Genomic DNA, 112,350 nt, shown 5'->3' on the forward strand with positions numbered 1-112,350 from the left:
GTCAAAACCGTGTGAACGGGGCGTGGCAATCACTATCGCTGTGTGGCAAGTATCTGTCGCACGCGTGTCCGCGCTCCCCGGAACTCGCGACCGCGGGCGCCGAGGAGCGCGGGAACCGGTGTCAGGAGGCGTCGGCGCGCCGCGCCGGGAACCCGGCCGAGCGGGCGTACACCACGACCGCGAGGACCGGGGCGAGCAGCCCGAGCAGCGTCCAGGGGAAGGAGTCGCTCCCGGCCGTGTCGAGGAGCACGCCGCCGATCACGCCGCCCGCCGCCATGGCCACGTTCCACAGCGTCACGAGCATCGCCTGGGCGCCGTCGGCGTGCTCACCGCCCGCCTCGCCCGCGGCCGTCTGCAGCAGCGTCGGCACGCCGCCCCAGCCGAGTCCCCACAGCACCGCCGCCACGTAGACGAAGGCCGTGTGGTCGGAGAGGACGCCCAGGAGCGCGGCGGCGACCGCCACCAACAGGGTGGAGGCGACCGTCAGTTGACGGAGCTGGCGGTGGATGCGGGCGCCGACGATCCAGATGCTCGCCAGCGACGCCGCGCCGAAGACGAGCAGGACCAGATCCGTGTCGTCGCCCAGGCCCAGGTCGTCGAGGTACGTGGCCACATACGCGTACAGGATGGTGTGCGCCAGGACGAAGACCAGCGTCACGAAGAGTACGGGCGACACGCCGGGCACCTTCAACGCCCGCAGTATGCCCGGGCGTTCGCCGTTCCGCTGGCCCGGGTAGTCCGGCACGGCGGCGACGATCCACAGCAGCAGGACGAGGGTGAGGCCGGTCATCGCCAGGAACGCGACCCGCCAGTCGGTCACCTTGCCCAGGAACGTCCCGGCGGGCACGCCGAGCGACAGCGCGACCGGGATACCGGCCATGGCGATGGCGATGGCGCGGCCCTGGAGATGCGCGGGGGCCATCCGGCGCGCGTACCCCGCGAGGAGCGCCCAGGCGAGACCGGCCGCGACGCCCGCGACGAAGCGCGCGACCATCGTCAGGCCGTACACCGACGAGACGGCGGTGACGCTGTTGGCGACGGCGAACCCGGCCATGGCCGCGAGCAGCAGGCGCTTGCGGTGCCAGCCGGAGGTCGCCGCGGTCAGCGGGATCGCCGTCAGCGCGGTGCCGAGCGCGTAGATGGTCACGGTCTGGCCGGTGGCGGACTCGCTGACACCCAGGTCGCCGCTCATCGCGGGCAGCAGTCCCGCGGGGAGTGTCTCGGTGAGGCTGGTGATGAAGACGGCGGTGGCCAGCGCGAGGAGCGCGAACAGTGGCAGCTTCTGGGGGTCGCCGGGCCGCGGGGTGTCCGGCCGCGCGGGTGCGCTGGCCGCGGTGTCCGGGGCGGTGCTCATGGTGTGTGCTCCTGGGGTGTCGGGGTGTGAGGGGCTCGGGATTCGGGGGTGTGCGGGGTGTCGGGTGCCAGGTGTTGTGTGTGTGCGGCTCTCGTCGTGGTTGCTCGCGCCGTTCCCCGCGCCCCTGAGATGCGCACTTCGTGCGCCATCTCAAGGGGCGTGGGGCGGGGCCGCCGGGCCCAGGCCGCCGTCCACCGGGAGGCGGGCCCCGGTGGTGAAGGTCGCGTCCGTGGCCAGGAAGAGGGCGGCGCGTGCCACCTCCTCCGCGGCGCCCAGCCGTCCGAGCGGTGGCAGCGGTGCCGGGGGTCCGTGCGGGGCCTCGATACAGGCGGGGACCACGGCGTTGACGCGGATTGCCCGGGCCGCGAGGGCCGCCGCGAGCGTGCGTGGCTCCGCGCCGGACGGGTCCGCGGCGGTGAGCACCACGGCGGCGCCCGGTGCGAGCCGGGGCAGCAGCGGACGGGCGAGCGCGGCCGTCGCGGCGAACAGCCAGTCCACAGCCGGTTCGGGCCCCTCCGCGTCCAGGAACGCGTCAAGCGCGTCCGGGGCCACGACATCGGCGGCGGAGCCCAGTTCGGTGCCGAGCCGGGCGCGCTCGGAGACCGGCGCGACGACCACGACGCGTGCCCCACCCTCCACGAGCCGCTTCGCGATCGCCAGACCGGTCTGCGGCGGGCCTCCCACGACCACGGCCCTACGGCCTCCGTACCTGGTCATGCGCCCGCCACCTTCCGTACTCCGTCCCGGTGCACCGACTGTGCGCACCCGCGCTTCGGAAATCCTTCGGATCCGCTTCGGGGCACCCGCCGCCACGCGGCCGTACGGGCCCGCGGCCCGCCGGATAAGGTGATCGCCATGCGTTTCGGGGTGCTCGGACCACTCGTGGTCCGCAATGACGACGGGGAAGAGGTCACGGTCCCCGAGGCCAAGGTCCGCGCACTGCTCGCGATGCTGCTCGCCCAGGACGGGGAGACCGTCCCCACGGACCGGCTCATCGACGCCCTGTGGGAGACCCGGCCGCCCGCCAACCCGGCCGGCGCCCTCCAGGCACGTGTCTCACAACTGCGCCGCGTCCTCGGCAAGACCCGTGTCGTGCACCGTCCCCCCGGCTACCACCTGGACCTCCGCGCGGACGACGTCGACGCGGCGCGGTTCCGGGAGCTGACGGTCCGGGCCGCCGCCGAGCAGGCCCCCGCGGAGCGCAGCGCGCTGCTCACCCAGGCCCTCGGCCTGTGGCGCGGACCCGCGTACGCGGACTTCGCCGACGCCGGGTTCGCCCGCCCCGCCGCCGCCCGCCTCGCCGAGGAGCGGCTCACCGCCCTGGAGGAGCGGGCCGCCGCCCGCCTGGACCTCGGCGACCACGCGGCGCTCGTCGGGGAGTTGGCCGAACTCGTCGACGCGCACCCCCTGCGGGAACGCCTGCGCGCCCTGCACCTGCGCGCCCTGTACGCCGCCGGACGCCAGAGCGAGGCCCTCGCCGCCTACGAGGAACTGCGCGCCCGGCTCGCCGAGGACCTGGGCGTCGACCCGGGGCCCGAACTGACCGAACTCCACACGGCGCTCCTCCGTCAGGACCCCCGTCTGTCCCCACAGGCAGGCGCGCGGGCCTGGCCCCCGGCCGCTCAGGGCGGGGGAGCGGCCCTGCACCCCGCCCCCGTCGAGGCGCCCGCCCCGTCCGGGAATCTCCCCACCCCGCTGACCGCGCTCATCGGCCGCGACGCCATGCTCACCCAGGTACGCCAACTCCTCGGCAGCGCGCGGTTGGTGACGCTCACCGGCCCCGGTGGCGTCGGCAAGACCCGGCTCGCGATCGCCGCCGCCACGGGCTCCCGGGACAGCTGGCTCGTCGAACTGTCCGGGATGCGTTCCGGCACGGTCGCCGACCTCGCCGACGTCGTCGCCACCGTGCTCGGCGTGCGCGACGACACCCGCACCGCGCACGGCGACAGCGGTCCTCTCCCCGCCCAGTTCCTCGTCGCCGCGCTCCGCGACCGGCAGGCCCTGCTCGTCCTGGACAACTGCGAGCACGTGGTGGACGCCGCCGCCGAACTGGCCGGGCTCCTCTTGTCGGCCGCCCCCGGGCTGCGGGTGCTCACCACCAGCCAGGAGCCGCTCGGGCTGACCGGCGAGGCCGTCCTGCTGGTCGAACCGCTGGCCTGCGAGGACGCCGTCCGCCTCTTCACCGAGCGGGCCGCAGCCTCCGCGCCCGGCTTCCCCGCCGACCCGGACGCCGCCGGACCCGCCGAACGCGCCGCCGTCGCCGAGATCTGCCGCCGCCTCGACGGCATCCCGCTCGCCCTCGAACTGGCCGCGACCCGCGTCCGCGCCCTCGGAGTCCAGGCGCTCGCCGCCCGCCTGGAGGACCGCTTCCAGGTCCTCACCACCGGGCGGCGCGACGCACCGGCCCGTCAGCAGACCCTGCGCGCCGTCATCGACTGGAGCTGGGAGCTGCTCAGCGCCCCCGAGCGCATCGTGCTGCGTCGCCTCGCCGTGTTCAGCGACGGCTGCGACCTGGCGGCGGCGGAGGCCGTCACCGCGGGCGACGGGGTGACCAGGACCGAGGTCCTCGACCTGATCACCCGGCTCGTCGACCGCTCCCTGGTGGTTGTGGCGAGCAACCCGGGCGGCCCGCGCTACCAGCTCCTGGAGTCGGTCGCCGCGTACGCCGTCGAGCGGATGCACGAGATGCAGGACCTCGCCGCGACCCGCGAACGGCACCTGACGTACTACCTGGACCTGGCCGAACACGCCGAGCCCGGCCTGCGCGGCCCCGACCAGCGCCACCGGCTCGACCGCCTGGACGCCGAGGCGGGCAACCTGCGCGCCGCCCTGGACACGGCCACCCGCCTCGCCGCCGACGGTGACAGCGCCGCCGCCGAGCGGCTGACCGGCGCCCTCGCCTGGTGGTGGCTGCGCGGCCGCCTCACCGAAGCCCGGCGCGCACTGAGCGCCGTCCTGGCACACATCCCGCCCGGCGCGGCCGGGCAGCCCACCGAACTCCTGCTTCTACGGCGGGCGTTCGCGCTCCTCACCGAGGGGCGCGGCACCGCCCCCTCCGTCGCCACGACCGACGGCTGCGTGCCCGACGCCCCCGACCCGGCCCGCCGCGCCCGCGCGCTGTGGCTGTGCGCGTACGGCCTTTTCAGCGCGGGCGCGGCCGACGACGCCGACGCGCTCAACACCCGTGCGCTGCACCTCTTCGAGACCCTCGACGACACCTGGGGCACGGCCGCCGCGCTCGGCCTGCGGGCCCGGCTCGCCCTCGACCGGGGCGACCTCGCGGGCCTCGACCGCGACGGCCACCGCGGCGCCCGCCTCTTCCGCGACCTCGGCGACCGCTGGGGCGAGGTGCAGACCGTCCCGCCGCTCGCCACGCTGGCCGAGATCCGAGGCGCGTACGACGAAGCCGAACGGCTGCAGCGGGACGGCCTGCGCATCGCCCGCGACCTGGGCCTCGCCGCCGAGGTCCCCGCCCGCCTCTCCGGGCTCGGACGGCTCGCCCTGCTCGGCCGGGACTGGGACCGCGCCCGCACCCTGCACCAGGAGGCCCGCCGGATCGCCGCCGAGCAGGGGTACACGTACGTCGAGATCCACGCCGAGATGGGCCTGGCCCTCGGCGCGCGGCGCTCCGGGGACCTCGCCGCCGCGCAAGGCCATCTGGAGCGGCTGCGCGACAGGTTCGCCCAGGCGTCGTCGCCCGCGGGCGAGCATCTGCGCCTGGCCGAGCTCGGATTCCTCGCCGAGCTGGACTCCCGCCCCGACGACGCGCTCGCCTTCCACCTGCGGGGCCTCGCCGTCGCCCGCGCCCTCGCCGAACCCCGCGCCCTCGCCCTGTCCCTGGAGGGGCTCGCGGGCGCCCTTTCGTCCCGCGCCCCCGTCGCCGCGGCGGCGCTCCTCGGCGCGGCGGAGTCCGAACGCCTCGGCGTCGGCGCACCGTTGCCGCCCGCCGAGCGCGGGGACGTGGACCGGATCACCGCCGCGCTGCGGGCCGCCCTGGGGGCGGCGGAGTTCCGGCGCGCCTTCGAGCGCGGCGCGACGGACGGCGGCGAGCGCACCCTCGACCGGCTGGACGAACAACTCGCTCCGGCCTGAAACGGCCCGTCCAACCGGTGGTCGCAGCCGGGTTGTGACACGCGCATGGCGGCGCCATGACCGGGCCGTTGCAGTCTCGTGCCGTTCAACTGGCCTGCGTTGACCGGCACTTGGCGCCTGACTAACTTCGGCCACATGTCGATCACCACGACCGTCGCCCCCTTCGAGATCGTCCGCACCGGACCGCGCTTCGGCGCGGAGATCACCGGCATCGACCTGACCGCCCCCGTCGACGACGCCACCGCCGACGCCCTGCGGCAGGCCTTCCTCGACCACAAAGTGCTCGTCTTCCGCGACCAGCACCTCACCCCCGACCAGCACGTCGCCGCCGTACGCGTCTTCGCCGAGCCCTTCGACCACCCGACCGCCACCAAGGACCCGGCGAACCCGCTCGTCTACCCGTACAACGTGAGCCAGACCGGCAAGGCCAGCACCTGGCACATCGGCGGCCTGTGGCGCGAGCCGGTCTTCGCGATCGAGTCCCTGACCTACGAGGTGGTGCCCGACCTCGGCGGCCACACGCTGTGGGCGGACCTGCAGGCCGCGTACGACGACCTGTCGGAGCCGTTCAAGGAGCTGCTCGCCTCCGTGAGCGCCGTCTACGACGGCAACGCGGAGAACTACGCGCAGGGCAGCAAGAAGACCGCGAGCGGGCCGACGACCGAGCACCCGGTCGTCCTCACGCACCCGGACACCGGCCGCAAGGGCCTGTTCATCAGCACCTCGGCGACCGGCCTCACCGGCGTGACCCCCGCCGAGGGCAAGATCCTCCTCGACCACCTCCTGCGCCACGCCTCCTCGCCGGACTACACGATCCGCTTCGGCTGGCGGCCCGGTGACTTCGTCCTCTGGGACAACCGCGCCACCTGGCACTACGCCATCGACGACTACGGTGACGGCGCCCGGGTCTACCGCAAGGTCATCGGCGTGGAGCCGACGCCGGGTGCTGCGGAGGCGCGTTCCTGAATGCTCCCGGGCGAGGACCGCGCCGCCCGGCGCACCGTGCTCGTCTGCTTCGCCTCCTCGCGGGGACGGTGGCCGCGACCGGGCGCGGGCCCGGCACGCCGATCGCCGCGCGGCGGCATCCTGCAGATGGCTCGGCGCATCGCGGCGGCGGTCCTGGTCCCGGCGCCAGATCAAGTGTGGCCAGTTTTTGACCGAGTGCGAGCAACTGTAAAGGTTTTGTTCCCAGTTGGGGGAGAGTGCGTGATGATGCTGGTGACGCCGTAGGGACGGGCGTTGCCGTCGTCGCCGACCGCCGACGACGGGGTGCGCGACCGCGCCGCCGCCGGTCCTCGGGTCGCTCCGGCCCGCCGTCGCGGCGCGGGCCCGACGGGGCCCGATGGAGAGGGAGACACTTGGCTGCTGTGCCCGCGAGACGACTGGCCGCTGGACCCGCACGACCTCGACGGCCGCTTTCCGGACGGGGGCGAGGCCGGACCTGGGGGCGAGGCCGGACCTGGGGGCAAGGCCTGGCACGGGGGCGACGCCTGGCACGGGGGCGAGGGCTGACCTCGTTCGCCGCGGCCGGCGCTCTGGCGCTGTCCGGGCTGGCCGCGCTCACGACACCCGCCCACGCCGCAGAGGGCCCGTCGGCGTACGTGGCCAACTTCCACGGCGACGCCCTCACGGTGATCGACACCGGCACGAACGAGGTGGCCCGCACCATCGGCGTCGGCAACAGCCCGGTCGGTGTGGCGGTCGACCCTGCCCAGACTCGCGCCTACGTCACCAACTACGACGACAAGACCGTCTCGGTGATCGACACGAGGACCGACGCCGTCACCGCGACCGTGCCGGTCGGCAGCAACCCGCTCAGCGTCGCGTTCGCCCCGTCCGGGGCCCGCGCCTACGTGGCCAACAGCGGCGACGAGACGGTGTCCGTCATCGACACCACGACCAACGCGGTCACCGCGACCGTCCCCGTCGGGGGCTCCCCGAACGGTGTGGCGATGACCCCGTCGGGCGCCACCGCGTACGTGTCCAACAACGGCACGAACACGGTCTCGGTGATCGACACCGCGACGAACACCGTGACCGCCACCGTCGCCGTCGGCACCGCCCCCTCGGGCGTGGCGGTGAGCCCCTCCGGGGACGTCGCCTACGTCGCGAACAACAGCAGCGACGACTCCGTCTCCGTCATCGACACGGCGACCAACACGGTGACCACGGAGATCGGGGTCGGCAACGGCCCCCACGGCGTCTCGTTCGACTCCTCCGGCGCGCGGGCCTACGTCACCGATCGGGGCAGTGACGACGTGAAGGTCATCGACACGTCGACGCACACCGTGATCGCGACCGTCCCGGTCGGCGCGGGGCCCGTCAAGGTGGAGCTCAACCCCGCCGGTACGGCCGCGTACGCCACCAACGTGGACGACGGCACCGTCTCCGTCATCGACACCTCGACCAACACGGTCAGCACCACCATCACCGGCCTGGACGGTCCCTACGGCATCGCGTTCGTCCCCGAGCCGTCGTCGGCGGCGACGGCCGACATCGACGTCAAGCTCACCGCCCAGCCCCGGCTCGGGCTCCTGGTGCCCTACGTGAGCTACACCCTCAGCGCCCGCAACACGGGCCCCGAAGCGGTGACTTCGGCGACGCTCACCGTCAGACTCCCGCGCGGCACCTCCGCCACCGGCCTCGCCTCCGGCTGCACCGCCGCGGGCACCACGGTGACCTGTTCCTACGGCGCCATCGCCGACGACGCGAGCGCGCAGAAGACCTTCCGCGTTCCGCTGCACCTGCTCACCCTCGGCCAGGTCAAGGTCACGGCGCAGCGCACCGCGTCCGCGCCGACCGACCCCGACGCCGGCAACGACAGCGCGTCGGCCTCCTGCACCGCCGTGTCCGTCGTCCTCGTCACCTGCTGACCCGACGCGCCCGGCGCACGAGCGCGGCGCCGGGCGCACTCACAACACCTGGGCCATCTCCCACACATGGCCCGCCGGATCCGTGAACGCCGCGGTGCGCCGCCCCCACGGGCGGTCCACGGGCCCGTTCAACAACCGCACACCGTGCTCCGCGAGCTGGGCGCAGACGGCATCGGCATCGTCCACCTCGATGGTGAACAGGGCGCGCGGCCCGCCCTCCGAGTCCCCGACGGACAGGGGCGCGACCACCGCGGGAGCGTTGGCCGCGACCAGCACATTGATCATGAGGTTGTCGAGCTTGACGACGGCGGAGTCCTCATCCTCGTACACCACCTCCAGGCCGAACACATCGGTGTAGAAGGCCTTGGCGGCGGCCAGATCCTCGGCGAACACGGTGACGACGGCGAGCCTGCTCAGCCCTTTGATCATGTCTGACTCCTTGCGGGTCGGTAAAACGGGCGGACGACTTGCGACGACCCTACGGATCGGCACTGACAGCGAGAGGAAAATCGACGCACCGTTCGCCGGACGTCAGGATCGCCCCTCCCTCCGCTGACGCGGTCACGCCAGCTTTGTAGTGCTGTCCGGCGCCTGTGCCGCTCGGCCGACCTTCACAAAGGTGCGTCCAGCAAGGCGCGGGCCGCCTCGACGATGTCGCTCCGCACCTCCCGCGGAACGACGCTTCCAGGGTCCTCCCGGGTGTGTATCCATCGCGCGATGTCGACGATCTCCCGCAACGCCGGAGGATCGCCGAGTTCGGCCGCTGCGTCCAGCCAGATGAGGCTCGCCCCGTCGACCGGGTCGAGCCGGCCGGACGCCGTCTCCTCGGCCCAGAAGCGTGCCGCGATCCAGCGGGCGCGGTGGAGGTCGTCTGGCAGCAGCGGAAGCAGTCCCAGCTCCTCGACCGCGAGGTCGAACAGCTCGGCGGCCTGGTCGCGCTCCTTACGGGCGAGCCCGGCCAGCAATGCGAGTGAAGGGCTGTCGAGCCCCGCCAGGAGCGCGTCGAGGCCCAGCTCCACCAATCGCGCCGGCGACGGCCGCTGCCAGGGCGCCAGAGACCGGTCGGCGGCGGCCATCCGCAACAAGCTCAGCGCTACTTCCTGGTCCACCTGCGCCTCGTTTCCTCCCCAGCGGCACGGTCGGGATCGACCACGTCACCAATATATCGCAGCGCTGTTATATTAGCGCTGTGACATTCACTGACGATCCCACCACCCACCCCGACCCCTGGCACACCCTGCACGAGTTGCTCGCCGCCATGGACGCCGAGATCGAGCAGGTCTACGTGGAGCGCGGCATCGAGGGGGTGCGGCCTCGGTTCGCCTATCCGTTGATTCGGCTTGCCCATACCGGACCGCTCACCATTCGCGAGCTTGCGAAGTCCCTGGACCGCTCGCACTCCGCGATCAGTCAGACCGTCGCCGCGATGCGCAAGGAGGGGCTTGTGACCTCCGAGCCGGGGCCCGACGCCCGTACACGGCGCATCGATCTGACCGAGCGCGGGCGGTCGTTGGTGCCGTTTCTCGAAGCGGAGTGGCGGGCCACCCACGCGACCGTCGCCGAGCTGGACGGCGAGATCCCGCACGCGATGACGGACGTCGTCGAGGAAGTGCGGCAGGCGCTGGAGCGCAGGTCGATGCGGCAGCGCATCCTGCACCACCTCGTCGAGCCGCCGCGATGAGCGGGCGGGCCCGCGCGCATCTGCTCGACATCCGGCCGCTGCGCGGCAGCCGTCCGTTCCGCGACCTGTGGATCGGCACCGCCGCCGCCCAACTCGGCGGCCAAATGGCCAACGTGGCGGTGCTCGCCCAGGTCTGGGACCTGACCGGCAGCCCGGTCGGAACCGGCGCCATCGGCCTCGCCACCGGAGGGCCGATGGTGCTGTTCGGACTCCTCGGCGGCACCCTGGCAGACACCTTCGACCGGCGCACGGTCGTACGCGCCACCACCGCGGGCCAACTCCTGTCCGCCGCGGGACTGTGCGCCCAGGCCCTCACGGACAACCGCAGCGTGCTGTACCTGCTTGCCCTGGTCGCCCTCGGCACGAGCTGCGGTGCTCTCGGCGCCCCCGCCCGCCGCACCTTCCCCGTCCGGCTGCTCCCCGGCGACCAGGTCGCGGCCGGTCTCGCCCTGACCAACGTCTCGTTCCAGGCGGCCATGCTGGCCGGGCCCGCGCTGGCAGGACTTGTCATCGCCCAGTGGGGCTTCTCCGCCGCGTACGCCGTCCAGGGCGCGGCCACGGCGGTCTCGATGCTCGCGGTGATCCGCCTGCCCGCCCTGCGGCCCGACGGAACGGCGGACGCGGCGCGCGGAAAGCGCCGGCCGGAACGGGGCGGCTGGCGGATCATCGTGCGCCGCCCGACGCTGTGGGGCTCGATGGCCACCGACCTGTCCGCGACGCTGCTCGCCATGCCCATCGCGCTCTTCCCGCTCGTCAACGAGGACCGCTTCGGAGGCAATCCGCGGACATTGGGCCTGTTCCTCTCGGCCGTCGCCGTCGGCGGCATCACAGCCGGTCTGCTCTCCGGCACGGTGACGCGGTGGCGCCGCAGCGGCCTGGTCCAGCTGTCCGCGGGCGTCGTCTGGGGCATCGCACTCGCCTGTTTCGGCCTGACCGGACCGTTGTGGCTCGCGCTCGGCTGCCTGGCCGTCGCGGGCGCCGCCGACACCGTGTCCGTCGTGACGCGCAGCGCGCTGGTGCAACTGGAGACGCCGGACGCCTACCGGGGCCGGGTCTCCTCCGTGGAGCACGTCATCGGCGTCGCGGGCCCCGAACTCGGCAACTTCCGCGGCGGCCTTCTTGCGTCCGCCACCTCCGCCTCCTTCTCCCTCGTCCTCGGCGGACTGTCCGCGGCCCTGGCGGTCGCCGCCGTGGCCGTCGCCGCCAAGCCGCTGCGCGCCTACAGCGCACCGGCCGCGCAGGAGCGGCCCGCGACGCCTTCCGAGGTGCCCTCCGACGCCGCCCGACCATGATCCGGCCGCGCGACGTGCCTCCAGGACACATGCCTCGTTGTCCGGATATGAACAACATCATCAGCCGAGCGCTCAGCGCCGCCGCCATCGCCGGAACCGCCGCCCTTCTGGCAGCAGGGCCCGCTGTCGCGGACGTCTCACCGCCAGGGATCGACCTCAACACGGGCAAGTCCCCGCTGCAGTCCGTCACCGACTCCAAGCCCATCAAGATGATCAAGAATGCGAAGGTGCTGGAGGACTCGCTCAAGATGAACTGAGCCGCGACGTCGACGACTTCGCCGGGCAGCGACGGGGGCCCACGCCCCGTGATCGCTGTCCGGCGGAGGGCCGTCCGGCCTGAAAGGCGCCGACGCCAACGCCGACGCTAAGCTCCCGTCCCATGCCCGACACGCGTCTGAACGATGCCCGGATCCGGGCCGCCCGACAGGTGATCGACCCCGTCTTCCTGGACTCCCCGCTGTACCGCTGCGAACCGCTCGGCTCCGTCCTCGGATGCGAGGTGAGCATCAAGCTGGAGACGGCGAACCCGGTCGGCAGTTTCAAGGCCCGCGGCACCGAACTGGTCGCGAGCATCCTCGCCGAACAGGGGCCGCGCGCCGTGGTGTGTGCGAGCGCGGGCAACCTCGGCCAGGCCCTCGCGTGGTCCGGCCGCGCCCGGGGCCTGGACGTCACCGTCGTGGCGTCCCGCTCCGCCACACGGGTCAAACTCGACCGCATCCGCGCGATGGGTGCCCGCCTGGAACTGGTCGACGGCGACCACGAGGTGGCGCGGGCGCGGGCGGTGTCGATCGCACGGCGCGACGGGGCCCGGCTGCTCGAGGACAGCCTGGACATCGAGACCTGCGAGGGCGCCGCGACCATCGGCCTGGAGCTGTTGGGCGCGGCGCCGACCGTCGACACCGTACTGATCGCCCTGGGCGGCGGCGCGCTGGCCAGCGGCGTCGGTCACGTGCTCAAGACACACGCCCCCGAGGTCGAGGTGGTCTGCGTCCAGCCGCTCGGCGCACCGGCGATGACACACTCATGGCACCGGCGGAGCGTCGTCACCACGGAAGCCACCGACACGATCGCCGACGGCGTCGCGGGGCGGTGCCCCATCCCGGCCGTACTGGACGACCTGCTGCTGGTCGCCGACGATGCCGTCCTGGTCCGGGAGGAGTCGATCATCGCCGGTATGCGGCTGCTGCTCGACCGGGCCGGACTCGTGGCCGAACCGTCGGCCGCGCTCGGGATCGCCGCGGTCCTGGAGGACCGTGCCCGGTTCGCCGGCCGTCATGTGGTCACGATCGTGTGCGGCGGCAATGTCGACGCCGACACGTATCAGCGCTGGACCGGGTCCGGACCGTCGTCCGCCCGAAGCGCCTGCTGAAGCCCTTACGAGATCGGCCCCGCATACGAGGTGACGTCGTCGACGGTCGCGTTGCCGCCGCAGACCACCAGGCCCAGCCGGGTCTGCGTACCGGTCTTGGCGAGGACGCGCCGGGCGGCCGGGAGGAGGCAGGCGGCGGCCGGTTCCGTCCACACCTTGGCGTGCTCCGCCATCTCGCGGACGCCCGCGAAAGCCTCTTCCTCCGGCAGCACGAGCACCTCGTCGACGAGGTCGCGCACCATCTCGTAGGTCAGCAGGGACACGGTGGGCGCGCCGAGCGTGGTGATGCGCGAGTCCACGTCGACCGGCACCGGGCCGCCGTGCGCCAGCGCCTGCGTCATCGCGTCGGCGCCGGTCGTCTCCACACCCCACACACGCACATCCGGCCGCAGCGCCCGCAGCGCCGCCGCCACACCGGCGATGAGACCACCTCCGCCGATGGACACGAGGACGTCCGTCAACGGGCCCGCGTCCGCCGCGAGTTCGAGGCCCACGGTGCCCTGCCCGGCGATCACCACCGGGTCGGCGAACGGATGCAGCAGCGTGAGCCCCTCGGCCTCCAGGCGCTCCATCAGCGCGAACGCCTCCGCCATGGTGGGCGCGAGCCGCACCTCCGCACCGGCGGCCCGCGCGATCGCGACGGACCGCGCCGGTGCGGTCCGCGGCATGACCACCGTGGCCCGCACCCCGAGAGCGGCCGACATCTCCGCCACCGCGACGCCGTGATTGCCGCCCGACACCGCGACCACACCGGCCGCGCGCTGCTCGTCGGTCAGCGTCAGCAGCTTCGCCACCGCGCCCCGCGCCTTGAACGAGCCGCTGCGCTGCAGCAGTTCCAGCTTGAGGGTGACCGGCACGCCGAGCAGCGCGGTCAGCCCCGGGCTGGGCAGTGTGGGTGTGCGCACCACGTGCTCCGCGATCAGCGCCGCGGTGGTCTCCAGCTCCTCGACACCGATCACGGTGTGCCCCCCAGGTGTGTCGTCGTAGGTCGTGTCGTACGTCGTGCCGTCGCACTGCACGATACGTGGCGGACGCAGGGGAGCAGCCCGGGGCCGGTGGCGTCGGAGCTGAGGGCCGCCGCCGGGCAACTGGGAGGGGGCCCCGGTCAGGCCGTCGGGACGGCCGCGAGGAGGTCGGCGGGGACGCCGCCCTTGTCGGGGGCGTAGTAGTTCTTGATCTCCGCCTCCCACACGTCGACCCGGATCCGGTCGTCCGCATCGGGCCCGAACGCCTGGAACAGGGCCTCGATGTTGGGGCGTTCGAAGCCGACGCCTCTCATCATGCCGATGAAGACGGGCCGGGTCACTGTGCCGCTGCCGTCCACGTCACCGAAGCGCGCGAAACCGGCCGCGAACGCGTCGACGGCCCCGCTGAAGCGTTCCGGCGACAGGACGCACGCCTGGAACTCGTCGTACGTGATCCGGCCGTCGCGGTCGGTGTCGAGCTCCCGGGCCAGCGTCTCCCAGTAGCGCTGGAAACCGGCGCGCATGGCCCGGGTGCGCGGCTCGTCGGCGTCGGGGACCGCCGAGGCGACGCGGTCGCTCATGAGCGCGAAGTCGTCGGCTTCCAGGACCCCGTTGCCGTCGGCGTCGAACAGGGTGAAGACCAATTTCACACGTGTGACTGCTTCGGTACGCATGTGTGTATCTGCCTTTCTCGGATCCAGGAGACGGCCGTGTGTGCCGGCCGAGCAGCAACTATGCGAGCCACCGTCGCCCGGGGTCAGGAGAAGACCGGCTGGTCAACAGAAAGAGTGAAGATGCTGTCGCTCCGGCATGAACGGGATGTGGAGGCGGTTGCACCGGCGCGCACGGCGCACTTGTCCCAGAGGTGGCACCTCCCTCGGTGTCCGTGCGCCCTACCGGGGGTCGCGGGGGGCCGCTGATGATGAACGGACCGCAACAGACGACAGCGCGTTCGCACACCCCTGCCTGCCTCCGTGTCAGGTGACGTGTGCGGAGAGGAGCACACGTTGTTACTTCTGATCTCCCCGGACAGCGTCGAGGAAGCCGTCGAGTGTGCGAAGGCGGCGGAACACCTCGACATCGTGGACGTGAAGAGACCCGACGAGGGCTCGCTGGGCGCGAACTTCCCGTGGGTCATCAAAGAGATCAGGGAGGCGGTCCCCGCCGGTACACCCCTCTCCGCCACGGTGGGGGATGTGCCGTACAAGCCGGGGACCGTGGCGCAGGCGGCGCTCGGCGCGGCCGTCTCCGGAGCCACCTACATCAAGGCCGGGCTCTACGGCTGCACGACACCCGATCAGGCGATCGAGGTCATGCGCGGCGTCGTACGGGCGGTGAAGGAGTACCGGCCGGACGCCTTCGTCGTCGCCTCGGGGTATGCCGACGCCCACCGGATCGGCTGCGTCAACCCGCTCGCGCTGCCCGACATCGCCGTGCGCTCGGGCGCCGACGCGGCCATGCTCGACACCGCGATCAAGGACGGCTCACGGCTGTTCGACCACGTGCCCGCGGAAATCTGCGCCGAGTTCGTGCGCCGCGCCCACGAGGCCGAACTCCTCGCCGCTCTCGCGGGCAGCGTGAAGGTGGGTGACCTCGGCGCGCTGACCCGCATCGGCACGGACATCGTGGGGGTGCGGGGCGCGGTCTGCGAGGGAGGCGACCGCAACGCCGGGCGCATCAGGCCCGAGTTGATCGCCGCCTTCCGGGCGGAGATGGACCGGCACGCCCGGGAACACGCGGCGGCCGCTGTCGCCGCGGGCTGACCGCCGGCATGTCGAGAAAGTTCGACGCGGCGGTCCTGCGCTCCCCCGAGAGCCGGTTCACCGTCGAGAAGGTGCTGCTGCACTCGGGGCCGTCGGAGGACGAGGTGCTGGTACGGATCGCCGGCTGCGGGATGTGCCGTACCGATCTCGCGGTCCGGTGGTCGGGGGGCCGCTCGCCGCTGCCGGCGGTGCTCGGCCACGAGGGGGCCGGGACCGTGGTCGAGACCGGCGGGCCGCACACCGGCCTCAGCACCGGTGATCATGTCGTCCTCAGCTTCGACTCGTGCGGCCACTGCCGGAACTGTCTGCACGCCGCCCCCGCCTACTGCGACTCCTTCGCCTCGCTCAACCTGTTCGGAGGGCGCGCGGAGAACGCCGCCAGGTTCACGGACGCGGCGGGGGAGGCGCTGGCCCCGCGCTGGTTCGGCCAGTCCTCGTTCGCCCAGTACGCGGTGGTCCCGGCCCGCAACGCCGTACGGGTCGATCCCTCGTTGCCCGTCGAGCTGCTCGGCCCGCTCGGGTGCGGGTTCCTCACCGGCGCCGGAGCGGTCCTCAACTCCTTCGGCGCCGGGCCCGGCGAGACCGTCGTCGTCCTCGGCGCGGGAGCGGTGGGCCTCGCGGCGGTCATGGCCGCCACCGCCTCCGGGGCGGTGACCGTGGCCGTCGACCAGTACCCCGAACGGCTCGTCCTCGCCGAACGGTTCGGCGCGATCCCGCTGCCCGCCGCCACCTCCGGCCTGCCCGCCCGCATCCGGCGGCTGACCGGCGGCGGCGCCCACTACGCGCTGGACACCACGGCCGCGCCCGCCCTGATCAACGACGCGCTCACGTCCTTGCGCCCGAGGGGGCAACTCGGCCTGGTGGCACGCCTGCACACCCCTCTGCCGATCGAACCGGGAGCACTGGACCGGGGCAGGCGCCTCTCCCACATCTGCGAGGGGGACGCGGTCCCGGGCCTGCTGATCCCACGCCTGATCGGCCTGTGGCGGGCGGGCCGCTTCCCCTTCGACGAGCTGATCCGCACGTATCCGCTCGCCGACATCAACGAAGCCGAACGCGACTGCGAAGCGGGGCGCGTCGTCAAACCCGTCGTGCTGCCGCAGGAGGGGAACCGATGAGCACACATGTCGATGTCGACGGAGGAAACATGTCCGGGACCACACATCGCGTCAAAGACACCGGCGTCGCGAGGGGTGTGGGGACGACCGCGCTCCTGGTCGCCGCCGCACGGGCCATCGAGACCCACCGGCACGACAGCCTCGCCCAGGATGTCTTCGCGGAACACTTCGTGCTCGCCGCCCCCGCGTCCGCCGGGTGGCCGACCCACCTGCGGCAGGTGCCGGACGGGGACGCGAACCCTCTCTGGGGCCGCTTCGCACGCTACTTCGGCCTGCGGACACGCGTCCTCGACGACTACCTCCTCCAATCGGTGCAGGCGACGGGCGCCCGTCAGATCGTCCTCCTCGGCGCGGGCCTCGACACACGTGCCCTCCGGCTCGACTGGCCGCCCGGCAGCGTCGTCTACGAGATCGACAGGGCGGAGGTCCTGGCCTTCAAGCACGAGGTGCTCGACGGGCTCCCGGCCACCGCGCGGGCGGCGCGAGTACCGGTTCCGGCCGATCTCCGCGACGACTGGGTCACCCCGCTCACCGACGCCGGTCTCGACCCGGCCGCACCGACCGCCTGGCTGGCCGAAGGCCTGCTGTTCTACCTCCCCGCCGCCGCCGAGACCTCTCTCATCAACACGGTCGACCGGCTGAGCGCGAGCGGCAGCGCGCTGGCCTACGAGGTCAAACTCGAACCGGACCTCCTGACCTACCGCGACAGCCCCCTCTACCTCTCGACGACCGCCCAGATCGGCATCGACCTCCTGGCCCTGTTCGCGAAGGAGCCCCGCCCGGACTCCGCGCAGGCCCTCACGGCCAAGGGCTGGTCCACCTCCACTCACACCCCCTACGACTTCACGCGTCACCACGGCCGCGGCCCCCTCCCGGAGGAGAACGACGCCCTGGCGGGCAACCGCTGGGTGTTCGCGAACAAGGCTTGAGCGCATGACGCAGGCCGGACCGCCGACTGTCGTGGTCGGCGGTTACGGTCATCCGCTATGACTGAGCCCTTGCCCGACTTCCCCTATCACCCCGACCCCGTCGCCACCGGCGTGCTCGTGCCCTCCCGCGCGGCCTGCGTCTGCTGCGGGCGCGAGCGCGGCTACGTCTACACAGGGCCCGTGTACGCCGACGAGGAGCTCGACGCCCGACTGTGTCCATGGTGCATCGCGGACGGCAGCGCAGCCGAGCGGTACGACGCCCACTTCACCGGAGGAACGAGCCTGGGCGAGGGCGTGCCCCGCGAGGTCTTCGCTGCCGTCGACCGGCGCACCCCGGGCTTCGTCGCCTGGCAGGAGCCGGTGTGGTACTTCCACTGCGGTGACGGCGCCGCGTTCCTCGGCTCGCTGGACAGGGACGGGGACGCGACCGAGTACCTCTTCCGGTGCCGGGTGTGCGCGACGGAACTCGCGTACGTCGACCACTCCTAAGCCCCGGAGCAACGGGCCCGCGTGGGCCAAGATTGCAGAACCTGCATTTTTGCGTACCATGCAAGATGTGGATGTGAAGGGTGCCCCGGAAGGGGGTTGGCGGGAGCGGAAGAAGCGGGCCACTCGCGCCGCTCTCGTGGAGGCGGCGGTGCGGCTGGCCGCCGAGCACGGGGTGGAGCATGTGACCGTCGACGCGATCAGCGAGGCGGCGGGTGTGTCCCCGCGCACCTTCTTCAACTACTTCGACTCCCGCGACGAGGTCTTCGTCATGGTGGGCGCCGAGTCGAGCGCCCGCGTGCGCCGCGCCGTGCTCGACGCGCCGCCCGGACACACCGCGCTCGAGGCGCTGCGTGACGCCATGGCCCTGGAGCTGGCGGAGGTCGAGCAGCAGCAGGAGTTGTGGCAGCTCCACGCCGACGTGCTGCGCCGCTCCCCGGAGCTCCTCTCCCGCAGCCTCGGCGCCCACCTGGCCGACGAGGTCGTCCTGGCCGAGGCCATCGCCGTACGGATCGGAGCGGGCTCCCCGCTGTTCACCGACGACCGGCGCACGAGCACGCCCGCCGAGGACGAGCGGCGGCGCCGGGCCCTCGGCCTGTACCCCCGGCTGCTGGCCGCCGTCGGCGCGACGGCCTGCCGCGTCGCCGTCGAGCACTGGTGCGTACGGCAGGACGAGACCACGTTCAGCGACGTGTTCCGCGAGGTGTTCGCGCACCTGGCCGCAGGGCTGCCCGAACCCCCGGCCGCGTCCGGCGCCTCCGCCGCAGCCGCCGACTGATCAAGACGTTCCACCTGTCGCCCGGCGACGCGCGCTCGCCGCGCCCCGCCGGGCGAACCCCGCACGCGCGGACGTGACGTACGTCCGCCGTCAAATTTCGAAAGAGACGAAGTGACTGCAACAGCGGTGCCTGAAGAGGCGCCACCGACCTCCATGACCAACCGGCAGATACTCCAGGCGATGTCCGGGCTGATGGCGGGCATGTTCGTGGCCATCCTGGCCGGAACCGTCGTCGCCAACGCGCTGCCCAGGATCATCGCCGACCTCGGCGCGAGCCAGTCCTCCTACACCTGGGTCGTCACGGCGGAACTCCTCGCCATGACCGCGACCGTGCCGTTGTGGGGCAAGCTCTCCGACCTCTTCAACAAGAAGCTGCTGCTCCAGCTGTCGCTCGGCATGTTCGTGGTCGGCTCACTGCTCGCCGGTTTCTCGCACGACGTCGGCCTGCTCATCTTCAGCCGTGTCGCGCAGGGCATCGGCGCGGGCGGTCTCACGGCGCTGGCGCAGGTCGTCATGGCCGCGATCATCCCGCCGCGCCGCCTCGGCAAGTACGCGGGCATCTTCGGCGCCGTGTTCGCCGTCGGCACCGTCGCGGGCCCGCTCATCGGCGGCGTCCTGGTCGACACGTCGTGGCTGGGCTGGCGCTGGTGCTTCTTCATCGGCGTACCGTTCGCGCTGCTCGCCATCGTGCTCCTCCAGCTCACCCTGAAGCTGCCCACGGTCCGCCGCGAGGTGAAGATCGACTTCCTGGGCGCCTTCCTCATCGTCGCCGGTGTCTGCGCGCTCCTGATCTGGGTCTCCCTCGCGGGCAACCAGTTCGACTGGGCCTCGTGGCAGACCGCCGCGCTGACCGGTGGCGGAGTGCTGCTCCTCGCCGTCGCCGTCTTCGTCGAGGCGCAGGTGGCCGAGCCGGTCATCCCGCTCGGCATCTTCCGCAACCGCACGGTGTCGCTGACGACGGTGGCCAGCCTCCTCGTCGGTCTGGCCATGTTCGGCGGCACGGTGTTCCTGTCGCAGTACTTCCAGGTGGCCCTGGGCAAGTCCCCGACCGTCGCGGGCCTCATGAGCCTGCCGATGATCCTCGGCCTGCTCGTCTCCTCCACGGTCGCGGGGCAGATCATCAGCGCCACCGGCCGCTGGAAGCGGTACCTCATCGCCGGTGCCATCGCCATGACCGTCGGCCTGGCCCTCCTCTCCACCATCGACGCCGACACCCACTTCGGCCTGCTCAGCCTCTACATGGCGATTCTGGGGATCGGCGTCGGCATGCTGATGCAGAACCTCGTCCTGGCCGCGCAGAACGACGTCCCCGCGACCGAACTCGGCGCCGCCACCTCGGTGCTGTCGTTCTTCCGCAGCATGGGCGGCACCATCGGCACCAGTGTCCTCGGCGCGATCCTCGCCAACCGGGTCGCCACCGAGATGACCAAGGGCCTGGCCGCCTCCGGTGTCCCGGCCGGTGCCACGGAGGGCGGTGGCCACAGCGTCCCGGACATGACGAAGCTGCCGGCCCCGATGCGGGAGATCGTGGAGCACGCCTACGGAATCGCCACCGGTGACCTCTTCCTCGTGGCCACGCCCTTCGCGCTGCTCGCCCTGATCGCCGTGGTCTTCATCAAGGAGAAGCCGCTGAAGGACACGAGCGGCATGGAGCGCTTGGCCGAAGAGGCCGACACCACCACACCGGCAGCTCCGGTCGCCTGATCACACAGAGCCCCGGACCGGCACAGCCCCGGGGGCGGACGGTTCGCCGTCCGTCCCCGGGGCACTCTCGTGCGCGGGCCGCTGCGTGTCATCCCTCTCGCCCTCACCGTCGGAGACCACGGCGAAGATCATCCGGACCAGCGACTTCACGCTCCTCAAGGGGCACAGCGCCGACCTCGAACAGGGCATGGCAGGAGTCTCGGTGAAGAACCCCGACATGGCCTGGAACGGCGGCGACGCGTTCGCGGCCATGAAGGGGCGCGGCGCCGACATCCGGAAGGGGGCGTCGCCGAAGACCTGCGCGAAAGCGCTCGAGAACCCGCGGTCGACGCGTCGGATGGTCTACGGCCTGGAGGGGAGCTGGTTCTCCAGGCCGGCCGGCGCAAACCATCTGCCGGCCGTCGAGTGGCTGTGTCTCGGGAACGGCGGGAACCGGAACCGCTACCCCTACATCGTCCGGGTCACGGCCGCTCCCGCTGACGGCCAGTCGGCCGTACACACATAGCCGGCCCCACCCGCGCAACGCGGCAGGGATGCGCACGGCGTGGTTGTGCGGTGGACTGCGGGGGGAGGTGTGCCGGGCGCGGCGCTCCTCCCGGGACCGGTACCGAGGCCCGACGGGGAGTGACAACTGTGCCTGGTGAGCTCGCAGGGCTTGATGCGCTGCTGAAAGCCGCGGAGGACGCCGCGCCCGTCGAGTCGGTGGACGTGGTCGCCCGCATCCTGGGGCGGCGGTTCGGTGCGGACGAGGTGTCGTTCCTGTTCCTGGACGTGGTCGGCCAGGAAGTGGTGCGGCTGCCACGGGCCGGCACGGCGACGCAGCCGCGCGGCGAGGCGGAGCGGATGAGGCTGCCGGGCAGCCGGTACGAGCACGTGCTGCGCACCCAGGAACTGCTCCAGGAGGACGAGGAGCGGGAGCGGGGCGAGGGCGGGCAGCGGTACCGGCTCGTGGCGCCGGTGACGAACCGCGGCGACTGCATCGGCGTCCTGGAACTGATCGTGCCGCGCGTGGACGACGTCGTGCGGGACGCGGTGGCTCAGGCCGCGCACGCGCTCGCGTACGTCGTGGTGACCGACCGGCGCTTCACCGACCTGTACCACTGGGGCGGCCGCACGTCGGGCATGAGTCTGGCCGCCGAGATCCAGCACCAGCTGCTGCCGACGGCGGCCACCTGCGAGGCGGCCCAGTTCACCCTGGCCTGCGGTCTCGCACCGGCCGACGACGTGGGCGGCGACACCTACGATTACAGCCTCGACCAGGGCAGCCTGCACCTGTCCATCACCGACGCGATGGGCCACGACACCGGTTCCGCGCTCCTCGCCACGCTCACCGTCAACGCCTTGCGGCAGTCCCGGCGCTCGGACGGCGGCGTACTGGAGCAGGCGTACGCCGCGCACGAGGCGCTCACGGAGCACGCCCGCGGCATGACGACAGGACAGCTGTTCTGCGTGTCGCTGCAGACAGGTGAGTGCCACATCGTCAACGCCGGTCATCCGTGGCCGCTGCTGCTGCGCGACGGCCGGGTCCAGGAGTTGCCGCTCACGGTCAACCTGCCGTTCGGCGTCCCTGCTCCGGTCAGCTACGAGGTGCAGCGGTTCCAGTTCGAGCCGGGTGACCGTCTCGTCCTGCTCACGGACGGGATGCGTGAGCGGGAGAGCGCCGACATCGACCTGCCCGGCATCCTGCTGGCCACGGCGGACGACCATGCGCGGGAGGCGGTACGGGCGCTGATCGACGCGGTGCACGAGGTGTGCCGCACGGGGCTGCCCGACGACGCCACCGTCATGGTCCTGGACTGGCAGGGCAGCCGCTCGGGCCGCCGTGACACCGACGCGGGGTCGGACGCGTGAGGCGGCCCGCGCTCAGGACGTACCGCGCGCACGTGCCGCGGGACACACGGGACCGGGCGCTGGTGCGCTTAAGTGCGCGCTGACATGGGGCGGTTGAGCGGCCGCACCGCCCGGTACCAGGTGGACATCGAGAGGGAGGCCGGGTGGCGGGCGGGCCATGGCGCTGCCGGTCCCGCTGGAGTGCTGTGAGGTCGGTGTCGCTGTTCGGTGCGGCTGATCGATGCCGTTGTTCACAACGCTGCGTCAAGTGAGCGTTGCCGTATGTGTTTTGTGCGGGTCGAGTGCAGAAATGGCCGATATTTTTCAGCTCAAACTTTGAAACAGTCACAGGAAGGTCACTAAGGTCGGGCTCGGGCCTCCTCAAGATCACGTGCACGAGGTGCGTGGCGGGGGAGGACACCGTCCGTGAGAGGTTCCGCGGGCGGCAGGAAAGAAGGAGCTCGCCTCCGTGGCGTCCCACCGTCGACCCAAGCAGCCCAGCCGCGCACGTGTGACCGTGCTCACCGCGACCGCGACCGCCGCCGTGGCCCTGTCCGCACAGGGCGCGAACGCGGCCCCCAAGCCCACCAAGACCGAGGTCAAGGCGCAGGTCGACAAGCTCTACGCGGAGGCGGAGCGGGCCACCAACCAGTACGACGGGGCCAAGGAGAAGCAGGAGAAGCTGGAGGAGGAGATCGGCCGGCTCCAGGACAAGGTCGCCCGCGAGCAGGGTGAGCTCAACGAACTGCGCACGGGCCTCGGCGCGATGGCCAGCGAGCAGTACCGCTCCGGCGGCATCGACCCCTCGGTCCAGCTCTTCCTCTCCGCCGACCCGGACGACTATCTCGACAAGGCGTCCACGCTCGACTCCCTCTCCGCGCAGCAGCTGGAGTCGCTGAAGCAGGTGCAGGCCAAGCAGCGCGAGCTGGCCCAGGAGCGCTCGGAGGCCGCGGAGAAGCTCAAGGACCTCGCCGCCACCCGCACCGAACTCGGCAAGAAGAAGACCGAGATCCAGGGCAAGCTCAGCAAGGCGCAGAAGCTCCTCAACACCCTCACCGCCGCCGAGCGCCGGCAGATGGCCGAGGAGGACGAGCGCGCCAGCCGCTCCGCCACGACCCGGGTCGAACTCGGCAAGGAAGTGGCCGCCTCCGGGCTCGGCGCCGCCGCCCTGAACGCCGCCGCCTCCCAGATCGGCAAGCCCTACCTCCGCGGCGGCACGGGCCCCAACTCCTACGACTGCTCGGGTCTCACGCAGTGGGCGTACGCGCAGGCCGGCGCCCACATATCGCGGGTCACGTACACGCAGGTCAACGAGGGCCCGCACATCGGCATGAGCCAGCTCAAGCCCGGCGACCTCGTCTTCTTCAACAACACCGAGCACGTCGGCCTCTACGCGGGCAACGGTCAGGTGCTGCACGCGCCGTACCCGGGGACCGTGGTGCGCTACGAGTCGATGAGCACGATCGGCAGCTTCCAGTTCGGCGTCCGCGTCAACGGCTGATCGGCCCGCGCAACGTCATACGTACAACGCGCAACGTCATACGTACAACCGCTCAACGTTGACTGGCCCCCGCGACGTCATACGTACAACCGGGCCTCTCGCAGGAGTTCACTCATCCGCTCGGCGGCCCGCACGGAGGCGTCGCCGCAGCAATTGTTGAACAGCACGTGCACCCGCTCGACCTGTCCGGCGAGCTCCCGCAGCCGCGGCAGCCACCCGGACAGTTCGCCGTCGTCATACGTGTGCCGGAAGCGGTCCTCCTTGCTGCCGCGCCCCCAGGACGCGCTGCGCCCGTGGAACCGCACGACGGTGAGGCGCGGATCGCCGACCGGCGTGACCGGGGGCACGGAGGACGGCAGACCCTGCGCCATGTCGACGGCGACTGCGGCCATGCCGAGGTCCGCGAGGCGCGCACAGGTCGCCTCGGCCTGCCCGGCACGCCACCAGTCCGGGTGCCGGAACTCCACGGCGACGGGCCAGCCTTCGGTGCGCCGCGCGGTCCGCTGGAGGACCCGCTCGGCCCGTTCGCCGGGCCGCAGCCACGGCGGGAACTGGAACAGCACACTGCCGAGCCGCCCGGTCTCCCGCAACGGTGCGACGGCGTCGGCGAAGCGCGCCCACACCTCGTCGAGTACGCCCTCGTCACCGGAGTCCGGCGGCAGCCCGTCCGGCATCACCGCGGCGCGGGTCGGATGCCCGGTCAGCAGCGAGAACGCCTTCACGTCGAAGGTGAACCCGTCCGGGGTGCGCTCGGCCCACAACCGGCTGACCCGTTCCTGGGGCAGGGCGTAGTACGACGCGTCCGCCTCGACGACCGGGAACCGTCCGGCGTAGTACCGCAGCCGCCCCTCGGCGTCCCGGTGCCCCCTCGGATACCAGCCGCTGCGCACCAGCGCCGGGTCCGTCCACGAGCAGGTGCCCACGAATATGTCGCCCATGGCGCTCCAGTACCCGGGGATCGTGAGTCCGTGCATGGGCTCTCGCGGCGGCGCTGGTCAACGCGGGTCGGCAGCTCACCTGTTCGGCTGACGTGCTCGGACGCCGCGCATGGCTCGGGGGCCGCCCGTGCCGGGTGCCGCATGATCGGGAACCTTCCCCGTCCTCCCCGTCGAAAGGTGTCACCTTCATGGGAACCCGGTTCACCGATGTCGTGCTGCCTCCTGTGTTCTGTCCGCTGGAGTCCGCGATCCATCCCCATGTGCGTGAGGTCGACGCGCGCGCCGCGGAGTGGATCGACGGCAGCGAGATGTTCGCGTCGCAGCGCGAGAAGTCGTGGGTCAGGGCGTCACACGGAGCCGACTTCTATGGCAGGTTCGCCCCCGTCGCCGATGACGACCGGCTGTTCGCCGCCGTCCTGTGGGTGCACTGGGGCTTCGCCTTCGACGACGCGCGCTGTGACAGCGGACCGCTGAGCAGCCGCCCCGCCCAGTTCAACGCGCTGGCCGGACAGGTGCAGCGGGCCTGCGAGACCGACCGGGCGCAACCCGAGGACCGCTACGCCCGCGCGCTGCAGGACATCATGCGGCGCATCCGGGCTTTCGCCCCGCCCGCACAGGTCGCCCGCTTCGTCCACGCCCACCGGGCGTGGCTGTCCGGGGTGGCCTGGCAGATCGGCAACCAGGCCGCGGGCCGGATGCCGGGCCTCGACGAGTTCCTGACGATGCGACTGCTCTCGGCGGGCGGCCACCCGACCTTCGGCCTGCTGGAAGTGGTCACCGGGGCCGAGGTGCCCGACCGGGAACTCCACCGGCCCGCGGTGCAGGCGCTGACCGAGATGGCCATCATGGTGGCCTCGCTCGACAACGACCGCCACTCCCTGCGCAAGGAACTCCACCGCGGCCAGGCCGACCAGAACATCTACACCGTCCTGACGGCCGCCCGCGACCTCCCCCTTCAGAACGCGGTCGACGAGGCCACCGCCCTGCGCGACCGCATCATGCGCCGCTTCCTCGAACTCCACGACCGCGTACGGCCGACCGCCGGCGCGGACCTGGCGACCTACCTCCAGGGCCTCCGCTACGGCGTGCGGGGCAACAACGAATGGGGGCTGCGCGTACCCCGCTACCTCAGCGAGGGCCGCTGGCCGCGGGAGAGGGAGAACACCTGCCTCGACTGGGCGGACGCCCCGTGCGACCTGCGGCCGGGGCCGGTGGAGGGGGCACCGTCCGTTGCGTGGTGGTGGGATCGGGAGCTGGCCTGAGGGGCGGGGGTTCGGCGCTGGCGGTTGACGGGCGAGGGTGCTGACGGCGGGGCGGTCCGAGGCCGCCCCGGCGCCCCACCGCGCTGTCACCTGTCGCACCGTCGCCCTGTCGCCTCGTGGCGCCATGACCCCGTCGCGCCGCTGCCACGTCGGCCCCGTCAACACGTCGGCCCGCTGTGCCGTCGGCCGGTCGGCCTGTCACCCGTCGACCAGTCGCCGGTCGGCCGGTCGGCCTGTGCGCCTGTGGGGCCGTCGGCCCGGCGCGACATCCGTCAGGAATCCCGCTGGATCATCGCCGACGCGATCTCCTGGAGCTGGCGGTACGCGTCGGCGGTGGGCCGTGCCCAGGACAGTGCCCGCAGCGCCCCGGCCAGCTGGCGGCGCGCCTCCTCCTCGGCCGCCTGGCGTCCGCCCGCCTTCTCCACGAGGTCCCGGGCGCGCGCCACGTCCTCCTCGTCGAGCGCGTGCGGTGACTCGTAGAGGGAGCGGAGCTCGTCGGCCGCCGAGTCCGTGCCCGCCAGCGCGGCCACCACGGGCAGCGACTTCTTGCGCGCGGCGAGGTCGGAGCCGACCGGTTTGCCGCTGCGCGCGCTGCGCCCCCAGATGCCGAGCACGTCGTCCGCGCACTGGAACGCGACGCCGAGCCGGTTGCCGAACTCCCGCAGTCCGCTGACCCGTTCACCGTCGGCCCCGGCCAGCACCCCGCCCAGCGCACAGGCGCAGCCCATGAGCGAGCCGGTCTTGCCCGCCGCCATGGCCAGGTACTGCTCGACGGACACGGACTCGTCGAGGGCCCCTTCGAGGGCCACGTCGGCGGACTGCCCCGCGACCAACTCCCGCAGGCAGCCGAGGAGTTCCGTCACGGCCGCGGACGAGCGCGCGGGCGCGTCGGAGACCGCCCGCACCGCCGCGACCAGCAGGGCGTCGCCGGTCAGCACCGCGGCGGAGGTGCCGAACACCGACCACGCGGCGGGACGGTGGCGGCGCTGTGCGTCGCCGTCGATGACGTCGTCGTGCAGCAGGGTGAAGTCGTGCACCAGCTCCACGGCCACGGCCCCGGGCAGCGCCTGACACACCTCGCCGCCCACGGCCGTCGCGGCCAGCAGCGTCAGCGCGGGCCGCACCGCCTTGCCCTGCCGTCGCGGCGCCGGGACGGGCGTGCCGTCCGCCTCGTTCCAGCCGCGGTGATAGCCGGCCACGCGGCCCTCCGGCGCCGGAAGCTCGGCCACGGCCCGCCGCAGGGCAGGGACGAGCAGTGCGTCAACCCAGCCAAGACGCGGGAACGTGCCGCGTGCGGCCGGATCGGTGAGTTGCGCCATGCGCTACTCCTCTTGAGGGGAACAGGGTTGGCGTCAGTCAACCCATAGCCACCCGGCACCGTGCGACGCAGCACGCGCCGCACAAGAAGGATCACTGGAGCGACCCCTGAACTCATACGGTTCATCTCATCCGGTTCATCCGATTCATACCGCTTCATTCCTGCAGGTCATGTCATTCCAGGGGTGCCGACGCATCGCGCTGATGGCCGCGGCGGGCGTCGCGGTCGAAGATGCCGATGATCTCGCACGGCCCGCCGTCGGCCCCGATCGCGTGCGGCAGCATCGTGGGGAACTCGGCGGCCTGGTTCGTCTCGACGCGGAAGCGCCGGTTGCCCAGCATGAGGACGGCGGTGCCGGACAGGACCACCAGCCATTCGCGGCCCGGGTGGGCACGCATCCGCGCGGGGTTGTCGGGCGGCGGCTCGGTCATCCGCTGCCGCATGACACTCATGCCGGGATCGCCCTTGATGGGCCAGCGCATCAGACTGTGCGCGGCGTCGATGGTGGGGCTGACGACGACATCGTCCGCGGCGGTCTCCACGAGCTGGTCCAGGGTGGTGTCCAGGGCGCGGGCGAGAGTGACGAGCTGATCGAGCGCGAGGCGCCGCTGCCCGTTCTCGATGCGGCTCAGTGAGGACTGGCTGAGGTGGGCGCGCCCGGCCAGCTCCTCCAGCGACCAGCCCTGGGCGACACGCAGGGCGCGGATCCGTTTGCGTACGAGGCTGTCGAGGTCGCCAACTTCTTGCGTCATGCGCAACATCGTATGCCTGCCCCGCAAAGCGCGCCTACCGTCGAGCGAGCGGCCCGATCCGGCCCGCGGTGACCCGGTCCGGGACCACGAGACACGTATGACGAAAGGGCGGTGACACATGCCCGCGCAGACTTTCCGTCACGGGAGCGACGGCTACGCGAGTGCCCGCTACGCGAGCGACGCCTACGAAACTGACCGCCTGCCCAGCGAGACGGTGGACGCGCCGGTGATCGGCGGCGGCGCCGCAGGCCTGAACGGGGCGCTCATGCCGGCCCGCTCGCGCCGTTCCGTCGTAGTGATCGACAGCGACACACCCCGCGACGCACCTGCCGCCGCGATGCACGGCTTCATCGCCCTGGACGGCACCTACGCCTACGTATCCGAGGAGAACTAAATGAGTGACCTGCAGCCTTCCCGCGAGCGGGCCGTACCGGTCGGTGGCGAGGGAACGCCGGACGCGCGGCAACTGCGTACGATCCTGACCGCCGTCTCGGTCGCGCTGATGGCCGTCATCGCGTCGGTGTCCGGGCTGAACGTCGCCCAGACCCACATGGCCGTGGAGTTCGACGCCACGCAGAGCACCGTTCTGTGGATCGTCAACATCTACACCCTCGCGCTGGCCGCGCTGCTGCTGCCGCTGGGCGCGATCGGCGACCGGCTGGGCCGCAAACCCATGTTGCTCGCCGGCCTGGTGGTGTTCGGCACCGCCAATGTCGTGGCGGGCTTCGCCCCCTCCGTCGGAGTGATGATCGCGGCGCGCGTCGCCGCGGGTGTCGGCGCCGCGACGATCATGCCGATCACGCTGGCCGTCATCACCTCCACCTTCCCCGAGGAACAGCGGGGCCGGGCGATCGGGGTGTGGACCGGCGTCGCGGGAGGCGGTGGCATTCTCGGTATGTTCCTCTCCGCACTCCTCGTCGATGTCGCCGACTGGCGCTGGCTGTTTCTCCTGCCTGTCGTCCTGGTGGGCGTGGCACTGGCGATGACGCTGCGATCGGTGCCGAACTCGCGTGAGCGGGCGGCGCATCCCTTCGACACGGTGGGTGCGGTGCTGTCGGCCGTCGCGGTCATCGGCCTGATCTTCGTGCTCCAGGAAGGGCCCGAGCGCGGCTGGACCGCGCCGGTGACTCTCGGTGCCTTGGTGGTCGGCGTCGTGGCCGCGGGCGCTTTCATCGCCTGGGAACTGCGTCGGCGTGCTGCCTCGCTGCTCGATGTGCGGTTGTTCCGTGAGCGCGGCTTGGCGAGCGGATCGGTCACCCTGCTGATCGTCTTCGGCGTCCAGGCGGGTATCGCTGTGGTCCTCTTCCCGTTCTTCCAGGCCGTCCTGGGCTGGTCGGGCCTGCTGTCCACCGTGGCGATGATGCCGATGGCGGTCATGATGATGCTGACGTCGGGCCTGGCCCCGAAGCTGGCCGCCAGGATCGGCGCCCGCTCCACCATGAGCGTGGGGGTGGCCGTGGCCGGGGTCGGTCTGGCGCTGATGGCCCTGTTCGTCTCCGTCAGCGGCGGATACCTGTCCATCCTGGCCGGGATGCTCGCGATGGGCATCGGCATGGGCCTGTCGATGACACCGTCCACGGAGGCGATCACCGGCTCCCTGCCCCGCGCCCAGCAGGGTGTGGCCTCCGCCCTCAACGACGTCACACGCGAGTTCGGCACGGCTCTCGGCGTCGCGATGCTGGGAGCCCTGCTGTCGGCGGGCTACCGCAGCGCGATGGACGACCGCCTTACGGGCATCCCGAGCGAAGCCGCGAACCCCGCGCGCGACGGAATGGCCAACGCGGTCGAGGCAGCACCCCGAGCCGGCACACACGCGCAGGACCTGCTCGATGCGGCCCAACAGTCGTTCGTACACGGCTGGCAGCAGGCCATGTGGGTGGGTGCGGCGGTCATGGGCGGGTTGCTGATGTACGTGGTTCTGCGAGGCCCGGCGAACGTCACGGGCCGGATGGAGACCGCAGGCGTCCAAGCCGATACCGACGTGCCGGTCATCGCGAAGTCGGGACAGCGACAGTAGCGGAAGGCGATGTTCACTACGATCGGCGACGTGACACCCACCGGACACATGTCGCCGATCCCGATCGCCCCGGCCGGCCTGAGTGACAGGGCGACGAGGTTCGTCGAGGTGGACGGCATCAGTCTCCCTCGGCAGGACGTGATCCCGCACCGCGCGACGTGGATCGAGCACGGGATCCCCGCCGGCGAGATCGACCGGGCCATGGCCTTCCAGTCCCGCTGGGGCGGCCTCGCCCTGCCACCGGCCCCCTTCTACGAGGGAGGCCCGCGCGTCCTGGACGCCGATTGTCCCGAGAGTGCGCCGGGGGAGGGCTGGTCGTTCCCGGCGGGGGACTGCCGGGTGTCCATGGCCTACGGGTTCATGATCGGCCCCGACGGGGCGTTCGGGATCGACGCCTACCGGTGGACGCCGCTCCATGCCAGTACGGACGGATGGGTGGAGGCCCTGGCGCTCGCCGCGCACGCGCGTCGCTGGGCAAGGACCGTCACGAGGATCACCGGCGAGGCGGTCGAGGCACTGGACCTCGGCGGTTTCGAGCCGGTGCCCGAAGTGCGGGGTGTGACCGACACCTGGTGGCGGGGCGTTCATGCCCACGGGGCGGGTGCGGAATCCGGCTGGCGGTCAGGACGGACGGCGGCGGCCCCGTCGACGTTGGGGGATCACCGTCCGCTCCGGCTGCATCTCGACCTCTACCTCCACCTCGACCTCACCGGCGAAGTCGACCTGCTGGTAGACCGGCGCCTGGAACAGGTTCTGCCACTGCGGTTTGACCCCTGCCGCACCCGGCCGGGCCACCGTCTCGACGCGCCGCTCCTGCATTGCCTCACGCATGCACACACACCTCACTCACCTACGAACACAGCACCTGCGGACCACTTCACGCGGGGCCGGACTGAACTGCAGCCTCCCTACCAATGTCCTGTCAGCCCGCCCGACTAACCTCCCCGGCGTGACTTAATGCGGCCGGCTCCGCATCAGACCGGTTGTGCTGAGCGCGACGAGGTGTCGGGCTGTTCCGGCCGGGTCGATGAGCTGGTGGAGGTGTGCGCCGGGCAGGTGGGCGACGCGCCAGCCGCGTTCGCGCGCGTCCTCGGCGGCGGTGTCGTAGGGAGGGCCGAACAGCAGGTAGGAGCAGGGGTGGTCGTCCCAGCCGTCGGGGACGGGGACGCGCTGCTCGTAGTAGGAGAGCGGCAGGGTGGGCTGTTCCGCGATGACGGCCCGGCGCGTCTCCGGGTCGTCGAACATGGGGGCGACGTCCGCCTCGTCCCACCAGTCGGTCCAGCGCGGCAGCCGGCCGCGCACCGCCTTCGGGCGCAGAAACGCCAGCAGCTCCGGCGGGGCGACCGGCGTCGGTCCGACCCGGGCGGGCAGCGCGGCGTCGACGAAGACGGAGCCGGTCACCGGATGGCCGAGGCCGGATCGGATCGACGGCAGGAACAGCCCCGCGTTGCTGTGTACCACCAGCGTGAGCGGGGTGGAGAGGGGAACCCGCCGCAGCCCCTCGCGGACGGCGTCCACAACGCCGGGCCAGAACGGCGGCTCACCTGTGCCGATGTGCAGCAGGGACGGCACACACACCTGATGGCCCCCGGCCGTCAGGTGTGCGGCGACCGGGCGCCATGTGGCGGGACCCACGGACGGGCTGTGCACGAGAACGAAGAGCGGTGGCTGCATGGGGCCATGGTGGCGGCTGCTCCATGCCGGGCGGGCCGGTCTCGGCTGTCAGCAGAACAGAGGTGTCTGGACAGTCAGTGACTCGAGGAAGAACTGAGGTGATATGTGCTCAGCTCTTCCTCAATTCCCTTCCCCCTCGGCGGTCCCTCTACGATGATCAATTCACGAGTCATCGGTCGGAAGGGACGGTCACATGGCCAAAGCGGTGCGTGCGTCGCTGGGGGAGATGTGGATTTCCTGCCAGGTGTGCAAGAGCGACCTCTTCCGTGAGCGAGGGGTGAAACTCAACAGCACGGGCGGTGAGTTGTTCAACCTGGCCTGGGCGGACGAGACCGCTACGGGACTCATCTGCTGGCATTGCGGTTTCGTGCATCTCTTCGTCAACCGGAACATCAAACTGCACCGCGCTCAGGACTGACCGAGGTCCGAGTAGGAGGAGAACGGGTCAGGTCGGTCAGGAAGTCGTCCAGCAGTGTGATCTGACGGTCGGGCGGAAACGCCTCCGGCGCGAACAACGCCTGGACCACCAGCCCGAGCACGAACGACTGAGCCTTGGCCGCGATGTCCGCCGGGTCGCCCGGCGGCAGTTCGCCGAGTTCCTGGGCGGCGGCCACCCGCTCGGCCAGCCGCTCCCGGCTCCCGCCGTACTTCCGGGCGTAGTCGGCGCTCAGTACGGGATCGGAGAGGGCGGCGTCCCAGGACGAGACCCAGATCCGGTTGCTGTCGGTGGCCTCGGGGGTCAGCGGCAGGATGTCGAGCAGTGCGGCTCTGAAGGCGGCCAGGCCCGCGCCCGCCTCGCGTCGGGGGCGCGCGATCGTGCGCTGTTCGAGCAGGTCGAGCGCGTACTCCACCAAAGCCCGCTTGGTCGGGAAGTAGTGCGTCAGCAGACCGGTCGTCGCCCCGAGCTCGGCGGCGACCGCCCGCAACGTCAGACCGGCGAAGCCGCGCGCGGCCATGACCTGCCAGACGGCCGCGGAGACGTCGCGTCGCCGGGCCTCGTGATCTCCCTTGGTGCGTGGCATGCCGCCACGGTACATTGCCGTAACGCGTGTTATGCGAATGGAAGGTGTTCATGTTCTCGCTGTCGCTGCGTGACGGTTCCCGCCTCGGCGAACTGGAGGTCTGGCACGCGAAGGAGTTCGCCGCCCATATGGACCGGGCGCGCGAGCACATCCGGCCATGGGTCGGGCCCGCGTTCGTCACCGACGACGAGGCCGGGGCACGGGCCACGCTCCAGCGGTACGCCGAACGCCGTGCCCATGACGGCGCCCGCCTGTACGGGATCTGGCTGGAGGGCGTGCTGGTCGGCGGCGTGATGTTCACCGACTTCGACGCGGCCGCCGGTACGTGTGAGATCGGGTGCTGGCTGGAGCCGTCCGCCGAGGGCAACGGGCTGATCACGCGGGCGTGCGAGACGTTGCTGGACTGGGCGTTCACGACCCGGGGGCTGCACCGCGCCGAATGGCACTGCCGGGCCGACAACGACCGCAGCTCGGCGGTGGCGAAGCGGCTGGGTATGACGCTGGAGGGCGTACGGCGCGAGGCATGGGTCCACGGCGGCACACGCCACGACAAACAGCTCTGGGCGGTCCTCTCCCCGGAGTGGCGAACCGTCGAACCCGCGACCGGCCAGGACCCGGTCGAGCGGGTCCGCGCCGCCCTGCGCGAGAGTGGCGCCACCGAGGACGTGCTCGAACTCCCGGCCGAGGCACGCACCGCCGCCGCGGCAGCCGCGCAACTCGGCTGCCCGGTGGGGGCCATCGCCAACAGCCTGATCTTCTCCGTGGACGGCGAGCCCCTGCTCGTCGTCACCAGCGGAGCGCACCGGGTGGACACCCGCCTCGTCGCCCGCCTGCTGGGTGTGGGACGCGGCAGGATCCGCCGCGCCGACCCCGAGTTCGTCCTCGCCGTGACCGGTCAGGAGGTCGGAGGTGTGGCACCCGTGGGCCACCTGCGCCCCGTACGCACACTGATCGATGTCACGCTGAACGAACATCAGCGGATCTGGGCTGGCGGAGGCATGCCGCACACCCTCTTCCCGACGACCTTCGAGAAGCTGGTGAAGCTGACCGGTGGCGAGGCGGCGGTGGTGGCGTAGGCGGGGGCTTCGAGGGCGGCCCCCCGGCCTACGAGTTGACCCAGCCGCGCGTGGACAGCACGAGCAGGTAGCCGTCCGGGTCCCGCAGTGTCACACCCCATGTGTCCCAGTACGGGTTGTGGGCCGGTACCCGCTCACCGCCGTGCCGCTCCACTCGCTCCACCAGGGAGTCGGGCACTGGTTCGTCGAGGTAGACGACCAGGAGGTCCTCGGCGGTCGGCCGCGGCTCCAGGGGAGCGGCGGGATCGTGCACGAGCTCCAGGTGCCAGGCCGCGTCGCGCCAGCCGACCATGAGCAGGGAGCTGTCCCCCGGGGTGCCGTCGGAGGTATGCCGGTAGAGGACGTCGAGGCCGAGGCCGGAGATCCAGAAGCGTTCCGCTGCCCGAAGGTCGAGCGAGGGCCTGGCTATACGGATGTGCGCCGCGGCGTCGGCCGGCATGGTCGTGCCTCCTGATGCGGGACGGGCCCGGCTCGTGCCGGGCTGGTACGGGTCCGGGTTCGTGCGTTCGGATGCCAGGGAGCTTAGGCAGCGCGTGATCGTGTGCCATCGGGCGCTGGTCCTAAGCCTGGTCGCAGGACCGAGGACCGAGGACCGGCAAGCCGTACGTCCCGTACCTGCCGTACCTGCCGGGGCAACGGTGTGCCTCAGCGCCGATGGCGCAGGCGGCGGGACGTGCTTCGTAGGCGGCGCCTGAGTTCGGTCAGGCGCGGATACTTGTCCTGCATCTCGCGGGACCGCAGATCCAGCTCCTCCACCAGCCGTGCGGAGCGCTTCTCGACGTCCATCTCGTCCAGGATCCGGTCGGCCTCCGCCAGCAGAGCGCCGTGCAGCTGCCACTGTCCGGGGTGGGCCCGTACGAGGTCGAGGAGCATGTCGGCGACCTGGTCGCGGCTCTTGCGGCCGGCCGCGAGCTCCTCGGTGAGCCGGGACTCGGCGTCCTCCGCGTTGGCGCTGACCTGTGAGGTGATCAGTACGGCGAACGCCTGGAACGCGCCGCCGATGTGGGTGTACATCTCCTGGAGCGCGGCGGCGATGTGCGCGGGGAAGAGCGGTTCGCCCGCGCGCGCCTTCGCCAGGTCGGTGAGGGTCCGGGAAGACACCCGGAGCACGACCGAGCAGATCTCGAGCGTGTCGAGGCCGGTCCGCAGGACGACCCGGGAGAGGAGCCCCTCCTTGACGCGGGGGTTGAGGCGCAGGCTGTCCTCGGCCTGCCGCAGCGCGGCGTCGACGTCGGCGATGTCGTTGTCGAGGCGGCGTGCCTCGTGCAGTTTCGTCGCCGCCTCCTCCACCGAGACGGGGCGGGCGAGCTGCTCCTGCATGTTGCTCGTCAGCCGGCACATCCTGCGGGAGAGGTCGAGCAGTGACTCGCCCGCCGTCGACACCCACACCGGAGGGACGAAGAGGGTGTTGAAGAGCAGTCCGACGACCGCGCCGATCAGCGTTTCGAGCACTCTGTCCCAGGCCGCGCCCGCCGCTTGGGTGACACCGAGGACGAGCATCGCGCTGATCGCGACCTCGACCAGGAAATCACCCGCTTTGACGAACCGTCCGATGGTGAGCGCCGCCAGGATGATGAGGCCGAGGCTCCACCAGGTGAGCCCGACCAGCGCACTGAAACCGATCGCGATCAGCACACCCGCCACGACGGCGTTCACCCTGCTGATGCCGGTGCGGATGGTCGCGTAGAGGGTGACCTGGACGACCAGGAGGGCGGTCAGCGGGGCGGTCAGGGGGACGGGTTCGCTGCTCAGTCTGAGGGCGACGACGTAGGAGATGACGGCCGCGGCGGTGGAGCGCACCGTCTGCACCACGGCGGGTTCCTTGCCACGCTTGACGAGGTTGAGAAGTGGATCAGTTGCTTCGCGCACGGGGTGCCCCTTCCCCCGGAAACGATCACAGACACCCGGGGTGCACGGTTCTGACGTGCGACGAGACGGTGTGTGAGGCGGTACGTGCGGCGGTAGGTGTGGCGGTACGTGTGGCGGTGTGTGATGCGCTGCGCGAGGCGGTGCGCAGGGCGCGCCGCGTGATGCGCGATAGTGGGCTGCATGCGTCTGCTGCTGATGTCGGACACCCATCTGCCGAAGCGTGCGAAGGTACTGCCCGCCGAGTTGCTGGAGCAGATGGCGCTCGCCGATGTGGTCGTCCACGCCGGTGACTGGGTGGACGCCGCGACGCTCGATCTGCTGGAGTCCCGCTCCCGGCGCCTGCTCGGCGTCCACGGCAACAACGACGGCCCCGAGCTGCGGGCGCGGCTGCCGGAAGTGGCCCGCGCGGAGCTCGGCGGGCTGCGCTTCGGCGTCGTCCACGAGACGGGCGCGGCCCAGGGGCGGGAACGCCGCTGCGCCGAACGCTTCCCGGACCTCGACGTCCTGGTGTTCGGGCACAGCCACATCCCCTGGGACACGACGGCTCCGGGCGGGCTGCGGCTGCTGAACCCGGGGTCGCCGACGGACCGGCGCCGTCAGCCGTTCTGTACGTACATGACGGCGGTGGCGGATGAGGGCGAGCTGACCGAGGTCGCCCTGCACCGGCTGCCGCGCCGCACGGGCTGAGCCCCGCGAGGCAGCTCTCAGACGACGTCGAACTCGTTGCCCTCGGGGTCCTGCATGGCGGTGGCGTAGAAGCCCGCCTCAGGGTCGTCGTTGATTCGCAGCACGGTGGCGCCTGCCTCGACCAGCCGTGCCACCGTGTCCTTGACCCGCCGCGTGCGGACGTCCAGGGGGACGTCGCGGCCCCCGCCGACCTTCAGGTCGAAGTGCCATCGGTTCTTGGCGGCCTTCGGCTCCGGAACCTGCTGGAACCACACCCGCGGCCCGTGCCCCGCGGGGTCGACGATCGACTCCGGGACGTCCCCGGCACCGGCCGGCAACTCCGCCTCCGGCACACCCATCGCCGCCCAGTGGGCGCGCCAGGTGGCGTGCCCGTCCGGCGGGGGCTCGGGGACGTACCCCAGGGCCTCGGACCAGAAGGCCACCATCCTCTGCGGATCGGAGCAGTCGATCGTCAGCTGCATCTGCACGGTCATAGCCATGCCCGGAGCATCCCAGACGGGTCTGACAGTCCCTGCTGCCCCGCTAGTGCTGCCCGCCATTGCTGCCGCGCTAATACGGGAAGGTACGGGGCGGGCGCGTCACGACCTGCCTGGCCGCCCGAGGATGTCCGTACCGCCGTCGACCAGCACGACCGCGTCGATCCCGCGCAGTTCGATCAGCGTGAAGGGACATCGTCATGCCGATCATTCTGCGACGCCCCCCTCACCGAACGCGCGCACATTCTGGCTACGGCTGTGCTTCCGGGCTCTCCCGTCCGGAGCCTCAGCCGGCTCTCCTACGTGTCAGGCAAATCACCGTGCTGGACCCGGCCCCCTTCGGTAGATGAAGAGGCAAGCCATGTGTCAGCAGCGTCGCCGCGTCGTATGTCATGCCCGTGGCGTCGTCGATGTAGGTGTCTGTGGGGGAGAGGCCGGGGAGGCGGAGGGTGCGGGGGTGGCCCCAGGCGAGGATGACGATGCGGTCCGCCGAGCGGTACTGGACGGCGTCCGGCAAGCGGTACTGGTCGCCGAACTGCACCACCGGGCGGATCTCCTTGTACAGCTCCACCAGGGCGCGGGCTTCGGCCAGTTGAGGCTCGGGCCAGCGGGAGAGGTCGCCGCCGATGCCGAGCGCGCCGGCCATCGCGACGTGGAAGCGGTAGGGGAGGGGCGTGCGGCGACCGGTGTGCGGGTTGGGGCTGTCGGTGACCCAGGCGGACATCGTCCGGGCTGGATAAATCTGACTGTAACCGTGCTGGATGGTGATGCGGTCATCGGCGTCGGTGTTGTCGGAGATCCAGGTCTGGTCGGTGCGGGCCAGCATGCCGAGATCGGCGCGGCCGCCACCTCCCGCGCAGCCCTCGACGCGCAGGGCGGGGTGCGCGCGGCGCAACCGGTCGAGCACCGCGTACACCCCGCGGGTGTGGTCGCTCCAGAGCCGCTCCGCGTCCGGGTGCCCCGGCCAACCCGCTTCGGTGAACGCCCTGTTTATGTCCCACTTGAGGAAGTCGACCCCGTACGTCGTCACGAGGTCGTCGAGCCACGTGTACGCCCATGCGGTCACGTCGGGGCGGGCGAAGTTGAGGACGAGCTGGTTGCGCAGTTCGGTGCGGCGGCGGTGCGGCATGTGCAGCACCCAGTCGGGGTGGGCCCGGTACAGATCGCTGTCCGGGTTGGTCATCTCGGGCTCCACCCACAGACCGAACCGCATCCCGAGCCGCCGCACCTCGTCGACGAGCGGGCCGAGCCCCCGCGGGAACCGTTCGGGGTTCGGCCGCCAGTCGCCGAGACCGGCCCGGTCGCTGGTGCGCCGCCCGAACCAGCCGTCGTCGACCACGAACAGTTCGACGCCCAGCGCCGCCGCACGCTCGGCCAGGGCACGCTGCCCCTCCAGGGTGACGTCCCAGCCGGTCGCCTCCCAGCTGTTGTAGACGACGGGGCGCACCTCGTCCGGTACCGGCAACACGTGTGCGGCGACATACCGGTGCCAGCCACGGCTCGTCGCGCCGAAGCCACCCGTGCTGAACTGGCCCGCGAAGACAGGTGTCTCATGTGTCTCCCCCGGGCGCAGCCGCCACGTCACCCCTTCGTGCCCGGCGCCACCGGTGACCGTGAACGGTCCCCCGCCGTGATCGCGCTGCGCCGTGATCCGCCAACTCCCGGACCAGGCCAGGACCATGCTCCACACCTCGCCGTGCCCCTCGTCCGCGTCACCCGCGTCGACCATCAGCCACGGGTTCGCGAAGTGCCCCGAGACACCGCGCCGGCTCGTGAACACAGTCTCGGCGTACGGGGCCTCGATCCGCCGCAGCTGTGTCTCACCCGACCAGGCGCCGACCGTGTGGCTCAGGCGTACGCCGGACGCGGCGGGCACGGACCAGGCCGCGGCGTCGCAGCGCAAGATCTCGATCGGCTCGTCGACCGCGCCCTCGGCGCTCAAGTGCCGCACCGTCAGGAATCGTTCGATCACGTCGCTGTCCGGGTGGACCGCGTAGTGCAGCGTGCAGCCCAGCGGGTAGTGCCGATCGCGCAGCCGCACGCGCAGCACGCCGCCCTCGATCTCGTGGCCCTCATGCACCCACTCGACACCGCGCGACCCGTCCGCGTACCGCACGAGAAGCGACGGCACACCGAATCTGGCGCCTCCCTCGACACCCAACTCCTCGCCGCCGGTCGAGGCGAAAGAGCTGTTCAGGCCGTTGTACGTGGGGAGGGCAGCGGCCTGCGCGAGCGTGAGGGGAGCGCCCCAGTGCACATGCCGTGGGCTGTCGTCCGCGCCGATCCGCAGCGCGTACGAGGTGGTGGGCGTGGTGAGCAGGAACGTGCGGCTGGGCTCGTCGTAGGAGATCTGGGACATCGGAGATGCCGGAGAGACCGAAGACACCTGAGACATGTGCCGGAGCCTAGATCCGAATCCCTCGAATTTAAATATTGACGAAGGAAATTAATGGCCCTACGTTTCCCCCATGTTGCTGAACCGAGCGAAGCTGCTCGCGTCCCCGGCGGCCAACACGGTGTTCACGACGGTGCTCACCCGTGGTCCGGTCGTCCGCCCCGAGATCGCCCGGATCACCGGTCTCTCCTCCGCCGCCGTCACCAAGGCGGTCAAGCCGATGATCGAGGCCGGGTACCTGGAGGAACTTCCGCAAGGGCCGCGGACCGTGGAGGGCGCGGGGCGCCCCGCGCACCCCCTCGCGGTCCGCGCCGACCGGGAGTCCTTCGTCGGTGTCAAGGTCACGGACGGCGAACTCATCGGCGTCGTCACGGACTTGCGGGCCCAGGTGCGGGCCGCGCGCCGGATGCCGCTGTCCGGCCGGTCCGCCGCACACGTGGTCCGCGACATCGCCGCCCTCGTCGCTGAGCTGGTTCCCGCCGACGCCGGGCAGACACACCACATAGGTGTCTCCGTCTCGGGCGACGTGGACCGGCCTGGCGGCGTCGTGCGGTACTCGCCGTTCCTCGGCTGGCGGGATGTCCCGCTGTCCGAACTGGTCGCCGTGGCAACAGGGTTGGCGGTCACGGTCGAGAACGACGTGAAAGCCCTGACCGTCGCCGAGCAGTGGTTCGGCGAGGGGGTGGGGGCCGACTCCTTCGCACTGGCCACGGTCGGCGCGGGGATCGGCTGCGCGCTCGTCATCAACGGGCGTCTGGTGGCCGGGGGTTACGGGGTCGCCGGCGAGATCGGGCACATCCCGGTCGCCGCCGGGGACGGGCCCGCGTGCCACTGCGGGGCCCACGGCTGCGTCGAGGCGATCGCCTCCGAGGCGGCCATCGTCGAACGGGCCCGCCGCGCGGCCGACGACCCGGAGCTGGACATGGCCGGGGCGATCGACCGGGCCCACGGCGGGGACGCCGCCGTGCGGGCCGTCTTCGACGAGGCCGGCGCCGCCATCGGGCTCGGCCTCGCCGCCATGGTCAATCTGGTCGGGCCCGAGCGGGTCGTGGTCTCCGGGGAGGGCGTCGCCGCGTACGACCTCTTCGAGGAGCAGATCCGCGCCGCGTTCACCACCCAGGCCTTCGGGGCCGCCGCCCGCTGCCCGCTCGTCGTCCGCCCGCTGCCCTGGGAAGAGTGGGCCCGCGGGGCGGCGGCGGTCAGCATCCAGTCCCTCTTCACCGCCTGACCCGAGCCGCAGGCTCCCGGTCGGGTCCCCATGTCCGACCCGCACCACTCCACCCCCGGAAGGACCCTGTCATGCCTGTCAGTTCCGCGCTGTCCCGCCGGGGATTTCTCGGCACGTCCCTGCTGTTCGTCGCCGGTGCGGCCGTGGCCTGTTCCAGCGATCCGCAGGGGACCGCCGCCGCCAGGGGCGCCGACGTCACGCTCACGCAGTGGTACCACCAGTACGGGGAGGAGGGCACCCAGGCCGCGGTCAAGCGGTACGCCGAGGAGTTCACCAAGGCCCACCCGGAGATCGCGATCAACGTCGTATGGGGCGCGGACGTCTCCCAGTACGAGACCAAGCTCAACGCCGCGCTGCTCGGCGCCGACGCCCCCGACATCTTCGAACTCGGCGACTTCCGCGCCGAGATGGCGCGCAAGGGCCAGCTCGAACCCCTCGACGACATGTACGGCGCCGCGAAGGACGGGTTCAACAAGGCGGACCTCGACTACCTCACCGTCGACGGCAAGCTCTACGGCATCAAGACCATCGACGACGTCATGGTGCTGTACTACCGCAAGTCGCTGCTGAAGAAGGCCGGTGTCACCCCGCCGGCCACCTTCGCCGAACTCGCCGACGCGGCGAAGAAGCTGACCACGGGCGGCGCCAAGGGCCTCTTCATAGGCAACGACGGCATCGGCGACAGCCCCTACCTCCTCGCCTGGTCACAGGGCGCCGACCTCATCGACGGAGACAAGGTCGTCTACGCCGACGCCGCCAGGGCCGTCGGCGGCCTGCGCGACCTGCACTCCGACAAGTCCGTGCTGCTCGGCTTCACCACCGACTGGTACGACCCCGGCGCCTTCAACCAGGGTGCCGCCGCCATGCAGTGGTGCGGCCTGTGGGCGCTGCCCGCCGTCGAGAAGGCCCTCGGCGACGACTTCGGGGTCGTGCCCTGGCCCGCGTACGACTCCTCCGGCACGGCGAAGCCGGTCGCCCGGCTCGGCGGCTGGACGCAGGCCATCCACTCCAAGAGCAGCCATGTCGCGGAGGCCAAGAAGTATCTCCAGTGGCTGTGGATCAAACAGGCGGACCTCCAGATGGACTGGGCCGTCACGTACGGCTTCCATGTGCCGCCGCAGGCCGAAGTGGCGGCGCGGACACCGGAGCTGAGCAAGGGGGCCGCCAAGGACGCCGTCGCCATCGCCAACAAGGACGGTGTCTCCTTCCCGGCCGAGTGGACGCAGGCCATGCAGGCCGAGTTCATCGCCGCGGCCGCCGACATCGCCAAGGGTGCCGGCGCCGAGAAGACACTGAAGAAAGCCCAGTCCAAGGCCCAGTCCGACCTCGACAAGCAGCTGGGCTGACGGGCGTGACCGCCACCGCGCCCGCGCGCAGGAGTCCCGAGCGTGCCACCCGGCCCGCGCCCGCCCCGGCCCCGCGCCGCCGGCGGCTGACCGAGCGGCAGTCGAAGGCCCTCGCCTTCACCGTCCTCACCGCACCGGTCCTGCTCGGCCTCGGCCTCTTCCGCTACGTCGCCATCGGCTGGAGCTTCCTGCTCAGCTTCAGCGAGGCACGCCGCACCATCTCCCTCGGCCACTGGGTCGGCCTCGACAACTACCGGCACCTGCTCGGCGACGATCGCTTCCGCGGTTCGCTCACGATGATCGTGCTGTTCACGGCGCTCATCGTGCCGCTCACCTTCGCCGCCTCCCTCGGTCTCGCCGTCCTCGTCAACCGGGTCGAGCGGGGTCGCGCCTTCTTCCGCACCGCGTTCCTGCTGCCCGCCGCCGTCAGCTACGTCGCCGCCGCGATGATCTGGAAGATGGCCCTGTTCAGCGGCGTACCGTCCGGACTCGCCAACACCCTCGGCGCGCTCTTCGGCGCCGACCCCACGCCGTGGATCCAGACCCAGAGCCCGCCTTTGTACTGGATCGTCCTCGTCACCCTGCGCCTGTGGCTGCAGGTCGGCCTGTACATGATCCTGTTCATCGCCGGGCTCCAGTCGGTCCCGCCGCACCTCTACGAGGCCGCCGCCCTCGACGGCGCCGGCGCCTGGCGCACCTTCCGCAGCATCACCTTCCCCGCCCTGCGCAACACCTCCGTCGCGATCCTGCTGCTCATGCTCATCGCCGCGCTCCAGGCGTTCGACGAGTTCTACGCGATCTTCTCCACCGGCGCCTCGCTCGGCAGCGAACCTGTGCGCACCCCGCTCATGCACCTGTACGGCGTCGCCCTCCAGGACCAGGACTACGGCGTCGGCTCCGCCGGGGCCTTCCTGCTGACCCTCCTGATCGTGCTGGTCACACTGTTCCAGGGCCGGATCCTCGGATTCGCCCGCGACAAGGACTGAACGCCATGAGCAACGTCATGCACCGTTACCGGGGAAGCGTGCTCGGCTCGGCCGCCACCTATCTGGCGCTGTGCCTCATGTCCGTCGTCTTCCTGATCCCGTTCTACGTGCTCCTGCGCAACGCCTTCATGACGACGCCGGAGGTCACCGCCACGGACTGGCACTGGCTGCCTTCCTCGCTGAACTGGTCGAACTTCACGTCCCTCTTCGACAACCCGGAACGCCCCTTCGGCCGCTCCCTCGCCAACTCGCTCCTCATCGCGGTGCTCTCGGCGCCCGTGTCGACGCTACTCGCCTCCATGGCCGGGTACGCGCTCGCCCGCATCGCCGTCCCCGGCCGGGCCGTCGTGCTCGCGGTCGTCGTCGGGACGCTGATGATCCCGCAGGCCGTCACGTTCCTGCCGACGTTCGTCGTGGTCGGCTCGATGGGCGGTGTGAACACGATGTGGGGCCTGATCGCGCCCGGCCTCTTCAACGCCTTCGCCGTCGTCCTCTTCCGCAGCTTCTACCTGTCGTTCCCCGCCGAGATAGAGGAGGCGGGCCGCATCGACGGGCTCAGCTACCTCGGTGTCTACCTGCGGATCATCCTGCCCAACTCCGTCACGATGATCGCCTCCCTCGGGGCGCTCTCCTTCATCGACGCGTGGAACACCTTCCTGTGGCCGCTGATGATCGGCCAGGACCCGAACAGCTGGACCGTGCAGATCGCCCTCTCCAGCTTCCTCACCTCGCAGACCGTCAATCTGCCCGAACTGTTCGCGGGCACGGTCGTGGCGATCCTCCCGCTCGTCGTCATGTTCCTGGTCGCCCAGCGCCACATCGTCCAGGGCATCGCGATGTCCGGCCTCAAGTCCTGAACCCCTTCCCCCCGGAGGTACGTCCAGTGCTCAGCCCCACCCGCCGCACCGCCCTCGCCGCCGCCTGCGCACTGCCCCTCGCGCTCGCCCTCCCGTCCCACGCCGCCGAGGCGAAGACCCCGTACGTCAAGCCCTTCATGGGCTGGTCCAGCTGGAGCGTGGAGTCCGCGACGCGCGACGGCTACGGCACGCACTGGCTGAACGAGGGCAACATCAGGAACGCCGCCGACTCGCTCAGCGGCAAGCTCTCCTCCGCCGGGTACAAGAACCTGAACATCGACGCCGGCTGGAACTTCGACTACGACTGGAACTTCCACACCGACGCCCACGGCATCCCGGACGCCGACAAGGAGCGCTTCCCCAGCGGAATGGTCTCCCTGTCCGATTACGTCCACGGCAAGGGCCTCAAGCTCGGCCTCTACGGCGCCGCCGGTCTGGAGAAGGAGGTCTACGACAAGAACGCCCCGATCCTCGGCACCGACTGTCATGCCCAGGACATAGCCGTGAAGCCGCTGACGCCGACCAACAAATGGGGCGGCAGCTGGAAGATCGACTACTCCGACCCCTGCGCGCAGGAGTACATCGACTCGATCGTCGCCCGGTACGCGTCCTGGGGCATCGACTTCATCAAGATCGACGGCGTCACGAAGGACAACATCGCCGACATCAAGGCATGGTCCACCGCGATCGACCACAGCGGCCGCAGCATGTGGCTCTCCGCCAGCGCCTGGCCCGTCGACCTCGAAGCCGGGGACGGCCTCCGCCCGTACGCGAACGGCGTCCGCGTCGACACCGACATCGAGTGCTACTGCGCGACCACCAGCACCTGGACCAGCTCCGTCGACGACCGCTTCGCCGACCTGCCCGACTGGCTGCCCAAGCTCCGCGCCCCCGGCTACCTCCCCGACCTCGACTCCATGCCGATCAACAACAACACCGGCAGCGGCCTCCAGGACGGCATCGACGACACCGAGCGGCAGACCGTCATGACGTTCTGGTCGATGGCGTCGTCCCCGCTCTACGTCGGCGGCGACATCTGGTTCCTCGACGACAAGGCGAAGTCGATCCTCACCAACCCCGAGGTCATCGCCGTCGACCAGGCGGCCGTCCTGCCCAGGCAGCTCCGCGCGGGCGATCGGCAGGTGTGGACCAAGCGCGTCGGCGGTGACACGTATCTCGCGGTCTACAACCTCGGTTCGACGGCCACGGACATCACCGTCGACCTCACGTCCGCCGGTGTGCACGGCAAGCAGCGGCTGCGCGACGTCGTCGCCCGCAAGGACATCGGCACGGCCACCCGCACCTGGACGGCGCCCGACGTCCCGGCCCACGGCTCCCGCCTGATCAAGCTCTCCTGACCGCCCGCCGCGCCCGCACTGAGGAGCCACACGTGAGCAACGGACCCTCCCGCCGCCTCGTCCTCGGACTCGGCACCGCCCTCGCCCTGAACACCCTGCCCGCCTTCACCGCACACGCCGCACCCCACCGCCCCACCACCTCGCCTCTCGTCCCGGCCGACGACGCGACGACCCTGTGGTACCCCGAACCCGCCGACGAGGACCTCCTCATCGAGCAGGGACTGCCGATCGGCAACGGCCGCCTCGGCGCCCTCGTCGGCGCCGACCCCTCCCGCGAACTCCTGCACGTCACCGACGCCACCCTGTGGACCGGCGGCGCCAACACCACCCTCGACGGTGACGGCCAGTTCCCGTACGGGCGCGACGACTTCGGCAGCTTCACCCTCCTCGCCCGGGTCATGGTCAGCCTCCCCGGACACGAGCGCTCCGCCGTCACCGCCTACCGCCGCACCCTCGACCTGAGCAACGGCCTCGTCACCACCTCGTACACGAAGGACAAGGTCCGCTACGTCCGGGAGATGTTCGCCAGCGCCCCCGACGACACGATCGTCATCCGTCTGCGCCAGAGCGGCGGCTCCTCCCTGAGCGGCGCCGTCATCCTCTCCGGCACCCACGGCGAGACGACCGGCGTCGACAAGGACCGCCGGCTCGCCTCCTTCTCCGCCACCCTCGGCAACGGTCTGCGCTACGCCGCCGCGGTCACCGCCGCCGGGGACGGCACGATCGCCGCGACCGGCACCCGCGTCACCTTCACCGACTGCTCCGAGGTCACCCTCGTCATCAGCGGCGGCACGGACTACGCGCCCGACCACGCCGCCGGGTACCGCGACCCGTCGACGAACCCCCTGACGCTCGCCCAGGACAAGGCGCTCGCCGCCGCCCGCACACCTGCCGCACACCTCCGGGACACCCATGTCGCCGACTACCGCTCCCGCTACGACCGGCTCGCCCTCGACCTCGGCCGCTCCACCGCCCGACAGCGCAGGCTCGACACCTGGACGCGCCTGAAAGCACGTGCGGCCGACGGCGCGGCGCCCGACCCCGAACTGGAGGCGAGCTACCTCCAGTTCGCCCGCTACCTGACGATCTGCGGCTCCCGCGACGGCCTGCCGATGGGGCTCCAGGGACTGTGGCTGGAGGGCAACACCCCGGACTGGATGGGCGACTACCACACCGACATCAACCTCCAGATGAACTACTGGCTGCCCGACCGGGCCGGTCTCGGCGACACCTTCCCCGCACTCGCGGACTACTGCCTCGCCCAGCTCCCGGCCTGGAGTGCTGTCACGCGGAAACACTTCAACGACCCGCGCAACCGGTACCGCAACACCACCGGCGAGGTCGCGGGATGGACCGTCGCCTTCTCCACCAACCCCTACGGCGGCCTCGGCTGGTGGTGGCACCCGGCCGGCAACGCCTGGCTGTGCGAGTCGCTCTTCGAGCACTACGAGTACACGCAGGACCGCGCCTACCTGGCCCGGATCATGCCGCTCCTCAAAGGCGCCTGCGCGTTCTGGGAGGCCCGGCTCGTCACCACGACCGTCGACGGCCGCGAGGTCCTGATCGACGACCACGACTGGTCGCCCGAGCACGGGCCGCAGGACGCGCGCGGGATCACGTACGCGCAGGAGCTCGTGTGGTCCCTGTTCGGCCACTACGAGGAGGCGTGCCGCACCCTGGGCCGGGACACCTCGTACGCCGCCCGCATACGTGCCTTGCGCGCACGCCTCCACCTCCCTCGGGTCAGCCCCGGCTCGGGCCGCCTGGAGGAGTGGATGAGCCCGGACGACCTCGGCGAGACGACGCACCGCCACCTGTCCCCGCTGATCAACCTGTTCCCCGGCGACCGCATCCGCCCGGACGCGGGCGATCCCGAACTGCTGGCCGGTGCGCGCGAGTTGCTCGTCTCACGCGGCATGGAGAGCTACGGCTGGGCCTGCGCCTGGCGGGCGGCGTGCTGGGCCCGGCTGAAGGACGCGGAGAAGGCGTACCGGCTGCTGCTGACGAACCTGCGGCCCTGGGCGGGCGCCGACACCGGCACCGCGATGAACCTCTTCGACATGTACCGGGTCTCGGACACCCGGGCCATCTTCCAGATCGACGCCAACCTCGGCACGCCGACGGCCATGCTGGAGATGCTGGTGTACTCCCGCCCCGGCCACATCGAGCTGCTGCCCGCTCTCCCCGACGCGTGGGCCGCGTCCGGCCGCCTCACGGGAGCGGGGGCGCGGGGCGGGTTCACGGTCGACGTCGAGTGGGAGCGCGGGCGCGTCCGCCGGGCGACCGTTCGCAGTGTCGGCGGGCGCCGGACCGAGGTGGTCATGGGAGGCAGGAGCAGGAACGTGGTGCTCGAACCGGGCGAGGCGGTGACGCTGCACGGCCGCTGATCCGCGTACGCGGTGCTGGTCCGGCCCGGCGGCGATGAGTTTCCGGGCCGGCGGCGGTCACCACCATGACACGCGACGCCTACGTACGGAGGGACAGTCCGATGGCAGACCTCATGGTGGACTTCATCATCTCGCTCGACGGTTACGCGTCCGCTGAGGGCTGGCCGGGATTCTGGGGCATGGAAGGGCCCGAGTACCTGGCCTGGCTCGACAGCGACGGGGAGAAGCGGCACACCAGTCTGATGGGCGCCACGACCTACCGGCTCATGTCGAACTTCGCCGCCCAGATGCCCGACGACCCCGGCTTCGCCGAGCTGAACACCATGCCCAAGGTGGTCTTCTCCTCGACCCTGGAGACGCCCCTGAGCTGGCAGAACACGGAACTGATCAGGGGCGACGCGGTGGAGGCCGTCCGCGACCTCAAGAAGAACTCGGACCGTCCCCTGCGCACGCTCGGCAGCGTTTCGCTGTGCCGCTCACTGCTGACGGCGGGCCTCGTGGACCGCTACCGCCTCGTGGTCTTCCCGGTCATCACCGGCGCCACCGGACAGGAGCGCATCTTCGACGAGTACCCCGACATCCGCCTCGACCTCATCGAGAGCCGCACCTTCGACGGCCGCCTCCAGCTGCTCGAGTACACGCCGACCATCCTCGACGGACCACCGGGAGCGGATGCCTAGGGCCGGTGCGGTGCCCCCGCCCTCCGGGGACGCGCCCCTGAGCCAGCACACCCGCTCGGGGACACCGTCCCCGGTGTCGAACAGACAGCACACGGCACCGCCGGCGGCGGCGAGGTCGGTGAACGTCCTCCTGACGCTTCCCGACCGCCCGAACAAGCGGCTCATCCCCGACGCCGCCGCCCAGCACTCCACCGACGCGAACCCAGGGTGCAGGAAGGACTCGATCCGGACCGTGGCGTAGATGTAGCCGATCCGCATCCGCCCGTCGCTCTCAGGGGCGGGGCCGCCCTCCCGCTCATACTCGCGCAGGGCGTCATCGACCTCGAACATCAGGGGCATCTCGAGCCCGAACGTGCCGCCTGCCGAGCAGTCGACCGGATCGCTCTCGAACCTGGACGTGAACGGCAGCACGACCCGTTCCCCGCCGGGCAGCGCCACCTCGAGCGGCGGCACACCGCGCCCCGGCGCCGCCAGCGCGGCCAGGTTGTTCAGCGCCCTGGCGACATTGTGAGGACGCAAGTAGATGTCGTAGCCGTAATCAAGCCCCACATGTCCTCCTGCCCGCTGCCGACCGCGAACCGCACGGTCTCACGCCGGGCCCCCGGGCGCTCACCCATTTTCACCGCCCGGTGATCCGCCCGGCCCGGTGGGCGCCGGTCCGTCGAGCGCCGCGATGTCCGGTGTCCGGTCGTGGAAGTGGCGTCGCAGATGCTGCTCGATGAAGCGGTCCCCGCGGCGCTCGAGGTGGGCGCGGCCCCTTTCGGTGCGGCCCAGCAACTGGTGGCGCAGGACGTTGGCGGCTATGACGGGCGGTACGGCCCAGGGGAGCGCGGGCGGCAGGTGCAGGTCGCGCATGCCCTGGCGGCCGAGGAAGTAGCGCAGCATGCTCAGCAGGCGGGCGCGCGCGTAGGCGTGGCGTACGCGGGAGAAGTGCCGGAAGTGCAAGTGGCGCTGGGCCTCCACGAGCGCGCCGGCCAGCGGCGGACCGGCCGGGCCTCCGTAGCTCTGGGTGAGCAACAGGTGGTAGTTGAGGCGGTGTTGCTCCGACTCCCGGTCGCAGAGCCAGTCCGCGTCCACGCCCATGAGATGGCCGACGTACTTCCACAGGTGCATGAAGGCACGGGACTCCGCGCGGCTGACGCGCACGCCGAGGAGCCGGACCCCGAACAGCTGGACCGCGTTGAACAGGCCGAGGGTGGAGGCGAGATCGGACCGGTTGACCGGCAGGCCCCAGCGCGCGGTGTCCCAGCGGCCATCGTGCTCGTACGCGTGGTTGACCAAGGCGTGCATGAGGCGGACCTGCACCGTCAGGCGGAAGCCCTCGCCCGCGCGGCGCAGGGCGCCCGGGGCCGTGACCGCTGTCGCCCACTTCTGCGTCTCGGCGATCCTGCGCAGGGCGGAGTCACCGAGCAGCCCACCCCGTCTCGACCAGCAGCCGCGGCGGCCCGTCGAACCGGTACGAGCCGATCAGCGCGAGCTGCAACAGCACGTCGGCGGCGCTGCGACCGAACCTGCGCGCCACCCGTCCGCCCTCCTCGATCAGGTCGAAGTCCACCCAGTCCGGCACCGGGTCGACCGCGGCGAAGAAGTCCCGCAACGCCGTGGGCGCGTCCGGCACGGTGTCGACGCCGTCGGCGAGCGCGCGCCGGAACTGCCCCATCGTGACCCGGCCGGGCTGCGCGGGGCCGGCGGGGCGCATGGCGCGGGCCAGGGCCGCGGCCGTCTCGTCGCGCGCGGTCAGCCGCTCGCCGATCGTGGCGAGGAGCCGGTCGTCCACGCGCCCCCGGCTGACGCGCAAGAGTCGCAACGGCCGCCCCACGCGCCGGTTGCGATGTTCGGTCTCACGGAAGCGCCGGGGGTAGGTGCAGGAGGGTGCGGAGGGCTCTGAGGCTCGGGAGGATGGGGACGGCGGGGGTGTCCGCGTCAGGTTCGGCTCGGTCGAGGGCTCTCGCGACAGGTGCTCGTGTGCGACCATGTGTCGATGCTGACGGCCTCTCATATTCGCGTTCAACTCGCCTTCTGATGCCCAGGTCAACCCCCTCACCGGGCCCCGGCCGCGCGCCCCGTACTCGCGTCGGCCCGCGCAGGACGCCGCGCCAGGAACGGTCGCGGGAGACGGTGCGGCGTATCCTGGAGGCCGGTGAGCAGGTCCTCGCGGAGCACGGTTACGAGGGCGCGTCGACCAGCCGCATAGCGACGGCGGCCGGTCTCAGCCCCGGCTCGCTGTACCAGTACTTCCCGCACAAGGACGCGATCGTCTCCGCCGTGCTCGAGCGCTACAGCGACCAGTTGGTCGCCGGGATCACGGCCCGGATGACGGGCCAGTTCGAGCAGCCCGCGCCCGTCCTCGTCCGCGCCACCCTCGCCACGCTGCTCGACGGCCTCGACGTGGAGCCACCGTTCCTCCGCGCCGCTGTCGAGCACGGTCCCCGCCTCGACGACGGCCGGGCCCTGCGCGTCTTCGAGGACCGCATCGGCGAACTGGTCCTCGCCTATCTCACCACCCGCCGCGAGGAACTCCGCCCGGACGTCCCCCTGCACGAGGCCGCATGGATGCTGGTCCGCACGGTCGAGCACCTGACGGTCCGCTACCTCCTGGACCGCCCGCCCATTCCACGGGACCGCTTCCTGGCCGAGCTGACGCAACTGACGCTGAACTACATCCGTACGGCGCCGGAATGAGCCCAGGGTCGTGGCGGACAGCGGGTCACGGAGCCCGGTGAGGAGCCCGCTGTGTCCCAGCGGCCGGTGCTCGGGTCAGCGGACCCGGTCGTAGACGAGGGCCAGGGTGCCGTGCTCGCCGGCACTCTGGCTGACGAGCGTCCACTGTCCCGGAGGCAGGCCGTCGTCGAAGAGCCGGGGGCCGCCGCCGAGCATGACCGGGAAGACCGTGAGCGCCAGTCTGTCGACCTGGTCGGCGGCGAGCAGCGCTTTGATGACACTTGCGCTGGACAGGACGAGGATGTCCTCGCCCTCGGTCGTCCTGAGCTCCGCGACCACCTCGGCGGTCGGTCCGTCGGCGAGCGTCGTCCGCTCCCAGGGTGCTTCGCGCAGAGTGGAGGAGAGGACGACCTTGTCGCTCTCGACGAGCCACTTGGCGAAGCCCTCGTCGCGCGGATCGGCGCCCTCCGTGCCGATGACCGTGGGCCAGAACCCGAGAAAGCCCTCGGCGTTGACCCGCCCGAGCACGGCGGTCGACGCGGACTCCCAGAGGTGGGTCAGGTGGTCGCGGGCGACATCGGTGACGGCGTACGGCATCACCCAGCTCATGTCCAGCGGGTCGTCGGGCTTGGCGTAGTGGCCGTCGAGGGACAGGGCGATGTTCGTGACGACGCGACGGCCGCCGGACTGCTGAGTCATGACGTGCTCCTTGGGTCGGTGATGCTGCTGTCGCTGAGGTCGTGCTTGCCGTTGTCGTTGTCTTCTGTGTGCATGCCGTCTTCTGTGGGGGAGCTGTCTTCTCTGCGCGTGCAGGCGGCGGCGAGTTTGTCGAGGCTCTGGCCGAAGCCGATCTCGATGCCCGCGATGAAGTCGGCCGAGTCGATGGTGCTGTCCGTGACCCGGTAGTGGACGTCGAGCTCCGTTCCGCTGTCGCTCGGTGTCAGGTCCAGGTCGACGTGGGCGGTGAACGCGGGGCTGCCGTCCGGCAGTTGCGGTGTGAGCCGGTACGCGAGGTGCTCGGCGGGGCGGGCCCCGTCGACGACGCCTTCCGCGCGCCCGGCGACCGGCTCCGCGCCGTGGGCGTCCTCGGCATCCCGGTACTCCTGGACGATCCGCCCGCCCGGGTGCGCCTCGAAGACCAGCTCGGAGACGCGGAGGTCGTCCGGCGTCCACCAGGCGGCCAGCAGCGCGGGGTCGGTCAGATGGCGCCACAGCGACTCGGGGCGTACGGCGAGCGGTCGCCGGAACCGGAACGAACGGCCGTCGGCCCAGCCCGGATCCTGCGCCGCGAGCCGCTCCGCTTGCAGGGCGAGTCCGTACCGGTCGTAGGTCGCTCGTGGCCCGTCCTCGCGGTCCGCGCGGTCGGCGAGCAGGCTCAGCGCGGCCGCCAGGTCCCGCAGGGGGTCGGGGCGCAGGGCGTAGATGCGGCGCTGGCCGGTCCGCTGCGAGGTGACCACACCGGCCCGCTCAAGGGTCTGCAGGTGCTTGGTGGTCTGCGGCTGACGCGCCTCCGCGAGCTCGGCGAGGACGCCGACCGGGCGGGGTCGCTCGGCCAGGAGGGTCACGAGCCGCCAGCGGGCCGGGTCGGCCAGCGCGGAGAGGAGTGCGTCCATGGCTCCAGTATTCGCCGAGAAGAATATTCCTGTCAAGGAATATGAGCGAACAGGCAACACCAAGCCGCCGAGCACGCGGAAGTGCCGAGCAGGCTGGACTGGGCGAAGTGGCCGAAGTGACCGAAGTGACCGAAGTGACCGAAGCGGCCGAGCGCTACGGCACGGGCGGCGCTTGCGGGGCGCGGAGCACCAGCAGAGTGATCTCGCTCGGGGCGAAGACGCGGAAGGGCGGCCCCCAGAAACCGGTGCCGCGGCTGGTGTAGAGCAAGGTGCGGGCGCCGTGGCGGCTGAGTCCCGCGAGGGCGGGCTGGTCCAGGCGGACCAGGTGGTGGAAGGGCCAGATCTGGCCGCCGTGCGTGTGCCCCGAGAGCTGCAGGTCGACGCCGTCGGCGGCCGCCCGGTCGACGAACTTGGGCTGGTGGGCCAGGAGCAGCACCGGCAGGCCGGGGTCGGCGCCGTGCAGGGCTTCGGCGAGGTCGGCGCCGTGGCCGGCCACGCCGGAGGCCTCGGCGGTGACGTCGTCCACGCCGGCGACCACGAGGGTGTCGCCACCGCGTTCGAGCAGCAGGTGGCGGTTGCGCAGCGGCTCCCAGCCGAGCCGGTCCATGAGGTCGACCCAGCCCTGCGCCTCGCTGTAGTACTCGTGGTTGCCGGTGACGTAGACCCGGGCGCGGGAGGCTCGTACGGTGCCGAGCGGGGTGGCCTGGGCGCGACGGCGTTCGGCCGTGCCGTCCGCGATGTCGCCGGTGTGGCAGACCAGGTCGGCCTCCAGGGAGTTCACCGTCTCGCACACCCGTGCCGACCACCGGGCCCGGTCGAGCGGGCCGTAATGGGTGTCGGTGATGAGGACGACGCGGGTGCCGTCCAACCCGGCACCCAGGCGCGGCAGTTGTACGTCGAGGCTGCGCACCCGCGGCACCCGGCGCGCCTCGGCGTACCCCCAGATGAGCAGCGCGGCGGCTGTGCCGAGGACCGCCCATGTGACGATGCGGGCGCGGTCCTGGCCCTCGCCGACACCGGCCGCGACCAGAGCGAGGCGCAGCAGGACGCCGAGGATGACGGACCAGGTGAACAGCACCCAGCTCGCGCCAAGCAGTGTGTCCCCGACGATCGCCGCGCCGTCCTGCTGCCGCCGGCCGTGGCCGCGCACCATCGCGAGCGGCATGGTGACCAGCCCGAGGACGAACACCGCGGTGCCGGCCAGGGTGACGGGCACCGGCCAGTCCTGACCCCCGTACAGCAGAACCCCACAAGGAACGCTCCAGAGCAGGACCGGGGCGATGAGGGGCAGGTAGCGCATCAGCCGGCGCAGTCCGCTCTGCCGCGTCTCGTGCTCCGCGCTGCCTGCGGAGTCTGCCGGCTGGGTCTCGCTCGTGTCGGTCACGCTTCCCCTCCTGGAGCAACCGCGGTCTCGCGCGCACTGTATCCGGTCGTCCTCCAGCCGGATGAGGGCGCGGGGCGTTCAGGGGCGTACGAGGCGGCGCAGCGCGATCAGGGCCAGAGGCGCGTAGGCCAGGACGACGGGAAGGGCGCCCTCGACCCGCAGCCGCGTCGCCGCCCCCGAGGCGCCGTACGGCCGTACCTCGTGCCACAGCCGCATGCGCACCGGTCCCACCCGCACACGCCAGCTCCATGAACGGGCGGCGGGATCGACGGACGTGATGACGAAGGCGACGGCCGGTCCCACCGCCGGGCGCAGGCGTCCTCGCATTCCGGCTCGCAGGGTCTCGCCGGTCTCCACGGAACGGATCTGCGGCGCCCAGGTCGGCCAGAGTGCGGGGTGCAGGTAGCGCCGCCACGCCGTGTCCGCGTCTGCCGCGCCACGCGCGCGTAGAGTCAGTCTCACTCGGCCAGCGTGGACGTGCGGCACCGTGGGCGCCACTTGTGCGCCGTGGTCAAGCCGTACTCGTGGCCACTTCCCACGGCAGGGCCGCGGCGATCTCGAACCGCGCGCTCAGGTCGGTCATACGTAGCACGCGCAACGTGCGCTCCTCGTCCGTCACCAGGCGCAGCCGTCCGCCGCCGGCGGCCGTCCGGGTCCGCGCCCGGCACAGGGCGCCGAGGCCCGCGCAGTCGACGAAGGTCACCTCGCGGAGGTCCACCACGACATCGGCGAGAGGGGCCGTGGTCAGCACATCGAGGTGAGCCGTGATCCGGGGTACCGCCGCCACGTCGATCTCCCCGTGCAGGGCGACCACGTGGGTGTCGCCGACGGAGTGCTCGGTGAGGACGGAGGCGGTGCCGGCGTGGGTGAGCGTCATGGGTCCCAGCCAACCCTGTGAAGGCACCGTCCTTGCAGGGACATCAGGCCCCGATTCCGTTGATCGGCAGGGCCGTTCGGCCCGTGTTCCTGTTCGGTGGAGTAGGTGTGCGACTTCCTGTTCGGTGCCGAAGGTGTACGACGCCGGGGCGGGGGCACCCGGAGGGTGAGCGGGCCGGTGCATCCCCCGTCGCCGGCCCCGCTCGTGCCCCGGGGCGGGCGGCTTCCCAGGCGAACTCCGGAAGCCGCCCGCCACCCCGTTCGGCAGGGCTACGTACCCCCGCGGGGTTTGCGGGTATCTCCCACCACGCGCCCGGGTGGGTCATTGCTAGATCCACCCAGCCGCGAGGCAGCCATCGCAACGCTCGATCAGCCCACGCTCACCATACGCCCCTTGCTCGGCACCCCGGACGCGTCGAGGGCGAACAGGAGGTAGCTGCCCGGGAGGGCGATGCCGGGGTCGGTGGGGATGGAGAGGGTGTAGGACGTCGCGCTGTCGCGGGTGAAGGTGAGGGGGACGCGGCGTTGGTCGTTGTCGGTGGAGTGGGTGGCCGCGCCCGCGCGGACCAGGGCGAACGAGGTGACCGCCGAGTCCGTGGTCACGGGGACGGTCGCGCCGTGGGCGACGCGGGCGGGCACTGTGCCGGTGATGGCCGGGCGGGTGCGCTCGGTGCCGTCGGGGTTGAGCAGGTAGGGCGGGGTGAAGACGGCGCCGTCGGCGTGATTGGTGGCGCAGTCGCCGCACAGACCGCCGCCCCCGGAGAAGATGCGCCCGTCGGGCAGGAGGTTGGCCACGCTGTGGTAGTTGCGCGGCACCGCCATGCTCGCCATGCGGGTGAACTGCCCGGTCGCCGGGTCCCAGATCTCCGGGGTCAGGGACGAGGTCGCGTCGCTGAAGGGGACCGGGTAGGACTGGCCGCCGAACACCGCGACCTTGCCGTCCGGCATGACCACGCTGTTGCCGAAGGAGCGGGCGAAGTCCATGTCACCGGTGCGCGCGGCACGCGGCTGGCCGCCCCCGGTGAGATCGACCGTGTAGGCGCGCCGGGTCGCCGTCGTGTTCTCGTACGCGGTCGCGCCGCCCAGGGTGAGGAGTTTGCCGATGTCGTACGCGACGGCGTTGCCGTTCATGGCGTCGGCGCTGTCGGCACGCGTCCCGGCGGCAGTGACGGAACCGTTCCCTTCAGTGGAGATCCAGTTCATCTGCTTGCTCGGTCCGAGCTGGAGGACGCGGCCGTTCGATGTCGCGTGCAGCCATTGGTGGTTGTCGGCGCGGTAGGGGCCGGCGGGGTCGGCGGTCATGGTGGTGGTCACCGGTACGCCGGGCAGCTTGCGCCAGGTGCCGGTGGACGGCGACCACACCTCGCCGTCCTTGCCGCCCTGACCGCCGCTCCAGGAGCCGCCGAGGACGAACGCGTCGCCGTTGGAGAGCAGCGTCATGGCTTGATAGCCGCGGGCGATGTTCATGTCGGTGGTGGCCGACCAGGCATCGGTCGCCGGATCGTAGATGCTGGCGCGCTCGGCGTTGCTGCCGCCGGTGACGAGGACCCGGCCGTCCTTGAGGACCGCGATGCCGGGGCAGAACATGTCGTGCCTGGTGTTGTCGACGCGCCGCTGGGTGACGGCTCCGGTGCCGAGATCCATGATCGCGGTCTGCGTGTAGCCGTTGCTCCCTCCGAAACGGTCGACCCCGTACGCGGACCAGGCGAGCAGCTTGTTGTTGGGCAGGAGCGCCGTGGCCACGGGGACCAGCGGGAAACCGGTGACGCGGCCCCAGGAGCCGGCCGTCGCCGGGTTCGCCGGGCCGCTGAGGCGGATCTCCGCCGCCGAGGACCACTGCCCGCGCCCGCCCGCCTCGGTCGTGGCCGTCAGGCGTACGTACCGGGCGCTGACGGTGCGGGTGAAGGTGGCGCCCTTGACGGTGTCGTCGTCCTTCCAGGTGCCGCTCGCGACGGGTGCCCCGAAGGTGGTGCCGTCGGTGCTGGTCGTGACGGTGTAGGCGCCGACGCGGCCGTTCGCGCCCGACCTGCGCGGCTGGTAGGTGAGGGCCGAGACGTCGCGGGCGCTCTTCATGTCGAGGGTGATGCTGTGCGGCAGGGGCTGGGCGGTGCCGGAGTAGCGGCTGTGCCAGATGGTGTTCGGGTCGCCGTCCAGGACGTTGGCGGCGACGTCCGTCGAGGAGTTCGTCTCCTGGTCGCTCGCCGTCGCGGTCCAGCCCGTGCGCGCCAGGTCGACGACGGAGGCGGGGGAGCCGGGGTCGCCGAGGAGGTTGAGCTCGGCCGCCGACGTCCAGGGGCCGCGGTTGCCGGCCTCGCTCGTCGCGGTGAGCCGCACATAGCGGGCGCCTTGCGCGGCGAAGCTCAGGGTCTTGGCGGTGGCGTCGTCGCCGAGGGTGCCGGAGGCGACGGCGGAGCCCCAGTTCGTACCGTCGGCGCTCAGATGGATGGCGTAGGAACCGACCCTGCCGTTGGGGCTGTTGGTGCGCGGCTGGTAGACGAGGGCGGATACGACAGCCGTACGGTGCATGTCGACCGTGATGGTGTGAGGCAAGGGGGCGGCGGTGCCGCTCCACTTGCTGTGCCAGATGGTGGCGGTGCTGCCGTCGAGGACGTTGACGGCGCGCCCGTTCTCGGACGCGGTCTCCTCGTCGCTCGCGGCCACGGTCCAGCCGTCCCGCGGAAGTACGGGGGCGGTGGGCTCCATGGCGTCGGCGGGCACGACCGGCTCGTGCGGCGCCGCCATCGGATGGCGTGGGTCGGGAGCGCCGCCGGGGCCCGGGGCGTTCGCCGCGGTGGCCGAACCGCCGCCCGTCAGCGGGAGCAGGGCGGCGATGACGGCGGCGAGCGCGAGGGCGATGAGGCTGGTGGATCGGAAACCGGTGGATCTGAGGCCGGTGAATCGGAGACCGGTGGATCTGGGGCCGGTGGGTCGGAAACCGGTGGATCTGAGCCGGCCGTGCGGGAAGGGCTTGAGCAGACGGGTCAGCATGATGTTCCCCCAGTGGTGCGCGAAAGGTGCGCAGATGAGGGCATGACCATGCCAATAGGGCGGAGGAGTGTAAAGGGATTTCCCGTACCTGTCGGTTGTTTTCGCGGCCGGGGCATTCCCGGCCGACGCCACTGGCGCCGCCCCGCCCCGTTCGTCAGGATGGCAGCGTGAAAACGATCTCCTTCCCCCAGACCGAACTGCGGGCCTCGAACGTCGTCCTGGGCCTGATGCGCATCGCCGAACTCGACGACGAGGCCGTCCGCGGGCTGTACCACAGCGCCCGGGAGGCCGGGATCAACACGTTCGACCACGCCGACATCTACGGCCCGGCGCGCCACGCGTGCGAGGAGCGCTTCGGCCAGGCCGTGAAGCTGACCGGCGCGGAGCGCGAGTCCATCGTGATCCAGAGCAAGGTCGGCATCAGGACCGGCTTCTTCGACTTCTCCAAGGAGCACATCGTCGGCACGGTCGAGGAGTCGCTCGCGGCTCTGCGCACCGACTACCTCGACGTACTCCTGCTGCACCGCCCCGACACGCTCGTCGAGCCGGAGGAGGTGGCCGCCGCGTTCGACGAACTGCACGCGGCGGGCAAGGTGGTGAACTTCGGCGTCTCCAACCACACGCCGGGACAGATCGAAGTGCTCAAGACGGCGGTCCGCAGGCCCCTTGTCGCCAACCAGGTGCAGCTGAGCATCACCCACTGCCCGATGATCGCCTCGGGGATCGCCGCGAACATGGCCGGCCTCGACCAGTCGGTGGACCGCGACAACGGTCTGCTCGACCACGCGCGCGTGAACGGGATCACGTTGCAGGCCTGGTCGCCGTTCCAGAAGGGCTTCTTCGACGGGGTCTTCATCGGGGACCGCGAGAACTACGCGGAACTGAACGACGCCCTGGACGAGTTGGCCGAGAAGTACGGGGTGACGCCGACCGGCATCGCCGTCGCGTGGATCACCCGGCACCCGGCGAACATGCAGGTGGTGCTCGGCACCACCAACCCGGGCCGGGTCGCCGAGTCCGCCGCGGGCTCGGACCTCCCGCTCACCCGGGAGGAGTGGTACCGCCTCTTCACGGCGGCCGGGCACGTGCTGCCTTGATGCGGACCGTCCCGGCCTCCGGGGAGTGAGGGGGCCGGACCGGTCCGGCCCCCTCGGAAGCGACAGCTGTCCGGCGCCCCGTCACGAACAACTCCGTGACGAGGCGCCGGACGGCGCCGCTCAGCCGCGCCGATGCAGCTCGATCGCCAGCGGTGTGGCCGTGAACATCGACGAGTACGTGCCCACCGCCAGACCGATGAGCAGGGCGAGCGCGAAGTCGGTCAGCGTGTCGCCGCCGAGGACCGCCAACGTGGTGAGGATGAACGCGGCGCCCATGCCGGTGTTGACCGTGCGGGGCACAGTCTGCAGCAGCGCTTGGTCGGCGGTGCGGGCGAAGGGCGCCTTCCGGTCGCGCCGGGCCAGCTCCCTGATCCGGTCGAAGACGACGACGGAGTCGTTGACGGAGTAGCCGATGACGGTCAGCAGCGCGGCCAGGAAGACGCCGTCGATCGGCTTGCCGAGCCAGGCGAAGACACCGACGAGGATCACGGCGTCATGGGCGAGGGCGGCGACCGCCGAGGCCCCGAGGAGCCAGCGGAAGCGGGCCGCGAGGTAGACGAGCTGCGCGCCGAGGGCGACAGCGAGGGCGATGAGGGCGCCGTTGCGCAGTTCCTTGCCGAGGCTCGGCCCGATGGCCTCGTCACGCACCTTGTCGGCCCGGTCGGCAAGACCGGACACGGTGTCGGTGATGGCCGCGGCTCGGGCATCGCTCAACTGCTGCGTGCGGACGGTGAGACGGTTCTCGCCCGAGGTCTGCACGACGGCCTGCGGGAATCCGGCGTCGGCGAGCGCCTCGCGCACCCGGTCGGGGTCGACCGCGGAGGCGGTGGAGTACTCGATGAGGCGGCCACCGGTGAACTCGACACCCCAGTCGAGCCCGCGCACCCCGATACCGGAGGCGGCCACCGCGAGGACGACGGCGGAGACGGCCAGCCAGCGGCGCGGACGGCGCATCAGATCCGGGTTCGCCCGGCTGAGCCGGGCGCGGACGAAGCCCGTGTGGGCGATGCCCGTCAGGTGGGGGCGGCGGCGCAGCGCCGGCCGGGCGACGGCGAGGTCGGCAAGGGCGCGGGTGATGACGAGCGCGCTCAGCATGGAGGCCAGGACGCCGATGCCCAGGGTGACGCCGAACCCTCGTACGGGCCCGGAGGCGAGGAAGAACAGCAGGCCCGCGGCGATGAGCGTGGTGATGTTCGAGTCGGCGACCGCGCTCAGCGCCTTCTTGAACCCGGTGGTCAGCGCCGACCGTGGTGTGGGCCGGTGACCGGAGACGTACTCCTCACGGGCGCGCTCGAAGACGAGCACGTTCGCGTCGACCGCCATGCCGATGGCCAGCACGAAACCGGCGAGGCCGGGGAGGGTGAGGGTGGCGCCGAGCGCGGCGAGAGCGGCGTAGGAGACAAGGCCGTAGCAGGCCAGGGCCACTGTGGCGAGGAAGCCCATGATCCGGTAGACGGCGATGATGAACAGCGAGGTCAGCGCGGTGCCGATGGTGGCGGCCCAGGCACTGGCCTTGATGGCGTCGGCGCCCAAAGTGGGGCCGACGGTCCGCTGCTCGACGGTCTCGACCGGCACCGGCAGCGCGCCGCCGTTGATGAGCAGCGCCAGCTCCTTGGCCTCGCGGTCGTCGAAAGAGCCGGTGATCTGGGTGGAGCCGCCGCTGATGCCGGAGCGGCAGGCGACGGACGGGTCGACCTGCGGCGAAGAGATGATCTTGTCGTCCAGGGCGATGGCGACCCGGCGGGCCGGATCCCCGGCCGCGTGACAGGCGGCCTCGCCGGTCAGCCGGGCCCACCCCGCTTTGCCCGCTCCCTCGAAGTCGACGGTGACGTGCCATCCGGCACCGCCCTCCTGGTCGAAGCGCGCGGCCGCTTTGTCGACATGCCGGCCGGTCAGTGAGGCCGCTTGCAGTCGCAGGAGCCGACCGGACTCGTCGGCCATCACTTGTTCGCCCTGCCGCTCGGAGCGCGCGTTCCGGTCACCGTCGGAAGCGGCGCCCAGTACCCGGTGGAAGGAGAGCTGGGCGGTGCGCCCGAGCACCTCGGCCGCCTCGCGGGGATCCTGCAGGCCGGGCAGTTCGACGACGATCCGGTCGCTGCCGGAACGGGCGATGGTGGGCTCGGCGACACCGAGCGCGTCGACACGGCCGCGCAACACCTCGACGGTGCGGTCCGTCGCGTCGCCATCGCCATCGCCATCGTCGCCGCCGTCGTTGTCGTCGTCGGCAGCGGAGCCAGGACGGGTCTCAAGGACGATCTGGGTGCCGCCCCGCAGGTCGAGTCCCAGATGGACGGGGACGGTGAGCGCGACGTAAAGGGACAGGGCGACGGCGACGAGGGCGATCAGCCCTCTGATGCGCCGGGCCCGCGATTGGGATCGGGGTCGAGGTCGGGGTCGGGATCGACGTCGGGGTTGGGATCGAGGGCGGGATCGGGTCACGAAGGCCTCCGGCAGGCACACCGCGGCCAGGCCATGACCGCGGTCGACAAGTTCGAGAAGGTGTAAGGGGGGTGAGGTCGCTCTATGTGCCGGAGAGCGCGGGCGGGGCCCTGACCCCGTGACGATGTGCCCGAGGGATGGACGCGGGGCGGTCTCCCGCCGAGACCGAGGGCCGCGCGAGGCGAAGTGGCCCGGCTGCCGCGTCGAGCGACGTGCCCGGGGCGGCAAGCGGCGGAGCGTGACGCTCGCCGGTGGCGTCCCGCTGGCTGCGTACGGCCGCGGCGGAGTCGGCAGGGTCCGCGCTGTCCGCGGTCTGCCCGGCCGGCTCGCCACCGGCTTCCGCGGCGAGCACCGCGCCACCCCATGTACGGGGGTGATCGTCGCCCGGGGCGGAGGGGCCGAGCAGGGTGACGAGGACGGTCAGCAGGAGGACCCACACGGCGGTGGAGCCCGCGCCGCGCGGGCGCCGAGCGGATTGCGCGAAGCCCCCCACTCTCACCCCCTTCTCCCTCCTCGCCGTCTCGCGGTCAGGCTTCGATCAGGCCCACGCGGATCGCGTAACGGGTGAGTTCGAGGCGGTCCCGCAGGCCGAGCTTGTGGAGCAGGTTCTCCCGGTGCCGGTGGACGGTCTTGATGCTGATGAAGAGCAATTCGGCGATCTCCTTGGAGGAGTGCCCCTCGGCCACGAGCTTGAGGACCTCCTCCTCGCGCGCGGTCAGCACCTGCTCGGGAGGTTCCTCGCCGTTGCGGACACGGTCGAGGTAGTTGCGGATGAGGGCGGTGACCGCTCCGGGGTACAGGAAGGGCTCGTCGCGCATGGCCGCCCGGCAGGCCGCCACCAGGTCGCGGTCGGCGACGGACTTCAGCACATAGCCGCTGGCGCCGGCCTTCAACGCCTGGAAGAAGTACTGCTCGTTGTCGTGCATCGTCAGCATGAGGACGCGCACGGACGGCTTCAGCGCGAGAAGCTCCCGCGTCGCCTGCAGGCCGGTCATGCGGGGCATGGCGATGTCCATGACCGCCAGGTCGATGTCGTGGGTGCGGGCCAGTTCGACGGCCTCCGCGCCGTCCCCGGCCTCGGCGACGACCTCGAGGTCCGGCTCCTGGTCGAGAATGAGCCGCACCCCACGACGCACCAGCGCGTGGTCGTCGGCGAGGAGGATGCGGATCGCGGAGGTGTGGGGCGTGGTCATGGCTGCTTCCTGAGACGCGGTCACGGCTGAGTTCGAGGTCGCGGTCACGGCTGGGTTCGAGGTCGGGGTCACGGTTGTTTCCTGACGAGGGGCACGGTCAGCCGGACCGTCGTACCGGCCCGCGGCTGTGAGGTGACGTCCAGGGCGGCCCCGATCAGCAGGGCCCGCTCCCGCATGCCGCGCATGCCCGCCCCCTCACGAGCGGCCCCGGTGCCGCGGCCGTCGTCGACGACGGCCAGTTCCACCGCGTCCCCGGTGTGCCGCAGACTCACCTCGACCTCGCTCGCCTCGGCGTGGCGGGCCGCATTCGTCAGGGCCTCCTGCGCGACGCGGTACAGCACCAGCTCCGTCTGCTCGTCGAGGACCGGCAGGCCGGTCTCGAAGCGACGCACCGCACGCAACCCCACGTGGGTGGCGAACTCGCTGGTCAACGAGGTCAGGGCGCTGACGAGACCGAGATCGTCGAGGACTCCGGGACGCAGCCTGCGCACCAGACGCCGCACCTCGTCCAGGCTCTCCCGGGTGATCTCCTGCGCCTGGCGCAGCTCGCCGCGCAGTGGTTCGTCCGCGTCGTCGGCGGCCCGCTTGAGCGCGAGGAGGATCGCGGTCATGCTCTGGCCCACCTCGTCGTGCAGTTCCTGGGCGATCCGGCGCCGCTCCGCCTCCTGTGCGAACAGGGCGCGGGCGCTGCTGGACGCCCGCTCGTGTTCGAGGCGTTCCAGCATGGCGTTGAAGGTGCGGATCAGCTCGGCGGTCTCGCCCCGGCCCCCTTCGGGCAGCCGCTGCCCGGGGTGCAGCAGGTCGACGGTGGCCATCAGCCGGGTGAGCCGGTCCAGCGGGGAGAGGCCGATCCGCAGCAACGCCGCGTTGGCGACCAGCATGACGGCGAGGCCGCCCACGAGGATCACCGCCTCGGTCAGCACCACCGGCACGGAGACGGTCACCGGAGCCCACAGCAGCAGCGCGGTGGCGCTTCCGAGCACGACCGCGTTGAGCGCGAAGATCCGCCAGAACAAGGACACCGGGGTGACGCCTTTCGTAGGGAGACACGGCCTTGTCTCTACTCTCGGTCACCGCACGCCCCGGGCGTGCACTGCGTCCATCGGTCTTGACCGGCCCGCTGTCCAGGCTGCCCGTTCCCCGCGCCGCAGTCGATGGGCACCAATGCCCATTTCCGGGGCTCCGGCCCGCCGGACCGCGATGGGGCCCAGGTCCGCCACAGATGGGTATCGCGCCCGATGGGCTTCGCACGGCGGCGCGGCCATGGTGGGGGCCAACACCACCGACCGTGACCGAAGGAAGACCGACGATGCCCCTCGATACGCCCTCCACGACCGCAACCCGTCTCGCGCAGCTGACGCCGCACGAGGCCCGCCGGCGCCTCACGGACGAACGCACCTCGCGTCTCACCCAGCTCCAGGCAATCGACGAGGCTGGGGCGGAAGAGGGGGAGGGGGTGATGTCCGCGCAGAAGGACACCGTCAAGCGGGTCCTCGCCGAGATCGAGGCGGCCTTCGTCCGCGTCCAGGACGGCAGTTACGGCGTCTGCCGCACCTGCGCCAAGCCCATCCCCGCCGAGCGTCTGGAGATCCTGCCCTACACGCCGTACTGCGTTCCCTGCCAGCGCAAAGCCGTCTGACGACCCCCGCCCGCCTTCCTCCTTCCGCCCTGCCCAAGGGGTGACTCGGTGACCCACCTGACGCATCCGACCCACCTGACCGACACGGACCCACCGACCCGAGGGGACGACGACCGCACCCCGTCTCTGTCGGCCGAGGACCTCGCCGCGCTGCGCGAGAACCTGCACGAGCAGCGCCTCTTCCGCCAGGAGCAGCTCCAGCAGCTCTCGACCGCCGCCGCCTCCCGCGCCGACGCGCTGCGCGCCCGACAGGCGCCTTCCCAGACCGAGGTGCGCGTCAAGCTCGCAGCATCCGCCCGGATGGTCCTCGCCGATGTCGAGGCCGCCCTCGCGCGGATGGACAAGGGCCGCTACGGCATCTGCCACCTGTGCCGAGGCCCCATCGCGCGCGAGCGCCTGCGCATCGTGCCGCAGGCCCGCTACTGCGCCCGCTGCCAGCAGGTCAGGGAGGCCGGCCGGTGACCACCGACCCCGCCCCCGCACGCGTACGGCACCGCGCGTGGCCCTGGTGCCGGCGGTGCTCCGGCATCGCCCTCGACCTGGGCAGCGCCCGCACGCGCGCGTGGACGTCCGGACGGCGCATGATCCTCGACGTGCCCACGGTCACCTTCCCGGGCGACGGCGCCACCTACCCCGTCCAGCGCGGCACCATCGTCGACACCCCGGGGACCGCCCGGATGCTCGACCGGCTGCTCCGCCCCCGGCTGCCCCGGTTCGGCCGGCCGCTGCTCATCCTGACCACGCCCGTACTGGGCGGCGTCGCCTACCGGACCGAGGCCCGCGCCGCGGTCGAAATCCTGCGGCCGCGGACCGTACTGACCGTCCCCGCCGCGCGCGCCGTGGCCGAGGCCGCGGACGCCGACCTTGCCCACCCCCTCCTGGTCGCGGACCTCGGCGCCCACGTCACCGAGGTCACGCTCCTCGCCGACGGCGCGGTGACCGACGCCCGCCGCACCGCCCTGGGCACCGGCGACCTGGACAGCCTCGCCCCGCCCGCGCTGATCACCGAGGCGGTCGCCGCCATGGTGACCGGCATGCTGGACGAGGACCGCACCTCCCAGACGCTCGACGCCCTGCGGCGGGGTGTGCTCGTCGCGGGCGGGGGTGCCCTGCGTCCCGACATCACCTGGCACCTCACCGGCCGGTTGCGGGCGCCCGTACAGCTCGTCGCCGCCCCGCACACGGCGGCGGTCCGCGGCGCGGCGAAACTCCTGCAAGCGGCCCACGGGCATCCCGCCGCTGCCGCCGCGCCGCACGGCTAGCGCTCGTCCGTGACCTGTCGGCGCCGGACACACAGCCCTCGTGCGAAAGGAGAAACACAGTGGACCGCGAGATACCCCCGGCCCACCCTCCCGAAGAACTCCCGCGCGTCCTGTTCTGGCGATGGCGGCGCAACCCGTTGCGCCGCCGCGCGGACCTCGCGCAGGCATGGATCGCCGTCGGCCTGTTCCTGACGGTCCTCGCCGCCACACCCGCCGCGATGCTGATGGTCGGCGAGTCGGTCCACCGCCGGCTGACCGAGGCCGCCCTGCACCAGATCGCCACCGGGCACGACACCTCCGCCGAACTGCTGCACGACGCCCCCCGACACCCCGAGCCGGGGTCGGACGAGGCGAAGGAGGCGCGCTACCCGGTCACCGTCCGCTTCACCGACCCCCAGGGGGACATCCGCACGGGGAGGGCGGACGTCGAGCCCGCGCTCACCGCGGGCAGCACCGTCCGCGTATGGGTCGACGCCGAGGGCAAGATCACCGACGCGCCCCTGACGGCCGCACAGGTCCGTGACCGTGCCATGGGGCGCGTGGTCATCACCGCCGTCGCCGTGCCGCTCTTCGCCCTGGCCGTGTACGCCTACGCCGACCGTCGGCTGGAGCGGCACAACCTCGCCCGCTGGGACGCGGCCTGGGCCCGCACCGCCCCCGGCTGGACCACACCCCGCTGACCAGCTGATACGGCGTCAGGCCACCGGCGTACCGGCACGCGCGAATCACCCGGGTGCGCCGTGCTGTCACCCCTGACTCGTCCTTGGCATGCGCGGAGCGTCGTGCGGGGTCACGCTCATGGCGTGTGGAGTTCCGGCCGCCTCCACCGGCCCCGCGGCGCTTCTCCGTCGGGTCAGTCCGGGCCGGTGAAACCTGAAAGGACCTCATCCCATGCGCAGCATCGCCAAGTACGCGGCCGTCGGTGCCCTGGTCACTCCGCTCGTCGTCGGCGGCGCGGGTCTCGCGTCGGCCGACCAGGGCCCCAGGTACGAGGGGACCCACCACTCGGCGAACAAGCACGGGGGGACGGCGTCGAAGACGAAGAGCGGCTTCACCGACGACGGCACGGCCTACTTCGTGAAGGTGACGAAGACGTCCGACAGCACGCGCCGCACGACCAGCGCCACGGCCTCGCACGCCTGACGCGGGAGACGGACTGCCCCTCGCGCCGGGTACGGACGGGGCTGAACCGAACCGTTCGTCCGTCACCCCGCTGTCGACGGCTCCGGCCATGCCCCACGGTTCGCCAGGTCGAGCACGAGCGCGGCGATGTTCCAGGCGTCGTCCTCGCCCCGGTGATGGCGCCCTTCGAGCGGCAGCCCGGCGATCTGCAGGGCGCGGTCCATGCCGGGCCTCTTGTGCAGTCCATGGGCCGCGGCGAACACGGCCTTGACGTTGGTATGGGTGCGCTCCGGCGGGCTGCCGAACGGGTAGGTCACCTCATCGGCCCGGCACTGCCGCACGAACTGCCGCCGGTCGTAGTCGCCCCAACTCGCCCAGGGCCGCCGCGCGGCGTCGAACTCCTCGACGAGAGTCCGGCACGCCTCGGCGAAGGTGACGCCCCGTCCGACCTCGTCCGCCGTCAGTCCGGTGAGTTCGGTGCAGAAGTCGCTCACCGTCGACCGGACGGGGCGTACCAGGACGTGGTGCCGGGACACCCGGCGCCGCGCCGGGACGTCGACGACCGTGAGACCGATCTCGATGATCTCACTCACGGAGCCGGGCGGCGGCTGCCCGTCCCAACAGGTGGCTTCCACGTCGATGACGTTGAGCAGGGCGGTTTCATGAGGCATGGGGTGGAGCGTAGGGATGCGGAACGGCTTCCAGCACCTCAATTACCGCAAGCCCCACACCAGTCCGGCTTCGTCCGTCGTCCGGTCAGTGGGCCTGGCGCACCAGGTAGGCGGTGCCCACCCTTGCCGCCTCGGGGGCGTCGGCCTGGAGGGAGAGTCCCCGCGCGGCCGTGGTGAAGTCGAACCCGCTCGCCACGGGCCGGGCACAGTCGACGCGTACGGCCTTCTTCGCGGAGCCCGAGACAGCCGTGAAGGTGACTGTGCCCCGCCCCGCACATGCCACGTCCACACGCAGTGCGGTATCGGGCTCCATGCTCGCGTACTGGTTCTCCCCGGGGATCGCCAGGGTGCCCGACGAGACGAAGTCCGCTTCGGGGAGGTCGAGTTGGTCCATGCCGCCCAGCCGGGCGCGGGCCTCGTCGTCCAGTCGCTGCCGGCCACCGGACGGGGATGACGGCTGCGCGGTGGGCTCGGCCGCGGGCCTCGCCGTCTCCCGCGTCTGCGAGGCCGACGGCGTATCGGCTGCGCCGGAGCACCCGGTAACCGCGCCTGCCAGCAGCGAGACGGCGGCAACAGCTCCGAGAATGTGACGTGTGAAGCGGTACATGGGGTGCTCCCTTCTGGAGGCGGGGCGGCAGGTGTCGGCCGCCCCGCCTCATGTGCGAGCCGGGCGCCGTGGTTCCGGCGCCCGGCTCGCACGGCTGTGACTAGGCGCGGCCGTTGGCGTTCCGTCGGCGCAGCACGACCAGCACGGCGCCACCGATGGCCAGCAGGGCCGCGGCGGCACCGGCGATCGCGGTGGTGTTGCCGCTGCTGCCGGTCTGGGCCAGGTCACCGTCGGCGGCCGGGGCCGCGGTCGAGGGCGACGCGGCCGGGGCGTCGGCGGCGGCCGGGGCGCTCGTCGAGGCGGCGGGGGTCGCCGACGCGCTCGGAGTGGCCGACTCGGTGTCGGGCGCCGTGGGGGTCGTCGAGGTCGCCGGGGTGGGCTCACCCTCGTCCTCGGCCGGGGTCGAGGCGGGCGGCGTCGGGGTGGGGGTCGCCGTCTCCGTGGTGCAGTCACGGGTGCCGCCGTTCCACCAGGCGACGTTCTTCTCCTTGATGACGGCCCGGTCCGGGCCCTGCGGCAGCGGCCCGTGCTCCAGGCCGTCGTTCGCCTCGGTCAGCCCGTCGTACTTGACGCTGCCGCGGTACAGGTCCACCTGCGCGTAGCAGCCGGCGTCGGGAACGGCGATGTCCAGGGAGCCGCTCTCGCCGGACTTGACGGTCACCGTGTCGAAGTCGTGGAAGACCTGCAGTCCGGAGGTGTTCCACGTCGCGCCGTGGGTGCGGTAGGAGGCGAGGGAGACGGTGCAGCCCTCGCTGTTCCCGGCGGGCCGCACCTGGAGGTGCACCTTGCCGTCGGTGCCCGGCTTGAGGGACAGGTCGTCCACCTTCACGGCCGCCGACCACACCTTGCCGTCCAGGGAGAACTCGCAGTCGCCACTGGTGTCCTTGGCCGGTGTCGCGTCCTTCGCGGTGTACCCGCGGACGTCCTGCCGTCCCCAGCCCTCACCGCCCGGCGTGCCGTGGGCCCACGCCCCGGACCCCCCGGCGACCACCATGCACACGGCGGCCGCGCCGCCGACGACGGCGCGTCGCGCCACTATTGCTGCTGACATAGGTCTACTTCTCTTTCGAGCAGCCCCCGGCCACGCGCCGTTCACCGCGCGCGTCGGCCAGGGGTGAGGAAGGAAATGGCCACAAGATCACCTGATGGCCGCATTGATCGTCAGGCAGCCAGACATGACCGTCAACGCCGGGTGCTTAACGAAACCATCACAAGCACCCGTCTTCCTTCATCCTCACCGCAAGACGGTCACGATCACCAGCGCGCCCATGAGCGAGTCGACGCGGTCAAGGAGCCCTCCGGCCCCCGCCAGCCACTGCCCGGAGTCCTTCACACCGGCGCCGCGCTTGACGAGGGATTCGACCAGGTCCCCGGCGGGGCCGCCGACGGCGACGCCGAGCGCCGCGGGCCAACTCCACGCCGAGAGCAGCGCGAGGACGCCGAGTCCGGCCGCCGCGCCGCACACAGTCCCGCTCCACCGCTTGGCCGGGGACAACGGCGAGAGCCGGGGTCCGCCCAGGCGTGGTCCGGCGAAGAAGGCGGCGACATCGGCCACCGACACCGCCGCGAACAGGGCCAGTGCCTCCGTGCCGAGCGGTGCCAGGGCCGCCAGCGTGCCGAGCCAGACCAGTCCGAGCAGGCTCGTGCCGAGGTGGCGCAAGCCTTGTTCGGCGTCGCCGCGCGCCAGCGGCAGGGCGGCCAGGGCGAGTACGCCGAGGGCACCTGCCCGCCACGTCTGCTCGGGTGCCCAGGCGGCGACGGCGACCAGGAGGGGCACGGCCACGGCGAGCAGCACCCGTTCGGCGCGGGGGAGCCGTGTCAGTGCGCCGAACTCCCGTGCCGCGACGGCCGCGACGACGGCGGCGAGCAGGGCGATACCGGGGCGCCCCCACCGGAACGCCGCCACGACCACAGGGACGCCGATCGCCCAGGCGCACCACCGTACGAGCAACTCGCGTCGGCGGGACGCTCCCGCCGCGACACCGCCCAGCACCAGCGCACCGCCCAGCCAGGGTGCCATCGCGGCCGCATCCGTCACGTGGCGACTCCGGCGACAGGCCGTACGGCTGTGGCGGGGTGGGCGTGCAGGTCGGTGAGAGCGGCCCCGTAGGCGGCGACGATGCGGGCGTTCTCCGCGCTGTCGCGGACCGCCACGCGTACAGTCCGGCCCTCGTAGGCGGTGGAGAGCGGCGACAGGTCGCGCAGGTACACGTCGTGCCGCCGGCATCGTGCGACCAGCGCGGCGGCGCTCGGCCCGTCCGGCGGAAGCGTCAGCGTGAGGAAGTTCGCCACGGACTCCTCGACGAGGACGGACGCGTCCACCCCGGCCAGTTCCGAAGCGAGCTGTCGACGCAACCGGTGGGTGTGCCCGACCTGTCGGGCGTAATGGGCGGGGTCGCGCAGCGCCGCCACGGCGGCGAGCTGGGCCGGCAACGAGATCGCCCAGGGCGGTGTCCAGCGGCGCATCTGCGCGGCGGTCCGCGCTTCGGCCACCAGGTACGCGGCCCGCATGCCGGACAGGGCGTACGTCTTCGACATCGAGGTGCAGACGACGACGCGCGGGTCCGTGGCCGCGAAGGCGGCGAGTGACTCGGCCGCGCCGACGTAGCCGAGATAGGCCTCGTCGATCCACCAGCGGGTCCGGGCCGGTGCGGCGGCGATCACCTCGCGCAGTTCGGCGGCCGGGGCGTGGCGGCCGGTGGGGTTGTTGGGATTGACCACCACCACGAGGTCGTACGCGCCGTCCGCCACCACGGCCGACAACCGCTGCTGGTCGATCCGCCAGTTGTCCTCGCGCCGCAGCCGGAACCGGTCGACGTGACAGCCGATCACCCGCTCCGTGACATGCGCGTACTCGCCGTACCCGGGGTCCATGAGGAGCACCCGGCTCGCCGGGGTGAGCCACCGGCCGAAGGCCCTGAAGATGAGGTCGGAGGAGCCGGCCCCGACGGCGAGCGTCTCGACGGGCAGGGCGCAGGCGGCGGCGATCTCCGCGAGCAGACCCTCCGCCCCGGTCGGCGGCGACGTGCGCGCGGCCCAGCCGACATCATGGGTGAGCGCCGCGTGTACGCCGGGTGCCGGTGCGAACCAGGCGTCCAGCACATCGGCCGCGACGACCCCGAGACGCCGGTCCAGGCTGCGGAAGTCGGTGCCGATGGCGGTGAACGAGGCTCCGCCGTGTTCGCAGCCGTCCGGTCCGGGCGCGAACGCGGTGTCCAACTGCCAGTCCACGCCGGAAGCAAGCCGGGACAGGACCGCGCCGTGCCGGTCCGCCGTGCCGCGCGTCAGCTCCGCCACCTCACCGGTCAGCATCTCGAAGTCGACCGCCCCGCTGCGCACGGTGCGGCCCACGGGGCGCAGTCCGGCCGTCCGGTACATGCCCAGCAGATCGGCACGGCCCATCGCCACCACGCGCCGCCCGCCCCGGGACGCGCTCCAGCGCAGCGCCGCGTACATCAGGAGGGCGGCCGCGGCTCCGGCCCGCGCGTCGGGTTCGACGGTGAGCAGCCGCACCTCGAAGACGTCCGGCTCGTCCAGGAGCGGCAGTTCGGCGCGCGTCACATACTTGTCGAGGCCGTACCGGCCCGCCCAGGGCGGCGTCACGCTGACGAACCCGACGCGGGCCGGGCCGTCGGCCGCGACCAGGTAGACGTTGTCACCGTCGAGCCCGTCCACCAGCCGGCCTTCCGCGTTGGGCGGGTGCTGGCCCAGCTCCCGCGCGTAGACCCGGTGCCGCAGCTCGTGGATCCAGGGCAGGTCGTCGGCGGTGGCGTGACGCATTGTCAGGGCTCGGCTCATCGGGACCTTTTCGTCGGGCGGAGGGGAGAGCCAGTGTGTCCACGCCCCGCCGGGGCAAGCAGAGGCGAACACCTCAGGGAAGGTGAGTACGCGTACTCAGGCGCGGAGTCCCGCCGCCATCCGCACTGTCCAGAGGGCCGGCGCCGTCGCCACGAAACGCACTCGCCCCGCCACCACCGCCCCGGTAAAGTGACGATCTTCGGGCGGTCCACACCCCCCGGAGTCCCGCAAGGCGGACGACCATGACGTACTCCGACCGGTCCCGTGCCCGGCGTCGGCTCGACGCCGCGATCGACGGCCTCGCGGTCACCTTCCGGGGGATGACCGCCCACCCCGACGAGCACAACTGCGAGTGCCACTGGGGCAGCGCGGAGGAGCTCGCCCAGCTCAAGGTGGCGAACCGAGCTGGACCCCAACGCTCGGCCACTGGCAGCGCTGGCCCCTGAGCAGGCCGGGGCGGTCGGTGAGTTCCTGCACGCGTGGTGGACCCGCACGCTCGTCGAGCCCGATCCTCCCGTACCCGCGCACGACGTTCTCACGGCCCTCGCCGAGGCGTGGGGCACGCTGACCCAGTGGCTGGTCCGCCACGCTCCGGCCCGGCTGCGCGCCGTCGGCGGATGCGAGGAACTGCTGCACCGCGTACGGCTGTTGGGCGTCACCGGTGACGACCGCCGGCTCGACCCGCACTGGCCCGGCCACCGCTACTGACGGCCGCCACCGACGACACCTCGGCAGGCGGGCGGATCAGACGGTGTTGTTCCCCGGGATCAGGAACAGGTGCACCGACTGGTCCTTCGCGCGGAACCGCTCGTTCTGGGCGCCCTTCTTCGCCCGGTCGGACACGATGACCACGTAGTCGGTGGAGACCCAGGACACGCCCTCCGGATTGCCGTAGACGGTGCGCCCCTTGCCGTCGGTCGGGAGGCGGTACACCGTGCCTTCGTCGACCTGCCACTTCCGGGTGGAGATGTGACCCACCCACAAGGCCGACGACGCCTGCGAGAGGACGGCGATCCGGCCGTCGCGCACGGACACACTGCTGTAGTCCTCGAAGGGCAGCGACTTGGGCAGCCGGATCGTGGCGACGTTGATCCAGCGTTTGCCGCCCTGCCGGAAGACCTGGATGCGGCCGCCGCCCGGTTTCCTGCCCTTGGCTCCGCCCGCGCACAGATTGCCCTCGCACAGGCCGAGGAGGTACCCCTTGCCCGAGCGCTCCACCCACTCCAGGCCCTCCATGCCCTTGTTGGCGTCCGGCAGGTCGAAGTCGAGGGGCGCGGAGCCGACGGGACGCAGCTTCGCGTCGTACTCCTGGACGCGGGCGCGGAACTTCTTGCCCTTGGCCGGTTCGGCCTCGCTCAGCGTGAAGAGACGGTCGCGGCGGATGTCGTGGGCGATGTCCTCGTAGCCGGGGTTGGTCGCCGACGCGGCGGACTTCTTCGATGCGGACTTCTTGGAGGCGGCCCTCTTCCTCCGGCGGGTGTTGACGAGGCCGTTCTCCGGCGCCTTCGGCGACAGTTCGCTGCTGACCCGGATGAGGTGGGGCAGGTTGTCGCAGACGATGAGGAAGGCCCCGTCGCGGTAGAGCACACCGCTGGCCTCAAGGCGGTCACCCGCGCCGTCACCGATCAGGTCCCGGATCTTGGCCTCTTTCACCAGGCGCAGCTCGTGCGTCGTCTTCTTGTTCGCGCTCACGAGGGCAGTGCCTCCATCGCGGTCGGGAAGAGGGCGCCACTGGCGCCGTCGGGGTAGGTCTTGCGCAGCTCGGCGAGCTGCTCGCGCGCGCGGTCGTACCGCATCCGCGTGTAGTGGTAGATCCCGTACGTGAACTGCGAGCCGCGGCTCAGCTCCCACTGCCGGTACCCCGCGCGGTACACCTCGTCATTGGTGAACTGCCGCCCCGTGTACGGCTGTCCGTTCGGGCTGACGGACTCGCCGTACGCGGCGGACGCGACGAGCTGCCACAGCCCGTCGGTGCGCCCCGAACCCTCCGCGCCGAGCAGCGCGGCGACCTGTTCGGGCCCGAACTCCGTGTCGAGGAGGTACTCCAGGTGGTCCAGGTAGTACTGGCAGAAGTCGTGGTGCCGCAGCAGGTTGGTGAAGAGCGGCAGCTGCGACACCTCGTGCGGCGCGTGCGTGATCCGGCAGTAGTTCCGGCTCATCGCGGGCCAGTCGAGCAGGTCCGTGTACTGCCAGGGCGTCGAGAAGAAGTCGATGCCCGAGCTGTTGTCGTAGTCCCAGGGGATGAACGTGAAGTACGGACGCGCCATGAACCCCGCCGGGTCGCCGAGCCTGCCCGCGTTGTAGAGGTAGTAGTTCGACGGCGTAGCGAAGTAGTTGTCCCAGCTGCCCAGGAGAACGTTGGCGCCCGCCCAGCGCAGGAACGCCGGGACGTTGAGGACCTCCTCGACCGACGCGCGGAACGCGTCGGTCGCGAACCGCTTCTCGTCGCCCCCGAGCTGTACGCCGTTGATCGCCCGGACGAGCGTGGCGAGGTCGTCGTAGGTACTGGCGGCCGGGTCGTCCTCGTTCGTCTTCAGGCGGTACGTACGGTCGTCGGGCAGGGCGCCCGCGGTGAAGTACTGCCGGCCGCCGTCGGTGCCGTCCGCGCCGGAGCGGTGCTGCAGCGTCGCGCAGCCGACGTCGCCGCAGTAGGCCTTGTAGAGGTTGCCCTCGGAGTTCTTGCCGAAGTGGTCCTTCAGGAACTTCTTGTCGACCTGCTCGATGACCGAGAACAGCCCCATGTAGCGGTCATTGATCGAGAACGTCGCGTACGTGTGCTGCGCCGCCGGTATGCCCGCGCGCTCCAGAAGCCGCCAGGCGACGGCCTCGCGCATCTGGGAGGGGTCGTTGTACATCGACTTGAGGTTGATCCGCTCCATGCCGTAGAGCCGGTCCTCGCTGTCGCCCACCTCGAAGTTGATCTTCCAGGAGCGCTTGGGTGCGTGCGCCGTCATGTTGCCGCTGTTGACCATGGAGAACAACGGGGTCGCGAGCAGCGTGTCGTCCGCCGCGGCGCCGCTCCTGGCCAGGGTGAGCCGCGCGCCCGGCGGAGCCTCCATCACCTCGTCGGCGGTGAGCACGCCGGACGGCCACCCGCTGACCTTGACCTGATACATGTCCTGAGCGAAGAACTCCGTTTTGTCCTCCGCAGCGTCGAGGAGTTCCCCGACGATCCGTCCGACCGCGGTCGGCGTCCCGTCCGGCCCGAGGCATACGAGGCTGTCGTCGGCCGGGGCGCCCGGCGCGCCCCGCTGCTCGGCGAGCAGCAGGTCGTACAGCGCGTTGTACTCGGCCTTCGTGCGCAGCGCGGCGTCGACCGGACCGGCCGTCGCGTTGGCGCGCTGGGCGAGATCCCGGCCCGTACCGGGCGGCAGAGCGGGCACCGCGAGGCTCCGGTTCTTGAACGCGTCCCGGAACGTGCCCTTGGTCATGGTCCTGTCCACGCGGCCTCCCTGGGGTACGCCTTTCTCTCTACGCCCGGGGCCGCATGACCGCCAGACCGAGAACCGGCCGGGCGGTGCCGGGGTCGGCTTCAGGCACCCGATGCGGACGCGGGCGCGGACGCGAGTCCTGGCACGGTGACCGGCAGGGCCACGATCGACGCCTCCCGGACGGGGCGCCGTGCCTCCTCGAAGAAGTCGGGCGCCGTGCACGCGAACAGGGTCCGGCCCTGCGCGCCGCCCAGCGCGCACGCGTACACGTTGCCGCCGGGCCGGATCTCGCGCGTGACCGTGCCGCCCTCGGTCACCCGCAGCAGCCGCTCCCCGGTGGCGTCCGCGATCCACAGGCCACCTTCGGCGTCCAGGCACGCCCCGTCGGGGCTGACCACGAGCTGAGGCAGCACCCCGGCGAACTCGCGGGCGATCGGGACGTCACCGAACTCCGCCCAGACGCGCCGGTTGCCCAAAGTGCCGTCCTCCTCGATGTCGAAGGCGGTGACCCGGTTGCCGAACGTCTCGTTCACGAGGAGCGCCCCGTCCGGAGTGATCACCATCCCGTTGGGGAACCACAGGTCTGTCGCGGCCTCGGTGACACCGCCGTCCGGATCGACGCGGTAGACGGCGGCGGGCGCCAGTGGCGCGCCGCCCATCAGGTCGAAGCCGAAACAGCCGACCCACGCGCGGCCGTCCGCGCCGACCACCATGTCGTTGGCGTACCCCCGCGCCCGGTCGCCGAGATCGGCGTGCACTGTCAGTGCACCGTCGGGCTCGCGCCGCAGGACCTTGGCATCCCGCATGGACACGATCACCATGCGGCCGTCGGGCAGCCAGCCGAGCCCCGACGGCTGCTGGGGGACGACCGCCTCCACACGGACGTCCGAGCCGTCCTCGGCTGCCGAGAAGACCCGCTCCTGGTAGAAGTCGGAGAACCACAGACGGCCGGCGCGCCAGCGCGGTGACTCGGTGAAGGCGAACCCCGCGAGGACGGTGGTGGGGTGGGACATGCTGCTCCTCTTCGTCATGGGTACAGAGAGTCAGGTCGAGGTTGAGGCCGAGGTTGAGGCCGAGGTCGAGTTTGATGTCGAGAAGGGACTGACGTGACCGTTCAAAGGTTCGGCCCGCGCATGGCGGGCGACCGGTTGATGTATCACCGTGCCGTACGCGTCGACCGAGCACAAAGCCTGCTCTTCGTCTCCGGACACGAGGCCAGGGACGACCAGGGAGCCATCGCCCACCAGGGCGACATGGCCGGCCAGATCGAGCTCACCGTGCGGCGGCTCGAGGAGACCGTCACCGAGGCGGGCATGACGATGGCGGACGTCGTGCAGATCCGCATCCTCACCACGGACCTCGCCGCGTGCAAGGCCTGCTACCCCGCCTTCCTGGACCGGCTCGCGGAGCTGCACTGCGCACCGGCGAGCCTCATGGCCGAGGTCAGCGCCCTGTCCGACCCCGACATGCTCATCGAGATCGAGGCGGTCGCGGCCCGCTGAAGCCACCATCAGGGCCAAACGTGGGCGTGCGGGACTCTACGTGCGGACGCACCCTGGGCAGGTACCACCCAAGAACGCCCCCGTACCTCGGAGACCCAGCGTGCAGTCAAGCCCAGAACTTCCGAAGGAGACGGACGCGGAGACGCTGGTCGCCCACACGTGTGGGCAGGTCCACACGTATCTGGACGCACTCCTGAGCGGCTACCGCCCACGCCACGCGGCCTTGGGCGCGGCCCTGCGCCACCTCGTCACCCGGGGCAGGCCGTCCCCCCACGAGCTCTCGCTGCCGCTCCTGGTGCACGCCGCGGTCACCGGAACCACCGAACCCGCCGTCCCGGTCGCCGCCGTGCACGCGCTGTGGTGGCGCGCCGCCAACACCTTCGACGACGTGACGGACACGGATACCGGCCCGCGGATGTACGGGCTGCCCAGCGGCGTCGCGCTGACGGCTGCCCTGGAGTGCGGCTGGGCGCTGCCGCTGCGCGCCCTGTCGGCGCTCGACGCACCCGCGCGGCTGCGCCGCGGTCTCCGTCAGGACTACCTGGCGGCCTGGACCGCCGCGAGCAACGGCCAACTGGGCGACCTCCTCGGCGAGCCGCCCGATCTGACACCGGACGCGGTCCTCGCCGTCTACCAGGACAAGAGCGGGGCCGTCTTCGCCATGGCCTGCACCATGGCGGCCCGCCTCGCCGCCGGACAGGACGAGAGCCCGACGGGCCGGGACGAGAGCCCCACGGGCCGGGAGGAGATCGCGGCCTGGGGCCGGTTCGGCCGGCTTCTCGGCGTGCTGGCGCAGCTCCGCAACGACGAGGACGACCTGCGTACCGAGGAGTGCGAGGACCTGCGCAACAAGACAGCCACCTACCTGCTCGTCCACCTGCTGCACTCCGCCCCCGAGCCCCGGCGCCGCGAGGCATGTTCCCTGCTGGCGCGGGCTTCGGCCTCGGCGGCCAGCCGCCACCGGCTGCGCGCGATGATGCTCGAACCGTCCACCCTGAGCGCCTATCACGCCCGCGTGACCCGGATGCGCCAGGAGGCCCACACCCTCCTCGACCGGCTCGCCCCCGCCGGGCCCTTCACCGCCGCGCTGCGCGCCTGCGTCGCGGCGGAGACCCGCCACCTGCCGGCCCGTGCCACCGCGTACGAGGCGGACCGTGCGAGCACGCTGTGAGGCACCACCCCGCTTAGCTGTTGGAGCCGCCGTGCCGCATTGCGTTCATAAAGAACATGTAGGCGACGGGCGTACGGGCATCGCGCCGGGCCCCGCTCTTCCGCACGCGCCTGACGTGCGGTTTCGGAGCCTCGGAAGCATCAACGCGCGGCCCCTTTGGCCCACTTCGCGCCGACAGAAGATGAAGGGCCGGGCCATGTTTCCTGTCGCCGGGGGATGCTGCGGAACCGTTCGGCGGCGTTAGGGTCCCGACGGCCGGTCAGGGGAGACCCTGCTGATCCGGGTCGTCTGTGGCGACCCGGGGACCGCCGGTCGAGCCCTGGTCCGACGTCCCGATCGGAGTCTTCATGCGCCTGCGCACTTCCCCGCTCGTCGCCGCGTTCACGGCGGCCCTGGCCGCGATCGCCCTCACCGGCCCCGCCGCCGCGTCAACCCCGCCCGAACGGACCGCATCCGGCGCCCGGTCGGCTGGCTGCGACGCCGAGCGGCCGCGACCGCAAACGCAGGGCGGGCGCAGCGCCACCCGCACCCTCACCGTCGACGGAGTGCAGCGGACCTACCTGCTCCACGTTCCGGACGGCTACGACCCAGGCACCCCGACACCTCTGATCCTCTCCTTCCACGGGCACGGCCGCACCGCCGCCTACCAGGAGAGCCTCACCGGCATGTCGGAACTGGACGCCCTCGTCGCCTACCCGCAGGGCGTCGTGGGCACGGACGGCAAGACGGCCTGGCAGGGCGCCCCGTACTCGGCGGACGCCGACGACATCGCCTTCACCCGGGCCCTGATCGGCCAGGTCGAGGACGAACTGTGCGTGGACGGCCGCCGCGTGTTCGCGTCAGGCAAGTCGAACGGCGGCGGCTTCGCGGCCCTCGTCGCCTGTCGCCTCGCCGACCGCGTTGCCGCCGCCGCCCTGGTGTCCGGCGCGTTCTACCCGCAAGGCGGCGCGTGCGAGCCCCAACGCCCCGTACCCGTCCTGGACTTCCACGGCCAGGCCGACACCACGATCCCGTACACGGGGGACACGGCCAGGGGGCTGCCCCCGCTGCCGGACTGGCTCGCCGGCTGGGCCCGGCGCGACGGCTGCCGCGCCGTACCCCGCACCACCCGCGTCGAGACCAACGTCGTACGGCAGCGGTGGACCGGCTGCGCGGGCAAGGCCTCGGTGGAGCACTACCGCGTCGAGGACGGCGGGCACGTGTGGCCCGCCACGGTTCCCAACGAGGACTCGGCGACCCCCACCACCATCGACGCCACCCCACTGATCTGGAGGTTCTTCACCCGCAACCCGCTGCCGAAGCACTGAACTGCTGAGCGGCGCCGGGGGCGCTGACCCGCGCGCCGGTCACGGACGCAGGATCAGGCGGATCGGGTCACCGGTCTTGTTCTCCAGCCGCTCCACCGCCTCGGCGGCCGCGGAGAGCGGCAGCTCACCGCTGATCGACGCGGAGAAGTCCAGCCGGCCACCCTGGATGAGGGACAGCAGCTGCGGCAGCGCGACCGGCATGTCCGAGCCGTAGTGGCCGAGGATCTGCTGCTGGAGGTAGCTGAACCGGGTGCCGTCGGTGACGGTCAGCGGCTTGTCGGTCAGGCCCACGAGGACCAGCCGCCCCTTGGGCGCGAGCACCGAGAGCGCCTGCTCCCGGACGGCCGGTACACCGGCGAAGTCGAAGGCGGCGGCGAGTCCGGCACCGCCGGTCGCCGCGCCGATCCGGTCGCGCAGCGCGGGGTCGGCTGAGTCGAGCGCCAGGTCCGCGCCCTGCGCCAGGGCGCGCTCGCGGGCGACGGGGCTGGGGTCCACCGCGATGACGGGGCACGCGCCGATGGCCCGGAGGAGCTGAACGGCGTGGACCCCGAGCCCGCCGACGCCCCAGACGCCGACGGGCTCGGCGGGCTGCACGGCGCCGGTGACGGTGATCGCGCCCCACGGTGTGGAGACCGCGTCGGGGATGATCGCGCCCTGGTCGAAGGGGATGCCGTCCGGCAGTTCGGTGAGCGCGTTCTCGGAGGAGAGGGCGAACTCGGCCCAGCCGCCGTCGTAGTCCACGCCCCGGGTGTACGTCACGCCGTCGCGGACCTCACCGGCGTACAGCACGACCCGCTGCCCCGGCTTCCAGCGGGTGACGCCGGGCCCGGTCTGCGCGATGGTGCCGGACACCTCGTGGCCCAGAGTGACCGTGTCGCCCTGGAGCAGCAGGGGGGTGAGCGTGCCGTCGATCAGGTGGACGTCCGACAGGCAGACGCCCGCGGCCTCCACCGCCACCAGGACCTCGCCGGGTCCGGGCACGGGCTTGGCCACTTCCTCGATCCGCAGGGTGCGGCTGGGGATGTGCAGCCGGGCGGCGAGCATCTGCTCCATGACATGTCCTCCTTGACGCGGCGGCGACCTGGAACAGTGATTCCCTCAACGCAAGTCGCCTTGCAATAGAACGTACGCCCGGCCCTCCCGCAAAGCAAGTGCCCTTGCATTAGGCTGGCGCCATGGCCTCGTCCGACCAGACCGCCCCGCAGCCCCTGCGCCGCAGGGGAGCCCGTATGCGCTCCGCCGTCCTGGCCGCGACCGTGGACGTCCTCGTGGAGCGCGGCCTCGCCGGGACCACCGTCGGCGCCGTCGCCCGCGCCGCGGGCGTCCACGAAACCTCCGTCTACCGGCGCTGGGGAACGCGCGAGAACCTGATCCTGGAAGCGCTGACCGAACAGCTCGACGCGGCCATGCCCGTGCCGGACACCGGACGCGTCCACGACGACCTCGCCGCCTACTTCGGCACGCTGGCGCGCCTCCTCGCGACGACGCAGGGCGAGGCGCTGCTCCGGCTGAGCGCCGAGCGGGACGACACCCTGCCGGACCACCGGCTGTCCTACTGGAGCGAGCGTCTGGAGCGCGGCGCCGCCATGGTCCGCCGCGGCGTCGCGCGCGGAGAACTGCGGTCCGACACGGACGCCGGGCTCGTCATCGAGGCGATCAGCGGAGCCCTCTTCACCCGCGCCCTCATCAGCGGCGCGCCCCTCGACGAGGACTTCGCGAAGCGGCTCGTCGCCCTCACCCTCACCGGGGTCGCGGCACCTCCTGCGGGCCCCGGGGCAGCCTGAACGACTGCGCGGCGCCGGCGGTCGCGGTCCTCTCGCGGCCGGAATGTACGAACGTACCTTCCAGAGCGTACGATCGTACGCATGACCGTGGACCACTTCGCGGACGATCCGCGCACCCATCTGGAACGCATGCTCGCCGGCGACCTGTACATCGCCGACGACCCGGAGATCGCCACGCGGCAGCAGCGCGCCATGCGGCTCGCCGCGCGCTACCAGGCCGCGTTCCTCGACGACCCCGCCGCCGCCCGGCCGCTCCTCGGTGAGCTGCTCGGATCGCTGGGGGACGGGGTCGAGGTGCGGCCGCCGCTGTACGTGGACTACGGCAGCAACATCTCCATCGGGGCCCGGACCTTCGTGAACTACCACCTCACCGCGTTGGACGTCGCGTCGATCACCATCGGAGAGGACTGCCAGATCGGCCCCAATGTCCAACTCCTCACCCCCACCCACCCGTTGGAGCCGCAGCCCCGGCGCGACAAGCTGGAGGCGGCGCGGCCCATCACCGTCGGGGACAACGTGTGGCTCGGTGGCGGCGTCATCGTCTGTCCAGGGGTCAGCATCGGCGACAACAGCGTCATCGGCGCCGGTTCGGTCGTGACCAGGGACATCCCCGCGAACGTCGTCGCCGTCGGCAGCCCCGCGCGGCCCGTCCGCGCCCTCTGACCCGCGACCGCCGCCATGGCCACCGGACACACGGACCCGCAGCGTCGCGAACGCATCCTCGCCGCCGCTCTCGACCACATCGCCGACGAAGGTGTCGCCGGTGTCTCGCACCGCAAGGTCGCGGCCCGCGCGGGGGTGCCGCTGGGCTCGATGACCTATCACTTCAAGGGCATCGACGAACTGCTCCACGAAGCCTTCAGCCGCTTCGCCGACCATGTCGCCGCCCTCTTCGAGCTGCGCCTGAACGCCGCCGACAGCCCCGAACAGGCCCGGGAGGCGGTCACCGATCTCATCCACGAACTCTCCGACGGCCCCCAGCGCGACCTGATCCTCACCCACGAGCTGTACACCCTCGCGGCCCGGCGCCCCGAGTACCGGGAGCTGACACACCGGTGGATGCTGCGCAGCCGACACCTCCTGGAGCGCCACTTCGACGCCGGGACGGCCCGTCAGCTCGACGCACTCATCGAGGGCCTGGCCCTGCATCGCGCGCTCGACACCGCGCCGCACGACCGGCGACTCACCAGTGAGGCCGTCAGACGCATCACCGCCAACCCCAACCCCACCGCCGCCTAGAGGCGGCCCGCAGACTGCCTGTGGGGGACCGACCCTGACCCCGGGCCCCCGCAGGCACTTCGACGAGGTACGGGTCAGGCGGTCGTACGCAGCCAGACGCCGGTGTCGCAACCGCAATCGGCGAGGTCTGGCTCGCCGACTCGGCCCGCGACAGACGGTAGCGGGACGACAGCGAGACGTTAGCCGGACGGGAACGGGCCCTGTCAGCGTGGCGGAACAACACGGCAACGCACGACGCCACACGACCTATGACATCAGGAGCCGCCCCATGTCTGTCACCCCCCACCACGGTGCTGTCCCCTCCGGCCCCTCCAGGCGCTCGATCCTGACCGCCGCGGGTCTCACGACCGCGGGCATCGCCCTGCACGGGTCGCTCGGCGCCTCGAACGCCGCCGCCGCGGCGGCCCCCGCGATCTTCTACTCGCCGCACCAGGACGACGAGGCGATCGGGATGGCCGGCTCCATCCTTGAGCACAAGGCCGCCGGGAGACCGGTCTACCTGGTGCTGGTCACCAAGGGCGAGAACTCCGGCATCGCCGACATCCTCAACTCGGGTGACTGCTACCTGAAGGAGCGATGCGCGGCCCCTGGCCACCACCACAAGCTGGGATGGGAGGGCGACGCGCCCGTGGTCTCGGCTCGTACGTCGGAGTTCATGGCGTCGGCCAAGGCCATCGGTGTCGACAAGGTCATCAACTTCAACCTGCCCGACGGCGCGTGGACGACGACGGAGAAGTACACGGTCCTGGTCAACCAGATCAGGAACAAGGTCCGCGACCTGATCGAGCTGTACCCGAACGCCTCGCACAAGTTCACCGCGGGATGGCTCGACATCACCAGAGCGGAGAAGATCCCCAACGCCACGCACAAGGCGTGCAGCGACGCCGCGTACTTCCTGATGAAGAACGGTGAGCTGAAGGACGTCCGCTTCAACCACATCTACATCTATGAGAAGTACGACCGCGACGACCGCGACCGCGGCGCCGACTACGTGCTCGACATCCCGTCCGCGCACATGAAGAAGAAGCAGGCCGCGATCCTCGCGTACAACACGTGGGACCCGAGCCGGAACCTCTACAGCACCGGCTACCACAGCGTGCCCACCCACATGGAGCAGGCCTACAGCGACCCGAGGGAGTTCGTGTACACGCTGCCCTCCAACTACAAGGCGGGCAGGCCGTGACCCGGCCCCCTCAGTAACCCGGGGTCCACCGGGTCCGCCGGATCGCCGCGCGCAGGTCGTCGTCGGAGGCGTGCGGGGCGACGCCGTCGGCGACGGCCTGCCGCGCCACGGCCAGCGCGATGTCGTCGGCCACGTCGCGGACGTCCGCCCACGCGGGGAGCAGCGGCGCCGTGGCGTCCGCGAGGGCGGGGGAGGCGTCGCCGAGGGCGCGGGCCCCGGCCCGCATCATCGCGTCGGTCACCCGGTCCGCGCGCGCCGCGGTCACCGCGAGCCCCACGGCCGGGAAGACGTAGACGTTGTTGCACTGGGCGACGGGGACGTCGGCGCCGTCCCGCCGCAGCGGCGGGAACGGCGAGCCCGTCGCGACCAGTACCTTGCCGTCGGTCCACGCGTCCAGGTCGGCCGGGCGTGCCTCGGCGTTCGCCGTGGGGTTGGACAAGGGGAAGACGATCGGCCGGTCCACCTTCGCGGCCATGGTCCGGACGATGTCCTCGGTGAACGCGCCCTGCGCCGTGGAGAGTCCGAGCAGGACCCCCACCCGCAGGTTCTCGACGACATCGGCGAGCTGAGGGGTTCCGTCGCCTCCCCAGCTCTCGACGTCGGCGGGATCGTGAGCGAAGGCGCGCTGGTCGTCGGCGAGATCGTCGCGGTCGGTGGTGAGCAGGCCGTGGACGTCGACGATCCAGCAGCGGGCACGGGCCTGCGCGTCCGTGAGCCCCTCGTCGACCATCTCCTGGCGGACCATGTCCATGACGCCGATGCCGGCCGACCCCGCGCCGACCATCACCACCTGCTGCTCCTTCAGCGGGGTGCCCGCGACCTTGGTCGCTCCCTGCAGCGCGCCGAGCACGACGGCGGCCGTGCCCTGGATGTCGTCGTTGAAGGTGAGCAGCCGGTCCCGGTAGCGCCCCAGGATCGGGGCCGCGTGCGGGGTGGCGAAGTCCTCCCACTGCAGCAACACCTCCGGCAGCTCCGTTCGCACGGCCTCGACGAACGCGTCCACGAAGGCGAAGTAGTCGTCCTCACCGATCCGGCGGTGCCGCCAGCCCAGATAGAAGGGATCGTCGAGCAGATCGGCGTTGTCGGTACCGGCATCGAGGAGGACCGGCAGCGTACGAGCAGGGTTGATACCCCCGATCAATGTGTACAGCGAGAGCTTGCCGATCGGGATACCCATTCCGCCGACGCCCTGGTCCCCGATGCCGAGGATGCGCTGCCCGTCGGTGACGACGATGACGTCCACGTCGTCGTGCGGACGGTTGCGCACCATCTCCACCAGGTGTTCGCGGTGCGGCCAGGACAGGTAGAGCCCGCGCGGCCGCTGCCACAGCTCGGAGAAGTGCTTGCAGCCTTCGGCGACGGTCGGGGTGTAGACGAGAGGGAGAGCTGTCGGTACGTCATGGGCGAGCACGGCGTAGAACAGGGCCTCGTTGCGGTCCTGCAAGGCGCGCAGGTACACGTAGCGCTGGAGGTCGTCGGGCTGCCGGGCGATCTGCTCCCAGGAGCGCCGGACCTGCTCGTCCAGGCTGGTCACCGAGTACGGAAGCAGCCCTCGCAGCCCGTGCTCGGCGCGTTCCTGTTCGGTGAACGCGGTGCCCTTCGTGCGCAGGGGGTCGGACAGCAGGGCGGGGCCGGTGGGGTCGCTCATGGGTCCATGGTCGGGGGCACGTACGGTCGGACGCGTCCTCGACACGCTCTCCTGCGGCGGGCTGTCCGGTGCCGTCTCTCCTGGTCGCGTGAGGGACGAGGGAGACTTCCGGGCCGGTGACGTGCTGTCGATCGCCTGCCCCTTCACAGCCACCACGGTCGAGCGCGGTCTCCTGTGGGGCCGCCTTCGGCGGAGAGCCGGACGGCGCGAGCCCTGCGTGGCCACTCGTCCTGCTCACCCGTTCGGGGGCCCCGTGCTCCGACGAGGACGCGGAGGAGGTCGCGGTGAGCACGGCGAACGGTTCGCACCAGGAGCTGGTCCGCCGCTGGATGTCGCTCACCGATGCATCGCCCACACCCTGACGACGGGCGGATGCCGTTGCAGCCCCGGTCATGGGTGGGACGGGAACGTACCGCTCTCATCCCGCGCGAGGACGGCGCGTGCCGCCTCCAGCAGGCCCGCCACGGACGGACGTTCACGGTTGCCGGGCATCCAGGCCAGCACCGATGCGGTGGCGGGGGCGTCGACCACGTCGACGTACGCGAGGCCGGGGCGGGCGTAGAAGTGGCGGGCGGCGGCCGGCAGGAAGCTCATGGCGGTGCCGCGTGCCACCGTGTTCAGCAGCGCCTCGATGTCCGAGGCGACGGGACCGAAGCGCACCGGCGTGCCGTCCGGCCGAGGATTGACCGCCCAGTCGTCCCACCACGCCCGTGATGACGACGCGGGCACGTCCACCACGAGATGCTCGGTGAGGTCGGCGAGTGTGACCGGTCTGTCGGCCGCGAGCGCGGCCAGCGGATCCGCGGCGGACAGGCACGCCACGCGCGGCTCCGTCGAGAGCAGGAGTGAGCGGAAGCCCTGGGGGAGCGGAGGACGCAGGAACGCCGCCTGGACGTCGTCGTCGGCCAGGGCGTCGAACTGCTCGTCGAACGGCAGGGAGCGCAGCTCGATGGTGATGCGGGGGTGACGTGCGCGTAGCTCGTCGAGGATCGCGTGGGTGGTCGGCATCGCGGCGTCCCCGGCGATGAAACCCAGCACGAGGTGGTCGCGCAGTTCCCTGCTGTACGCGGTGGCGCGACGTCGTAGCTGAGCCATGGCGTCCACGACCTCGCGCGCCTCGGGCACCAGCGCCCGCCCCACCGGGGTGAGGACGACCCTGCGGCTGGTGCGGTCCAGGAGCCGCACTCCGAGCTTGGTCTCCAGGACGCGGATCTGGCGGCTGAGCGCGGGCTGCGTCATGAAGAGGCGGGCGGCGGCGCGGCCGAAGTGCAGCTCATGCGCCACGGTCAGGAACAGGCGCAGCTGATGCACGCTGGGTTCGCCACCGCCGCCTTCCGGACGGCCCGGGACGTCCGGTGGCGGTACCGCACGCTCGCCGCTGTGCTCATGATCCATGCATTCGAGTGTATGGAAGCGTCGCGAAGGATGATCGAATTGTTGTTCCGATCCCGTGCGAGGCTGGTGAAGAATGAAGCGGCACGGGCGGTCCAAGACTCGGATCGGCCCTGCCAGCGGGGGAATTGACGGCCGGGACGGCCGCCTTGCCATGCGTCGGGCGGCACGGGGGGCCGGTCGTCAGTCGCCCGCGTCCGGACGACATCAGCAGCGCACCGATCAGCTGCAGCGCACCGATCAGCTGCCTGCGCGGGGCAAACGCTGTGCACGTGTGAGCGGCCGTGACGTAGCATCGATGTATCGAGGTAGAAACGTGCTCCGCTGCCGACCCACCACACGGTTGAGTGGTTCGCAATGGAGGGGCACGCGCATACGCGGCATCGGACGATCCGCCACTTCTTCCGCAGAAGGAGTGTGTCGTGAGGGCAGCACAATTCAGCCGGTTCGGCGGCCCCGAGGTCCTGGAGATCGTTGACCTCCCCGATCCCCACCCTGGCCCCGGCGAGATACGTATCCAGGTACGTGCCGCGGGAATCAACGCCAGCGACTGGAAGAAGCGACAGGGCCTGATGGACCAGCAACTGCCTCAGACCCTGGGCCACGAGGCCGCGGGCATCGTCGACGAGGTCGGCGACGGCGTCTCGGATATCACGCCCGGCGACCGGGTATTCGGAGCTTCACCCTACGGAGCCGCCCAGGCCGAGCTGGCCGTGCTGTCGGACTGGGCCCCGATCCCGCACTCGCTCGACTATGCGAGCTGCGCGGCGATCCCCGCAGCGGCGGAGACGGCGGCACGCGCGCTCGACCAGCTCGGCGTCACAGCGGGCAGCACCGTACTCATCAACGGAGCTTCCGGCAGTGTCGGGAGCGCCGCTGTGCAACTCGCCATGGAGCGCGGCGCGCGCGTCATCGGCACGGGCAGTCCCGGAACGCACGCTGCCCTTCGCTCTCTGGGGGCTGAGCCGGTGGCCTACGGCGACGGGATGCCGGAACGCGTCCGGGACATCGCGCCGTCGGGAGTCGACCTCGCCCTGGACATCGCCGGCAGCGGTGTCCTTCCCGCACTTGTGGAACTCGCGGGCGCACCCGAGCACGTCATCACGGTCGCCGACTTCCACGGTGCGCAGCGCACGGGCGTCCGCTTCAGCCGCGGCGACACCGGCCGGGCCATGTATGCGCTGGCCCAGGTCGCACAGCTGGCAGAAGCGGGACGCTTCACCGTCCGGATCGGCCGGACCTTTCCCCTGTCCGAGGTGGCCCTCGCGCACCGGGTGGGCGAGGCCGGGGGCGTGCGCGGCAAGCTGGTACTGCTCGTCGACTGACCGGTCGTCGTGCGGTCCTGCACGACCGAGCGCCGGCTCGGGCTCGGGCTCGGTGGAGGCTGACGGACAGAGGACGCACGGTGACAGGGCTGTGACACAAATGAGGGCAACGGGTGTCCGGGGATGCGTGTCATATGGGGTGAGTACCGACCGAACTACACGGGGGAACACCACGATGAACGCACAGCTTCGCAAGGGAACGATGGCGCTGGCCGCGACGGCGGCCGTGGCGGGCGCCGTCGCCGCGACGACTCCGGCGGCGGCCGCCGCAGAACCGCGGTTCCTCGCCGCGTCCGACCTGCCGCCGCACCCGCGGTCGGCGTGGGTGGCGGGCCCGGTCACCGCCGGCCAGCCCGATCCGCTGCCGATGTGTGTGGGCGACGCCCTGCCGTCGACGTCCGTGCACCGCGTCTTCCGCACCGACTACGACACCGGCGCGCTGCAGGTGACCGTGGTCGAGCGCAGCGTCCAGCGCGCCAAGGACTTCGCGGCGCTGCTGCGCAAGCACATCACCGACTGCCCGCGGGAGCTGGCCGAGCAGGACCCGGAGGTCACGGCGACCGAACGGTTCTACGGCAAGCTGGCCGTCGGGGACGGGGCCCATGTCTACGGCATCAACACCACGACCACGTGGGGCGCCACCGACATCAACCTCTTCTCCGTCGGCCGCGACGGCACCGCCGTCACCGTCGTGCAGTGGGGTGAGATGGGCGACTTCACGAACGCGCCGGTCGCCGCCTTCAAGAAGACGACGGTCACAGCGGTGAACAAGCTGAGCTGACGACCGCAGTCGGGTACGGGTCGGGGGCGCGGCGCCCTGAGCGCCGCGCCCCCGTGTGCGTGTACGTATACGTGTGCGGGGACGCGTACGGGGGCGGAGATGTCCGGCGTATCAGGTGCGGTCGTGGAGCGTGACGTGGTAACCGTCGGGGTCCGCGAAGGTGAAGGTCCGTCCGAAGGGGCCGTCGACCGGGGCGGAGACATGGTGTGACCGTCGGCGACGAGGGCGTCATGGATGGCCTGGACGAGCTCGCACGCGGCGCGTTCGTCACCCGGCAGACGATGAACGTGCTGCCCCAGGCCCTCGAACGGGACGGCTACGTGACCAGGCCCGCACAGGCCCCGTCGGCAAGGCCCTCCCCGCGCGGCTCACGCCCAGCGGCCGACGAAGCCTGGAGAAGGCGACCGCAGCGGTACGGTCCGTCGAGCTCAGGATGCTCACCGGCATGACGGAACCCGAGCAGGCAGCCGCGTTCCGAATTCTGCGCGGCATGATCCACTCCCTGCGCGAGGACGGCGACGGGTCATAGCCCGTCGCCCGGCGCACCTCTTGCCGCCGCGGCCGGGCCGCCCGGGAGGCGGGCGCTGTGCGATGCGAAGAGATCGGCATGGCCATGGGGCCTGGCTCCTTCATTGCCGATAGAAGTCCTGGTCCTCCTCGCACGGGTGCAGCGGTGCGAACTGCCGAAGCTCATCGTCTCGGATCATCCACAGACGGAAGAACACCTCTTCCTGATCCATGACCATGAGTTGCACCGCGTTCGGCTCGCGCCACGGTGTCGCGCATACACGTTGCTTGAGGGCGTCGAGGTCGGCGTGGTTCAAGGTGCCTGCCCACACCTCGCACTCGGGGTGTTTCCAACCGCCCCACTGGTTGGTCTCCGGCTGAGTGAGCGGCAGCAAGTAACCCACGCCGAGGGTACGTGGTTGCCCTTGGCGAGGGGCGTCTGTCCGCAACCATTGGCTCAGAGCCTCGACCGTTGCGCTGTCAGCCATGTCCACCGAGATCATCACGTTCGTCACCCAGCTCATATCGAGCGTTATACGGCAGCAGTCGGTATCGCCGCCTGCCCTTATGGACCTCTCCGTCTCAGCGATGCCTCAATTCCGAGCTCACGACTGCCCTGCTGATGCGAGACGTTCCAGGGGAGCCCACACTGACATCGAGGTCGTTCCCGAGCGGGTCTCGCGGGGGAACCGTGCAGAAGCCGCTGCTGTTTCTTGATGTGGACGGGCCGCTCAACCCCTACGCGGCCAAGCCGGAAAAGCGCCCTGCCGGCTACACCACACTCAGGGTGCCCCGAGAGGCCGCGCAAAGACGACGAAGTTCTTCTCTCCCGGAGACGTCTCCTACGAATCTGGCTCAACCCCGAGCATGGACGGGCCCTGCTCCGGCTCGACTACCAACTGTGCTGGGCCACCACTTGGCTGGGCGACGCCAATCGCTGGATCGCTCCGGCGCAGGGCGCACGACGAGCGCCATGTGCTCGCGCATCATCAACGCCCGCGCTACTCCACCACGTCAACCCGAGAATCGGCTTGCACGAGGACGACTTCCACAAGCTCGCGGCGTTCGGCCGGTCCTTGCACGCCCCGGAAGCCACCAACTGAGCAGTTGCCCTGCCCTACGCGTACTCGACGTACAGCTCAGGCCGATACTGCTTGTGGTAGCGATCCAGTTGCAGCCGCAGCATGCGTGCGCTCTGGGGGAGTTGCTGCGTCAGTGCGGCCCAGCCGACAAAGCGAACTTGGGCCGGAATCGCTACCAGACCAGTGACCGCATCCCAGAGCGCGTGAATATCAGGGAAGCCGAAGGCTTCCTGCAGTATGTGATGAAGCTCCCTCTCGGAGCGAGCGGAGGTCTTTGAGGGAGGGACCGCCTGTCAGGCCCGCCGTCTCCGGTACGGCGTCAGGTCCGAGCCCGCCCGCGTTCGTCGGGGCGATTGCCGCTGCCCTGAAGGCGAGCGGTCCGTTCAGGAACTTCTGGTCGGCCAGCTTCGAGCACTCCTCCGGCCGGACATGTGTCGAGTAGGGAATTCGTTCATAGCCGAGCAGTGGTTGCGGGGATGAGCCAGCGGTGGAGGCATGCCTGCATGATGTGGGGATGCAGTACAGCTCACTCAGGCCCGCCCCTGTCATCCTCGCCATCGACGATCTCAGGTCGCTGCCCCAGGCGACACGACTCGCCCGTACGAGCCGTGGGGGGGTCCAACTCCTCCGCGAACACCGCGACGTCTTCATCGATGAGCTCTGGCTCGACCACGATCTCGGCGGGGACGACAGCATCATGCCTGTGGTGACGCTGCTGGAGGAGGCTGCCTTCCATGGGCGCCCGTTTCGGATCGGCACCGTCTTCGTGCACAGTGCGAACCCCATCGGTGCCGAGACCGTGGTCCGGTCGCTGACACATTGGGAGTACCGCGTCCGGCGAGCCGTTGCTCCCGGCTGACGAGGAACGCCGGTCTCCGCAACGCGGTTGTTCCGCGACACGCTGAGCGCCTCCGCCCACCGGCCGACCGACTTCGTCAATTGATCATGTGGAATCCCGGGTGGCGCAGCCAAGCGGCCAGGAACTCGCTGTCGGCCACATGTGTTTCGTACGGAAGTTCCCAGATCCTGCCCGGCAGACCCGCCACCGTCCGGCGGCTCTCGGCCAGTCGTTGTTCCTGCTGCTGCGGCGTGAGGGGATGGATCGAGTAGCGGTAGCCGAGGAGGCCTCCGAAGTCGACCCATGTGTCGAAACGGCGGCTGAGAGCGAGCATCAGGTAGCCGAGCAAGAGGTGGCTGTTCCGGGTGCGGGTGCCAGCTGTCCCGATGAGTTCTTGTACCGGGCGGCGCCCGAAAGTGGTGAACATGTCGTCCGACTCTGCGGACGGGGACACATACTCCTCGCGGCAGAGGGTCAACGGACCGCAGCCTGTGGCGTCAAAGGGCGGGGCGCCCAGCCCCCTTGTGTCCCTGACCCAGCCGGAGAGCGCGCCGTCGTCCTCGACCCGCACCGGATGACAGAACGTCTCCATCCAGGGCCGAAGCTCACGGACGACGTCCTCGTGATCCCGCTTCTCGAACAGCCACACACTGGCTGCGGGGCCCGCCACGTGTTCTCCCTCCCGTACCTGTCGGTCCATGCCTTGTGTCCGTCATGATGACCGACGTGGACTTCACGATGCTGATATGAGCCCCAGGACGACCAGGCGCGCGTCGTCGTCGGGCTGCTCGGGCGGGCCAAGCGTCATCAGGACGGCACCGAGCCGCACGTCATCCACGTGGTGGACAAACGAGGTTCGGCGGATTCGGGTTCGCTGTGAAACACCTGTCGTGCGTGCGCCGTCCGGCCCGCCTATACAGTTCCGAAGTTTCTCTGTAAAAAACTACCGCTGCCACGGGCCTTGATGCCCCAGTGGAGAGTCGGCGAGAGTCGGGGCGTGGCGAACACCCCCCGTACTTTCGCCGCCAGGCAAGTGGCCCCCTTTTGTGCGGTGTGACCTTGCCTGCTACTGGAAGGAATCAGTGTGCGCATTTCGCGTAAGTACGCCCTCGTGGCGACCGCCGGAATTCTTCTCACGGTTTCCGCTGTGAGCGGGGCCCAGGCCCAGAGCGCCCAGGACGGCGTGACCGCCCCGCGTTACCAGCCGGCGATGGTGCAGGCCCTGGCCGCATCGCTCGGCGTCAGTGAGGAAACCGCCGTCCGGCGCCTGGACCAGCAGGCGCGGCAGCAGGACAGACTGGCGGACCTGGCCGGGAGCGGGATAACCGGCGACGGCGCGTTCTTCACCTCCGCCGGCAAGCTGACCGTCAACACGCACAATGCGGCGGAGGCCGAGAAGGTGGAGAAGGCGGGTCTGGCTGCGCGCGTGCCCGACCGCGGCCAGGCCGAGTTGGACGCCATCAAGGCGAAGCTGGACGCTTTCGCCGCAAAGCGGGTACCGGCCGGCGTGAATGCGTGGGGCGTCGACCTGGCGAGCGATACCGTCAGGGTCGAGGTCGCCGGCGGGAGCGGGGCCGCCGCGAAGGCGTTCCTGGCCGAGGCAGGAAAGTACGGATCCGCGGTCAAGGTCGTACGAGGACGGCAGGAACTCGTTCCGCAGGCGGTGATCTACCCGGGCAGCCGGATGACCTTCAACGGGTACATCTGTTCCGTCGGCTACGGCGCTCACGACCGCAACGGCAAGCAGTTCCTGGTCACCGCCGGGCACTGTGTGGAGGACCTGCCCGCCCTCTCGTACGACAACGTGCGCTTCGCCAAGGCCACCAACTCGCGGTTCGCCCTGGGCACCCGCAGCGTGGACATGGGCGTCGCCGCCCTCGACGCGGGCAACTCCATCGCCACCAGTGTGGGCACGTGGGGCAACAGCAGCCCGGTCGCAGTGCGGGGCAGCCAGCGTGCCGCGTCGGGCGCCGCGCTGTGCAAGTCCGGCCAGACCACCGGCTGGACCTGCGGCAAGGTCAGCTCCTACAACGTGAGCGTGACGTACACCGACCAGAACGGCGGCCCCGACACAGTGGTCACGGGTCTCGGCTCCTCCACCGTCTGCACCGAGGGCGGTGACAGCGGCGGCGCCTACATCTCCGGCAACCAGGCCCAGGGCATGACCTCCGGCGGACCCACCGGACAAAGCTGCACCGGGGGTGTGAACTCGCGCGGCTCCTCCTACTTCCAGCCGCTGGACGACGCGCTCAGCTACTACGGCCTGACGCTGAACACCAACTGACCCCGGCCCCCCACCCAGGGACCGTCCACCGGCTACGGTGGGCGGTCCCTCCGGCATGCGGCCAGGCCCAGCCGACCGTCACGCGTCAAGGACCCGCGTTCCCCGTAGAAAGACATCATGCCGAGCGACCTGAACCACGCGCACCCCGCGCACCCCGCGCACAGTGGCACCGAGACGAACTTCGCCCGGACACTCCGGGACGCCCTGCGCCGCCGCGGACTGCCTCTGGAGCGGATCTGCGGCCGCCTGCGGGAGCAGGGCATCACCGTCAGCGTCGCCACGCTCAGCCATTGGCAGCGCGGGCGCAGCCAGCCCGAGCGAGTGAAGTCGCTGCAGGCCGTCGACGCCCTCGAGCCCTTGCTCGGCCTCCGTTCCGGCACCTTGCGCTCGCTCCTCGGACCCCAGCGGCCCCGGGGCCGCTCCCTGCCCCTCGACCCGGCGGCCGCTCGCTGCGTCTACGGTGACGCCTCCGACCTGGAGCAAGCCCTCGGGGAGGCGTTCGCGCACTTCAACACCGACACGCAACTGCTCATGAGCCATGAGACAGTGACGCTGGACGCGCATCGCGCCATCCGCGAGACGGCCGTGACCAGCGTCGTACGAGCCGTCGCGGACGGCGCCCGGCACCTCACCGTCGTCCATTTCCTGGACGCGCTGCCGGTCGACGACGTGGACATCTTCGTACGCAACGGGGAGATGACCGGCCGCAAGCTCCTGCCGGACCTGCGCAGCGTCGTGGCCGACATCTCCTTCGGGCGGCCGCTGGCCCGCAACGAGACGGCGGTGGTCGAGTACACCCTGCGGAGCGGGCCCACCTCCGCCGTCTCGCACTCCCACGAACGCCGCATCAGGGATCCCCTGAGGACCTACCTCCTGCACGTACGGTTCGACCCGCTCGCGCTGCCGATCCGTTGTCACTACTCCTACCGGGAGCGACTCGGCGTCGAACCACGCCAACGCCACCGGGTGGAACTGGACGCCTCCCACACCGCGCACCTCCTGCCCGCCAAGTGTCCGCCCGGGGTGTACGGGCTCGAGTGGGAGTGGGAGTGATCCAGAGAGTCCAGAAAGTCCGGAGGTGTTCTCGTCGCAAGGTGGGCGCCGCACCTGCCGTCATCCCTGTTCGTACGCGTACCCGTGCTCGTTGAGGAGGACGTACGACGGGTTCAGCTCCGCGGCAGCCCGCGCCCGGGGCAGCAGTTCGGTGAGTGGCCCCACCGTCAGTCCGAGGCGGTCGAGGAGTCCGGCCCGTCGTTCGGGCAGGTCGGTCGTGTCGGTCGCCTCGCTGAAGTCCTCGTCCTCCTCCGTCCGCAGCGCCAGGAGCAACTCCTCGTCCACGACGTGGCCCTGCTTCTCCAGATGCAGAGCGCGGTCCGCGCAGGGGAGAGCCGCCATCAGCAGCAGGGCGTCACGGAGGTCGGCGCCGAGGAGGCCCGCGGAGCCCTCGGAGTCGGCGAACAGGACCGGCCGGTCCTCTCCGTCGCCGGTGCCGCAGAGGAAGTAGGTGCCGCCTCCGCCGTCCTTGGCGATCGCCTCCAGCGGCTCGCCCGAGGCCAGACGGACCGGCTCCACGTGGGTGATCGGCCCGTAGCGCGCGACATCGGTGTCGAAGTCGAGCAGGAGCGCGGCGAGTTGCGCCGCTCGCGGATCGTCGCCGAGCAGGCCGAGCAGGCCGAGCAGGCCGGGCGGGGGAGGAGAGGACGTCATACGGAGACCGTAGGGCACACGTCGCTCACACCGTCCGGCGAGCGATCAGTGCCGCGGAGAGGTACTGGACGTCCGCGGGGCGGGCGGGGGAGAGGCCGGTCAGGCGGTCGATGCGGCGGATGCGGTAGTCGACGGTGTTGGGGTGGACGTGCAGTGCGGCCGCCGCGAGCCGGCGGTCCAGGCCGTGGTGGAGGTAGGTCTCCAGGGTGTGCAGCAGTTCGGGCTTGGCCTCCAGCGGGTGCAGGAGGCGGGCGAGGCCGCGCAGCGCTTCGCTGGGCCTGCTGAGCTGGTACTCGAGGAGGACATCGGCCAGGCAGTAGAGGCCGGGGGCCCGTCCGGTGCGGGTGACGAGGTCGACGACTTCGGCGTTGCGGGCCACCGCGCGCGGTATCGCCGCGGGTTCCGCGGTCTCGGCAGCGGCCGTGACGGGAGCGCCCGCCGCCCGGGTCGCCTCGGCGACCAGGTCGGTGAGTCCGCCGGGCCCGCGCCACGGGGGCGGATCCGTGACGGGCAGCAGGACGGTGCCGCCGGACGGGTCGAGGGCGGTCAGCGCGGGTGTTCCAGCGAACCGGTCCAGGACCGTACGGATGCGGCGGATCTTGCGCTGCGCGGCGATGCCCGCGCCGGGCCCCGGGGCCTGGGTGGTCTCGTCGGGGTGCGGGGCGAGCGCGAGCGTCATGGCGAGGTACCGGGCGGCGGGGCGCAGACCGGTGCGCCGGGTGAAGTCGTCGAGGTCCTCGCCGCTCAGCAGCGCGGCAAGGAGGGCGTGCCGGCCGCCGTGTTCCTGGCTGTCCAGGAGCTGGCGTGCTTCGAGGTAGGCCCCGCTGACGGCGGTGATCAACTGCTGCTGCAGGGCCAGGATGCGATCCATGATCTCCAGGACGGCGGGCAGGTCGCCAGGGCCGGCGTCCTGCGCGGTCTCCTCCCAGCACATCGCGATGCCCATGTGGTAGGCGGCGAGGATGGCGTCCAGCGGTACGCCTTCCTCGGCGCGCTGGGCCGCCGAGTCGCGCTGCTGGGCGAGTTCGGCGCCGGTGGCGTCCCTGCGGTGCTCGACTACGTCGGCGAAGAGCCGCAGATTGTGCTGGACGATGTGGGCGATGTCGCCCGCGATCTCCTCCTGCGGCAGCTCCGCGTAGACCGGCAGTTCGCTGAGGAGGCGGGCGACGACGCGCTCGGTCAGCGCGGTAACGCGAGCCCGCAGCCGACCCGCCACGGGACGCCCCGCGATACACAGCGGCTGCCGCCGGTCGTCTCCGGGGTTCATCCGCGCCGGCCACCGCCGGTCGGCGTCCGATTCCGCCCGCGACGGCCGCTGCCCGTCGGCTCCTGCATTCGATGGCAGCTGTCGTCGCCCGGCGGTTTCTAGGCCCGCCCGCAGCGGTCGTCGTCCGTCGGCTTCCGGGCTTGGCTGCAGTGTCCGTTGCGCGTCGTCTGCTGGGTCCGATGGGAGCGGCTGCCGGCCGGCGGTTTCTGGGCCCGCCCGCAGTGTCCGCTGCCCGTCGTCTCCTGGGCCCGACTGCAGTGTCCGCTGCCCGTCGGCTCCTGAGTCCGACCGCACCGGCCGCCGCCCGTCACCCCCCGGACCCAACCGCACAGGCCGCCCCCCGTCGCCCCCCGGGCCCCCCTCGGCACCGCCCCCTGCGGTCCGCTCTTTGTCACGCGTCACAAAAGCTCCCGCGGAAGTCTGCGTCCCCCACCAGTTAAATGCCGCCGCCCGAGTCTGCATGATGACCGGCAGCACTCGCCATGCCCCCTCGCCATGCCCACTCGTCATGCCCACTCGCCCTCGCACGCACCGGAGGCCACCGTGAACTCCGCACCAGACAACGCCGCCTGGCGGGCCGTCAGAGCGTCCGCCATAGCGCTCGCCCTCGCCGCCACGGCCGTCGGCACCACAGCGACCGGTGCCCGGGCGGCGGCGGCCGACGACGCCACCTCGTACGTCGCGCTCGGCGACTCCATGGCCTCGGGGCCGCTCATACCGGACATCACGGGGCCGGTCGCGTGCGGCCGCTCCACGCACAACTACGCGCATGAGCTGGCGGCCGACATCGGCGCCTCGCTCCGCGATGTGACCTGTAGCGGCGCCAAGTCCAAGCACATGACCGAGAAGCAGTCCCTGTCGCTGCTCGACATCCCGATGGGCTCGGCACCGCCCCAGTTCGACGCCCTGCGCGCGGACACCGACCTCGTGACCCTGACCATCGGCGGCAACGACGCCGGACTGATCGGCATCGCGCAGGACTGTACCACGCTGGACCCGAACGCCACCCCGTGCAAGGAGAGGTACAACGCGGGCGGCGTGGACCAAGTGGGCCAGAAGCTTGCGGAGTTCGCGCCCCGGCTCGCGGCCGTACTGGACGGCATCCACCAGCGGTCACCGCAGGCCAGAGTCGTCGTGACGGGGTACGGGCTCTACATCAAGCCCGGCGGCTGCTGGCCCCTGCAACCCGTGCTCCCCGTGGACGCCGACTTCCTCCAGGGCAGCGTCGACCGTATGAACACGGTGATCGCCGAGCAGAGCGCCGCGCACGGCGCCGAGTACGTCGACCTCGCCACCCCGACCAAGGGACACGACGCCTGCCAGGCGCCGTCGGCGAAGTGGGTCGAGGGGTACGTGCCGACGGCCCCGGCGGCGCCACTGCACCCCAACCAGCGGGGCGAGGAGAACTACGCCCGGATCATCGGCGCACACCTTCAGGGCAACTGACCGGTGCGGCAGCGCCTGCACTGGCAAGTGCAGATCGGAGTGGCGGTGGCGGTGGCGGTGGCGATGGCGTTTGTCGCCGCGGCGCTCCTCGGCCCGCCCGCCCATGCGACTCCGCCCGCCCGTGCGACTCCGCCCGCCGCCCACGCGACCCCGCCCGGTCAGCCACAGCCGCGCGCCGCCCACGCGACCCCGCCCGGTCAGCCACAACCGCGCGGCTGCGACCCGCTGACCCCCGCCGAGTGCCTGCTGCCGTTCCCCAACGACTGGTACACCCGGCCGGCCCCGGACACCGACACGGGCCGCCAGGTCGCCTTCGACGCCGCCATGCTGCCCCGCGCCACCACCGGACTGCCCATCGACCCGACCGCGTGGAACCGGTCCGACGGCTTCTCTCCCGGCTCCGCCCTGATCGCCCAGGTGCCGGGGCTCGATCTGGCGGCGACCGGCGCGGCCCCGCTCACCGACATCGGCAGCTCCCTGGACCGGGACGCCCCGGTCGTCCTCCTGGACACCACCACCGGTGAACGGTGGCCGTACTGGGCCGAGCTCGACGCCAACGCCACCGACCCCGCCCGCCGCGCCCTGCTGATCCACCCCGCCCGCAACTTCCGCGACGGCCACCACTACGCCGTGGCCCTGCGCCGCCTCAAGGACGCCGCGGGCCGCACCATCCCGGCCGCCGCCCCCTTCACCGCGGTCGCGGGCGAGCGGCTGCCCGTACGCGACCCGTTGCGCGCCCGCCAGGACGAGCTGCGGCCGGCTCTCTCCGCGCTGCGCCGCGCCGGGGTCAGCACCCACAGCCTGCACCTGGCCTGGGACTTCACCGTGGCCTCCACCCGGAGCCTCACCGGTGACCTCTTCACCATGCGCGACAAGGCGTTCCGCCGGCTCGGGGACCGCTCGCCCGCCTTCGAGATCACCGGGGTCACCGACTTCCCCGCGGACCAGGACGCCCGGATCGCCCGCGAGGTCACCGGCCGCGTCACCGTGCCGAGCTTTCTGAACCGGCCCGACGGCCCGCCCGGCTCCGTACTCCACCGCGACCGCGACGGCACACCCGAAAGGCTGCCCGGCAACACCCAGCCCGCCGAGTTCCGCTGCGAGATCCCCCGCGCCGCGTTCACGACCCCTTCCCGCCCGTCCCTCTATGGGCACGGGCTCCTGGGCTCCCGGTCCGAGGTCGGCGCGGGCAACGTCAAGGACATGGCGGCCGAGCACGGCTTCACCTTCTGCGCGACGGACTGGATCGGCATGGCCAAGGAGGACATCCCCGTCGTCCTGGCCGCCCTCGCCGACCCGAACGGTTTCCCGGCCGTCCCCGAACGCAGCGAACAAGGCATGCTGAACGCCTTGTTCCTCGGCCGCGCCCTCATCCACGCCGAGGGGCTGGTCACCGACCCCGCCTTCCGCACCGCAGACGGCCGCCCTCTCATCGACGTACGACACGGCCTCGCCTACGACGGGAACAGCCAGGGCGGCATCCTCGGCGGCGCACTGGTCGCCGCCTCACCCGACATCAGGCGCGGAGTCCTCGGCGTCACCGGCATGAACTACGGGCTGCTCCTCAACCGCAGCAGCGACTTCGCACCGTTCCAGCAGGTCCTGGACGCGGCCTACCCCGACAAGCTGCGCCAGCAGCTCGTCCTCCAGCTCTTCCAGATGGTCTGGGACCGCGGCGAGACGAATGGCTACGCCAACCACCTCACCGACGGCCACGACGTGCTCATGCACATCGCCTTCGGCGACCACCAGGTCGCGAACGCCGCCGCCGAGGTGGAGGCGCGCACCATCGGCGCCCGGCTGGTCTCGCCCGCGCTCGCGGCGGGCCGGAGCCCGGACACCGTCCCGTACTGGGGCATCCGCCGCATCGACGCCGGGCAACTGCCCGCGCGCACCTCGGCCATGACCGTCTGGGACAGCGGCACCCTGGCCCCTCCGGTGAGCAACACCCCGCCATCCGGGCCCGCTTACGGCCACGACCCGCACGAGGATCCCCGCCACTCGCCCGCCGCCCGTCAGCAGAAGGCCACCTTCCTGACCACCGGCCATGTCATCAATGTCTGCGGCACCGCCCCGTGCACCGCCCGACCGACCCCCTGACACCTCAGCCGAGACAGCGGAGACAGCTCGGACAGCCGACAGCTCGGACAGCCGAGACAGCCCGGACAGCTCAAACAGCCCAGACAGCTAGAACAGCCGAGACAGACAAGGACCCCACCATGCGTACGCACCGCATAGCCGGCGCCGTCGTCGCAGCCGCCCTCCTCACCGGGACGGCCCTCGCCCCGTCCGCGCTCGCCGCGCCGCCCGCGGCCACCGCGGCGGCGACCACGGTGCGGTCCGCCGTACCGTTCACCGCCGCCACGGCGACCCGCGCGGCCGACGGGAGCTACACCCTCTCCTGGGCGTCGCCCGCCGCTTCGGTGACCGTCACAGCCGTCACCTCGCCCGACGCCACCACCGGCACGGTCCTCGGCACGGCGCCGGGCACCGGCTCGCTGACGGTCCCCGCGGGCACGCTGCCCGAGGCGGGGCGCTGGTACTTCCGCCTCGCCCCCGACAGCGGCGGCCAGTTGGTCGTCGCGGAGCGGTCGCTCGGGCTGTCGTCGGCCCGCAACTTCCGTGACATCGGCGGCTACCGCACCACGGACGGCCGCTGGGTCCGCCCCGGCCTGGTCTACCGCTCCAACAAGCTGAGCGCTCTCACCGACGCCGAGCAGCAGCGGCTGGTCTCCCAGCGCCTCACACGCGCCGTGGACCTGCGCAACGCGATGGAGCGCCACGACGAGCCGGACCGGTTGCCGGCCGGTGTCGCCTACCAGGTCGCCGACGTCGTCTCGCTGAGCCACGGCATCCGCTTCCACGACCCGGCCCTGATGACTTTGGCGCAGGCCCTCGCCGCCGGCCTCTTCTCCGGCTCCTCCGACCTGGGTCAGTCCATCGGCTACCCGTTCATGGTCAACTTCGTCGGCGCCGACTACGCGTTCCGCGACCTGGTCACGGCCGTCGCCACGAACACGTCGGGCGCCACCGTCTTCCACTGCAGCGCGGGCAAGGACCGCACCGGCTGGGGCACGGCCGTCCTGCTGACCCTGCTCGGCGTGCCGAGAGCGACGGTCGAGGCGGACTTCCTGGCCAGCAACCAGTACACCGGCAACCCGAAGGCCGTCGAACTGAGCTGGCTCCGCGCGGCGTTCGCCGAGGTCGACCACATCTACGGCGACTTCGACACGTACGTACGGGAAGGACTGCGGCTGGACGCGACGACTGTCGCGGCACTGCGTGCCAAGCTGCTCACCGACTGACGCGACGAACTCGCTCAGTCGGCGGGCCTGCGGGCGGAGGACGCGAGGCGGTCGGCGAACGCGGCGACGAGGTCGCGCAGTTCGTCGGGGCGTTCGATGACGAAGGGCCGGTCGAGTGCGGCGAGCAGCGGAGGCAGCCAGTCGAGGCGCTCGGCCCGCAGTGTGACGCGCAACCAGCGCTCGGCCGTCCGGTCTCGGCCCCCGTCGGGCTCTTCCTCCTCCTCCAAAGTCGCGACGGTGGCGGGGAGGACGGCGCGGATCTGCTCGGCCGTCCCGTCGACACGCAAGCTCACCTCGTACCGGTACGCGGCCGTGGCGAACGCCGCCACCAGGCACTGGGCCGGATCGGGGCCCGCGGGGGCGTCGAACGTGCCGGGAAGGGGCCGCGCGTCCTCGACGCGGTCGAGCCGGAAGGTGCGGTCCTGGCCGATGCCGGGATCCGCGCCCGTGACGTACCAGCGGCCGGAATGGGCGACGATCCCGTACGCGTGCAGGGTGCGTTCGCTGCGTCGTCCGTCGCGGTCGGTGTAGCGGATCGAGAGCGGTCGGCGGTGGCGCACCGCGTCGGCGACGGCGAGCAGGACGCCGGTCTCCGGCGCGCCGGCCTCCCTGGCCTCTCCGGCCTCTCCGGCCTCTCCAAGCTGTTTGGTGAAGGCGAGGGAGTCGAGGAGGGCGTCGAGGCGGTGGGCGATGTGCCTGGGCAGCACCCGCCGGATCTTCGCCGACGCTGTCTCGTTCGCGGTGCGCTGCTCGGTCGTCAGCCCCGTCCGGCGCCCGGCGACCAGGCCGAGCAGTACGGCCAGCGCCTCCTCGTCGCTGAGCATGAGGGGAGGCAGCCGGTACCCGGGGGCGAGCCGGTACCCGCCGTAGCGGCCGCGCACCGATTCCACGGGTACGTCGAGGTCGATGAGCTGGTCCACGTACCGCCGCACGGTGCGCCCCTCGACGCCGAGCCGGTCGGCCAGCTCGGCCATGGTGCGGGTGCCGCCCGACTGGAGCAGTTCCAGGAGCGTGAGCACGCGGGCGGTGGGTCGGGACACGGACACAACCTAACGCGGATACGGAACTGATACTGGACCGGATCTGTCCACTATCTCTCCTAGCCTGCGGAGCACACCTCGGAGAACACCTCTGAGCGCAGCCAAGGAGATCCCATGGAGTTCGTCTCGATCCGCATCATCACCGGCGATGTGGCCCGCCTCGTCGCGTTCTACGAGCGGGCCACGGGGGCGCGGGCGGTGTGGGCCACGGACGCGTTCGCCGAGCTCAGGACGGCTGCGGGCGCCACCCTCGCCATCGCCGGTACCGCCACGGTCCCGCTGTTCGCCCCGGGCTCCGCCCGCCCGGCCGACAACCACAGCGTGATCACCGAGTTCCTCGTCGACGACGTGGACCGCGTGCACCAGGACCTGTCGGGCTACGTCAGCGACTTCGTCGCCGGGCCGACCACGATGCCGTGGGGCAACCGCTCGCTGCTGCTCCGCGACCCCGACGGCAACCTGGTCAACTTCTTCACCCCGGTCACGGAGGCGGCCGTCGCGAAGTTCGCTGCGCGCTGACGCCGCGACTACGCGTTCGGCGCGTTCTCCCGGCCGCGCTCCCTGACGGACCGCTCGATGGCGTACGCGGCCTCGGTGAACGCCTCGACCTGCTCAGGCGTCAGGTCGCGGACCGAGATCTCCTCAAGGCTGCGCCACATGTCCTCGATGGGCTCCCGCAGCGCGCGGCCCTTCTCGGTGAGGTGGACGATCATCACCCGCCGGTCGTACGCGGCCGGTTCGCGCGCGAGCAGCCCGGCCTCCTGCATGCGGCGCAGGGACTTGGAGACCGTGGAGTGGTCCAGGCCCACGCTGTCCAGGAGTTCGGACTGGGTCTGGCCGTCGCGGTCGAAGAGCTGCATGAGGAGCAGCTCCTGGCCCGGGTGCAGGTTCATGTCCCGGAGCATGGCGGAGGCGTGGGCGCGGTGGGCGCGGGCCAGCTGGAAGATGGCGTAGCTGAGGCGGCCGTCGCGCGCCGTGCCGGGGAGCCTGGACGCCGGGTCTGTCATGGTGTTCCTTCTGCGCTGCTCTGGGCGGGGTAGTCGGTGTAGCCGCGCGCGCCGCCCCCGTAGAAGGTGGCCGGATCGGGGGTGTTCAGCGGCGCTCCCGAGCGTATCCGGTCCACGAGGTCGGGGTTGGCCAGGGCCATCGCGCCGACAGTGACGACATCGGCGAGGCCGTCCTCGACGTCCTTGGCCCGCGCGTCGAGCTCGGCACCGGCGCGGTTGAGGACCAGCGTCCCCGGCCACAGCGACCGCAGGGTGCGCAGCAGGTCCTCGTCGCCGGTGTGCATCAGGTGCAGGTAGGCCAGGTCCAGGGGGACGAGGGCGCGTACGAGCGCCGGGTACAGCTCGTGGGTGTCGTCCTCGCGGATGTCGTTGTACGGGTTGCCGGGGGAGAGGCGGATGCCGGTGCGGTCGGCGCCGATCTCGTCGGCGATCGCGGAGGCCACGTCGACGGCGAAGCGGATGCGGTGGGCGAGGGAGCCGCCGTAGCGGTCGGTGCGTTCGTTGGTGTTGCTTGCCAGGAACTGGTGGACGAGGTAGCCGTTGGCGCCGTGGATCTCCACGCCGTCGGCGCCCGCCTCGACGGCGTACGCGGCGGCGCGGCGGAAGTCGTCGATGGTCGCGGCGACTTCACCGGTGGACAGTGCGCGGGGCTCGGGCATCTCCCGCGGTCCGGCCGCGGTGAACATGAGCCCCGCGGGTCTGACCGCGGAGGGCGCCACCGGCTGCCGTCCGTGCGGGGTGTTGTCCGGGTGGGCGATCCGCCCGGTGTGCATCAGCTGGACGACGATCCGGCCGCCGGCGGCGTGTACGGCGTCGGTGGTCTTGCGCCAGCCGGACACCTGCTCGGGGGAGTGGATGCCAGGTGTGAGCAGGTATCCCTGTCCGTCGGGGGAGGGCTGGGTGCCCTCGGTGACGATGAGCGCCGTCGAGGCGCGCTGGGCGTAGTACTCGGCGTTGAGTTCGGTCGGAACTCCGTCGGGGGTGGACCGGCTGCGGGTCATCGGGGCCATGGCCAGCCGGTGCGGCAGCCGGAGACTCCCGGCGCGGGCGGGCTCCCACAGGGCGTCCAGGGCGGGGTCGACGTTCTCAGGCATGGGTTCTCCTCAGGAGAAGGGGGATGGGGGCGTGAGGGAGTCAGTCGACGGTGAGGACGAGCTTTCCGCGGCTGTGTCCGGCGTCGCTGGCCTGCTGGGCCTTGGCGGCGTCGGCGAGCGGGTGGGTCGCGCCGACGGTGGTGACCAGGGTGCCGTCGGCGGCCTGTTGGGCGAGTTCGGTGAGGCGGGCGGCCGAGCGGCGCTGGGGTCCCTCGGAGAAGACGACGCCGAGTTCGCGGGCGCGGAAGTCGGCGGTGGTGACGATCCGGTCGGTGGTGCCGCGCAGGGCGATGGAGTCCTCCAGGGCGCCCTTGCCTGCGGCGTCGAGGACGGCGTCGATGCCGCTGGGGGCGAGGGCGCGGACCCGCTCGACGAGGTCGTCGCCGTAGACGAGGGCGGTGGCGCCGAGGGAGGTGACGTACTCCTGGTTGGCGGGTCCGGCGGTGCCGATGACGCGGGCGCCGCGGGCGACGGCGAGCTGGACGGCGATGGTGCCGAGCGCGCCGGAGGCGCCGTGGATGAGCAGGGTCTCGCCCGCCTTGACGGCGAGGAGGTCCAGGGCGCGGTCGGCGCCATCACTAGCCACCGGCAGGGCGGCGGCGTGCGTCCAGTCGAGGCCGGCGGGCTTGAGGGCGAGGACGCTCGCGTCGGCGAGGGCGTACTGGGCGTAGGAGCCCGTGTCGGACCAGCCGAGGACGGCGTCGCCGACCTTGAGGTGGTCCACGCCCGCACCGACGGCGTCTACGACACCGGCGATCTCGCCGCCGGGGATCGCGGGCAGCGTGGTGGGGAAGATGGCCTCCATGGCGCCGGAGCGGATCTTGCCGTCCACCGGGTTGACGCCGACCGCGCGGATGCGGACCCGGACCTGGCCGGGGCCGGGCTGCGGAATCTCCAGGTCCGTCTCGTGCAGGACCTCGGTGCCGCCGAACATGTCGAAAACGATGGCCTTCATGGCTGCTGTCTCCTTGTGAGCCGGGCGTCCGACCCGGGTATGTGGCCGGACACATAAAACGTAGCAGCCATTGCGTGGCTAGCCAAGTATTTTCTTGTGGCTAGCCAAGTTTTGATGCGGGCGGCGTCCAGCGCTGGGTGCGCGGCACGGTGGCGCTGACACCGAAGTCCTTCTTCAACTGCTCCGGAATGGCGTAGTGCATCACCCGGCCGCGCGTCAGGGAGGACAGTTCGAAGACGGTGGTGAGGTGGCCGATGCGGTCAAGCGCCCAGGCGCCGAACGGGGAGCGGTCCTCGATGGTCTCCAGGACACCGAGCAGCGTCGGGACGGCCTGGGCCACCCGGTCCCAGGCGGTGCGCGGCACCTGGAGCCAGTCGGCACACGTGTCTCCGACCAGATAGCGGATCAGGGCCGAGACGATCGGGTCGAAGAAGGTGCCGGGGACGACCTCCTCGTAGAGGTCGATCAACTGCCGTGTGAGGTGGGCGCCTTCGTCGGACGGGCCCATGTGGCGCAGCATGTACAGGTCGAGGAAGGCGCGCGCCTCCTCCAGCGTCTTCGGGACCGCGTCCTGGTCCACACCGAGCATCGCGCCGACCACGCGCCAGGCGTAGTAGTACGCCTCGGCGCCCTCCGTGGACATGTGGATGTTCAGCCGGTGCAGGCTGTCGAGGACGAGCAGCGAGAAGAACATCTGGCCGCCGATCATGTCCTCCTGGTTGATCGGCGTCCCGAGCGTCCGGGTGTCCCACCGGTCCTCGCGCTTGAGGTGGTGGCGGATCGACGCGTGCAGCAGGCGCACCTTCTGCGCGGCGGGGATGAAGCGGCTGCCCGCCTCGAACGCGTCGGGCTGCATCAGGTAGACCGTGAACTGTCCGGTCTCCGCCATCCGGCGCGAGGGGTAGTCGAGGCCGTGGGTCGTGGAGAGCAGCGCGGCGACGTGCGGGACGACATAGCAGGCGGGCATGGAGGCGAAGGACAGCGCGGTGGAGATGTGCACGTTGTTGTCGATGAAGAACAGCCGCGCCTTCTCCATCTCCGTCCAGTCCACCCAGGACGGCGGGGCGCTGGTCGCGTGCAGGTACTCGCGCGCCACGTCGGGCAGGCCGTCCGGCAGCGGCGCGCCGGCCGTGGAGACGTAGCGCATCAGCGTGTTGAACGTGCCCACCTCCCCCCGCTCGAAGAGGGTCGCCACGACGGCGTCGGCGAGTTCGTCGCCGTCCAGGCGCAGGGCGTTCATGGAGGATTCGGTGTACGTCATGTCGGACCTTCCTTCAAGGTCGGCAAGGGGTGCGGCCGGTGGCCGCAAAACGCGGAGGCCGGGTGGTTCAGTGGTCGCGGTCCGTGGCCGTGTACGCGAGGTCGGTCAGGGCGCGGCGGGCCTGAGCGGTGGCGCCGCATCCGTCGAGGCGGCGGACGGCCTCGTGCACACGTGTGGCGATCAGGTCCTCGACCCGTTCCGGGGCCTTGAGGTCGCGCATCAGCTCACGGACCGTGCGCAGGTCCGCCTCGGTCAGGTCGTGACGGCCCAGCAGCCGCGTGAGGTGTGCGCGCTGAGCGGGATCGGCGACCTCCCACGCTTTGGCCAGCAAGGTGGTGGGCCGGTGACCCCGGATGTCGTCGAGGCCGGCCTTGCCGGTGCTGCCGGAGTCGCCGAAGAGGCCGAGCAGGTCGTCACGCAACTGGAACGCCTCTCCCAGCGGCAGCCCGTACGCGGAGAGTCCGTCGCGCAGGCCGGGGGAGGCGCCGGCGAGCAGGGCGCCGATGAGGAGCGGCTGCTCGACGGTGTACTTCGCCGTCTTGTAGCGGACGACCTTCAGGGACGTGTCGGCGTCCGGTGGGGCGCCGGTGCTGAGGATCTCCAGGCATTCACCCGCGATGAGCTCCCGCGCCAGTTCGGACCACATGGGGCGCGCCCTGGCCAGATACGCGGCGGGCAGACCGCTGGTGGCGAACAACTGCCCCGCCAGGGCCATGAGATGGTCGCCGACCAGCATGGCGAGGGAGCGGGCCGCGTCATGCGCGCGCGGATGGCCGGTGACGGCGGTGCGCAGCGCTATGTGCGCGGTGGGCCGGTTGTGGCGCAGCGGGCTGTCGTCGATGAGGTCGTCGTGGACGATCGCCGCCGCGTGGACCAGGTCCATCGAGGCGGACGCTCGCAGCAGGGCGTCGTTGTCGGGCTGCCCGGCCGCGCGCCAGCCCCAGTAGCAGAAGGCTGCCCGTAGTCGTTTGCCGTGGGCGGCCGCCCCGCGCAGTTGGGCGGCCACCGGCTCCAACGACGCGTCGACGGCGAGCAGTCGCTCGGCCTCCTCGGACAGAAAGTCGGCGAGGAGAGTGTCGACGCGGCCCTTGAAGCCGCTCCGGTCCCAGCGCTCAGACATCGCCACCGGTCGCCGCGCGCCGGGCGATGGCCTGCTGAGCGAGCACTTCCAGGTGTGCGGGCGGGAGGGTGGCGAACCGGTCCAGGGCGATACGGCCCCGGGCCATCAGGTCGTCCTTGGCGTCCCGCGCGAGGTCGGGCGCGTCGGAGCGGCGCAGCAGTTGCTGGACGGTGCCGGCGGCCGAACCGATGGCGCTCACCGCCAGGTCCGCCAGCCCCGCCGCGAGTAAGACCGCCCGCTCGTCGGCGCGTCGGCCACGGTTGTCGTCGGTTGTCATGCGAGCCCCCTCCGACATCCCCGGTACGGCCGTACCAGGGATGTCCTTGATCCGTTCGGCTCCCAGGACACGCGACCGGCGGCCGGTGCGCGGGGCTGTCCGCCGTAAACCACCCCTTCGGTTGACCGGGGGCGAACGCTTCTCTTCGGCCTGCCGCGGCCCCGCGACGGCACCGACCCGCGAGCGGGCACGTCCCCGGGGTCGCCGAGGCGCTGCTCGCCTCGGACCTCTCCGAGGAGGCGACCGGCGGTGTCCTGCACCTGTCCGCCGCGCGGGGGCGCCGGTAGCATGCCTCCCGATACACATGTCATGTCCCCTTCATGACGGTTCGGCCCTGGTGCCCCACGAGGAGTCCGCATGGCAACACGTATCGACCGTCGTACCCTGCTGGCCGCCGGCGCGGGCGCCGCCGGTCTGTCCCTGCCCGGCGTCGCCGCGTACGCCGACGACCGTGAGGGCGCCCGCACCGTACGTTTCACCCTGAACGCCCAGGTGCTCGACGGCGGCGAACAGGTCACCTCGATCACCCTCAGGACCGGCCGGCTCGGGCCGGTCGACCCGGCCGGGCTGACCACCCGTACCTTCGCCGTGCACGCCAGGGCCACCAGCCCGTTCCCCGTCCCGGCCGGTGAGACCCTTCAGGGCGCGTACGACCTCGACCGCACGGTGACCGCTGTCCGGCTCGACCGCCACGGCGACATCGTGCTCGAACTCGACTACGCCGAGGGCCAGGCCGGGGGCGGCACGCTCGGCTACCTCGCGCGCGAGGGCCGCAACGTCCTGCTCGACCTCACCTACACCCTCACCCAGCGCGCCCCGATCCCGTTGCGCGACCACCGGACGGCCGTCATCAAGGAGTTCGTGCAGGACCCCCGGCTGTCGGACCCGGAGGTCGACGCGTTCAGCTCCCACGTCTCCGGCTCGGGCATGAAGTATTGGCTGTACTCACCCACCCGCTCCCGCGCCCCCCGAGGGGACCGAAGGGACAGGCGTCCGCTGGTCGTCTGGCTGCACGGCGGAGGCGAGGGCGCCTCGCTGTCGAACGACTACTACGACAACGAGACGACCCTGCGGGCCAACCGCGGGGCACTGGGCTTCGCCACCCCTGAGGCCCAGCACATCTTCGACGGCGCCTACGTCCTCGCCCCGCAGAGCACCTCCTACTGGATGGAGGACGGCCCCCGCTTCGCCCCCCTCATCCACGAGATCATCGACGAGGTCGTGCGCGGCAACCGCGTCGACCGCGACCGGATCTACGTCGCGGGCTGCAGCAACGGCGGTTACATGACGATGAAGATGACCACCGTCTACCCTGCCCTCTTCGCGGCCGCCGTGCCGATCTGCGGCATCGTCACGGCGTTCCCGCCCGGAGGCGCACCGCTGCTCCCCGACAGCGAACTGGCGCGGATCACCACCCCCACCTGGCTCGTCACCTCGGCCGACGACCCCGTCGTCGACGCGCAGGCCAACACCGTGCACGCGCACGACGTCATCCCCGGCTCGCTGCTGACGCTCTACGACCACGTCATACGCGACGGCCACCAGTACCTCGGCCACTTCTCGTGGATCTACGTCGCACGGAACGACCCCAGCATCGGCGGAACGCACATCTGGCAGTGGATGGCCGCCCGGCACCGGCGCTGAGACCCGGCCGCCGATGTCAGTGCCGGGGTGCATACTCGGGCTGCGGTACCGACCCGGGTACCGCGTCCAGAGGGGAGCGACATGGCCGAGGTACTGGTCTTCCACCACGGGTGCGGGCTGACCGCGGGCATCCGTGGGTTCGGCGAGCGATTGCGGCGGGCCGGGCACACCGTCCACCTCCCGGACCTGTTCGAGGGGCGGGTCTTCGACAGCCTCGGTGACGGCGTGGCCCACGCCGAGAGCGTCGGGTTCGCCGCGATCACCGATCGCGGAACCGCCGCCGCCGAGGAGCTGCCCGAGGGCCTCGTTCATGTGGGGTTCTCGCTGGGTGTCCTGCCGGCGCAGAAGCTGGCCCAGACCCGTCCCGGGGCGAAGGGCGCGGTGCTGATCGAGGCGTGCGTCCCCGTCGCGGAGTTCGGCACGGGCTGGCCCGAGGGCGTACCCGTCCAGGTCCACGGCATGGACGCGGACGCGTTCTTCGCCGGGGAGGGGGATGTCGACGCGGCTCGCGCGCTCGTCGGGACGGCGGCGGACGCCGAACTGTTCCTGTATCCCGGTGACAGCCACCTGTTCACCGACAGCAGCCTTCCCTCGTACGACGAGCGCGCCGCGACGCAGGTCACCCAGCGGGTGCTCGACTTTCTCGACCGCGTCGAGTAGCCCCGCGTACCGGCTGCCTGCTCAGCCCAGCGTCAGGTCCACCCGGATCGGGCCCGCCGTCGCGGCCGGGCCGGCCGGGTGCACGGAGACGGTGGCCTCGGCCGTGCCGGACGCACCTATGAGCGGGTCCGCCCGGCACGTGAGGGTGTACGCCCCCGGGGACGGGGCGCCGAGGGAGAAGCGTCCTTCGGCGTCCGTCAGGGCAGCGATGTCCGGCAGCGGCCGGGGCCCCTCGGTGAACAGGACCCGCGCGCCGGCCACCGGTGCGCCCGAGGCGTCCCGGACGACACCGGTGATCTCCACCGCGGAGTTGCTGCCGCTCATAGGGGTCGGCTCACGCCTTCCATGCCACGTAGTTGTTGAAGACCGGGGTGGTGAACCGCGTGCCGGAGTTCACCCGGGAGCCGCCGTAGGCGTGGATGGCGAAGCCGTAGCGGTTGTTGTTGCTGTCGATGCGGTAGACGGAGCTGCCGCTCTGCCCACCGGCCGTGTCGATGTCGTAGTACACCTTGCGCGCGGCGACCGAGTCGACCCCGCGTGCCGCGTACCAGAGTGTGCCCGAGGGCTTGTCGCCCGGGTAGCCTGCGATGTTGCCGGTCGTCTTCAGCAGGTCGGAGTCCGAGTACACGCCGAAGCCGAACCAGCCCACGGTGTCGCCGATGTTGTTCGGCGTGATGATGGCCCCGTAGTCGAAGTTCTCGTCGCCGTCGTTCGTCCAGCCGAGCACGGAGCGGAAGCTGGTGCAGGTGATACTGCCGTACGGCAGTGAGGCGCCGCTGCGTCCCGGCATGACCTGGATGCTCTTGACCCAGCCGTCCCTGTCCGCCACACCGCTGCCCTTGATGTAGACGCAGTGGCCCGCGGTGGCGAGCGTGTGCGGACCGAGCAGCCAGCCGGTGCCCTGGTAGAGCGTGTTGTCGCGGGCCGTGATCAGCAGATAGCAGTGCACCCGCCACGGATACACGCTGGTGCCGGCGATCTGGACGCGGTCGTCGGGTCCGTGCACGGTCTCCGCGGCCGGGGGCGGCGGACCGAACGACGCCTCGCCGATGTCGGGCAGCATGGCGGTCGGCGCCGACCACGCCTCCGGCGCGAAGTGCTCCGGGCGGCGGTAGCCCTCGATGAACTCCAGGCCCTCGTCCGTCGCGTGCTGGGGGGTGCCCGCCGTTCCCTGGGAGGCGGGCTGGAGCACCGCTTCCTGCTCGGCGGCGATGGAGGTGGCGCCGTCCTCGGGCTCGTTGCTCACTGCGCTGTGCGGGTCCTGCGGCATGCGTGATCACCTTGCTTCTCTGGTCTCTGAGAGCTGCGATGTGCTGCCTTGCTGGACGCCGCGGCCGCAACGTTCTGAGGTGATGCCCCCTTCTGGTAACCCCTTCTACTGCCGTCGGACACATGCCGCAATGAACCTTTTGCGCCGACTCGCCGGGGGCGCGGGCCACCCGTCGGACTGCTTCGTCCGGCGTCGGGCCGCGGGCTCCACGGGCCCAGCCGACGCGCCAGGTGACAGCCGTCCGAGCCGCCTCACCGTGCACGCACGGGCCGGGTCCCAACAGCCCCTCGGCGGCCGTCGTGCCCCGTCCTCCGCACGACGGACGTGGCTCAAGCCGGCGCCGGCCGGTCCCGACCCGGACGGGCAGCCGGCCGGACCTCACATCGGAACGCGCTGTCTCGTCAGAGAGGCATGAACACGAAATTGCGTTACGGCTGTCTCGGCGTGCTGGTCGTCACCGCCCTGTACACGGGTGCGTGGGCCTACTTCGCGCCCGAGGCGTGGCATGCGGACTTCCCCGGGTTCGGAATGAGCTGGCTTCCGCAGCTGGGCCCGTACAACGAACACCTCGCCAAGGACACCGGAGCGATGTTCCTGGCGCTGGCCGCGCTGACGCTCATCACTCTGCGGGACGTGCGCAACAATCGGCTGGTCCAGATCGCGGGCGCGGTGTGGCTGGTGTTCAACGTGCTCCACTTCAGCTATCACGTACAACATCTCGGCATGTACGGGACGCGCGACCAGGTCCTCAACGCCGTGACCCTGTCCGCGCTCGTGCTCCTGTCCGCTCTGCTCCTGGTGCCGCTCGGCCCCGCCGAACCCTCCGGAAGGGAATGACGAGCACATGCCCACGCCGCCCGGCTCCGACCCCACCCTCGGCTCCCTCCTGGCCGAGCGGCGGCGCCTGCTCAATCTCGGCTACCGGATGCTCGGCTCCGTCCAGGAGGCCGAGGACATCGTCCAGGAGACGTACGCGCGCTGGTACGCCCTCCCCGACGAGGACCGGGAGGCGATCGCGGCCCCCGAGGCGTGGCTGACCCGGGTCGCCTCGCGCGTCTGCCTCGATCACCTCGCTTCCGCGCGGGTGCGCAGGGAGCGCTACACGGGTGAGTGGCTGCCCGAACCCGTCCGGAACAGCGCCACGTGGAGCAGCACCGGCGCCGCGGACGCGGGCGACCCGGCCGACCGGATCACCCTCGACGAATCCGTCAGCATGGGCATGCTCGTCGTCCTGGAGACGGCCACGCCCGCGGAACGCGTCGCGTTCGTCCTGCACGACGTCTTCGGGGTGCCGTTCACGGAGATCGCCGAGACGGTGGGGCGCACCCCCGCGGCCTGCCGCCAGCTCGCCTCCTCCGCCCGCAGACGCCTCGCCCGCGAACGCGCCGGCAGCGGTACGGCGCAGGAGCA

General features: G+C 71.5%; 108 protein-coding genes and 6 pseudogenes (1 of these 114 running past the window's edge). 62 read left to right on the forward strand and 52 right to left on the reverse strand.

Features of this window, described 5'->3' with window-relative positions:
• Nucleotides 1–121: 121 nt before the first annotated feature.
• Nucleotides 122–1,354, reverse strand: a complete 1,233-nt coding sequence (locus tag N5I75_RS35900; RefSeq protein ID WP_476684348.1) for an MFS transporter — start codon at nt 1,352–1,354, stop codon at nt 122–124.
• A gap of 150 nt (nt 1,355–1,504) precedes the next feature.
• Nucleotides 1,505–2,071 (reverse strand): SDR family oxidoreductase, encoded by a 567-nt coding sequence (locus N5I75_RS35905; RefSeq protein WP_476684349.1) that lies wholly within the window; start codon nt 2,069–2,071, stop codon nt 1,505–1,507.
• 138 nt (nt 2,072–2,209) lie between these two features.
• Between N5I75_RS35905 and N5I75_RS35910 the strand changes: the two genes are divergently transcribed.
• From N5I75_RS35910 to N5I75_RS35920, 3 genes are all read left to right on the forward strand, one after another.
• The gene (locus N5I75_RS35910) at nt 2,210–5,446 is read left to right on the forward strand and encodes an AfsR/SARP family transcriptional regulator (RefSeq protein ID WP_476684350.1); all 3,237 of its coding nucleotides are present in this window, start codon (nt 2,210–2,212) and stop codon (nt 5,444–5,446) included.
• A 135-nt stretch (nt 5,447–5,581) separates the two neighbouring features.
• Nucleotides 5,582–6,412 (forward strand): TauD/TfdA dioxygenase family protein, encoded by an 831-nt coding sequence (locus N5I75_RS35915; protein ID WP_476684351.1) that lies wholly within the window; start codon nt 5,582–5,584, stop codon nt 6,410–6,412.
• A 635-nt stretch (nt 6,413–7,047) separates the two neighbouring features.
• Complete coding sequence (locus N5I75_RS35920; RefSeq protein ID WP_476684352.1) at nt 7,048–8,319, forward strand: beta-propeller fold lactonase family protein; 1,272 nt, start codon at nt 7,048–7,050, stop codon at nt 8,317–8,319.
• 39 nt (nt 8,320–8,358) lie between these two features.
• On the opposite strand, the gene N5I75_RS35925 is transcribed toward N5I75_RS35920, so the two are convergent.
• A complete protein-coding gene (locus tag N5I75_RS35925) occupies nt 8,359–8,748 on the reverse strand; it encodes a VOC family protein (protein ID WP_476684353.1) in 390 nt (129 codons plus the stop codon).
• A 182-nt stretch (nt 8,749–8,930) separates the two neighbouring features.
• Nucleotides 8,931–9,428, reverse strand: a complete 498-nt coding sequence (locus tag N5I75_RS35930) for a hypothetical protein (protein ID WP_476684354.1) — start codon at nt 9,426–9,428, stop codon at nt 8,931–8,933.
• An 80-nt stretch (nt 9,429–9,508) separates the two neighbouring features.
• Between N5I75_RS35930 and N5I75_RS35935 the strand changes: the two genes are divergently transcribed.
• The 4 genes from N5I75_RS35935 to N5I75_RS35950 all read left to right on the forward strand — a co-directional run bounded on the left by N5I75_RS35935 (nt 9,509) and on the right by N5I75_RS35950 (nt 12,661).
• Nucleotides 9,509–10,000, forward strand: coding sequence for a MarR family winged helix-turn-helix transcriptional regulator (locus tag N5I75_RS35935; RefSeq protein ID WP_476684355.1), 492 nt, complete (start codon nt 9,509–9,511; stop codon nt 9,998–10,000).
• On the forward strand, nt 9,997–11,292 hold the full coding sequence (locus N5I75_RS35940) for an MFS transporter (protein ID WP_476684356.1): 1,296 nt from the start codon (nt 9,997–9,999) through the stop codon (nt 11,290–11,292). The genes N5I75_RS35935 and N5I75_RS35940 overlap by 4 nt, the downstream gene beginning before the upstream one ends.
• 47 nt (nt 11,293–11,339) lie before the next feature.
• Nucleotides 11,340–11,549 (forward strand): hypothetical protein, encoded by a 210-nt coding sequence (locus tag N5I75_RS35945; RefSeq protein ID WP_476684357.1) that lies wholly within the window; start codon nt 11,340–11,342, stop codon nt 11,547–11,549.
• A gap of 122 nt (nt 11,550–11,671) precedes the next feature.
• Nucleotides 11,672–12,661, forward strand: a complete 990-nt coding sequence (locus N5I75_RS35950; RefSeq protein WP_476684358.1) for a threonine ammonia-lyase — start codon at nt 11,672–11,674, stop codon at nt 12,659–12,661.
• A gap of 5 nt (nt 12,662–12,666) precedes the next feature.
• Here the strand turns inward: N5I75_RS35950 and N5I75_RS35955 are convergent, their stop codons facing one another.
• Both N5I75_RS35955 and N5I75_RS35960 read right to left on the reverse strand, forming a co-directional pair.
• Nucleotides 12,667–13,620 (reverse strand): threonine/serine dehydratase, encoded by a 954-nt coding sequence (locus N5I75_RS35955; RefSeq protein ID WP_476684899.1) that lies wholly within the window; start codon nt 13,618–13,620, stop codon nt 12,667–12,669.
• A 146-nt stretch (nt 13,621–13,766) separates the two neighbouring features.
• Nucleotides 13,767–14,300: an EF-hand domain-containing protein gene (locus N5I75_RS35960; RefSeq protein ID WP_476684359.1), complete on the reverse strand. Its 534-nt coding sequence runs from the start codon at nt 14,298–14,300 to the stop codon at nt 13,767–13,769.
• A gap of 333 nt (nt 14,301–14,633) precedes the next feature.
• Here N5I75_RS35960 and N5I75_RS35965 point away from each other — a divergent pair, with 333 nt between their 5' ends.
• From N5I75_RS35965 to N5I75_RS36005, 9 genes are all read left to right on the forward strand, one after another.
• Nucleotides 14,634–15,389, forward strand: a complete 756-nt coding sequence (locus tag N5I75_RS35965) for a (5-formylfuran-3-yl)methyl phosphate synthase (RefSeq protein WP_476684360.1) — start codon at nt 14,634–14,636, stop codon at nt 15,387–15,389.
• 8 nt (nt 15,390–15,397) lie between these two features.
• A complete protein-coding gene (locus tag N5I75_RS35970) occupies nt 15,398–16,507 on the forward strand; it encodes an NAD(P)-dependent alcohol dehydrogenase (protein WP_476684361.1) in 1,110 nt (369 codons plus the stop codon).
• A gap of 29 nt (nt 16,508–16,536) precedes the next feature.
• Nucleotides 16,537–17,436 carry a class I SAM-dependent methyltransferase gene (locus N5I75_RS35975; protein WP_476684362.1) on the forward strand — a complete coding sequence of 300 codons (900 nt, stop codon included), beginning with the start codon at nt 16,537–16,539 and terminating at the stop codon, nt 17,434–17,436.
• Between the two features lie 57 nt (nt 17,437–17,493).
• Nucleotides 17,494–17,925, forward strand: a complete 432-nt coding sequence (locus N5I75_RS35980; protein WP_476684363.1) for a CbrC family protein — start codon at nt 17,494–17,496, stop codon at nt 17,923–17,925.
• 58 nt (nt 17,926–17,983) lie between these two features.
• Nucleotides 17,984–18,700: a TetR/AcrR family transcriptional regulator gene (locus N5I75_RS35985; RefSeq protein WP_476684364.1), complete on the forward strand. Its 717-nt coding sequence runs from the start codon at nt 17,984–17,986 to the stop codon at nt 18,698–18,700.
• 153 nt (nt 18,701–18,853) lie between these two features.
• Nucleotides 18,854–20,404: an MFS transporter gene (locus tag N5I75_RS35990; RefSeq protein ID WP_476684365.1), complete on the forward strand. Its 1,551-nt coding sequence runs from the start codon at nt 18,854–18,856 to the stop codon at nt 20,402–20,404.
• A gap of 85 nt (nt 20,405–20,489) precedes the next feature.
• A complete protein-coding gene (locus tag N5I75_RS35995; RefSeq protein WP_476684366.1) occupies nt 20,490–20,909 on the forward strand; it encodes a hypothetical protein in 420 nt (139 codons plus the stop codon).
• Nucleotides 20,910–21,037: 128 nt separating this feature from the next.
• Complete coding sequence (locus N5I75_RS36000; protein WP_476684367.1) at nt 21,038–22,255, forward strand: PP2C family protein-serine/threonine phosphatase; 1,218 nt, start codon at nt 21,038–21,040, stop codon at nt 22,253–22,255.
• Between the two features lie 448 nt (nt 22,256–22,703).
• A complete protein-coding gene (locus N5I75_RS36005) occupies nt 22,704–23,735 on the forward strand; it encodes a C40 family peptidase (protein WP_476684368.1) in 1,032 nt (343 codons plus the stop codon).
• A 77-nt stretch (nt 23,736–23,812) separates the two neighbouring features.
• Here the strand turns inward: N5I75_RS36005 and N5I75_RS36010 are convergent, their stop codons facing one another.
• Nucleotides 23,813–24,673, reverse strand: coding sequence for a DUF72 domain-containing protein (locus tag N5I75_RS36010; protein ID WP_476684369.1), 861 nt, complete (start codon nt 24,671–24,673; stop codon nt 23,813–23,815).
• A 188-nt stretch (nt 24,674–24,861) separates the two neighbouring features.
• On the opposite strand from N5I75_RS36010, the gene N5I75_RS36015 reads away from it, so the two are divergent.
• Nucleotides 24,862–25,935: a terpene synthase family protein gene (locus tag N5I75_RS36015; protein ID WP_476684370.1), complete on the forward strand. Its 1,074-nt coding sequence runs from the start codon at nt 24,862–24,864 to the stop codon at nt 25,933–25,935.
• Nucleotides 25,936–26,207: 272 nt separating this feature from the next.
• Here N5I75_RS36015 and N5I75_RS36020 read toward each other — a convergent pair whose 3' ends face one another.
• Together N5I75_RS36020 and N5I75_RS36025 are read right to left on the reverse strand one after the other, a co-directional pair.
• On the reverse strand, nt 26,208–27,254 hold the full coding sequence (locus N5I75_RS36020; protein WP_476684371.1) for a polyprenyl synthetase family protein: 1,047 nt from the start codon (nt 27,252–27,254) through the stop codon (nt 26,208–26,210).
• A 172-nt stretch (nt 27,255–27,426) separates the two neighbouring features.
• Complete coding sequence (locus tag N5I75_RS36025; RefSeq protein WP_476684372.1) at nt 27,427–28,005, reverse strand: helix-turn-helix domain-containing protein; 579 nt, start codon at nt 28,003–28,005, stop codon at nt 27,427–27,429.
• Nucleotides 28,006–28,123: 118 nt separating this feature from the next.
• Between N5I75_RS36025 and N5I75_RS36030 the strand changes: the two are divergent.
• The 3 genes and pseudogenes from N5I75_RS36030 to N5I75_RS36040 form a co-directional block, all read left to right on the forward strand.
• A pseudogene (locus N5I75_RS36030) lies at nt 28,124–28,372 on the forward strand (FAD-binding protein); the annotation flags it as partial.
• A 27-nt stretch (nt 28,373–28,399) separates the two neighbouring features.
• A complete protein-coding gene (locus N5I75_RS36035; protein ID WP_476684373.1) occupies nt 28,400–30,022 on the forward strand; it encodes an MFS transporter in 1,623 nt (540 codons plus the stop codon).
• Between the two features lie 48 nt (nt 30,023–30,070).
• Nucleotides 30,071–30,604 (forward strand): annotated as a pseudogene (locus N5I75_RS36040) (hypothetical protein); the annotation flags it as partial.
• A 372-nt stretch (nt 30,605–30,976) separates the two neighbouring features.
• On the opposite strand, the gene N5I75_RS36045 reads toward N5I75_RS36040, so the two are convergent.
• Nucleotides 30,977–31,696 carry an alpha/beta hydrolase gene (locus tag N5I75_RS36045; RefSeq protein ID WP_476684374.1) on the reverse strand — a complete coding sequence of 240 codons (720 nt, stop codon included), beginning with the start codon at nt 31,694–31,696 and terminating at the stop codon, nt 30,977–30,979.
• Nucleotides 31,697–31,889: 193 nt separating this feature from the next.
• Between N5I75_RS36045 and N5I75_RS36050 the strand changes: the two genes are divergently transcribed.
• Nucleotides 31,890–32,114 (forward strand): hypothetical protein, encoded by a 225-nt coding sequence (locus N5I75_RS36050; protein WP_476684375.1) that lies wholly within the window; start codon nt 31,890–31,892, stop codon nt 32,112–32,114.
• Here the strand turns inward: N5I75_RS36050 and N5I75_RS36055 are convergent.
• Nucleotides 32,089–32,718, reverse strand: a complete 630-nt coding sequence (locus N5I75_RS36055; RefSeq protein ID WP_476684376.1) for a TetR/AcrR family transcriptional regulator — start codon at nt 32,716–32,718, stop codon at nt 32,089–32,091. The genes N5I75_RS36050 and N5I75_RS36055 overlap by 26 nt on opposite strands.
• Nucleotides 32,719–32,768: 50 nt before the next feature.
• Between N5I75_RS36055 and N5I75_RS36060 the strand changes: the two are divergent.
• Both N5I75_RS36060 and N5I75_RS36065 read left to right on the forward strand, forming a co-directional pair.
• Nucleotides 32,769–33,305 (forward strand): annotated as a pseudogene (locus tag N5I75_RS36060) (GNAT family N-acetyltransferase); the annotation flags it as partial.
• Between the two features lie 78 nt (nt 33,306–33,383).
• A complete protein-coding gene (locus N5I75_RS36065; RefSeq protein WP_476684900.1) occupies nt 33,384–33,794 on the forward strand; it encodes a YbaK/EbsC family protein in 411 nt (136 codons plus the stop codon).
• A gap of 28 nt (nt 33,795–33,822) precedes the next feature.
• On the opposite strand, the gene N5I75_RS36070 is transcribed toward N5I75_RS36065, so the two are convergent.
• Both N5I75_RS36070 and N5I75_RS36075 read right to left on the reverse strand, forming a co-directional pair.
• Entirely contained in the window at nt 33,823–34,233 is a 411-nt protein-coding gene (locus N5I75_RS36070) for a VOC family protein (protein ID WP_476684377.1), read from the reverse strand.
• Between the two features lie 206 nt (nt 34,234–34,439).
• Entirely contained in the window at nt 34,440–35,663 is a 1,224-nt protein-coding gene (locus N5I75_RS36075) for an FUSC family protein (RefSeq protein ID WP_476684378.1), read from the reverse strand.
• Nucleotides 35,664–35,843: 180 nt separating this feature from the next.
• Between N5I75_RS36075 and N5I75_RS36080 the strand changes: the two genes are divergently transcribed.
• Entirely contained in the window at nt 35,844–36,350 is a 507-nt protein-coding gene (locus N5I75_RS36080) for a metallophosphoesterase family protein (protein ID WP_476684379.1), read from the forward strand.
• A gap of 17 nt (nt 36,351–36,367) precedes the next feature.
• Here the strand turns inward: N5I75_RS36080 and N5I75_RS36085 are convergent, their stop codons facing one another.
• Nucleotides 36,368–36,823: a VOC family protein gene (locus tag N5I75_RS36085; protein WP_476684902.1), complete on the reverse strand. Its 456-nt coding sequence runs from the start codon at nt 36,821–36,823 to the stop codon at nt 36,368–36,370.
• A gap of 289 nt (nt 36,824–37,112) precedes the next feature.
• A complete protein-coding gene (locus tag N5I75_RS36090; protein WP_476684380.1) occupies nt 37,113–39,185 on the reverse strand; it encodes an alpha-galactosidase in 2,073 nt (690 codons plus the stop codon).
• Nucleotides 39,186–39,294: 109 nt separating this feature from the next.
• On the opposite strand from N5I75_RS36090, the gene N5I75_RS36095 reads away from it, so the two are divergent.
• The 8 genes from N5I75_RS36095 (at nt 39,295) to N5I75_RS36130 (ending at nt 48,304) form a co-directional block, all read left to right on the forward strand.
• Nucleotides 39,295–40,449 carry an ROK family protein gene (locus N5I75_RS36095; RefSeq protein WP_476684381.1) on the forward strand — a complete coding sequence of 385 codons (1,155 nt, stop codon included), beginning with the start codon at nt 39,295–39,297 and terminating at the stop codon, nt 40,447–40,449.
• Nucleotides 40,450–40,520: 71 nt separating this feature from the next.
• On the forward strand, nt 40,521–41,795 hold the full coding sequence (locus N5I75_RS36100) for an ABC transporter substrate-binding protein (protein WP_476684382.1): 1,275 nt from the start codon (nt 40,521–40,523) through the stop codon (nt 41,793–41,795).
• A 5-nt stretch (nt 41,796–41,800) separates the two neighbouring features.
• Entirely contained in the window at nt 41,801–42,781 is a 981-nt protein-coding gene (locus tag N5I75_RS36105) for a carbohydrate ABC transporter permease (RefSeq protein WP_476684383.1), read from the forward strand.
• 5 nt (nt 42,782–42,786) lie between these two features.
• Nucleotides 42,787–43,638: a carbohydrate ABC transporter permease gene (locus tag N5I75_RS36110; protein ID WP_476684384.1), complete on the forward strand. Its 852-nt coding sequence runs from the start codon at nt 42,787–42,789 to the stop codon at nt 43,636–43,638.
• Between the two features lie 26 nt (nt 43,639–43,664).
• Nucleotides 43,665–44,996, forward strand: coding sequence for a glycoside hydrolase family 27 protein (locus N5I75_RS36115; protein ID WP_476684385.1), 1,332 nt, complete (start codon nt 43,665–43,667; stop codon nt 44,994–44,996).
• Between the two features lie 32 nt (nt 44,997–45,028).
• Nucleotides 45,029–47,383, forward strand: coding sequence for a glycosyl hydrolase family 95 catalytic domain-containing protein (locus N5I75_RS36120; RefSeq protein ID WP_476684386.1), 2,355 nt, complete (start codon nt 45,029–45,031; stop codon nt 47,381–47,383).
• Nucleotides 47,384–47,484: 101 nt separating this feature from the next.
• A complete protein-coding gene (locus N5I75_RS36125; protein WP_476684387.1) occupies nt 47,485–48,063 on the forward strand; it encodes a dihydrofolate reductase family protein in 579 nt (192 codons plus the stop codon).
• Between the two features lie 73 nt (nt 48,064–48,136).
• Entirely contained in the window at nt 48,137–48,304 is a 168-nt protein-coding gene (locus tag N5I75_RS36130; protein ID WP_476684388.1) for a hypothetical protein, read from the forward strand.
• Nucleotides 48,305–48,672: 368 nt separating this feature from the next.
• Here the strand turns inward: N5I75_RS36130 and N5I75_RS36135 are convergent, their stop codons facing one another.
• Together N5I75_RS36135 and N5I75_RS36140 are read right to left on the reverse strand one after the other, a co-directional pair.
• Complete coding sequence (locus N5I75_RS36135; protein WP_476684904.1) at nt 48,673–49,476, reverse strand: oxygenase MpaB family protein; 804 nt, start codon at nt 49,474–49,476, stop codon at nt 48,673–48,675.
• Entirely contained in the window at nt 49,466–49,840 is a 375-nt protein-coding gene (locus N5I75_RS36140; RefSeq protein ID WP_476684389.1) for a hypothetical protein, read from the reverse strand. Before N5I75_RS36140 ends, N5I75_RS36135 begins: the two co-directional genes overlap by 11 nt.
• Before the next feature lie 341 nt (nt 49,841–50,181).
• Between N5I75_RS36140 and N5I75_RS36145 the strand changes: the two genes are divergently transcribed.
• Nucleotides 50,182–50,745 (forward strand): TetR/AcrR family transcriptional regulator, encoded by a 564-nt coding sequence (locus N5I75_RS36145; protein WP_476684390.1) that lies wholly within the window; start codon nt 50,182–50,184, stop codon nt 50,743–50,745.
• Between the two features lie 75 nt (nt 50,746–50,820).
• Here the strand turns inward: N5I75_RS36145 and N5I75_RS36150 are convergent, their stop codons facing one another.
• From N5I75_RS36150 to N5I75_RS36175, 6 genes are all read right to left on the reverse strand, one after another.
• Complete coding sequence (locus N5I75_RS36150; RefSeq protein WP_476684391.1) at nt 50,821–51,423, reverse strand: dihydrofolate reductase family protein; 603 nt, start codon at nt 51,421–51,423, stop codon at nt 50,821–50,823.
• Nucleotides 51,420–52,337, reverse strand: coding sequence for a metalloregulator ArsR/SmtB family transcription factor (locus N5I75_RS36155; protein ID WP_476684392.1), 918 nt, complete (start codon nt 52,335–52,337; stop codon nt 51,420–51,422). Before N5I75_RS36155 ends, N5I75_RS36150 begins: the two co-directional genes overlap by 4 nt.
• 154 nt (nt 52,338–52,491) lie before the next feature.
• A complete protein-coding gene (locus N5I75_RS36160) occupies nt 52,492–53,721 on the reverse strand; it encodes a metallophosphoesterase (protein ID WP_476684393.1) in 1,230 nt (409 codons plus the stop codon).
• 78 nt (nt 53,722–53,799) lie between these two features.
• Nucleotides 53,800–54,183, reverse strand: a complete 384-nt coding sequence (locus N5I75_RS36165) for an SRPBCC family protein (RefSeq protein ID WP_476684394.1) — start codon at nt 54,181–54,183, stop codon at nt 53,800–53,802.
• Between the two features lie 49 nt (nt 54,184–54,232).
• Entirely contained in the window at nt 54,233–54,598 is a 366-nt protein-coding gene (locus N5I75_RS36170) for an STAS domain-containing protein (RefSeq protein ID WP_476684395.1), read from the reverse strand.
• Between the two features lie 368 nt (nt 54,599–54,966).
• Nucleotides 54,967–57,585, reverse strand: a complete 2,619-nt coding sequence (locus N5I75_RS36175) for a discoidin domain-containing protein (protein ID WP_476684396.1) — start codon at nt 57,583–57,585, stop codon at nt 54,967–54,969.
• Between the two features lie 167 nt (nt 57,586–57,752).
• On the opposite strand from N5I75_RS36175, the gene N5I75_RS36180 reads away from it, so the two are divergent.
• On the forward strand, nt 57,753–58,682 hold the full coding sequence (locus tag N5I75_RS36180; RefSeq protein ID WP_476684397.1) for an aldo/keto reductase: 930 nt from the start codon (nt 57,753–57,755) through the stop codon (nt 58,680–58,682).
• A 120-nt stretch (nt 58,683–58,802) separates the two neighbouring features.
• On the opposite strand, the gene secD is transcribed toward N5I75_RS36180, so the two are convergent.
• The 4 genes from secD to N5I75_RS36200 all read right to left on the reverse strand — a co-directional run bounded on the left by secD (nt 58,803) and on the right by N5I75_RS36200 (nt 63,336).
• Nucleotides 58,803–61,037: a protein translocase subunit SecD gene (gene secD / locus N5I75_RS36185; protein WP_476684906.1), complete on the reverse strand. Its 2,235-nt coding sequence runs from the start codon at nt 61,035–61,037 to the stop codon at nt 58,803–58,805.
• Between the two features lie 166 nt (nt 61,038–61,203).
• Complete coding sequence (locus N5I75_RS36190; protein WP_476684398.1) at nt 61,204–61,614, reverse strand: hypothetical protein; 411 nt, start codon at nt 61,612–61,614, stop codon at nt 61,204–61,206.
• A gap of 34 nt (nt 61,615–61,648) precedes the next feature.
• Nucleotides 61,649–62,314: a response regulator transcription factor gene (locus N5I75_RS36195; protein WP_476684400.1), complete on the reverse strand. Its 666-nt coding sequence runs from the start codon at nt 62,312–62,314 to the stop codon at nt 61,649–61,651.
• Nucleotides 62,315–62,382: 68 nt separating this feature from the next.
• The gene (locus tag N5I75_RS36200; RefSeq protein ID WP_476684401.1) at nt 62,383–63,336 is read right to left on the reverse strand and encodes a HAMP domain-containing sensor histidine kinase; all 954 of its coding nucleotides are present in this window, start codon (nt 63,334–63,336) and stop codon (nt 62,383–62,385) included.
• A gap of 287 nt (nt 63,337–63,623) precedes the next feature.
• On the opposite strand from N5I75_RS36200, the gene N5I75_RS36205 reads away from it, so the two are divergent.
• From N5I75_RS36205 to N5I75_RS36225, 5 genes are all read left to right on the forward strand, one after another.
• The gene (locus N5I75_RS36205) at nt 63,624–63,953 is read left to right on the forward strand and encodes a TraR/DksA family transcriptional regulator (RefSeq protein ID WP_476684403.1); all 330 of its coding nucleotides are present in this window, start codon (nt 63,624–63,626) and stop codon (nt 63,951–63,953) included.
• 126 nt (nt 63,954–64,079) lie between these two features.
• A complete protein-coding gene (locus N5I75_RS36210; RefSeq protein WP_476684908.1) occupies nt 64,080–64,415 on the forward strand; it encodes a TraR/DksA family transcriptional regulator in 336 nt (111 codons plus the stop codon).
• The gene (locus N5I75_RS36215; protein ID WP_476684405.1) at nt 64,412–65,215 is read left to right on the forward strand and encodes a hypothetical protein; all 804 of its coding nucleotides are present in this window, start codon (nt 64,412–64,414) and stop codon (nt 65,213–65,215) included. Before N5I75_RS36210 ends, N5I75_RS36215 begins: the two co-directional genes overlap by 4 nt.
• A gap of 59 nt (nt 65,216–65,274) precedes the next feature.
• On the forward strand, nt 65,275–65,895 hold the full coding sequence (locus N5I75_RS36220; RefSeq protein WP_476684407.1) for an Rv1733c family protein: 621 nt from the start codon (nt 65,275–65,277) through the stop codon (nt 65,893–65,895).
• 211 nt (nt 65,896–66,106) lie between these two features.
• Nucleotides 66,107–66,358, forward strand: a complete 252-nt coding sequence (locus N5I75_RS36225; protein ID WP_476684409.1) for a hypothetical protein — start codon at nt 66,107–66,109, stop codon at nt 66,356–66,358.
• 62 nt (nt 66,359–66,420) lie between these two features.
• Here N5I75_RS36225 and N5I75_RS36230 read toward each other — a convergent pair whose 3' ends face one another.
• From N5I75_RS36230 to N5I75_RS36250, 5 genes are all read right to left on the reverse strand, one after another.
• Nucleotides 66,421–67,008 (reverse strand): 3'-5' exonuclease, encoded by a 588-nt coding sequence (locus N5I75_RS36230; RefSeq protein WP_476684410.1) that lies wholly within the window; start codon nt 67,006–67,008, stop codon nt 66,421–66,423.
• 85 nt (nt 67,009–67,093) lie between these two features.
• Nucleotides 67,094–67,615: a hypothetical protein gene (locus N5I75_RS36235; protein ID WP_476684411.1), complete on the reverse strand. Its 522-nt coding sequence runs from the start codon at nt 67,613–67,615 to the stop codon at nt 67,094–67,096.
• Between the two features lie 100 nt (nt 67,616–67,715).
• Nucleotides 67,716–68,666 (reverse strand): LAETG motif-containing sortase-dependent surface protein, encoded by a 951-nt coding sequence (locus tag N5I75_RS36240; RefSeq protein ID WP_476684413.1) that lies wholly within the window; start codon nt 68,664–68,666, stop codon nt 67,716–67,718.
• A gap of 183 nt (nt 68,667–68,849) precedes the next feature.
• Nucleotides 68,850–69,653: a phosphatidate cytidylyltransferase gene (locus tag N5I75_RS36245; RefSeq protein WP_476684414.1), complete on the reverse strand. Its 804-nt coding sequence runs from the start codon at nt 69,651–69,653 to the stop codon at nt 68,850–68,852.
• The gene (locus N5I75_RS36250; protein WP_476684415.1) at nt 69,650–71,413 is read right to left on the reverse strand and encodes an aminotransferase class I/II-fold pyridoxal phosphate-dependent enzyme; all 1,764 of its coding nucleotides are present in this window, start codon (nt 71,411–71,413) and stop codon (nt 69,650–69,652) included. Before N5I75_RS36250 ends, N5I75_RS36245 begins: the two co-directional genes overlap by 4 nt.
• Before the next feature lie 242 nt (nt 71,414–71,655).
• On the opposite strand from N5I75_RS36250, the gene N5I75_RS36255 reads away from it, so the two are divergent.
• Nucleotides 71,656–71,859 carry a hypothetical protein gene (locus tag N5I75_RS36255; protein WP_476684416.1) on the forward strand — a complete coding sequence of 68 codons (204 nt, stop codon included), beginning with the start codon at nt 71,656–71,658 and terminating at the stop codon, nt 71,857–71,859.
• 298 nt (nt 71,860–72,157) lie between these two features.
• Here the strand turns inward: N5I75_RS36255 and N5I75_RS36260 are convergent, their stop codons facing one another.
• From N5I75_RS36260 to N5I75_RS36270, 3 genes are all read right to left on the reverse strand, one after another.
• Complete coding sequence (locus N5I75_RS36260; protein WP_476684418.1) at nt 72,158–73,105, reverse strand: hypothetical protein; 948 nt, start codon at nt 73,103–73,105, stop codon at nt 72,158–72,160.
• Nucleotides 73,102–74,856, reverse strand: coding sequence for a CotH kinase family protein (locus N5I75_RS36265; RefSeq protein WP_476684420.1), 1,755 nt, complete (start codon nt 74,854–74,856; stop codon nt 73,102–73,104). Before N5I75_RS36265 ends, N5I75_RS36260 begins: the two co-directional genes overlap by 4 nt.
• Nucleotides 74,857–74,945: 89 nt before the next feature.
• Nucleotides 74,946–75,857 carry an SMP-30/gluconolactonase/LRE family protein gene (locus N5I75_RS36270; RefSeq protein WP_476684422.1) on the reverse strand — a complete coding sequence of 304 codons (912 nt, stop codon included), beginning with the start codon at nt 75,855–75,857 and terminating at the stop codon, nt 74,946–74,948.
• Nucleotides 75,858–75,977: 120 nt separating this feature from the next.
• Between N5I75_RS36270 and N5I75_RS36275 the strand changes: the two genes are divergently transcribed.
• The 3 genes from N5I75_RS36275 to N5I75_RS36285 all read left to right on the forward strand — a co-directional run bounded on the left by N5I75_RS36275 (nt 75,978) and on the right by N5I75_RS36285 (nt 78,824).
• Nucleotides 75,978–76,346 carry a Rid family hydrolase gene (locus tag N5I75_RS36275; RefSeq protein ID WP_476684910.1) on the forward strand — a complete coding sequence of 123 codons (369 nt, stop codon included), beginning with the start codon at nt 75,978–75,980 and terminating at the stop codon, nt 76,344–76,346.
• A 100-nt stretch (nt 76,347–76,446) separates the two neighbouring features.
• Complete coding sequence (locus N5I75_RS36280; RefSeq protein ID WP_476684424.1) at nt 76,447–77,517, forward strand: polyprenyl synthetase family protein; 1,071 nt, start codon at nt 76,447–76,449, stop codon at nt 77,515–77,517.
• Between the two features lie 347 nt (nt 77,518–77,864).
• A complete protein-coding gene (locus N5I75_RS36285; protein ID WP_476684426.1) occupies nt 77,865–78,824 on the forward strand; it encodes a CE1 family esterase in 960 nt (319 codons plus the stop codon).
• Nucleotides 78,825–78,863: 39 nt separating this feature from the next.
• Here N5I75_RS36285 and N5I75_RS36290 read toward each other — a convergent pair whose 3' ends face one another.
• Nucleotides 78,864–79,877 (reverse strand): zinc-binding dehydrogenase, encoded by a 1,014-nt coding sequence (locus N5I75_RS36290; RefSeq protein ID WP_476684427.1) that lies wholly within the window; start codon nt 79,875–79,877, stop codon nt 78,864–78,866.
• Between the two features lie 122 nt (nt 79,878–79,999).
• Here N5I75_RS36290 and N5I75_RS36295 point away from each other — a divergent pair, with 122 nt between their 5' ends.
• The 4 genes from N5I75_RS36295 (at nt 80,000) to N5I75_RS36310 (ending at nt 83,030) form a co-directional block, all read left to right on the forward strand.
• On the forward strand, nt 80,000–80,608 hold the full coding sequence (locus N5I75_RS36295; protein ID WP_476684429.1) for a TetR/AcrR family transcriptional regulator: 609 nt from the start codon (nt 80,000–80,002) through the stop codon (nt 80,606–80,608).
• Between the two features lie 81 nt (nt 80,609–80,689).
• On the forward strand, nt 80,690–81,271 hold the full coding sequence (locus N5I75_RS36300) for a sugar O-acetyltransferase (RefSeq protein ID WP_476684430.1): 582 nt from the start codon (nt 80,690–80,692) through the stop codon (nt 81,269–81,271).
• A gap of 15 nt (nt 81,272–81,286) precedes the next feature.
• The gene (locus N5I75_RS36305; protein WP_476684431.1) at nt 81,287–81,847 is read left to right on the forward strand and encodes a TetR/AcrR family transcriptional regulator; all 561 of its coding nucleotides are present in this window, start codon (nt 81,287–81,289) and stop codon (nt 81,845–81,847) included.
• Nucleotides 81,848–82,115: 268 nt separating this feature from the next.
• Nucleotides 82,116–83,030, forward strand: a complete 915-nt coding sequence (locus N5I75_RS36310) for a PIG-L deacetylase family protein (RefSeq protein ID WP_476684432.1) — start codon at nt 82,116–82,118, stop codon at nt 83,028–83,030.
• Between the two features lie 10 nt (nt 83,031–83,040).
• Here N5I75_RS36310 and N5I75_RS36315 read toward each other — a convergent pair whose 3' ends face one another.
• Together N5I75_RS36315 and N5I75_RS36320 are read right to left on the reverse strand one after the other, a co-directional pair.
• Nucleotides 83,041–84,678 (reverse strand): NAD-dependent malic enzyme, encoded by a 1,638-nt coding sequence (locus N5I75_RS36315; protein ID WP_476684433.1) that lies wholly within the window; start codon nt 84,676–84,678, stop codon nt 83,041–83,043.
• A gap of 390 nt (nt 84,679–85,068) precedes the next feature.
• Nucleotides 85,069–86,073, reverse strand: coding sequence for a LysR family transcriptional regulator (locus N5I75_RS36320; RefSeq protein WP_476684434.1), 1,005 nt, complete (start codon nt 86,071–86,073; stop codon nt 85,069–85,071).
• Between the two features lie 419 nt (nt 86,074–86,492).
• Between N5I75_RS36320 and N5I75_RS36325 the strand changes: the two genes are divergently transcribed.
• Together N5I75_RS36325 and N5I75_RS36330 are read left to right on the forward strand one after the other, a co-directional pair.
• On the forward strand, nt 86,493–87,395 hold the full coding sequence (locus tag N5I75_RS36325; protein WP_476684435.1) for an NADP-dependent oxidoreductase: 903 nt from the start codon (nt 86,493–86,495) through the stop codon (nt 87,393–87,395).
• A gap of 175 nt (nt 87,396–87,570) precedes the next feature.
• Nucleotides 87,571–88,176, forward strand: coding sequence for a hypothetical protein (locus N5I75_RS36330; RefSeq protein ID WP_476684436.1), 606 nt, complete (start codon nt 87,571–87,573; stop codon nt 88,174–88,176).
• A 111-nt stretch (nt 88,177–88,287) separates the two neighbouring features.
• On the opposite strand, the pseudogene N5I75_RS36335 reads toward N5I75_RS36330, so the two are convergent.
• A pseudogene (locus N5I75_RS36335) lies at nt 88,288–88,421 on the reverse strand (VOC family protein); the annotation flags it as partial.
• Between N5I75_RS36335 and N5I75_RS36340 the strand changes: the two are divergent.
• A pseudogene (locus tag N5I75_RS36340) lies at nt 88,422–88,705 on the forward strand (MarR family winged helix-turn-helix transcriptional regulator); the annotation flags it as partial.
• A 100-nt stretch (nt 88,706–88,805) separates the two neighbouring features.
• Here N5I75_RS36340 and N5I75_RS36345 read toward each other — a convergent pair.
• Nucleotides 88,806–89,207 carry a squamosa promoter-binding protein 15 gene (locus N5I75_RS36345; RefSeq protein ID WP_476684437.1) on the reverse strand — a complete coding sequence of 134 codons (402 nt, stop codon included), beginning with the start codon at nt 89,205–89,207 and terminating at the stop codon, nt 88,806–88,808.
• A gap of 167 nt (nt 89,208–89,374) precedes the next feature.
• Here N5I75_RS36345 and N5I75_RS36350 point away from each other — a divergent pair.
• Both N5I75_RS36350 and N5I75_RS36355 read left to right on the forward strand, forming a co-directional pair.
• Nucleotides 89,375–89,630, forward strand: a pseudogene (locus N5I75_RS36350) (hypothetical protein); the annotation flags it as partial.
• Between the two features lie 649 nt (nt 89,631–90,279).
• The gene (locus N5I75_RS36355; protein WP_476684438.1) at nt 90,280–90,624 is read left to right on the forward strand and encodes a cyclic-phosphate processing receiver domain-containing protein; all 345 of its coding nucleotides are present in this window, start codon (nt 90,280–90,282) and stop codon (nt 90,622–90,624) included.
• A gap of 76 nt (nt 90,625–90,700) precedes the next feature.
• Here N5I75_RS36355 and N5I75_RS36360 read toward each other — a convergent pair whose 3' ends face one another.
• The gene (locus N5I75_RS36360) at nt 90,701–91,273 is read right to left on the reverse strand and encodes a DUF6368 family protein (protein WP_476684439.1); all 573 of its coding nucleotides are present in this window, start codon (nt 91,271–91,273) and stop codon (nt 90,701–90,703) included.
• A gap of 414 nt (nt 91,274–91,687) precedes the next feature.
• On the opposite strand from N5I75_RS36360, the gene N5I75_RS36365 reads away from it, so the two are divergent.
• Nucleotides 91,688–92,887 carry a S1 family peptidase gene (locus tag N5I75_RS36365; protein ID WP_476684440.1) on the forward strand — a complete coding sequence of 400 codons (1,200 nt, stop codon included), beginning with the start codon at nt 91,688–91,690 and terminating at the stop codon, nt 92,885–92,887.
• 117 nt (nt 92,888–93,004) lie between these two features.
• Nucleotides 93,005–93,940 (forward strand): hypothetical protein, encoded by a 936-nt coding sequence (locus N5I75_RS36370; protein WP_476684441.1) that lies wholly within the window; start codon nt 93,005–93,007, stop codon nt 93,938–93,940.
• Between the two features lie 60 nt (nt 93,941–94,000).
• On the opposite strand, the gene N5I75_RS36375 is transcribed toward N5I75_RS36370, so the two are convergent.
• Nucleotides 94,001–94,594 (reverse strand): hypothetical protein, encoded by a 594-nt coding sequence (locus N5I75_RS36375; RefSeq protein ID WP_476684442.1) that lies wholly within the window; start codon nt 94,592–94,594, stop codon nt 94,001–94,003.
• 25 nt (nt 94,595–94,619) lie between these two features.
• Nucleotides 94,620–95,861, reverse strand: a complete 1,242-nt coding sequence (locus tag N5I75_RS36380; protein WP_476684443.1) for a PucR family transcriptional regulator — start codon at nt 95,859–95,861, stop codon at nt 94,620–94,622.
• Between the two features lie 543 nt (nt 95,862–96,404).
• Between N5I75_RS36380 and N5I75_RS36385 the strand changes: the two genes are divergently transcribed.
• From N5I75_RS36385 to N5I75_RS36395, 3 genes are all read left to right on the forward strand, one after another.
• The gene (locus N5I75_RS36385; protein WP_476684444.1) at nt 96,405–97,307 is read left to right on the forward strand and encodes an SGNH/GDSL hydrolase family protein; all 903 of its coding nucleotides are present in this window, start codon (nt 96,405–96,407) and stop codon (nt 97,305–97,307) included.
• 63 nt (nt 97,308–97,370) lie between these two features.
• Nucleotides 97,371–99,407, forward strand: coding sequence for a hypothetical protein (locus N5I75_RS36390; protein WP_476684912.1), 2,037 nt, complete (start codon nt 97,371–97,373; stop codon nt 99,405–99,407).
• Nucleotides 99,408–99,526: 119 nt separating this feature from the next.
• A complete protein-coding gene (locus tag N5I75_RS36395; protein ID WP_476684445.1) occupies nt 99,527–100,612 on the forward strand; it encodes a tyrosine-protein phosphatase in 1,086 nt (361 codons plus the stop codon).
• Nucleotides 100,613–100,626: 14 nt separating this feature from the next.
• Here N5I75_RS36395 and N5I75_RS36400 read toward each other — a convergent pair whose 3' ends face one another.
• Complete coding sequence (locus tag N5I75_RS36400) at nt 100,627–101,652, reverse strand: helix-turn-helix transcriptional regulator (protein ID WP_476684446.1); 1,026 nt, start codon at nt 101,650–101,652, stop codon at nt 100,627–100,629.
• A gap of 114 nt (nt 101,653–101,766) precedes the next feature.
• Here N5I75_RS36400 and N5I75_RS36405 point away from each other — a divergent pair, with 114 nt between their 5' ends.
• Entirely contained in the window at nt 101,767–102,171 is a 405-nt protein-coding gene (locus tag N5I75_RS36405; protein ID WP_476684447.1) for a VOC family protein, read from the forward strand.
• An 8-nt stretch (nt 102,172–102,179) separates the two neighbouring features.
• On the opposite strand, the gene N5I75_RS36410 is transcribed toward N5I75_RS36405, so the two are convergent.
• From N5I75_RS36410 to N5I75_RS36435, 6 genes are all read right to left on the reverse strand, one after another.
• Nucleotides 102,180–102,659 carry a MarR family winged helix-turn-helix transcriptional regulator gene (locus N5I75_RS36410; protein ID WP_476684448.1) on the reverse strand — a complete coding sequence of 160 codons (480 nt, stop codon included), beginning with the start codon at nt 102,657–102,659 and terminating at the stop codon, nt 102,180–102,182.
• A complete protein-coding gene (locus tag N5I75_RS36415) occupies nt 102,656–103,753 on the reverse strand; it encodes an alkene reductase (RefSeq protein ID WP_476684449.1) in 1,098 nt (365 codons plus the stop codon). The genes N5I75_RS36410 and N5I75_RS36415 overlap by 4 nt, the downstream gene beginning before the upstream one ends.
• A 40-nt stretch (nt 103,754–103,793) precedes the next feature.
• Nucleotides 103,794–104,708, reverse strand: coding sequence for an NADP-dependent oxidoreductase (locus tag N5I75_RS36420; protein ID WP_476684450.1), 915 nt, complete (start codon nt 104,706–104,708; stop codon nt 103,794–103,796).
• A gap of 100 nt (nt 104,709–104,808) precedes the next feature.
• Entirely contained in the window at nt 104,809–105,969 is a 1,161-nt protein-coding gene (locus N5I75_RS36425) for an oxygenase MpaB family protein (RefSeq protein WP_476684451.1), read from the reverse strand.
• 67 nt (nt 105,970–106,036) lie between these two features.
• Complete coding sequence (locus tag N5I75_RS36430) at nt 106,037–107,089, reverse strand: polyprenyl synthetase family protein (protein WP_476684452.1); 1,053 nt, start codon at nt 107,087–107,089, stop codon at nt 106,037–106,039.
• Entirely contained in the window at nt 107,082–107,366 is a 285-nt protein-coding gene (locus N5I75_RS36435) for a polyprenyl synthetase (RefSeq protein ID WP_476684453.1), read from the reverse strand. The genes N5I75_RS36430 and N5I75_RS36435 overlap by 8 nt, the downstream gene beginning before the upstream one ends.
• 357 nt (nt 107,367–107,723) lie before the next feature.
• On the opposite strand from N5I75_RS36435, the gene N5I75_RS36440 reads away from it, so the two are divergent.
• Nucleotides 107,724–109,010: a prolyl oligopeptidase family serine peptidase gene (locus N5I75_RS36440; protein ID WP_476684454.1), complete on the forward strand. Its 1,287-nt coding sequence runs from the start codon at nt 107,724–107,726 to the stop codon at nt 109,008–109,010.
• A gap of 27 nt (nt 109,011–109,037) precedes the next feature.
• Nucleotides 109,038–109,670 carry a dienelactone hydrolase family protein gene (locus N5I75_RS36445; RefSeq protein ID WP_476684455.1) on the forward strand — a complete coding sequence of 211 codons (633 nt, stop codon included), beginning with the start codon at nt 109,038–109,040 and terminating at the stop codon, nt 109,668–109,670.
• Nucleotides 109,671–109,691: 21 nt separating this feature from the next.
• Here N5I75_RS36445 and N5I75_RS36450 read toward each other — a convergent pair whose 3' ends face one another.
• Together N5I75_RS36450 and N5I75_RS36455 are read right to left on the reverse strand one after the other, a co-directional pair.
• Nucleotides 109,692–109,994: a carboxypeptidase-like regulatory domain-containing protein gene (locus N5I75_RS36450; RefSeq protein ID WP_476684456.1), complete on the reverse strand. Its 303-nt coding sequence runs from the start codon at nt 109,992–109,994 to the stop codon at nt 109,692–109,694.
• Between the two features lie 10 nt (nt 109,995–110,004).
• Nucleotides 110,005–110,940 (reverse strand): trypsin-like serine peptidase, encoded by a 936-nt coding sequence (locus tag N5I75_RS36455; RefSeq protein ID WP_476684457.1) that lies wholly within the window; start codon nt 110,938–110,940, stop codon nt 110,005–110,007.
• A 411-nt stretch (nt 110,941–111,351) separates the two neighbouring features.
• On the opposite strand from N5I75_RS36455, the gene N5I75_RS36460 reads away from it, so the two are divergent.
• Nucleotides 111,352–111,777 (forward strand): hypothetical protein, encoded by a 426-nt coding sequence (locus N5I75_RS36460; RefSeq protein ID WP_476684458.1) that lies wholly within the window; start codon nt 111,352–111,354, stop codon nt 111,775–111,777.
• Nucleotides 111,778–111,784: 7 nt separating this feature from the next.
• A protein-coding gene (gene sigJ, locus N5I75_RS36465) for an RNA polymerase sigma factor SigJ (protein ID WP_476684459.1) crosses the window boundary here: on the forward strand, nt 111,785–112,350 show its 5' portion. The gene runs 349 nt beyond the window's last position; only the first 566 of its 915 coding nucleotides appear in the window; its start codon is at nt 111,785–111,787; its stop codon lies beyond the right edge, outside the window.

Source organism: Streptomyces sp. R818, assembly GCF_056172735.1.

Coding starts and splice junctions, on each gene's coding strand:
- N5I75_RS35945 (WP_476684357.1), top strand. CDS start 11,340: ATGAACAACATCATCAGCCGAGCGCTCAGCGCCGCCGCCATCGCCGGA.
- N5I75_RS36155 (WP_476684392.1), bottom strand. CDS start 52,337: ATGGACGCACTCCTCTCCGCGCTGGCCGACCCGGCCCGCTGGCGGCTC.
- N5I75_RS36390 (WP_476684912.1), top strand. CDS start 97,371: ATGGCGTTTGTCGCCGCGGCGCTCCTCGGCCCGCCCGCCCATGCGACT.
- N5I75_RS36345 (WP_476684437.1), bottom strand. CDS start 89,207: ATGAGCTGGGTGACGAACGTGATGATCTCGGTGGACATGGCTGACAGC.
- N5I75_RS35940 (WP_476684356.1), top strand. CDS start 9,997: ATGAGCGGGCGGGCCCGCGCGCATCTGCTCGACATCCGGCCGCTGCGC.
- N5I75_RS36330 (WP_476684436.1), top strand. CDS start 87,571: ATGAACGCACAGCTTCGCAAGGGAACGATGGCGCTGGCCGCGACGGCG.
- N5I75_RS36455 (WP_476684457.1), bottom strand. CDS start 110,940: ATGCCGCAGGACCCGCACAGCGCAGTGAGCAACGAGCCCGAGGACGGC.
- N5I75_RS36460 (WP_476684458.1), top strand. CDS start 111,352: ATGAACACGAAATTGCGTTACGGCTGTCTCGGCGTGCTGGTCGTCACC.
- N5I75_RS35970 (WP_476684361.1), top strand. CDS start 15,398: ATGTCGAGAAAGTTCGACGCGGCGGTCCTGCGCTCCCCCGAGAGCCGG.
- N5I75_RS36425 (WP_476684451.1), bottom strand. CDS start 105,969: ATGACGTACACCGAATCCTCCATGAACGCCCTGCGCCTGGACGGCGAC.
- N5I75_RS36405 (WP_476684447.1), top strand. CDS start 101,767: ATGGAGTTCGTCTCGATCCGCATCATCACCGGCGATGTGGCCCGCCTC.
- N5I75_RS35900 (WP_476684348.1), bottom strand. CDS start 1,354: ATGAGCACCGCCCCGGACACCGCGGCCAGCGCACCCGCGCGGCCGGAC.
- N5I75_RS36150 (WP_476684391.1), bottom strand. CDS start 51,423: ATGACTCAGCAGTCCGGCGGCCGTCGCGTCGTCACGAACATCGCCCTG.
- N5I75_RS36355 (WP_476684438.1), top strand. CDS start 90,280: ATGCAGTACAGCTCACTCAGGCCCGCCCCTGTCATCCTCGCCATCGAC.
- N5I75_RS36275 (WP_476684910.1), top strand. CDS start 75,978: ATGGCGGGCGACCGGTTGATGTATCACCGTGCCGTACGCGTCGACCGA.
- N5I75_RS36015 (WP_476684370.1), top strand. CDS start 24,862: ATGGGAACCCGGTTCACCGATGTCGTGCTGCCTCCTGTGTTCTGTCCG.
- N5I75_RS36285 (WP_476684426.1), top strand. CDS start 77,865: ATGCGCCTGCGCACTTCCCCGCTCGTCGCCGCGTTCACGGCGGCCCTG.
- N5I75_RS36315 (WP_476684433.1), bottom strand. CDS start 84,678: ATGAGCGACCCCACCGGCCCCGCCCTGCTGTCCGACCCCCTGCGCACG.
- N5I75_RS35925 (WP_476684353.1), bottom strand. CDS start 8,748: ATGATCAAAGGGCTGAGCAGGCTCGCCGTCGTCACCGTGTTCGCCGAG.
- N5I75_RS36250 (WP_476684415.1), bottom strand. CDS start 71,413: ATGAGCCGAGCCCTGACAATGCGTCACGCCACCGCCGACGACCTGCCC.
- N5I75_RS36380 (WP_476684443.1), bottom strand. CDS start 95,861: ATGAACCCCGGAGACGACCGGCGGCAGCCGCTGTGTATCGCGGGGCGT.
- N5I75_RS36195 (WP_476684400.1), bottom strand. CDS start 62,314: ATGACCACGCCCCACACCTCCGCGATCCGCATCCTCCTCGCCGACGAC.
- N5I75_RS35990 (WP_476684365.1), top strand. CDS start 18,854: ATGACCAACCGGCAGATACTCCAGGCGATGTCCGGGCTGATGGCGGGC.
- N5I75_RS36090 (WP_476684380.1), bottom strand. CDS start 39,185: ATGTCCCAGATCTCCTACGACGAGCCCAGCCGCACGTTCCTGCTCACC.
- N5I75_RS36095 (WP_476684381.1), top strand. CDS start 39,295: ATGTTGCTGAACCGAGCGAAGCTGCTCGCGTCCCCGGCGGCCAACACG.
- N5I75_RS36055 (WP_476684376.1), bottom strand. CDS start 32,718: ATGCCACGCACCAAGGGAGATCACGAGGCCCGGCGACGCGACGTCTCC.
- N5I75_RS36375 (WP_476684442.1), bottom strand. CDS start 94,594: ATGACGTCCTCTCCTCCCCCGCCCGGCCTGCTCGGCCTGCTCGGCCTG.
- N5I75_RS36230 (WP_476684410.1), bottom strand. CDS start 67,008: ATGCCTCATGAAACCGCCCTGCTCAACGTCATCGACGTGGAAGCCACC.
- N5I75_RS36450 (WP_476684456.1), bottom strand. CDS start 109,994: ATGAGCGGCAGCAACTCCGCGGTGGAGATCACCGGTGTCGTCCGGGAC.
- N5I75_RS36175 (WP_476684396.1), bottom strand. CDS start 57,585: ATGCTGACCCGTCTGCTCAAGCCCTTCCCGCACGGCCGGCTCAGATCC.
- N5I75_RS35980 (WP_476684363.1), top strand. CDS start 17,494: ATGACTGAGCCCTTGCCCGACTTCCCCTATCACCCCGACCCCGTCGCC.
- N5I75_RS35950 (WP_476684358.1), top strand. CDS start 11,672: ATGCCCGACACGCGTCTGAACGATGCCCGGATCCGGGCCGCCCGACAG.
- N5I75_RS36415 (WP_476684449.1), bottom strand. CDS start 103,753: ATGCCTGAGAACGTCGACCCCGCCCTGGACGCCCTGTGGGAGCCCGCC.
- N5I75_RS36020 (WP_476684371.1), bottom strand. CDS start 27,254: ATGGCGCAACTCACCGATCCGGCCGCACGCGGCACGTTCCCGCGTCTT.
- N5I75_RS36035 (WP_476684373.1), top strand. CDS start 28,400: ATGAGTGACCTGCAGCCTTCCCGCGAGCGGGCCGTACCGGTCGGTGGC.
- N5I75_RS36320 (WP_476684434.1), bottom strand. CDS start 86,073: ATGGATCATGAGCACAGCGGCGAGCGTGCGGTACCGCCACCGGACGTC.
- N5I75_RS36050 (WP_476684375.1), top strand. CDS start 31,890: ATGGCCAAAGCGGTGCGTGCGTCGCTGGGGGAGATGTGGATTTCCTGC.
- N5I75_RS36110 (WP_476684384.1), top strand. CDS start 42,787: ATGAGCAACGTCATGCACCGTTACCGGGGAAGCGTGCTCGGCTCGGCC.
- N5I75_RS36305 (WP_476684431.1), top strand. CDS start 81,287: ATGGCCACCGGACACACGGACCCGCAGCGTCGCGAACGCATCCTCGCC.
- N5I75_RS36395 (WP_476684445.1), top strand. CDS start 99,527: ATGCGTACGCACCGCATAGCCGGCGCCGTCGTCGCAGCCGCCCTCCTC.
- N5I75_RS36300 (WP_476684430.1), top strand. CDS start 80,690: ATGACCGTGGACCACTTCGCGGACGATCCGCGCACCCATCTGGAACGC.
- N5I75_RS36290 (WP_476684427.1), bottom strand. CDS start 79,877: ATGGAGCAGATGCTCGCCGCCCGGCTGCACATCCCCAGCCGCACCCTG.
- N5I75_RS35985 (WP_476684364.1), top strand. CDS start 17,984: ATGCAAGATGTGGATGTGAAGGGTGCCCCGGAAGGGGGTTGGCGGGAG.
- N5I75_RS36295 (WP_476684429.1), top strand. CDS start 80,000: ATGGCCTCGTCCGACCAGACCGCCCCGCAGCCCCTGCGCCGCAGGGGA.
- N5I75_RS36170 (WP_476684395.1), bottom strand. CDS start 54,598: ATGACGCTCACCCACGCCGGCACCGCCTCCGTCCTCACCGAGCACTCC.
- N5I75_RS36240 (WP_476684413.1), bottom strand. CDS start 68,666: ATGTCAGCAGCAATAGTGGCGCGACGCGCCGTCGTCGGCGGCGCGGCC.
- N5I75_RS36430 (WP_476684452.1), bottom strand. CDS start 107,089: ATGTCTGAGCGCTGGGACCGGAGCGGCTTCAAGGGCCGCGTCGACACT.
- N5I75_RS35960 (WP_476684359.1), bottom strand. CDS start 14,300: ATGCGTACCGAAGCAGTCACACGTGTGAAATTGGTCTTCACCCTGTTC.
- N5I75_RS35910 (WP_476684350.1), top strand. CDS start 2,210: ATGCGTTTCGGGGTGCTCGGACCACTCGTGGTCCGCAATGACGACGGG.
- N5I75_RS36045 (WP_476684374.1), bottom strand. CDS start 31,696: ATGCAGCCACCGCTCTTCGTTCTCGTGCACAGCCCGTCCGTGGGTCCC.
- N5I75_RS36100 (WP_476684382.1), top strand. CDS start 40,521: ATGCCTGTCAGTTCCGCGCTGTCCCGCCGGGGATTTCTCGGCACGTCC.
- N5I75_RS36080 (WP_476684379.1), top strand. CDS start 35,844: ATGCGTCTGCTGCTGATGTCGGACACCCATCTGCCGAAGCGTGCGAAG.
- N5I75_RS36435 (WP_476684453.1), bottom strand. CDS start 107,366: ATGACAACCGACGACAACCGTGGCCGACGCGCCGACGAGCGGGCGGTC.
- N5I75_RS36085 (WP_476684902.1), bottom strand. CDS start 36,823: ATGACCGTGCAGATGCAGCTGACGATCGACTGCTCCGATCCGCAGAGG.
- N5I75_RS36010 (WP_476684369.1), bottom strand. CDS start 24,673: ATGGGCGACATATTCGTGGGCACCTGCTCGTGGACGGACCCGGCGCTG.
- N5I75_RS36370 (WP_476684441.1), top strand. CDS start 93,005: ATGCCGAGCGACCTGAACCACGCGCACCCCGCGCACCCCGCGCACAGT.
- N5I75_RS36410 (WP_476684448.1), bottom strand. CDS start 102,659: ATGACAGACCCGGCGTCCAGGCTCCCCGGCACGGCGCGCGACGGCCGC.
- N5I75_RS36225 (WP_476684409.1), top strand. CDS start 66,107: ATGCGCAGCATCGCCAAGTACGCGGCCGTCGGTGCCCTGGTCACTCCG.
- N5I75_RS36255 (WP_476684416.1), top strand. CDS start 71,656: ATGACGTACTCCGACCGGTCCCGTGCCCGGCGTCGGCTCGACGCCGCG.
- N5I75_RS36440 (WP_476684454.1), top strand. CDS start 107,724: ATGGCAACACGTATCGACCGTCGTACCCTGCTGGCCGCCGGCGCGGGC.
- N5I75_RS36420 (WP_476684450.1), bottom strand. CDS start 104,708: ATGAAGGCCATCGTTTTCGACATGTTCGGCGGCACCGAGGTCCTGCAC.
- N5I75_RS36205 (WP_476684403.1), top strand. CDS start 63,624: ATGCCCCTCGATACGCCCTCCACGACCGCAACCCGTCTCGCGCAGCTG.
- N5I75_RS35905 (WP_476684349.1), bottom strand. CDS start 2,071: ATGACCAGGTACGGAGGCCGTAGGGCCGTGGTCGTGGGAGGCCCGCCG.
- N5I75_RS36070 (WP_476684377.1), bottom strand. CDS start 34,233: ATGCCGGCCGACGCCGCGGCGCACATCCGTATAGCCAGGCCCTCGCTC.
- N5I75_RS36025 (WP_476684372.1), bottom strand. CDS start 28,005: ATGACGCAAGAAGTTGGCGACCTCGACAGCCTCGTACGCAAACGGATC.
- N5I75_RS36270 (WP_476684422.1), bottom strand. CDS start 75,857: ATGTCCCACCCCACCACCGTCCTCGCGGGGTTCGCCTTCACCGAGTCA.
- N5I75_RS36235 (WP_476684411.1), bottom strand. CDS start 67,615: ATGTACCGCTTCACACGTCACATTCTCGGAGCTGTTGCCGCCGTCTCG.
- N5I75_RS35915 (WP_476684351.1), top strand. CDS start 5,582: ATGTCGATCACCACGACCGTCGCCCCCTTCGAGATCGTCCGCACCGGA.
- N5I75_RS36125 (WP_476684387.1), top strand. CDS start 47,485: ATGGCAGACCTCATGGTGGACTTCATCATCTCGCTCGACGGTTACGCG.
- N5I75_RS36310 (WP_476684432.1), top strand. CDS start 82,116: ATGTCTGTCACCCCCCACCACGGTGCTGTCCCCTCCGGCCCCTCCAGG.
- N5I75_RS35975 (WP_476684362.1), top strand. CDS start 16,537: ATGTCCGGGACCACACATCGCGTCAAAGACACCGGCGTCGCGAGGGGT.